Here is a 112,788-nt window from a genome sequence, read left to right as displayed (position 1 = left end):
CGCGTCACGGTCAGCTTGGTCACGAACATGGATGGCTCACTGAGTTCTCGGTCCGTCCACAGCCCTTTTTCCACCTCGGTGTGCACGGTGATGGTGGCGGCTGTCTTGGCTCCGTCGTCCAGCATGAAGACCGCCCCGGCCTCGACCGTCGCCAAGAGCCTGTCGGCGGGGTAAGGACGCTGCCACTGGTCGCTCCCCAGTTGTGACAGCCACGCTGCCGCCTCCTCGCGGAAGGCAAGCAACGTGGCCACGTCTTCGGGTTGCGCCGATCGGACGATCACCGGTCCTCGCTCTCTCGGGCCGACAAATCCCCGATCTCGTAGTTCATCCGGTTCAGGTCTCCCCGGAACGTAGTGATCGTGCAGCGGATAGGCTTGTCGGAGGTGTACCCGGTGCGCGTCCACAGGAGAACCGGTACGCCCGCACCGATCTCCAGCATCCGCGCTTCCTCCGGGGTGGGCATGCGAGTGGAGATTTCATCGAAGTACCCCACCTGTTCGATGCCGTGAGCCGCCAGGTACCGGGTCGTCCCCTCCGCAATGTCTCCGGGCTCAGCAAGCCGTGGGGCCTCATCTACCAGCCATGCCGGGTAGTGCGTAGCCTGCGTTGACCAGGGCACTTCGTCCACGAAACGGTGGCAGAACCGCAGAACAGTTCGTGACTCAGGTTCGATCCTGAGGCGTTGAGCTACCTCGCCCGGGGCTGGTCTGATCTCAACGCGGAAGGTCTGATGCGGCCGACGCCCGGCGTTGGTCACGTCGGTGTTGTAGGCGTCACCGAGCTGCGGGAAGCTCAGGTTCTCGAAGCGTGAGGCGTTGAGTTCGAAGACCTCGTGCTTGGTCACCTCGTAGCCCAGACCCTGGCTAGAGGTCACGAGCCCCTGCGTGACGAGCAGACCGAGCCCGGAGCGGACCGTGTTCCGGGAAGCGTCGAACCGGGCTGACAGCTCGCTTTCCGAGGGGAGTCGGGAGCCGGGCGGGTAGGTGCCGTTGTCGATCTCGCGGCGTAGTGCGTCCGCGACTTGCCGGTACTTCGGCTGCTTGCTCATGCCCCCATCATGACGCACTCGCGCAACTTGTTGGTACATGCGGGCTCCCATCGCTTGACACCGGCTGCTCTTGTGGGTCAGAGTCTTCTCAGTCAGCTTGTACCAACAAGTTGACCAAGCGGGACTAATCCCGATGGCTTGGTTCCGTGCGCTCGGACGGCCCCGTGAGACGGGTCGAAAGACAGCGCTTGTGGATTGAGAACTGAACAGCGTGATGAGGTCACCGCCTCCTCCGATAAGGCGGTCGGCGCGGCATAGGTCCGCGCGTTCAACCCCTCCGCAGCCCACTGGGCTGCGGCCGGTTGCCTCCCCTGCCCGTCCGGGCCGCGTTCGCGCGGTTGCCGTACGGGCGGGGTGGTGGGGAGCCGGAGTCCTTTTCCTGCTTCATCCCGTGTGACGGCGTGCGGCCCCGGTGGGCGAACACCGGGGCCGCTGTTCGGGCCGTCCGCCCTGAGAGGAGTTACGACCCGTGAAACCCATCGTCGCACTGGCGGCGGTCGGTCCGCTGGATGTGGAGCCGACCGCCGCCGAACTCGACGCCATCGAGACCGAGATGCCGCTGATCCGCGCGGAAGTCGAGCTGCTGGACGTACACATCTCGCTGCTGGAGCGGCCCGCTACGGAGCTGGACGAACGGCGACTTCGCCGAGCCCGGCGCCGCGTCCTTCACGCCCGCCGCGACCTGACCAACCGCCTGACCGCCGAGCCTGCCGAGGTGATCGCATGAACGCCCCGTTCAACAGCCCCACACCGGACCGCACGGACGCGAACCTCACTGAGGCGCGGGCGGATGTGAAGGCGGAGATCGGCCGCACCGATACCAAGGCGTCGCTGTTGATCGCGTTCAACGGCGCGGTGCTGGCCGGACTCGGGACCGCGTTGCCGCGTCTGTCTCTCAGCGTTCCGGCGCTGGTGGCCGGGGCGCTGGGGGCAGCGGTGCTGCTGGCGGCCGCTGGTGTCCTGCTGGGCGTGATCCGGCCCAGGCTTGGCCGGTGTCCGGGGACGTTCCCGCACTGGGCGCGCCTGGACGCTGACACCCTGCGGGCGGAGATGGCCGCTGACCGCCGGGCTGAGGCGGTCACCGTGCTGNCCGCACAGCCGGTGTGCTGCTGGCCGTGGCCACCGTCCTGGCTGTGGTCGGGGGTGCGGCATGAGCGCGGCTGAGTCGCCGGTGCTGGAGATGATCGCGGCGGAGGAACAGGCGGCGCTGGCCACGGGCGCGGTCGCGCGGCGGCTTGTTACCGCGCACGCCGACCTGCCGATTGACCGGGTTTCGCTGAGGTATCTCGGGGAGGTGCACGTTCACGTTCCCCACGCGGGCGCCGTGCGAGCCTGGGCCGCGCGTTTGGAAGCGAGCGTGGACAGCTTTACCCAGGAATCACAGCCTGGGGTCGTCTTCGAGCACCACAGGGCTACTGCCTACGTGGCGAACACGCGAGTAGCCGTCCGGGCCTGCCGCCTCCTGCCGGATGCTGAGGCCGCCGCCTGGTGCGCTGCGCAGGGTGGGGGTGCGGCATGAGCGCCCTGATCCCTGCGGCTGCCGCCGCCGCGCCCGTGCTTGCCGGGTGGGGGCTGCATGGGTGGTGGCTGCGCCGCCAGCTGCGCACGGCCCGGCTCGATCCGCTGACCGGTCTGCCCACCCGCGCCCTGTTCGAGCGGGCTGCCGCCCGGGTGCTGCGGCGTGGTCCGGCGGTGGTCCTGGTCATCGACCTGGACGGCTTCAAGGCGCTCAACGACACCCACGGGCACGCCGCCGGAGACTACGCCCTACGCGCTGCGGCCGGTGGCCTGACCGAAGAGCTGGAAGACAAACCGGAGGGGGTAGCCGCGCGTCTGGGCGGGGATGAGTTCGCCGCCGTGATCCCGGTGGCCGACCCGGTGGCCTTGCCGTGGCTGCTGGGTGACCTGCACAGCTACCTGTGTGCGCCGCTGGCCTTCCACGGCCACACCCTCACCCTGGGTGCCTCGATCGGCGCGTGCCTGACCGCCGAACTGCCTGCCGCTGGTCTGTCGCTGGCGTTGCGGCGGGCGGATGAGGCGATGTACGCGGCTAAGCGCGGGGGCGGCGGCTGGCGCATCGCCCACGGCCCCGCGCTCGCCGCCCGCACCGCCAACGGCCGCCGGGCTGGACGGCGGGGCACCCGGGGGGTGGCGGGATGAGCACCAAGACCACGGTTCTCCCGGCTGCCGCCATGACGGCGGTGTCGATGGTGCTCACGTTGGCTGTGGTGGTGATGTGGCTGGGCGCTGCGGTGCCGTGGCCGGTGGCCGCTGTGGTGGGGCTGGGTATCGACGGGGGATGGCTGGCTACCTTGGCCTACGAACGCCGTCTGGCCGCTCAGGGTGACTACAGCCGCGCCGTCACCGGCGTGGGGTGGGCCTTTGGTCTGCTGGCCGCTGGTGTCCTGACTGCTCACGCGCTGACTGTCCAGGGGTCGGTGGGGGCGTGGCTGGCGGTGGCGTGGCTGCCGCTGGCCGCCAAGGCGCTGTGGGCGGTGCACGGGCTGTGGGAGCGTACCGCGCTCACCCCCGCCGCTTTGGGCGCGATCCGCAGCATCCGGCAGGACGCCCGTGATGAAGCGGCCGTCGCCCGCGCCCGGCTGCGCGCTGATGCCGGAACCGAGGAGATGCGTCTTACGGCTGTGACGCAGGCCGGGGCGCGCGTCGCACGCGTCCAGGCTCAAACGGCCAAGACTCTCTCCCAGGCGTGGTCCACCCTGGAGGCGGCTCGTACGGGTGAGGAGACCGGCAAGGCGCTGACCTGTGTGACGGCCCCCGTCACGCCCGGCGTCACACCCCGCTGGGAGTTGCCGGTGTGGGGGCCGACTCAAGCGGTGGAGGCGTCGGCGCTGGAAGCCGGAGGGGCTTTGAACGATGGCGAGCTGGACGCGCTCGTGGACGAGATTCGGCACCGCCGGACCCCGCCGCTTTCTTACCGCGAGATGGCCGCTCGCTTCCGTGCCGCCGGACACTCCGCCTCCGAGGTCCGCCTGCGGGCGGCGTGGAAGCGGGTGGCGGCATGAACCGCCTCACCCGCGCCGACTGCCACGACCCCACCGGCGCCCGGTTCGGCCTGCCGACTTACCCCTGGCGGCTGGCCCCTGAGGGGCTGGCCACCCGCCGCCAGCTCCGCGCCGCCGGACTACGCCCCGGTGGGCAGGACCCGGTGGCCCAAGTGCTGCGCCCCCGGCGCCGGGGGCGGGAGCCGCTGACCGCCTACCTGTACCGCATCGACGCCGCGTTGCCGGTGCGGGCGATGACGCCCGCGAAGTGGGCGGCGCTGGCGGCGGCGCTGGCCGCGCGGCGGACGTGTCCGCAGTGCCGCACGGTGCGCCCGTACTGCATCCCCACTTCGCTCGGCATGTGTCCGAGCTGCCACGACCAACCCGCCGCCCTCGCGGCCTGAGTAAGGAGTCCGCCCATGCAGCAGATGGTTAAGCACCACTGGATCGCCACGGTGCAAACCGCTCACGGTCTCATCGCCACAGAGCACGGATCGTTCGACGTCACTCCCGGCCAGACCACGCACACGGCGACGTTTTCGCAGGTGCGTGAAGTCCTGGCCGGGAAGTACGACGCCCCGAATCTCGTGTTCCTGTTCTTCGCCCTCCACCCCGACCAGCTCTGACGAGCTGTGCTTGCCCGAGAGAGGAGTCCTGTATGGAACGCCTTCCCGAACCGCGCCGTGATCCGGGGCCGCCGGTGGCGCGGGTGGTGCGGCTGCCTGATGGCACCCACGCCTACGCCGACTCGTTCGCTCCGCCTGTGGTGCATCAGCATCTTCACCAGGCCCCGCCTGACCGCATGCTGGCCCGTCTCGCTTTGGGGGCTGGGGTGGGTGCGGGGGCGGTGGCTGCGACCGTGGTCGCCGGGCCGCTGCTGGTGGGGGCGCTGGCGGCCATCGCCGCGAACCTCGCCGTCCTGGCCGTGCTCGCCGCCGTCGTGGCCTGGGGCGTGGTGAGCGTAGTGCGCTCGGTGGGCGGCTCCGGAGGGTCGCCGCCTGCTGTCCGTGTCGGTCGTGCCCGCAAGCGGTCGTGAATGGGGGGGTGGTTGGTGTGTTCGCTGCTGGTGACGAGGTGCTGATCGTCTCCTGTGCGGACGATGCGCGTGCGGTGGGCCGCACGGGCCGGATCGTTGATGAGGTGCCGCCCGGGCCGTTGACCGGCGGGCGGTGGACCGTATGCGGCGTCGGTCTGCTGGTTGGGCCGGTGCTGTGTCACAGCCACGAGCTGCGGCCCGCCTGACAGCTGCCTGCCACCCCCCGGGAACCGTATCCGGTTTGGGGGGTGGTGGGGAGCTGGGACAGTCCCGGCCCGGAAAGGGTGGCTTCGCTGATGGCTGATGACCCCAAGCTCACGCCCGCCGAGAAGGCCAAGGTCGCCGTGCTGGTGGGGCGTATGTGCAAGCGCTCTATCGCTGGTGATCACGTCTACCTGACCGATCTGCAACGCAAGGTAGACCGCATCCTTGACCGCGCCCGGCAGCGCGGCACGGTCTGACTTCGCCCGGGGACGGCCGCCAAGCCGCCAAGCAACCGGCCGTCCCCGGCCCTACCCACCCGCCCTGACGGCAGACAGGAGCACCGCCCCATCATGACCGAGAACATCGTCCCCCTGTTCCAACCCGACCCGCCCCCACCACCGCCGGGCACGGACCCGCCGCTGACCGTTGTTCCGGGCGGCGGCTCGGCGCCGCCGCCTGCTTGGGTGCGCTGCGGGCGGGCGGTGCGCTGGGCGGCCACGCACGAGCACACCCGCACCGCCGGGCGGCTCACGGTCCGGCACAGCCTCTACGTGGCCGGTGGCGCGCGGGTGCTGGCCCGCCGGGCCTGGGAAGGCCGCTCAGCCTCCCGCTACGAGCGGATGATCCGGGCCGCCGAGGCGGCGGGCAACACCGAGCTGGCGGCCGAGTGGGAAGAGCGCGGAGCGCGGTTCCGCGCCGCCCGCCACATGCGCCGCATGGAACTGCTCACCGCGCCCCAGCGCGCCGCCAAGGGCCTCGCGGCCGGAGCCGCCACCGGCGCCGCCGTGCTACTCGCCGTGGGCGCCCTGCTGGCCCTGGCCACGGGGGAGGTAGCTGACGTGATCGCTCCCGCCATGGCCGTGGTGTCGCTGGTCTACTGGCTGACGGTGTTGCTGGCCGTGGTGTGGGGGCCGCTGTGGGTGGCCGCTCCCTGGCTGGTGCTGCTGAGCCTGTGGTCGGTCGGGCGGCGGCGGCAGACCGCGCCGCAGTGGGCACTCCCGGCCACCCAGCGCACTGCGGAGGGGCCGCCCATCACGCCCTCGATCGTGGTCACCGCGCTGCGTGATCTGGGCATTGCCGCGTTGCGGACCGCGATCCGCGACATGGGCGACGCGGGGGCCGCGATGCTCGGCCCGATCCGTATCGCCGGGTGCGGCGTGGAAGTGGACGCCACCCTCCCCTCGGGGGTGACCACGGAAGAAGTGATGACCCGCCGCCGGAAGCTGGCAGAGAACCTGGGCCGTCACGAGCACGAGGTCTACATCTCCATCGCCCCCGCCGCCCGGACGGTGCGGGTATGGATCGCGGACTCCGGCGCGCTGGACGAGCCCGTCCCCGCCTCCCCCCTGGCCTTGGACACCACCCTGCGCGCCGACTACAAGTCCGGCCGCGCCCCCTGGGGGCTGGACTTGCGCGGTGACCAGGCCGCCGTCAGCCTCTACCAGCGGCACCTACTGGTCACGGGCCTGTCCAACCAGGGCAAGACCGCCTCCCTGCGGGCGCTGGCACTGTGGCTCATCCTCGACCCCACAGTGGAGTTCCGTATCGCCGACCTGAAAGGCGTCGGCGACTGGAACATGTTCGACGGTCTAGCCCACACGCTGATCCAGGGTCCCACCGATGACCACGTGGCCGAGGCCACGGAAATGGTCGAAGGCATCTTCGCCGAGATGCAGCGGCGCCTACTCGCCCCGGCCGGAACGGTGTTTCCGCCGCTGGTGGCCGTGGTGGATGAGGCACAGGTCGCCTACGGCTGCGGCGCCATCGGGGCCGACAAGCGCCCCTACGGCGGCTCCAAGGCCACCTCCCGTTACTTCCAGGCCGTCAAGGGCATCCATGACCAGGGCCGCGCGGTCAACGTCACCATCTGGGAAGGCACCCAGGACCCCACCAACGAGAACCTGCCCAAGCGCTCCCGGGAGGGCAACCACATCCGCGCCTCCCTGGCCCTGGGCACCGAATCCCAGGCCCAGATGGCGCTCGGTGAGGCCCCAGTACAAGCGGGCGCCGCCCCCCACAAACTGCGTCAGGGCCTTGACCGGGGGCAACTCGTCGTCGCCGGTGACGGACTCCAGCTCGCCGCCGGGCAGACCTTCACCAACGTCCGCACCCACTTCATCAACGACGACGACGCCCGGGCCATCACCGACCGCGCCCGCCAACTACGCACCACCATCGAGACCTCCGCCGACGCGGACGAGCACGACGAGCCGGACGACCTTGCCGCGATCGGCAACGCGCTCGGCAACGAGCCGCGCATGCGCACCCAAGAAGTCCTCCAGCGCCTGGCTCAGGCCAACCCGCGCCGCTACCGCGACTGGACCTTCGCCTCCCTCAAAGCTGTCCTCGATCCCGCCGACGCCGCCCCCTACAAGTCCAACGGGCACATGGTCGTCAGCCGCGACAAGATCACCGCCGCGCTCGACGCCCGGGACGACGACACCGCAAACGGTGACGCTGCGTAAAGGGAAGCGGTTGGGGAGGCGGGGAGTTCTCCCCAACCACCTCCCCACACCCCCAAAACCCCACTGATCAGCACAGATCAACGCCTCAGGGAGGCAGGGAGGCGCCCACACCACCCCCTGCGGACCCCCGGAAACCCGGGTGCCGCAGATGACCCCTACCTCCCTCCCTTCACCCTCAGTGACAGGAGCCCGGCATGAGCAAACGCCGCTACACCGTCAAACCCCACCACGAGGACGACATGGCCTGCGGTGAGGGCCACTGCATCTGCTACTGCGTCGGCCTCTGGCACCCCTGCGGCTGCGGCTGCCCCCGCTGCCCCTGGTGCTACCAGCCCCCCGAGGACTGCGACTGCGGCGACTACCCCGCCTGACACAGCACGGGGCGGCCCGCGTCTCGCCAAAGCCCCGGGCCGCCCCACCACACCTATCCCTCAACCAGGACAGGAGAACCCCAGCATGCCCCATGACCCCCGCCCCGCGCTGCTGCGCGCCGCACTGGACGCCGCCGAACGTGGCTGGCCCGTCTTCCCGCTGTGGCCGGGCAGTAAGCGCCCGGTCCTGCACGCCGAGCACGCCTGCCCGGGCACCGGCGAATGCGCCCACGGCCACGCCAAGTGGGAACAGCGCGCCAGCACCGACCCCCACCGCATCCACACCGCCTGGACACTGCGCCCGTTCAACATCGGCCTTGCCACCGGCCCCGCCCGCTTGGTCGTCATCGACCTCGACAAGCCCAAGCCCACAGACTCAACGGACACGCCGTGCGGCGTGACGGCCTTTACGGCACTCTGCGAGCGCGCCGGACAGCCCACCCCCCAAACCCGCCGTATCCGGACCGCCAGCGGCGGAACACACCTGTACTTCACCGCCCCGGCCGGGGTCCGGCTGGGCAACACCGCAGGCAAACTCGCGCCCCTGATCGACACCCGCGCCTGGGGCGGCTACGTCGTCGCCCCCGGCAGCACCACCCCACACGGCACCTACGAGGTCACCGACCACGCCCCGCCCGCGCCCCTGCCCCGGTGGCTGCTGGATGCCCTCACCCCGCCGCCCCCGCCGCGCACCGTCGTGGGCACACCGGCCGTGCGGGACAACATGCCCGCCTACGCCGCCGCCGCACTGCGCAACGAAACCCACAACGTGGCCACCGCCCCGGAAGGCACCCGCAACGCGCGACTTCTGCGAGCCGCCCGCGCACTCGGCCGGCTAGTCGCGTCCGGCGACCTCACCCGCACCGAGGTGGAGAACGCTCTTAGTGGGGCGGCGGTGGCCGTGGGCGAAGAATCCCCCCGCTACTACGCCGATGTGATCACCCGCGCCCTGAACTGGTCCATCACCCACAACCCGCACGGGAGGGCAGCATGACCCCTCCCGCCCCCACTAAGAGCCACACCACCACCCCCAACCAGCCGCACACCGCCCAAGCGGCCGAGCCCGCACCAGCCGTAGGCGCCCGAAAGACCGTCGGCCGCAAGGCCGTCCCCTCAGCTCTTCGCCCTGACCCGCACCCCGGCGACGGCCGCTACCCGGTCGCCTGGCTGCGGATCACCGCGCCCGGACGCGACGCCACACCCACGGCCGTCTCATGGTGCCGGTGCGGGCGGCAGGAACACGCCGCCGGACGCGCCCGCGTCCTCGCACTGGCCGCAGACCACGCCGCCCACCGGGAGGTGTGCCCACTGCGGGCAGCACCCGCAAGGGGGGCCGCCGCGTGACGGGTGAGGAACTGCCCCCGCCGTCCAACCCGCTGGCCGTGGCCCGATGTCTGCTGCCGGACTGGCACGAGGATGACGGACGGCTCGTCTTCCGCCGCTGGCGCTCATCATGGATGCGCTGGCACCGCTCCCACTGGCGCGAGCTGGACGAACAGCAGGTCCGCGCTGGCCTGTACCGCCGCCTGGAACACGCCGTGTACTACGGAGTCAACAACAAGGGCGAGCCCGAGGCCCGGCCGTGGGCACCGACCAAGACCAAGCTCAGCAACCTGCTTGACGCCCTGGCCGCGATCACCTTGCTGCCGACCGACACCGACGCCCCCGCCTGGATCGACGGCGACAAGGCGAAGCCGGACGCCGGGCCGATCGTGGCCTGCCGCAACGGCCTGCTACGCATCCGGGACCGGCAACTGATCTCCCACACCCCGGGGTTCTTCAACCTGGTCTCCGTGCCGTTCGACTACGACCCGGCGGCCACCGCCCCCGCGTGGGAGGGGTTTCTGCGCCAGCTTTGGCCCCAGGATGAGGAAGCCATCGCCGCGTTGCAGGAATGGTTCGGCTACGTCCTGTCCGGCCGCACCGATCAGCAGAAGATTCTGCTGATCAAGGGGCCGTCCCGCTCGGGCAAGGGCACCATCGCCCGCGTCCTGAAAGAGCTGGTGGGCAAGGAGAACCTCGCCGGACCTACCCTGGCCGGGCTCGGCACCAACTTCGGACTGTCCACCCTGGTGGGCAAGCCCCTCGCGGTGATCTCCGACGCCCGCCTGTCGGGCAAAGACGGCGGACAGGTCGTAGAACGTCTGCTGACGATCTCCGGCGAAGACACCATCGACATCGACCGCAAGTACCTCGATCCGTGGACCGGACGGCTGCCCACGCGGTTGATGATCCTCACCAACGAGCTGCCCCACTTCGGGGACTCCTCAGGAGTGATCGCGCGCCGGTTCGTCGTGCTCAACATGACCGTGAGCTGGCTCGGCAAGGAAGACACCTCCCTGACAGAGAAGCTGGCAGCCGAGATGCCCGGCATCCTCAACTGGGCACTGGACGGACTCGCCCGGCTGGAAACCGCAGGCCGCATCACCGAACCCGCCTCCAGCCGTGAAGCCGTGATCACCATGCAGGACACCGCCTCACCCACCTCCGCGTTCGTCCGTGAACGCTGCACCACCGGCCCCACATGCAGCATCCCGGTAGACACCCTGTGGGCCGTCTGGCGCGAATGGGCCGAGGACAACGGCGTCCGCGCCGTCGGCACCAAGCAGATGTTCGGCCGCAACCTGCTCTCCGTCGTCCCCCAGCTCCACCGCACCCGACCCCGCGATGCCTACGGCCGACAAGTCGCCACCTACAACGGCATCACCCTCAACGGGCCTGAACCACAGTGACCTGAGTCGTGACTCATCGCGACTCAACACCCCGCCACGCCGCCGTGAGTCGCGATGAGTCACGACTCACAGCAATGTCACCTCAGCCTCGCATGGCTCGCGCGCGAGACCGCCGCCACGCCACGCATGCCTGTCACTGGGAGACCACGTGAGCATCCTCGTTCCCGAACCAGACCTCACCGCCCCCGTGCTCTACCGCATCACGGAGGCCGCCGTGCTGCTCAGGCTCAGCCGCAGCGTCATCTACGAACAGATTCGCACCCGGCGCCTGCGCACCGTCAAGCAGGGAGCCGCCCGACGCATCCCCGCCACCGCCATCAACGACTACATCACGCTTCTGGAGCGCGAGGCAGGAGAGACCGAGTGACCAAGCGACGCAGCAGGGGAGACGGCGGACTCCACTGGAACGAACCCCGTCAACGCTGGATCGCCACGGCGAGTCTGGGCTACGACGGCAACGGCAAGCGGATCACCAAGCGGGGCAGCGGCAAGACCAAGACCGAGGCGAAGGCCAAGCTCAAGGAAGTGCTGCGTGACTACGACGACGGCCTTGCCATCGCCCCATCCGACTACACCGTGAAGGAAGCGGTGGAGGACTGGTTGGCGCATGGTCTCGCCGGTCGGGACGAGGAAACCGTGAAGAACTGCACCATCCTGAGCCGGGTGCACGTGATTCCGCCGCTGGGCGGCAGGAAGCTGCGGGACCTGAGCGCCGAGCACGTTGACCGGTGGCTCGCGGCGAAGGGCAAGGCGCTGGCTCGCAGCACCCTGCTGAAGCTGCATTCCATCCTGAACCGCTCGGTGCGACGGGCAATGGCACGGGACAAGGTGAAGCGGAACGTCGTGGAACTGTGCTCGGTCCCGAATGGCCTTCCGGGCCGACCGTCCAAGTCCCTGACGCTCGTGCAAGCCGAATCTGTGCTGGCGACCGCCGAAGAGTCGCGGATGGGCGCATACATCGTGGTCTCGCTGCTCACCGGGGCACGTACCGAGGAGCTGCGGGCGCTCACCTGGGATCACGTGGACCTGACGGGAAAGCCCGACGCCTCACCAGCCGTGCCATCACACATCGCCGTGTGGCGCTCGGTCCGAAGCGGTGGCGACACCAAGACGCGGAAGTCCCGCCGGACGCTCGCGCTCCCTGGACGGTGCATCGACGCGCTTCGCGCTCAGCACACCCAGCAAGACGCAGACAGGCGCGCGGCCGGTAAGGGCTGGAAGGAACACGGCCTGGTCTTCTCGTCCAGCGTGGGCACCCCCCTCGATCCCTCACATGTCCGGCGGGACTTCCGCCGCGCTATCAAGGCGGCCCCGGGGGTGACCGCAGCGGAGTGGACACCGAGGGAGCTCCGACACAGCTTCGTGTCACTTCTCTCTGACAGCGGGGTGCCGCTGGAAGAGATTTCCCGGCTGGTCGGACACTCCGGTACGGCAGTCACGGAGCTGGTCTACCGAAAGCAAATCCGGCCGGTGATCCAGACCGGTGCCACGGCGATGGACGCGATCTTCCGATCCGATCCCGATCGGTAGTCACGCAGATAGACACGCAGAACGCCCCAGACCTTGATCGGTCTGGGGCGTTTGTGCTGGTGGGGCTAACAGGACTTGAACCTGTGGCCTCTTCCTTATCAGGGAAGCGCTCTAACCGTCTGAGCTATAGCCCCGCGCTGCACCGAAAGATTAGCGCACTTCGGCGCAGGCCCAAAATCGGTTCCTTACCGCCCCGGCCAGGGGTTACTCGTCCTCCGCCAGGGTCAGCTCGACGCCGCCGACGAAACCGGCGGAGAGGTTGTAGATGAACGCTCCCAGGGTGGCGAGCGCGGTGGCCAGGACGACGTCGATCGCGGCGATGACCGAGGTGAACAGCAGCACGCGGGGCAGCGAGAGCACCGACTCCAGGTCGAAGCCGCCGCCGTCGGGGGAGGCCGTCGCATCGGAGATGGTGTCGCCGATGGTGCTGAACACGCCCATGGCGTCCATCACCATCCACAGCACGGCCACCGCCACGATCGTGCAGATGCCCAGGGCGATGGACAGCAGGAAGCTGACCTTCATCACCGACCACGGGTCGGCCTTGGCGACGCGCAGCCGTGCCTTGCGGGTGCGCGGCACGGTGCGCGCGCCAGTGCGGGGCATGCGCGTGGCGCTTTCGGCGTCCGCGCCCGGCTCCGGCTCGTGCCCGGAGCGCTGGGCGCCGGGGCCGTGGCCGCCGGAGGCGCCCGGTGCCGGGTACGCCTGCGGCGGATGGTGTGGCTGCTCCACCGGCTGCGCGGACGACGTCATCGTCGTACCGCCGCTGCCCGGCTGGCCCTGGTGTCCGGGCCGTCCCGCGGAAGGGCTGTCGCCGGGCACCGAGCCCTGCTCCGTGCGGCCTGCTCCGCCCGCACCGCCCGAGGTCCCGCTCACGCCTTACTCCTCGCTGTCCGTGCCCGCGTCGGCGGCGTCGGCCCCGTCGGCCGCCGCTGCCGGGGTGGAGGGCGCCCCGGGCACCTCGCCGGTCGCTTCGGCCACGACCGCCTCGACCTCTTCCGCCTCGCGCCCCGCCTCGGCGTTGCGCGCGATGCCGACGACGGCGTCCCGCTTGCCCAGGTTGATCAGTTGGACGCCCATCGTGTCACGGCCGGTTTCCCGCACCTCGCTGACCCGCGTGCGGATCACTCCACCGCCCAGCGTGATGGCCAGGATCTCGTCCGTGTCCTCCACGACCAGCGCGCCGACCAGTTCGCCACGGTCCTCCACGATCCGGGCGGCCTTGATGCCGAGGCCGCCGCGGCCCTGGACGCGGTAGTCGTCGACGCTGGTGCGCTTGGCGTAACCGCCGTCGGTGGCGGTGAACACGAAGGTACCCGCCCGGACGACGTTCATCGACAGGAGTTCGTCGCCCTCGCGGAAGCTCATGCCCTTCACGCCGGAGGTGGCCCGGCCCATGGGCCGCAGCGCCTCGTCGCTCGCGGTGAACCGGATGGACTGCGCCTTCTTGCTGATCAGCAGCAGGTCATCCTCAGCGGAAACCGGCTCGGCGCCGATCAGTTCGTCATCGCGGCCGTCCTCCATCTGCCGGAGGTTGATCGCGATGAGGCCGCCGGAGCGGGGCGAGTCGTAGTCCTTCAGCGGCGTCTTCTTCACCAGGCCGGACTTGGTGGCCAGCACCAGGTAGGGCACGGCCTCGTAGTCGCGGATGGCGAGAATTTCGGCGATCTGCTCGTCCGGCTGGAAGGCCAGCAGGTTCGCCACGTGCTGGCCGCGCGACTCCCGGCTGGCGTCGGGCAGCTCGTACGCCTTGGCCCGGTAGACGCGACCCTTGTTGGTGAAGAACAGCAGCCAGTGGTGCGTGGTGGAGACGAAGAAGTGGTCGACGATGTCGTCCTCGCGCAGCTTGGTGCCACGCACGCCCTTGCCGCCGCGCTTCTGCGCCCGGTAGTCGTGGGTGCGGGTGCGCTTGACGTAGCCGCCACGGGTGATGGTGACGACGATGTCCTCCTCCGCGATCAGGTCCTCGATGGACATGTCGCCCTCGAAGGGCACCAGCTGGGAGCGCCGCTCGTCACCGAACTTCTCCACCAGCGCGGTCAGTTCCTCGCTGATGATGCCGCGCTGGCGCACCGGGGAGGCGAGGATCTGGTGGTACTCCTCGATCTTCGCCTGCAGGTCGTCGTGCTCCGCCGTGATCTTCTGCCGCTCCAGCGCGGCCAGCCGCCGCAGCTGCATCTCCAGGATGGCGTTGGCCTGGATCTCGTCGATCTCCAGCAGACCCATCAGGCCGGTACGGGCCACGTCCACGGTCTCGCTGCGCCGGATCAGCGCGATGACCTCGTCGATCGCGTCCAGAGCCTTCAGCAGGCCGCGCAGGATGTGGGCGCGCTCCTCGGCCTTGCGCAGCCGGAAACGGGTGCGGCGGACGATGACGTCAATCTGGTGCGCGACCCAGTTGCGGATGAACGCGTCCAGCGACAGCGTGCGCGGCACCCCGTCCACCAGCGCGAGCATGTTGGCGCCGAAGTTGGTCTGCAGGTCGGTGTGCTTGTAGAGGTTGTTCAGCACCACCTTGGCGACCGCGTCCCGCTTGAGGACGACGACCAGACGCTGGCCGGTGCGCGAGCTGGTCTCGTCGCGGACGTCGGCGATGCCGCCGATGCGGCCGTCCTTGACCAGGTCAGCGATCTTCAGCGCCAGGTTGTCCGGGTTCACCTGGTAGGGCAGCTCGGTGACGACCAGGCACTGGCGGCCCTGGATCTCCTCGACCTCGACGACGGCCCGCATGGTGATCGAGCCGCGGCCGGTGCGGTAGGCGTCCTCGATCCCGCGGCGGCCCACGACGAGCGCGCCGGTGGGGAAGTCGGGGCCCTTGATGCGCTCCAGCAGGGCTTGCAGCAACTCCTCGCTGGAGGCATCCGGGTGGTCCAGGTACCACTGGGCGCCGGCCGCCACCTCGCGCAGGTTGTGCGGCGGGATGTTGGTGGCCATGCCCACGGCGATGCCCGCCGAGCCGTTGACCAGCAGGTTCGGGAAGCGGGACGGCAGGACCGTCGGCTCCTGGTTGCGGCCGTCGTAGTTGTCCTGGAAGTCGACGGTCTCCTCGTCGATGTCCCGGAGCATTTCCATGGCCAGCGGCGCCATCTTGCACTCGGTGTAGCGCATGGCCGCGGCCGGGTCGTTGCCGGGCGAGCCGAAGTTGCCGTTGGAGTCCACCAGCGGCATGCGCATCGACCACGTCTGCGCCAGGCGTACCAGGGCGTCGTAAATCGAGGAGTCACCGTGCGGGTGGTAGGTGCCCATGACGTCGCCGACGACGCGGGCGCACTTGTAGAAGCCCCGCTCGGGGCGGTACCCGCCGTCGTACATGGCGTACAGCACCCGCCGGTGCACCGGCTTGAGCCCATCCCGGACGTCGGGCAGCGCGCGCGAGACGATCACGCTCATCGCGTAGTCGAGGTACGAGCGCTGCATCTCGGTTTCGAGCGTCACCGGCTCGATCCGCAGGGCACCCGCCTCCGCTTCGGCTACGGGGGAGCCGGGTGCGTCCGGGCCCGGGTCCTTGGGGGTTCCCGGGGTGTCCGGGGTGATGTCGTCGGCCATTGCTGTTCACAATCCCTTTCTGACGGCGGCGATCGGGGCCGACTCAGATGTCGAGGAAACGCACGTCCTTGGCGTTGCGCTGGATGAAGTTGCGGCGCGACTCCACGTCCTCGCCCATGAGGATCGAGAACAGGTCGTCGGCGGCGGCGGCGTCGTCGATGGTGACCTGGCGCAGCACGCGGGAGTCCTGGTCCATGGTGGTCACCCGCAGCTCCTCGGCGTTCATCTCGCCCAGACCCTTGAAGCGCTGCACCGAGTCGTCCCTGATCCGCTTGCCCTGCTCGCGGCCGAGCGTGATCAGCTGATCGCGTTCCCGGTCGGAGTAGGCGTACTGGTGGTCGTCACGGCCCCACTTGATCTTGTACAGCGGCGGCTGGGACAGGTACACGTGCCCGGCCTCGACCAGCGGCCGCATGAAGCGGAACAGCAGCGTCAGAAGCAGCGTGTTGATGTGCTGACCGTCAACGTCGGCGTCCGCCATCAAGATGATCTTGTGGTAGCGGAGCTTGTCGATGTCGAAGTCCTCGTGGATGCCGGTGCCGAAGGCGGAGATCAGCGCCTGCACCTCGGCGTTTTGCAGCACCTTGTCGATGCGCGCCTTCTCCACGTTGAGGATCTTGCCGCGGATGGGCAGGATCGCCTGCCACTGCGGGTCCCGGCCGGACTTGGCCGAGCCGCCGGCGGAGTCGCCCTCCACGATGAAGATCTCGCACCGGCTGGCGTCGTTGGACTGGCAGTCCGACAGCTTGCCCGGCAGCGAGGCCGTCTCCAGCAGGCCCTTGCGGCGGGTGAGGTCGCGCGCCTTGCGGGCGGCGACCCGGGCGGTGGCGGCCTGGATGCTCTTGCGGATGATGTCCGCCGCTTCGTTCGGGTTGCGGTCGAACCAGTCGGTGACGTGCTCGTGCACGATCTTCTGGACGAACGTCTTCGCCTCGGTGTTGCCCAGCTTCGTCTTCGTCTGCCCCTCGAACTGGGGCTCCCCCAGCTTGATCGAGATGATCGCCGTCAGGCCCTCGCGGATGTCCTCACCGGTGAGGTTGTCGTCCTTCTCGCGCAGCAGCTTGCGCTCACGCGCGTACCGGTTGACCAGGCCGGTGAGCGCGGCCCGGAACCCCTCTTCGTGGGTGCCGCCCTCGTGGGTGTGGATGATGTTGGCGAAGCTGTAGACACCCTCGGTGTACTGGGTGTTCCACTGCATGGCGATCTCCGCCGACAGGTTGCGCTCCTTGTCCTCCGCGTCGAAGTACAGGACCGTCGGGTGGACCGGCTCGCCCTTGCGGGAGTTCAGGTGCCGGACGAAGTCGGAGATACCGCCTTCGTAGTGGTACCGGACCGAGCGGGCCTGGTCCTCGTCGGCGGAGTCGGCGGTGTCGGCGCCCGCCGTCTGCTTCGCCGCCTCCCGCTCATCCGTCAGCGAGATCGTCAGGCCACGGTTCAGGAAGGCCATCTCCTGGAAACGCCGGGACAGCGTTTCGAAGGAGTAATCGGTCGTCTCGAAGATGTCGCCGTCCGCCCAGAAGGTGACGGTGGTGCCCGTCTCCTCGGTCGTCTCCTGCCGCTGGAGGGGGGCCGTGGGAACGCCGAGCTTGTAGTCCTGGGTCCAGCGGTAGCCGTCGCGCTTCACCTCGACGGACACCCGCTGCGACAGCGCGTTGACGACGGAGACACCGACACCGTGCAGACCACCGGAGACGGCGTAGCCGCCACCGCCGAACTTGCCGCCGGCGTGCAGCACCGTCAGCACGACCTCGACGGCCGGCTTGTTCTCCGAGGGAACGATGTCCACCGGGATACCGCGACCGTTGTCCACCACCCGCACACCGCCGTCGGCGAGCAGCGTGACGTCCACGGTGTCCGCGTACCCGGCCAGAGCCTCGTCCACGGAGTTGTCCACGACTTCCTGCACCAGGTGGTGCAGGCCACGCTCGCCGGTGGAGCCGATGTACATGCCCGGACGTTTGCGTACGGCGTCCAGACCCTCCAGGACGGTGATCGCGCTCGCGTCGTACGCCGATCCCGCTGCGGGGGCCACCGCTTCGACGGCACCGGAAACGGCGCCCCCGGCGGAGGCGTTGTCGCCCAGGGATGCCTCACCCGGCGATACGGAAGCGGCCGCGGGGTCCTCGGCGGGGGAGGCGGGATTCTCGTTGGGGTTGCCGGAATCGGCCACGAAGCGCCCTTTCTGGCACAGCACAAGTCGTCTCCCGCTCGGGCAGGAGCGACTGCGTCGTTCGACTTGGTCCGCGGTACGGCGGCTCACTCCAGTCTACCGGTAGCTCCGACATGAATGGGGGTTTGCTGGCGCCTGAGTCCCCATGTGCCGCCCTGCGAGAGCCGCTCCCGACTCCCCATATGCGCCCTGGGGGCTTAGAGGGCTCACGGGGGCGCTCAGCGCTTCACCCTGTCAACGCCTCACCACCGTGACCGGGGTCACTTTCCTTGCCTCGTGTTTCACGTGAAACACGAGGCACCCGGGCGGGGTGGCGTCGTCCAGCCGACCGGCCGGGTCGGGGGTCCGTTTGATACGGCCCTTGTTTCACGTGAAACGGTCAACGGGCGCGGAGAGGGCCGTAGCGGGAGGTGGGGCCGCCAGGACCCAGCACCTTGATGAGGACGACCGCGCCCTGGCCTACGTCGTCGTTGAGGCGGCGCACCAGCTGGGGCGCCAGCCGCCGCAGCTCGGTCGCCCAGGCCGTGGAGTCGCACCGAACCGTCAGCACCCGCGTGTCCTCGTCGTACCGTTCCGGATGGCAGTGCTCGGCGTTCTTCTCTCCCACGATGTGTGCCCAGCGCCCCATCACACCGCCGACCGCCATCGGCATCTCCCAGCCACGTTCCGCCTTCAGCCGCTCCAGTGCCGCACCCAGCGGCAGCGGGTCACGGCCGCCGCGCCGCGCACCCGAGCGCAGGCCACCGCGCCGGGCCTGCTGCTGTTGCCGGGTGGCTTCGCCCCGGGCGCGGGCCTGTTCCTTCGCTGCCCGCAGCGCTACCCGGGCCAGGTCCACTCCCGAGGGCTGGGGGGCCTCCGGGCCCGGTCCGTCGGTGTGCGCAGGGTTCGCGTCGTCAGTCATGCCGGGGTCACCTCTCCCTCCGCCACCGTGAACCGCACGCCGGAGAGGGCGGCCGGTACGTCGTCCTCCACCGCCGCCGTCACCAGCACCTGCTCAGCCGACGCCACTAGCTCCGCGAGCCGTTCGCGGCGCCGCACGTCCAGTTCGGCGAAGACATCGTCCAGTACCAGCACCGGCTCATTGCCCTCAGCACGCAGCATCTCGTAGGAGGCCAGCCGCAGCGCCAGCGCGTACGACCACGACTCGCCATGGCTCGCGTACCCCTTGGCTGGCATACGGCCCAGCCTCAGCAGCAGGTCGTCCCGGTGCGGCCCCACCAAGGTGACGCCGCGTTCGATCTCCTGACGCCGCGCCTCCCCGAGCGCGGCAAGCAGCTGCTCGTACAGCTCCTCCCGCGAGTCACCGCTGACCGGGCAGCGGTACTCCAGCCCCAACGGGCCGCCACCGGGGGCCAACTGCTCGTACGCCTTGTCGGCGATCGGCTCCAGATCGGTGACGAGCGCGTACCGCTGGGCCAGCAACTCGGCGCCGGTACGGGCCAGATGCTGATCCCATACGTCCAGTGTGGACAGGTCCAGCTGGCGTCCCCCGTGCCGCCGGGCCATGGCCGCCGTCTTCAGCAGGGTGTTGCGCTGCTTGAGCACCCGCTCGTAGTCCGACCGCACACCGGCCAGCCGCGGGACGCGCGCGGTGACCAACTCGTCCAGGAAACGCCGCCGTTCGCCCGGGTCGCCCTTGACCAGGGCCAGGTCCTCCGGGGCGAACAACACCGTGCGCAGGACGCCGAGCACATCACGCGGACGCACCTGGGACGAGCGGTTGATCCGGGCGCGATTCGCGCGGCCAGGGTTGATCTCCAGTTCGATCAGCTGCTGCCGCTCACCCTGCACCACGGCCGCCCGGACCACGGCCCGCTCGGCGCCCATCCGCACCAGCGGCGCGTCCGAGGCGACCCGGTGGCTGCCGAGCGTGGCCAGATAGCCGACGGCCTCGACCAGGTTCGTCTTGCCCTGGCCGTTCGGGCCGACAAACGCCGTCACCCCCGGGCCGAGCGACACCTCGGCCCGGGGGTAGGAGCGGAAGTCGGCGAGCGACAGGTGCGCGACGTGCATGGGCAGCGGCAGCCTTCGTCCGTTCCGTCTCAGGGTTCCGTGAGCGCTTCCGGGCGGTCCTTCCGTCAGTGCTGGACCGGCGGCGGGACATCGGCGCCCGGCGCGTCGGCGCCGAGGTGGTCGCTCTTCTCCGTGACCGCGTGGCCGCCGAACTGGTTGCGCAGCGCGGCGATCATCTTCATCTGCGGGGAGTCGTCCTGCCGGGAGGCGAAGCGGGCGAAGAGGGAGGCGGTGATCGCCGGGAGCGGCACCGCGTGGTCGATCGCCGCCTCGACCGTCCAGCGGCCCTCGCCCGAGTCCTGCGCGTAACCGCGCAGCTTGCCCAGGTGCTGGTCCTCGTCGAGCGCGTTGACAGCCAGGTCGAGCAGCCAGGAGCGGATGACGGTCCCCTCGCGCCAGGAGCGGAACACCTCGCGGACGTCGGTCACCGAGTCGACCGCCTCCAGCAGCTCCCAGCCCTCGGCGAACGCCTGCATCATGGCGTACTCGATGCCGTTGTGGACCATCTTGGCGAAGTGGCCCGCCCCGACCTTCCCGGCGTGCACCGCGCCGAAGTCGCCCTCCGGCTTGAGCGCGTCGAAGACCGGCTGCACCTTGGCGACGTCCTCCACGGAACCGCCGTACATCAGCGCGTAGCCGTTCTCCAGTCCCCACACCCCGCCGGAGACGCCGCAGTCCACGAAGCCGATGCCACGTTCAGCCAGCTCGCGCGCGTGCTTTTCGTCGTCCGTCCAGCGCGAGTTGCCGCCGTCCACCACGACGTCGCCGGGGGAGAGCAGCGTGGCCAGCTCATCGACCGTCGCCTGCGTGGGCTCACCGGCCGGGACCATCACCCACACCACGCGCGGCCCGGACAGCCGCTCCACCAGTTCCCCCAGGCTGTGGACATCGGCGAGGTCGGGGTTGCGGTCGAATCCGATGACGGTGTGGCCGGCGCGGCGGATGCGCTCGCGCATATTGCCGCCCATCTTGCCGAGGCCGATGAGACCGAGCTCCATCAGTGGGCTCTCCTTGCCGTGTCTTCAGTGCCGTGCTGTGCGTCGCGACGCGGCCGGGCACACGCCTGCCCGGCCGTCCCCGAGCCTACGCCGGGCCGCCAATGCCGGTGGGTGGGCCCGACGCGCTCGGCTGAGCCGGGTCGGTGGCCGCCTTCCGGATGCCCTCAGCCCCCAGGCAGGGACGGGGCGACGGGCGCGGTCAGCAGGCCCTGGGCGGACGGCCGTCGCTCAGCCGCTCAGCCGCACCGGCATGATCAGGTACTTGTAGGCGTCGTTCGCCTCAGCGTCCACCGCGGGCTTGCCGCGCAGCAGTGACGGCTTGGTCGAGGTGGTGAAGGAGAGCTGGGCCACGGCCGAGTCGATCGCGCTCAGGCCCTCCAGCAGGAAGCCGGGATTGAAGGCGATCGAGATGTCGTCACCCTCCAGCGTGCAGTCCACCCGCTCCACAGCCTGTGCATCGTCGCTGGAACCGGCCTCCAGGGTGAGCACACCCTGTTCGAAGCTCAGCCGCACCGGGGTATTGCGCTCGGCGACCAGGGCCACTCGCTTGACCGCCTCGACGAGCAGCGCCGTCTCGATCGTGGCCACGGAGTTGAACTCGGTGGGGAAGAGCGTGCGGTATTTCGGCAGGTCGCCTTCCAGCAGCCGCGTCGTCGTGCGACGGCCCGCGCCCTCGAAACCGATCAGGCCCTCGCCCGCGCCGGAGCCGGACAGCGCCAGCGTGACGTGGTCGCCGCTGCTCAGCGCCTTGGCCGTGTCCAGCAGCGTCTTGGCGGGCACCAGGGCCACGGCGGACGCGTCGGGCGTCTCCGGCTTCCACAGGAACTCGCGCACCGCGAACCGGTAGCGGTCGGTGGAGGCCAGCGTGACCGTGTCCCCCTCGATCTCGATGCGGACGCCGGTGAGCACCGGCAGCGTGTCGTCCCGCCCGGCCGCGATGGCCACCTGGGACACCGCCGACGCGAACACCTCACCGGGCACGGTGCCAGTGGCCAACGGCATCTGCGGCAGGGCCGGGTACTCCTCCACCGGCAGGGTGTGGAGGGTGAACCGCGAGGAGCCGCACACGACGGTGACCCGTGCACCCTCTGTGGAGATCTCCACCGGGCGGTTGGGGAGGGCGCGGCTGATGTCGGCCAGCAGCTTGCCGGAGACGAGGACGGTGCCCTCCTCCTCGATGTCCGCCTCCACCGAGACGCGGGCGGAGACCTCGTAGTCGAACCCGGAGAGGCTCAGCGCGCCCTCCTCCGCCTTCAGCAGCAGGCCGGCGAGGACCGGCACCGGCGGACGGGCGGGAAGGCTCTTGGCCGCCCACGCCACCGCCTCCGCCAGGACATCGCGCTCTACCCGGATCTTCACCTTCAGCCGCCTCCTGCTGTTGCTGGTTGCCGGAGACCAGTCTGACGCACGCCGCTGACAGCTGGTGCGTCCAGGCGCAAGTCGTGACGAGCGGCAGGCGGCCCGGGTGCGCCGAGTTGTGCACAGCACCGACTTCGAAGCGAGCTTCCCGGCTTATCTCTGTGGTCGTAGTAGTAGGTGCTGTGGATTCCGTGGATAACCGCGTCCACGCAGGTCAGAGCCGAGATTTTTTCCACCGGGCCTGTGGGCGCACCGGTGGACTAACGGGGGCTCGCTGTGGACAGCGAAGAACTGTGCACAGCCCGTACACAGCCGAGGCCCACTTGTGCACAGCTGCGTCCCCAGATTTACCCGGGTTCTCAACAGCCCAATCCAACAGACTCATGTGACCGCTTTCACTCCGACCGGTGAAGGGGCGCGTCGCGTTGTCGAACAGTGGACAGGGGTGTGGAGAACCTGGGGACAACCGGGCGCTGCCTGTGGGCGACCGGTGGACAACGCCGGACCCCGGTTGACGAGCCCGCCGCTGTCCACAGGCTGTGGAATCGCGGCGTGCACATTTCCCCAGGCGCACCACCAGCGGCGTTACGGCAGAGCCGGGGTGTGTTGTGGATGCCGTCGGGATAACTCCTCGGTCCCCAGGGTGTGGACGCCCGTGAGGTGGCGCGCTTGTGGACATGATCGCTCAGGCGCGACGGATTCGAACGCGGGCCGGCCGTGGGTCAGGCACCGGGCAGGCGTGGCAAACGGGCAGCGGGCTCGGAGGGAGGAGCCAGCCGCTGCCGTTACCTGGCTGATGCGGGGCTGGGAAAGGTGCGGGCAGGGTGCCGTTCTACTGCTCGCACGAGGCAGGGGTGCACGTACCGCACCGCGAGCGACTCCAGAACGCGCCCGGAGCGCGGTGACCCGGCCGTCCGACCCCGCTGCCCCCACGGCCGGGCCGGGACGGCCATGCGTGTGGGCTCGGAGCACGGTCGGGTTCGGCGGCCGGGCAAGGCGTCCGGCCGCGTGGTGGGGCCGCTGGGGCGCGTGGTGCGGTCAGCCGTTCTTGATGCGGTTGGTCAGTTCCGTGACCTGGTTGTAGATCGAGCGGCGCTCCGCCATCAGGGCGCGGATCTTGCGGTCCGCGTGCATCACCGTGGTGTGGTCCCGGCCGCCGAACTGTGCACCGATCTTCGGCAGCGACAGGTCCGTCAGCTCACGGCACAGGTACATGGCGATCTGCCGTGCGGTGACCAGGACCCGGCTGCGGGAGGAGCCGCACAGGTCGTCCACCGTCAGCCCGAAGTAGTCGGCCGTTGACGCCATGATGTTGGCTGCGGTGATCTCCGGCGCCGCGTCCTCGCCGCCGGGAATGAGGTCTTTCAGGACGATCTCGGTCAGCCCGAGGTCCACCGGCTGGCGGTTGAGGCTGGCGAAGGCCGTCACCCGGATCAGCGCGCCCTCCAGCTCCCGGATGTTGCGGGAGATGCGGGAGGCGATGAACTCCAGCACTTCCGGTGGCGCGTTCAGCTGCTCCTGCACGGCCTTCTTCCGCAGGATCGCGATGCGCGTCTCCAGCTCGGGCGGCTGGACGTCGGTGATCAGGCCCCACTCGAAGCGGTTGCGCAGCCGGTCTTCCAGGGTGACCAGCTGCTTGGGCGGCCGGTCGCTGGACAACACGATCTGCTTGTTGGCGTTGTGCAGCGTGTTGAAGGTGTGGAAGAACTCCTCCTGCGTGGACTCCTTCTGCGCCAGGAACTGGATGTCGTCCACGAGCAGGATGTCCATATCGCGGTAGCGCTTGCGGAACGCGTCCGCCTTGCCGTCGCGGATGGAGTTGATGAACTCGTTGGTGAACTCCTCCGAGCTCACGTAGCGCACCCGCGTCCCCGGGTACAGGCTGCGGGCGTAGTGGCCGATGGCGTGCAGCAGGTGCGTCTTGCCGAGCCCGGACTCGCCGTAGATGAACAGGGGGTTGTACGCCTTGGCCGGGGCCTCCGCGACGGCGACGGCCGCCGCGTGCGCGAACCGGTTGGAGGCACCGATGACGAAGGTGTCGAAGAGGTACTTGGGGTTCAGCCGTGCCGTGGGTTCCCCGGGACCGGTCGCGGGCGCCGGCTGCGCGGCGAGCGGGCCGGGCGCGCCGCTGGGCGCGGGCAGCTGCGGTGGCTCGTCGAACCGGGGCGGCGGAGGCTGGCGCTGCTCGTAACCGCTGGACTGCTGGTCGTAACCGGGGTGCGGGCGCGCACTGTAGGCGTGCTGCTGCGGCGGGTAGGGCTCGCGCGGGGGTGACCAGCTGTCCGGCTCGGGCTGGCGGGGCCAGGCGCCGCGCTGGTGCTGGGGTGCGTGCGGATAGTTCGGGTAGGCCGGGCGCGCGGTGGGCAGCTCGCGCTGGTCGTCGTAACGTGCGCCGTCGTCGTAACCCCGGCCGGAGCCGGAGCCGTCGTCGTATGCCCGGGTGCCGCCGTCGTCGTAGCGGGGGGCGTCCTCGTACTGCTGGCCGTCCTCGTACCGTTGCGGCGCCTCGTAGCGGGGCGGGTCGTCGAAGCGGGCCTGCTCGCTGTAACCGGGCTGCTCGCCGTAGGGGGGCTGGCCCTCGTAGCGACCGGTGTCCTCGTAGCGCGGCGGGGCCTGCGGCCCGGACCCCGGGGGGCCGCCGCCGGGCCGGCCCCCACTGGACTGGTGGCTCCCTGCCGGGTGGCTCCCGGCCTGGTGGCCTCCGGGCGGCGGGCCGCTGTGCTGGGGGGAGCGCTGCTCCGGGACGGGCGCGGGCCCGGGGGCAGGGGCCGGGCCGGTGACGGTGATGGCCAGGCGGATCGGCTGCTGGCACTCGCGGCTGAGCGCGTCGCTGATCATCGGCGCCAGTCGGCCCTCCAGCACCCCCTTGGCGTACTCGTTCGGCACGCCGAGGAGCGCGGTGCCGGAGACGAGCACCAGGGGCTGGCAGTCGCGCAGCCAGCGCTGGTCCTTGGCTTCGATGCCCTGGCCGTCACCGAGGAGGTGGTCGAGAACGCGTGGCCACACTGCGGCAAGATCGGCAGGTACGTCAGCCACAGGGCACGCTCTCTCACTCGCTGCGACACTTTCCGCGAAAGTGTGGCTCTTGGGACGGCCGGGAAGAATTCGGAGTCCGGCCACGGTAGTCGGCCCTGCTGGCGCGGCTCAAGTTGTTGTCCACAGGGTGTGCACAACAGTGCCACGCGGTCACCGTCCCGCCGTCCACCGGCGCTGGGTGCGGCTGGCGTGCGCGGTCCTGGTTTGACCGGATGGTGCGGCCGCGCGTACCGTAACCAGGTCGAGTTGTCGATGGCTGCTGCCGCCTGCCTCCGATGGGCACGATCCTGACAGTCCGGGACACCGGTCCGCAGGGTGATGAAGCGGTGCACTCGGGCGTTGCGAGCTACTCGTGGGCGCACGGTGACAGCCAGTCGGCGCCCCACACACCGTCTCGTCCGAGACACAAGCATTTTCTGGAGCCCCCGAGTGAGCAAGCGCACCTTCCAGCCGAACAACCGCCGCCGCGCGAAGACCCACGGCTTCCGGCTGCGCATGCGGACCCGCGCCGGTCGCGCCATCATCGCGAACCGTCGCAGCAAGGGCCGCGGCCGCCTGTCGGCCTGAGCCGCCCGGTCCGCAGGTCCATGACGTGCTGCCTACCGAGCACCGGCTGAGGCGGCGGACGGACTTCGCGGCCGCGGTACGGCGAGGACGCCGGGTCGGGCGCCCGCTCCTCGTCGTTCACCTGCGCAGCGGTACGGACCCGCACGCCTCGGGGGAGGCCCTTCCCCCGGCGCGTGCGGGTTTCGTCGTGAGCAAGGCCATCGGCAACGCCGTGGTGCGGAACACGGTCAAGCGCCGACTGCGGCACTTGGTACGTGAACGCCTGTCCGCGCTGCCCCCCGGTAGCCTGGTGGTTGTACGGGCGCTGCCCGGTGCGGGCGAGGCGGACCACAAATCGCTGGCCCGTGACCTCGACTCCGCGCTACAGCGGCTGCTTGGAGGGCCGCCGATGTGAAGTACCCGCTGCTCTGGCTCATCAAGCTGTACCAGTGGACCATCAGCCCGATGCTCGGGCCGGTGTGCCGGTACTACCCCTCGTGCTCGCACTACGGCTACGGGGCCATCCACAGGCACGGTGCGGTGAAGGGGACGGCACTGACCGCGTGGCGCATCCTGCGCTGCAACCCGTGGTCGCCCGGTGGCGTCGACCACGTTCCCGCCCGGAAGCATCCGGTCTGGCACCAGCGGCTGCGGAACCGCTGGGAGCATCGGACCCAGTCCAACGCCCAAGGAGCCTGATTCGTGGACACGATCCTCGGTCCTCTCTATACCGCAGTTTCCTGGATCATCGTCCAGTTCCACTCGCTGTTCAGCCTCGTGTTCGACGAGGGCAGCGGCTGGGCCTGGGGTCTGTCCATCGTCTGCCTGGTGGTGCTGATCCGGATCGCGCTGATTCCGCTGTTCGTCAAGCAGATCAAGGCGACGCGGAACATGCAGGCGCTCCAGCCGAAGATGAAGGCGATCCAGGAGCGCTACAAGAGCGACAAGCAGCGTCAGTCCGAAGAGATGATGAAGCTGTACAAGGAGACGGGTACCAACCCGCTCTCCAGCTGCCTTCCCATCCTGGCGCAGTCCCCGTTCTTCCTGGCGCTCTTCCAGGTGCTCAACAAGATCGCCAACAATGAGACGGTCGGGGTGCTCGACCGGGGTCTGGTGGAAAGCGCCCGGAACGCCGACATCTTCGGGGCTCCGATCGCGGCGAAGTTCATGGACTCCGCCAGCACCGTCCAGGCGCTGGAAGCCTCGCTGCTCGATGTGCGCGTGGTCACGGTCATCATGATCATCCTGATGTCGCTGTCGCAGTTCTACACGCAGCGCCAGCTGATGACCAAGAACGTTGACCTCACGGTGAAGACGCCGTTCATGCAGCAGCAGAAGATGCTGATGTACGTCTTCCCGATCATGTTCGCCGTCTTCGGGATCAACTTCCCCGTGGGTGTCCTGGTGTACTGGCTCACCACCAACGTGTGGACGCTGGGCCAGCAGATGTACATCATCAAGCGCAACCCGACGCCGGGCTCGATCGCCTACAAGCAGCGGCAGGAGAAGCTGCGCGCCAAGGGCAAGCTCAAGGAGGACCCGGCCGAGGTCGCCGCGAAGGAAGCCGCCGAGGAGGCGCGCGCCCAGCGGAGCCAGCCCAAGCGCCAGAGCAAGTCGCAGCGCCAGTCGGCCCAGCGGCAGGGTGGGCAGCCGCAGCCGTCGCTTACGAAGCAGCCGCAGGGCAAGCAGAGCCAGGACGGCCAGAGCAGTCAGGCTGGTCAGGGCGGTCCGAGGAAGCCGAACCGGCCGGCGCAGAAGAAGAAGCCGCAGTCCGCGAAGTCGAAGAAGTAAGAAGGAGTCCATCAGTGACGGACACGACCGAAGCCGCTGAGGGCACCGACACCCTGACCCGCCTGGAGCAGGAGGGGGAGATCGCGGCCGACTACCTGGAGGGTCTGCTCGACATCGCGGACCTCGACGGTGACATCGACATGGACGTCGAGGGCGACCGCGCCGCCGTCTCCGTGATCAGCGACGCGAGCAGCCGTGACCTGCAAAAGCTGGTCGGACGGGACGGTGAGGTGCTGGAGGCTTTGCAGGAGCTGACGCGGCTCGCCGTCCACCGGGAGACCGGGGAGCGCAGTCGGCTGATGCTGGACGTCGCGGGCTTCCGCGCGCGTAAGCGCGAGGAGCTGACGCAGCAGGCGTCCGACGCGGCGGAGAAGGCGCGAGAGACCGGTGAGCCGGTGACGCTGAAGCCGATGACGCCCTTCGAGCGCAAGGTCGTGCACGACGCGGTCAAGGCGGCCGGACTGCGCAGCGAGTCCGAGGGCGAGGAACCGCAGCGCTGCGTGGTCGTCCTGCCGTGACGCCCGACGGCGACGCCCCGGAGCACGGGCGCGGACACGAGGCCACCGGGGCGCGGGAGGGGCTGTCCGCGCCCCCCGCGGAGGCGGCAGAGGTCTTCGGCGAGCGGCTTCCAGACGCGATCCGGTATGCCGAGCTGCTCGCGGAGGCCGGGGTACGGCGTGGCCTGATCGGCCCGCGGGAGGTACCCCGCCTGTGGGGTCGGCACCTGCTGAACTGCGCCGTCCTCTCCGAGGTCGTGCCGGACGGCGTGACGGTGTGCGACGTGGGTTCGGGCGCGGGTCTGCCTGGTATTCCGCTGGCGCTGGTCCGGCCCGACCTGCGGATCACGCTGCTGGAGCCGCTGCTCCGGCGCACCACGTTCCTACAGGAGGCCGTGGAGCTGCTCGGCCTTGATCACGTCACCGTCGTGCGCGGGCGAGCCGAGGAAGTGCTGGGCACGCTGTCTCCGGTGCATGTGGTCACGGCCCGCGCGGTGGCCCCGCTGGACCGGCTGGCCGGGTGGGGCGTGCCACTGCTGCGACCCTACGGCGAGATGCTGGCGCTCAAGGGGGATACGGCGGAAGAAGAGGTCCAGGGGGCGCGGGCCGCGCTGCAGAAGCTCGGTGTGGTGCGCACTTCGGTGGTACAGGTCGGTGCGGGAGTGGTGCAGCCGCCTGCCACCGTTGTCCGCGCGGAGGTCGGGGAAAGCCCCGGTGGCGTGCGGTTCGCGAAGAAGCGGGCCAAGGCGGCGCGGGCCGACCGTTCCGCGCGCCGCCGTCGCTGAAGCAACTGTCTGCCGTCACCGAGGGGCGCTGACTGTCGGTGACGGCATTCGGCTGTTCTGGGGGCATACAAGCCGCAAAGCTGTGCAGAGCGGAGTGTCTGCCCCTGCGGCGCGCACGGCGAGTGCATCGTGTTTCACGTGAAACGCCGCTCCCTTCTGCACGGAATCATCAGTCGAGGTCGTGCGGCCGCTGATCCGCACCGCCGCACGACGCGCCAGCCCGGACGTTCCCCGGACTCCGGGGACGTATCCACAACTGGTGAGTTGTCCACAGCCGAGCGGGACTCAGTGGTTCACCGGCCGGAAGGCATGGCAGGCTTTGACCCTGCGAAGGTGCCTTTCGAGGAGAGTGAACCGTTGCGGTCCGACGCCGACACTGCGGGACCGATGGCCGATCCGGTCCCTGGTCCCCGCGCTGAACTGGCGGATGTTTCACGTGAAACGCGTGAGACGCTGCCTCCCATGGACGACACCCCCATCGGGCGAGCCGCTCAGCAGGCCGTCGAGGCGATGAACCGCGCCGGTGAAGGTCTTCCCCGGCCTGCCGAGACCCGCGTCATGGTGGTCGCCAACCAGAAAGGAGGCGTGGGGAAGACTACGACCACGGTGAATCTCGCCGCCTCCCTGGCTCTCCACGGTGCCCGGGTCCTGGTGATCGACCTTGACCCACAGGGCAATGCCTCCACGGCGCTGGGCATCGACCATCACGCGGAAGTGCCGTCCATTTACGACGTCTTGGTGGAGAGCCGCCCGCTTGCCGAAGTCGTGCAGCCGGTCCGCGATGTGGAGGGCCTCTTCTGCGCGCCGGCGACGATCGACCTCGCCGGCGCGGAGATCGAACTGGTCTCCCTGGTGGCAAGGGAGAGCCGTCTCCAACGGGCCCTGACGGCATACGAGCAGCCGCTGGACTACATCCTCATCGACTGCCCACCTTCGCTCGGCCTGCTGACGGTCAACGCGCTCGTCGCGGGCGCCGAGGTCGTCATCCCAATCCAGTGCGAGTATTACGCGCTGGAAGGACTGGGGCAGCTGCTGCGGAACGTGGAACTGGTGAAGGGCCACCTGAACCCGGCGCTCCACGTGTCCACGATCCTGCTGACGATGTACGACGGCCGGACCCGGCTAGCCTCCCAGGTCGCCGACGAGGTACGCGGCCACTTCAAGCACGAGGTGCTGCGCACCAACATCCCGCGGTCCGTCCGCATCTCTGAGGCCCCCAGCTACGGCCAGACGGTCCTCACCTACGATCCCGGCTCCAGCGGTGCGCTCTCCTACCTGGAGGCCGCGCGGGAGATCGCGCTGCGCAACACCGATGCGCAGTGGGTACACCAGCACAGCACGTCGGAGGGGAATCAGTGAGCGAACGACGTAGGGGCCTGGGCCGTGGGCTGGGTGCACTGATCCCGGCAGCACCCACCGGTCAGGAACACGACGGCCCCAAGCCCACCATTGGCAGTAACGGCGCCACCTCACCGAGTGCCGTCCCGACGATGTTCTCCTCCGAGCGCGGAGTGGCGGCCGCCGCGGTGACCGCGTTGCCGGACAGCGCGCGTCGGCAGCACGACCGCGCTCAGGCAACCGAGGATCAGGAGACCGCGCAGGAAGCGGCCTCGGTCACCACCACCGAAGTGGCGGGAGCCCATTTCGCGGAGGTGCCGCTAGAGGCCATCACGCCTAACCCGCGACAGCCGCGTGAGGTCTTCGACGAGGACGCACTGGCCGAGCTGGTGGTCTCCATCCAGGAAGTCGGCCTGCTCCAGCCCGTCGTCGTACGGCAGCTGGATGCGGAGCGCTACGAGCTCATCATGGGTGAGCGGCGGTGGCGTGCCTGCCGGGAAGCCGGACTCGACCGGATTCCGGCGATCGTCCGGGCGACCGAGGACGACAAGCTTCTCCTCGACGCCCTGCTGGAAAACCTGCACCGTACCCAGCTGAACCCGCTGGAAGAGGCGGCCGCCTACGACCAGTTGCTAAAGGACTTCAGCTGTACCCACGATCAGCTCGCCGACCGCATCGGGCGTTCCCGGCCTCAGGTGTCCAACACTCTGCGGCTGCTGCGCCTGTCACCGTCGGTCCAGCGCCGGGTGGCCGCGGGTGTGCTGTCCGCTGGGCACGCTCGCGCGCTGCTCTCTGTGGAGGACGCGGAGGACCAGGAGCGGCTCGCTCACCGCATCGTGGCCGAGGGGCTGTCGGTGCGGGCGGTCGAGGAAATCGTGACGCTGATGAGCGACCAGCCCGGGCGGGCTGCCAAGGGGAAGGGGCCGCGGGCTGGGAAGCGGGTATCCCCCGCACTCGACCACCTGGCCAGCCGCCTCTCCGACCGCTTCGAGACCCGGGTGAAGGTCGATCTGGGCCAGAAGAAGGGCAAGATCGTCGTGGAGTTCGCGTCGATAGAGGATCTGGAGCGGATTCTGTCGCAGTTCGCCCCCGGCGAAGGCCGAGTCCTGGAGCAGCGGCTCTCCGCAGCGGACAGCGACACGGAGCAGCAGGCCGAGTAGCCGCTGAGCTCCCTCAGCACGACGCCCCATGGATACGATGGCTCCATGGGGCGTCAACTCGTTCCGCTCACCTTGGACAATCTCTCCGACCTGCCGTCTCCCTGCCGTCGCTGTGTGTTCTGGGAGCTTGACCCGGTCAGCGGCGAGCAGGCCGCGAAGGATGGCCAAACGGAGGCGGAGAAGGAGGCATGGCTCTCCTCCGTGCTGCTGGACTGGGGGTCCTGCGGGCGGGTCGTCTCCGTGGACGGCAAGCCGGTGGGTTTCGTGCTCTACGCTCCCCCGGCGTATGTCGCGCGCTCCACGGCCTTCCCCACCGGCCCGGTGTCGCCGGACGCGGTGCAGTTGATGACAGCGTCCCTGCTGCCGGAGTACCAGGGCCAGGGGCTGGGCCGCGTCATGGTCCAGACGGTGGCCAAGGACGTGTTGCGCCGCAACTTCAAGGCGATCGAAGCCATCGCGGACGCACGGTGGCGGGAGCCGGGCTGTTTGCTGCCTGCGGAGCACCTGCGCGCGGTCGGCTTCAAGACCGTGCGAGCCCACCCCCGCTATCCGCGGCTCCGGCTGGACCTGCGCAGCACCCTGTCGTGGAAGGCGGATGTCGAGCGCGCGCTCGACCAACTACTCGGAGCAGTCCAGAAGGACCATCCCGTCCTGCGCCCCTTGTAAGGCGGTCCAGCCATAGGGAAACGGCCCGGCCCCGGCGACCGGGGGCGGGCCGTTTCACGTGAAACAGTGCCGCCTCAGGCGATGAAGTCGGAGAGCTCACGTTCCAGGGCAGCCTTGGGCTTCGCGCCGACGATCGTCTTCACGACTTCGCCGCCCTTGTAGACGTTCATCGTCGGGATGGACATGATGCCGTACTTCGCGGCCGTCTCCGGGTTCTCGTCGATGTTGAGCTTCACGACGGTGATCTTGTCGGCCTGCTCCTCGGAGATCGCCTCCAGCGAAGGGGCGATCTGACGGCAGGGGCCGCACCAGGCCGCCCAGAAATCGACGAGCACGGGCTTGTCGCTCTGCAGCACGACCTTCTCGAAGTCGGCGTCGGTGGCGGTCACGGTGGCCATGGGATCTCCTTGGTTGGGGTTGCGGTGTGGGGTACGGACGCCGGGTGAGGACAGCGGTCAGACGGTGGCGGCCTGCGTGGCGGACTCGGCGGCTTCCGCGGCCTCTTCGGCCTTCTCCGGTTCGGCGGGCTCACCGGCGGTCAGGGCGGCAAGGAAGCGCTCCGCGTCCAGCGCTGCCGAGCAGCCGGTGCCGGCGGCGGTGATGGCCTGGCGGTAGGTGTGGTCCACGACGTCACCAGCGGCGAATACCCCGGGCAGGTTGGTCCGGGTGGAGGGGGACTCCACCCGCAGGTAGCCCTCGGCGTCCAGCTCCAGCACCTCGCGGAACAGCTCGGTACGCGGGTCGTGACCGATCGCGACGAACAGCCCCGTGACCGGCAGCTCGCTCGTGGCTCCAGTCTGAGTGTTGCGCAAGGTGAGGGCGGCGAGCTTGCCGTCCTGGTCGTGGATCTCAGCGACCTCGCTGTCCCACGCGAAGGAGATCTTCTCGTCCGCGAAGGCGCGCTCCTGCATGGCCTTGGAGGCCCGCAGGGTGTCGCGGCGGTGGACGATGGTGACCGACTTGGCGAAGCGGGAGAGGAACGTGGCCTCCTCCATCGCGGTGTCACCGCCACCGACGACCGCGATGTCCTGGTCGCGGAAGAAGAAGCCGTCGCAGGTAGCGCAGTAGGACACGCCACGACCGGACAGCTCGTCCTCCTTCGGCAGGCCGAGCTTGCGGTGCTGGGAGCCGGTCGCGACGATCACGGTGCGGGCCCGGTAGACCGTGCCGGCGGAGTCGGTGACCGTCTTGATGTCACCGGTGAGGTCGACAGCCGTCACGTCGTCCGGGATCAGCTCGGCCCCGAAGCGCTCTGCCTGGGCCCGCATCTGGTCCATCAGTTCAGGACCCATGATTCCGTCGCGGAAGCCCGGGAAGTTCTCCACCTCGGTGGTGTTCATCAGCGCGCCGCCAGCGGTGACGGAGCCTTCGAAGATGAGCGGCTTGAGTGACGCGCGTGCGGTGTAGAGGGCCGCGGTGTAGCCCGCGGGCCCGGAGCCGATGATGATCACGTTGCGGACGTCACTCACGGATGTCTTCCTTGTCTGCCGACGGCGTACCGGATCTCTCTGGCGAGGTTCTCACCCCACCCAACGGATACTAAAGGCCGCGCATTCCCGCCCCGGCCCCACGTCGGGCGGACGCGCCCCGCGTGGCAGTGTGCAGTCAGCGGCGTTCGACGGTGAGGGAGGCCAGCCGCTCTCCCGGCGCGTCGGGAGCGTCATCGACGCAGCTCGCGTCGATGACATAGGCGTCCACCTTCCCCTTGTCGCCGTGGTGGGGCAGGAGGACGAGGTAGGAGGCTGTTCCCTCGTAGGACTCCTCGGCGGCCGCGATCGGGGTTTCGGTCCGTCCCGTCGCCTGCTGCACACAGGAGGGGACCACAGAAGTCGCGCCGGGTGCTGTTTCGGTGGTGAACGGAGCATCCGGTGCGTTGTGTGCCTCCGGCTCGCCCTGGGCTTTCTGCTGGCCTTCCGGATGCCCGGGCGCGGTCGGTTCGGCTGCTGCGGCACGGGTGAGGAGCTGGTGCACGCGCTCCTCCAGGCCGGCGGTGCGCGACGCCTCGGCCTCGGTGACGACCGGCGGGCGTTCCGGATCGGCAGAAAGCAGCACCGGAATAACGAGCGCACCGGCGACGGCAGCGGCGAGGACTCCGGTGACCCCCCACCGGGCGGCACGGCGCTGACGTCCTCGGGAGCGTCGTCCGGTGGACGGGGTGCCGCGGCCCGGTCCGGTCTTCGCCGCGGGCGCGCCTGCGGGCCGACGTGTTTCACGTGAAACATGCGCGGGCTGGTCCGCCGGAGGCCGCGCCTCGGGAGTCGCTGTCCCCGGGTGCGGGACGTCGGGGTCGCCCGCCTGGGCGGCGGACCCCATGAGCGCTTGGGCCGCCAGGGCGGCGTCGATGCGCTCAGCGACGTCGTCCGGCATGCGCGGCATGTCTGGCAGTGTGCCGAGCGTGCCCCGCATCTCTTCCAGAGCGCTGAGCACGTCCGCGCAGAGCGGGCACACGTCAAGATGGTGTCGGAGCTGCCCGGCGCGGTCGGACGTCAGCAGGCCCTCATCGAGAGCGGAGATCTCCTCGACCTCCGGGTGCCCGTCGGGGCCGGACGTCGCGAACGACGCGGTCATGCTGGTCCACCTCCGCCCTTCACCGCTCCGGTTCCCTCGGTGCCTCGCCTCGATGGGACGGCCGCCCCCCGGGTCCGGTTCCTTCCCTGGTCCGCAGGCACCTGCCCCTCCGGGCGCAGGTGCCTGAGCAGGGGCAGCAGGCGGGCGCGACCGCGCGCACAGCGACTCTTCACGGTGCCGACGGCGACATCGAGGACTTCGGCCGCCTCGGCGACGGGGTAGCCCTGCATATCGACGAGTACGAGCGCCGCCCGCTGCTCCACGGGCAGCTCAGCGAGGGCGGCGGCCAGCTCCCGGTGCACGTCGGCCCGCTCGGCCGGAGCGGCGGCGGACTCCTCGGGCTCTAGCATGCGGTCGAGTCGCTCGGTGTCGTCGGTGAGCGAGGTGCGCCGGGCGGCGACCTTGCGGGCGCGGTCGAGGCAGGCGTTCACGGTGATGCGGTGCAGCCAGGTCGTCACGGCCGCCTGACCGCGGAAGGTGTGCGCGCGCCGGTAGGCGGAGACGAGCGCGTCCTGCACGGCGTCCGCGGCCTCCTCCCGGTCGCCCAGGGTGCGCAGCGCCACGGCCCACAGCCGGTCGCGGTGGCGGCGCACGAGTTCACCGAAGGCATCTGGATCGCCCGCGACATGCGCGGCCAGCAGGGCGTGATCGTCCACAGCCGCCGGGTCAGCGGAACGTGCGGGCTGCCCGTTGGTGTCGTCGCCCACCGCAAGGCCCTCCCTCAGCCGCGCCGCGGATCAGCTGGTGATGCCGATCTCCGTGATGCGGCCACGGTATTCGCCGTCCCCGGTGTGCGGTAGCTCTGTGAGCCACACCAGCACGTACCGGGTGCGGATCGGCTGTTTCGCGCTGAGCGTGACATCGGTGCCCGTGGCACTGTCCACCTTGCTGAAGTCACCCAGCGAGTCGGGGCGCCCGGCGGCGTCGGCCGGAGCGGCGAGGAAGTCCACCGACGTCTCGCCGAGGAAATTCACCTTCAGGTCGCTGACCTGCTGGACGCTGCCCAGATCCAGGATCAGGCCGACGCCTGGTTTGAGGTTCCCGAACGCCGCGCTGCGGTAGTAGAGCGTCTGCCAGTAGGTCCCCGGGTCCCCGTCGAACGCCAGGGCCGCCTTCTCGGCGCTCTCGCGGCCCGCGCCCTTCGGGTCCAGGATGCGGGCGGAGGCGATGTCCACGGGCTGTCCCGAGGCTGGCTGCTCGCCACCGGCGGGCTCCTCGCCGCTGACCTCCTCGGGGTCCGGCTCCGACTGCGCTGGCCCCTTGGCCTTGTCCCCCCGCAACAGGGCGTCCGCGACCTGCCAGCTGCCCAGCCCCAGCGCCGCGATCAGCAGGGCGGATACCCCCCACTTGAGCACCTTGCCGGTGCGGCCCGGCAGCGTGGGCGGCGCGTCGGTTACGGGCACCGGACCGAGAGCCCCGCCGCCCATCGGTACCGCGTCGGGGGCCAGGACGCCCTGCTGGTACGTCGTGCGCTCATACGGGGTCGGCTGCAGGAACGTGGGCTCCTCCGGGGGGATACGCGGTAGCTCTGCGACGGCGGCCGCCAACTCCTCCGGAGTGGTACACGGCGGGTTCTCGCTCGACGCGGTGGCACCGTCGTTGACCAGTGCCCGCATCGCCAGCTCCGACAGGCCCCGGTGGACGCCGGCGCGCACCTGGTCGGGCGGGATGAGCGTGCCGCCCGACAGCTGGGTGACACCGGTGAGGCCGTAGGCGTCCTCCTCGTACGGCCAGCGCTGGGTGAGGGCCGCGTACAGCAGGGCGCCGATCGCCTCGGTGTCGGTGCGCTGCGGGGAGTCGGAGCTGATGCCGCGCAGTGCCGCGTTCACCGCCAGGCCCCGCACCCGGTACTGGCCGGTGGCGGTGCGCAGGACGGAACCGGGCGTCAGGCGTAGGTGCGCCAGTCCCTCGCGGTGGGCCACGGCCATCGCCTGCGCGAGCTGGCTGACCAGTTCGTAGCACTCGTGGGCGGGCAGCGGCCCGGCGGCGAGCACCGCGGTCAGCGGGGTGGCGTCGGGCAGCCACTCGTGCACGACGTAGACCCGGTCGCCGTCCTCGACGGCGTCCAGTACCTGCACGAAGCGCGGATCGCCGAGCAGCGCGGCAGAGCGTGCGGCGGCCAGCACGGGGCGTACCTGCCGGTGGTGGGAGGGCAGCAGGTGCACGCCCACGGCCCGGCGCAGCTTCTCGTCAACGGCACGCCAGCTGCTGAAGCCGTCGAGCCGGGTGACGCATTCCTCCAGGCGGTACCGGCGCGCGAGCTTGTCGCCGCTGTGCGGCTCCGGGACGTCGGCGGGCTGTGGGTCGCGGTCGGCGGGCGGGGAGCCGGCGCCTGGTTCGGTGGTGGCGGGGTCCGGGGGCACGGGGGTGGCTTCGACGGTGTCGCTGGCAGCGGGGCCGGCGGCGTCGGTGTCCGCGCTCGCGTCGGCGTCGCCGGCCGTGTCACCGGCGGCGTCCACCGCACCGTCCTGGGGCTGCGCACCGTCGGCCGCGGCCGCCTCGGAGGCAGGCGGCCGCGAGGTGTGCTCGCTGCTGCCGTCACCGCCCGAGTTCGCCACGTCGACGGCAGCTGTACTCCGTTCCGCCACCGTCGCTCCTGCCTCCCCTGTATCGCGTCCCGTGAGCAGGCCGGTGAGCCCGGCTCCGGGGCCGGTCCACGGGAACCGCCCCCAGACAATTGTGCCCGCAGACCGCCGTCGTGCACGACACACGGTGGCAGTCGGGGGCATCAGCGCCCGAGCTTGGCGCGCACCATGCCGATCATGGCCGTCAGCTCCTGGACGCGCATGCGCTTGGCGGCCAGGACGAAGACGACGCCGAGCACCAGCGAACCGGTGACCAGCGCCACCAGACCTCCCGTGAAGCCGCTGCCCAGCAGCTGGAGCACACCGTAGGCGGCCCCGCCGCCGAGCACGGCACCGGGGATGCTGGCGCTGCACAGCCGGGCGTAGGAGCGGGCGATGTGACCTCCGTCCAGGTCGCCGTCGAGCTTGCGGCGAAGCCGCCGCCAGGCCACGACGACGCCGATGACGTAGGCCAGACCGTAGGCGGCGGCCATACCGGCGACGGCGTAGCGGCTCGGCAGGAGCAGGTAGCACAGCCCGGCCCCCGCGGCGTTGCCGATGGCGACGATGACGGTGTTGTAGAAGGGCGTGCGGGTGTCCTCGAACGCGTAGAAGGCGCGCAGGACGACGTACTGCACGGAGAACGGGATCAGGCCGAGGCCGAAGGCCATGAGGATCACGCCCATGGAGGTGGCGGCGTCGCTCCCGACGGAGGCGTAGAGCACCAGGCACATCGGCACGCCGAGCGCCAGGAAGGCGAACGCGATCGGCACGATGGCCACCGCCGAGGTGCGCAGGCCGTGCGAGAGGTCGTCGCGGACGGTGCCGGTGTCGCCGTCGTGCGCGGAGCGGGAGAGCCGCGGCAACAGCGCGGCCATCACCGAGACGGTGATGATGGCCTGTGGCATCTGCCAGATGAGCAGCGCGTTCTGATAGCCGAGGATGCCCGTGCCCTCGTTGCCCGTGTCCGCGGCCGCCGCACCCGCCGCGGTCGCGAGCTGGGTGACGACGATGAGTCCGGCCTGGTTGGCCAGGACGAACAGGAAGGTCCACTTGGCGAGCCGGACCGCTTTCCCCAGGCCCTGGCCCTTCCAGTCGAACCGGGGGCGGAACCGGAAGCCGGCGGCCTTCAGAAACGGCAGCATGGCCAGCGCCTGCACCACCAGGCCCAGCAGCGTGCCGACGCCGAGGAGGCGCACGCCTTCGTCGGGAATCGTGGTGACCCCCATCTCCGAGGTGGTGGCGGTGCCGTAGACCCAGATGAACGCGCCGAAGGTGAAGATGATGACGAGGTTGTTCAGGACCGGCGTCCACATCATCGCGCCGAACCGGCCGCGGGCGTTGAGGATCTGGCCCATCACGACGTGCACGCCCATGAAGAAGATCGTGGGCAGGCAGTAGCGGGCGAAGGTGACGGCGACGCTGTTGGCGTCGGGGTCGTTCGCCGTCTCCACGGAGAGCATGCGCACCAGCAGCGGTGCGCCGAGGACGCTCAGGGCGACCAGCGCGCCCAGCACCACCATCACGAGCGTCAGCAGGCGGTTGGCGTACGCCTCGCCGCCGTCCTCGTCGTTCTTCATGGCCCGCACGAGCTGCGGCACGAACACCGAGTTCAGGCCGCCGCCGATGGACAGCATGTAGATCATCGTCGGCAGCGTGTAGGCGACCGTGTACGCGTCACCCAGGATGCCGACGCCCAGCGCGGCCGCCAGGACGAGGGTGCGGAGGAAGCCGGTGACGCGGGAGACGAGGGTGCCCGCGGCCATGATCGCGCTGGACTTCAGCAGACCGCCGCCGCGTCCGGAGGGTTTGGTGGGAGTCGCCGGGGCCTGCTGAGGCGGAGCTGACGGCTCGGTGGGCGCGTCGCCGGGCGGCGGTGGCAGGGGGCTCTCGTCCGGGTAGGAGGGTTCCTGCGGGGTCTGCGCCGGGGCGTGCTGCGCTGTCGCGTGCGGCGGATGCGGCTGTCGGCGTGCCTGCTGCGCGTGCTGCTGCGGTGGGTGCTGCTGCGCCTGCTGCGGTGGGTGCTGCTGGTGTGGCCCGGGCTGCGACGGCGGCCCCGCGTGCGGCGGCTGCCCGCCGGGGGGCGGGCCGGGCGCGTACGACGGTGCGCCCGGTGGGGTGGGCTGGTGGTGCCGCTGCTGGGCGTGCAGGTGGGTCTGCGGTGGAGGGGCGGTCGCCTGCTGGTCCCGGAAGAGGTGCGCGAAGGCGTCCTCGGGCTGCTCCCGGGGCACGGCTCCCGCCCGCTCGTCGTCGTCGGGGGCGCGGGTGATGAGGTCGTCTACGCCGGTGTACTTGACGTGGTCGGGCGCGTCGCCGTACGGCAGGCGGCGGGAGGGGCCGTCCGGCTCCGGTGCCGGTGGCGCCGCCCAGCGCCGGGGGTCGGGGGCGTGCTGCTGGGCGGGGGGCGGCTGGTACAGCGTCTCCGGGCCGGGCGGCGGCGGTGGGGGCGGGTGCTCGGCGTGGTCGTACAGGGCCTCGGTCACCGGGTCCTGCGCGGTGAGGTCACGGCGCCGGTAGGGGTCGCCCGCGTACGCGTCGTGCGCGTAGGTGTCCGGGTGGTAGCCCTCGGGCTTCGCGTTCTGGGCGTCCGGGCGGTCCGCGGGCGGGCCGCTTTGGGCCGGGCCATCCGGCGCGGCAGGCCATGCGGCCTCACCGCGCTCGGGGTCGTACGGCTCGTTCACTGGGTACCCCACCTCATCGTCCGCGGCCGACGGCCTGCCCGGCTCCTCGCTCAACAGTCCACTTTCTCACCTGGGCCCGGGCTCTCCCCGCTTTCGGCCCGGGTGTCATCGGGGGCTGCGCTCTTCGTGCCGCTGGATTCCGGGCTGGCGCCAGCGCCGGGACGGGCGGACGGGGCGTCGTCGTCCGGCTCGGGGTCGTCCTCGGCTTCTGCGGGGTCCTCGGCCTCTGGGGTGACCAGCGGCGCGTCGGGGTCCGGCTGCGGGCCGCGCCGCTTGCGCTGGGTGTACATGCGCACCCCGGCCAGCACCACGAGCAGTACGCCACCCGCGATGACGAGCAGCACCGTGGAGGTGATCTCGGTGACGTCCACCTGGAACGTCATCGGCTCCCCGTAGGGCTTGTTGTCCTCGGTGTAGAGCTGCGCGGTGAGGGAGGTGCGGCCGTTGGCCTTCGCGGTCGTGTCGAAGGTGATGGACTGGCTGTGACCGCCCTCGACGACCACGGGCTTGATCTCGTCGTCGATCTCCAGCCCGATCCGGCGGCCCGAGGTGAGCCGCAGCTTCAGCCCGTCTACCTCCTGCACCAGGTTGTTCTGGACGGTCACGGGGATGGTGGCGCTGCGCCCGGACAGCGTGATGCGGGACTTATCGACGAGGCCGACCTGATCGGTGAGGCTCACCAGGTGTTCCTGCACCGAGTCCCGGTACGCGGTGGCCTCGGCGGCGCGGCCGCGCCAGGAGGTGGACATTTCCCGGCGGATCGCGTTGCCGAACGGCGTCACCACACGGTCCTCCCGGCTGAGGATGACGGCGAAGTTCCGCAGTGTCGTCTGCGTCTCGCGCATCGCCTCGAAAGCCGTTGTGGGCAGCTCCTGCTCGCGCAGCTCCTCCGGGTAGGCGGCGGCTTCCGGCACCTGGCGGTTCGCGCGGGAATCGGGTTCGGCCGTGACCGTCTCGGACAGCGGTACGACGTCCGCCCAGCCGCTGTCCTCGGTCAGCGCCTCTAGGGCCGTGGCCATGGTCTGCGTCTGGCTGGCCGTGGGCATGCGCTGGGGGGCGAGGAGGAGATGCCGCTGCTTGGCCGGGTTCTGCTCGGTGACGGACAGGGTGTGGGCCAGGAACTGCTGCACCGCCGCCGTGGTGTGGTCCGCGCGCGTCAGGTCGCCCTCGAACAGCGTGGAGAGCCGGGCGTCGGCGGAGACGGCGGTGATGCCGCCGCCGATGGGGCGGGCGGCGTTGGGGGTGTAGGTGAGCCCGCCCGTCTCGCGGAGAGAGTCGCTGCGGGTGATGACGTGCCGGGCACCGGCGGAGGTGGCGACGGAGACGATGGCCGGATCGAGGGCGCCTTGGACGGGCCAGGCGTAGTCGGTGCTGGGCGTGGTGTGGAGGATGGACTCGATGGTGGAGGCGGCTACCTCGGTGGCGGGCTGGAGGTGCCCGAGCGCTCCGGAGACGCCCCGGCCGCGGTGGGCGAGCGCGGCGATGTCGGGGTCGGCGAAGGGCACGGCGACGACTTCCTCGTCCTCGACGGCCTCCTGGAGTTGGTCGAGCCAGGCGCTCGCGACCTCTTGACCGGTGCCGGAGACCGGACCGTCCGGCGTCTCGACCCGGTAGGGCTGCGTCATCGCGTGGACGGACGCCAGCAGGTCGGGGTCGATGACCCAGGTGACCGGAAGGCCCGCGCCGGTGGTGACGAGCTGGTGCAGCCGCCCGCCGGGCGAGATCTCGTCGATGAGGGCTTCGTTGCGGAAGATCGGGGTCTGCTGCTCGTCGGACTCGGTGCGGGCCGTCAGGTGCGGTGAGGAGATCAGCGGCCACAGGGCGGTGACCTTGGTGCGGGTGTCGGCCGGGGACTTCTGCCAGGGCAGCGGCGTCCGTTCGATGCCGAGGATCTGCTCGTACGGCGTGTCCTGCGTCTCGCCCGCGAGGGTGACGCCGAGCTGGTAGACGCCGCTGTCGTCCAGGTTCAGGTCCTCCACCGGCACTGCCAGGGTGAAGGGGCGGGTGGCCCCCGGGGCAAGGGCGGGCAGGGCCACGGCGGTGTCCTCGCCGGTGACCTCGGTGCCGTCGGAGCCGGGGGCGTACTGCTTCTCGCCGGTGATGCCGTCGATGGAGCTGCGGGTCGTCAGGCGGGGCCCGGTGCGCAGCCCCACCTCGGCGTCGCCGATGGTGGTACGCGAGCGGTTCGTGACGGTACCCCTGACCGTGAGCGTGCCGTCCGCGCCCGGGGTGAGGGGCGAGATCTCGGTCAGGGCGATCTCGGCTGAGCGGGAACCGGTGGCATCGGCCAACGGCGGCTGCCGGGGCACCACGCGCTCGGCTGCGGCCGGCGCGGTGGCGGGCAGGGCTCCGGCGAGCAGCGGCGACAGCACCAGAGCGACCGCCGCGCGATGGCGCCACCGTCTGGGCACCGGGCCCCCAGGAGTCCCCTGCTTGTACGCCGCTTCGGCCACGCGCTGTCCGTCCTGTCTTCCGCCGCCGGTGGGTCTGCGCACTCCCGATGCTAACGAGCCCCGCAGGCCACGGGTGCCGCGGCTCATGCCGGGGCACACCCCCGAAACCCAGGCCATCTGCGATGCCCCGCCGCACCGTGAACGGCCGGGGCGGGGCGGCGGGCGGATACGGGGTGGGCGGAGGCGACCGGGTGGCACGTACGCTGTGCTGTTGTGCCGAACCCCAAGACTGACAGCCCCGCCCAGCCGCCGACGCCCGACCTCAGCACGGTGCAGCGCCGCGCGGTGAGTGAGCTGCTGCGGGTCTCACCCGTAGCGGACGACCTGGCCCGCCGCTTCCGGGAAGCCGGCTTCTCACTGGCCCTGGTCGGCGGCTCGGTGCGGGACGCGCTGCTGGGCCGTCTGGGCAATGACCTGGACTTCACCACGGACGCGCGGCCCCAGGACGTGCTGAAGCTCGTGCGCCCCTGGGCGGACGCTGTGTGGGACGTCGGCATCGCCTTCGGCACCGTGGGCTGTCTGAAGTCCGCGGACGCGGCTGACGGGGCGCAGGAGTACCAGATCGAGATCACGACCTACCGCTCCGAGATCTACGACCGCGCTTCCCGCAAGCCGGAGGTTTCCTACGGCGACTCGATCGAGGAAGACCTCGTCCGCCGGGATTTCGCCGTGAACGCGATGGCTGTTGCCCTGCCGCAGAAGGAGTTCATCGATCCGCACGGCGGTCTGGCGGACCTGGCCCGCCGCGTGCTGCGTACGCCCGGTGCCCCGCAGGACAGTTTCTCCGACGACCCGCTGCGCATGCTGCGGGCGGCCCGGTTCGCGGCCCAGCTCGGTTTCACCGTGGACGCCGAGGTGCTGGCGGCGATGCGGGACATGGGGGACCGCATCGCCATCGTCTCCGCGGAACGGGTGCGAGATGAGCTGAACAAGCTGGTGCTCTCCGCGCAGCCTCGGCGCGGCCTGGAGATCCTGGTGGAGACGGGGCTGGCCGAACACGTCCTGCCCGAGCTTCCGGCGCTGCGGCTGGAGCGGGACGAACACCACCGGCACAAGGACGTCTACGAGCACTCGCTCACGGTGCTGGACCAGGCGATCGCCCTGGAGGACTCCGGGCCGGACCTGACGCTGCGCCTGGCCGCGCTGCTGCACGACATCGGCAAGCCGCGCACGCGCCGGTTCGAGAAGGACGGGCGGGTCTCGTTCCACCACCACGAGGTGGTCGGCGCGAAGATGACGCGCAAGCGGATGACGGCGCTGAAATACTCCAAGGAGATGATCAAGGACGTCTCCCGCCTGGTGGAGTTGCACCTGCGCTTCCACGGCTACGGCACCGGAGAGTGGACGGACTCGGCGGTGCGCCGTTACGTGCGGGACGCCGGACCGCTGCTCGACCGGCTGCACAAGCTGACGCGCTCGGACTGCACCACGCGGAACAAGCGCAAGGCGAGTGCCCTCTCCCGGGCGTACGACGGGTTGGAGGAGCGCATCGCCCGCCTGCAGGAGCAGGAGGAGCTGAACGCGATCCGCCCGGACCTCAACGGCAACGAGATCATGGAGATCCTGGACGTGGGGCCCGGACCGGAGATCGGCGAGGCGTACCGGTTTCTGCTCGACCAGCGGCTGGAGAACGGCCCGCTGGAGCGGGCGGCGGCAGTGGCGCTGCTGAAGGACTGGTGGGCCGCGCGCGGGGAGCAGGCGTAGCCCGAGGCACGGGGTGTGTGTTTCACGTGAAACACACACCCCGTGCCTCGGGGGCGGAGCTGCCCGGCTCAGGGCATCGGCTCTCCCGGGAGTGTGCCGGGCCGCTGGCCTACCGGGGCTCCGGGGTGTCAGTCCGGAGACGGAGCCGGAAGATGCCCAGTGCCGTCAGCAGGTACAGCAGCGCGGCAGCGACCACCAAAGGCGCAGAGCGGCCGTCCGGGGGGAGCATGAGCGCCGCTACACCGGCCGCGCCCACAAAGGCCACGTTGTACTGCACGTCGTAGAGGGCGAACACGCGACCGCGAAACGCGTCGTCCACGGTCGCCTGGACCACCGTGTCCGTCGCGATCTTCGCTCCCTGCGTCGCCAGCCCCACGAGGAAAGCCGCGACGAGCATGGGTGTCGGCTGGAACGCCAGCCCCAGCGGCAGCACGAGCGTCCCGGCTCCGGCGGCGCACCAGGCCATCCACCCCAGCCGGCCCAGCTGCCGCGCGCACCATGGAGTGAGGACGGCAGCGAGGAAGAAGCCTGCCCCGGAGACGCCGACGGCCACGCCCAGCAAAGCCATGCCCTCGTCCACGGTCTCGCTCCAGGAGTAGCGGAAGAGCATCAGCACCATGACGAAGAGCGCGCCATAGCAAAAGCGCAGTGCCCCCATAGCGACGAGTGCCTGTGCGGCGACGCGGCGGTGACCCAGGTGACGTAGCCCGTCGGCCAGCCCGCGTACGGTGCTGGCCACGGCGGCGAGCAAGCGCGGTTGTACCAGGGTGGGGTCCGGCCCCAGCGTGTCCCGGCCCAGCCGCAGGGCCGACAGCCCGGCCGTCAGGTACAACACGGCAGCACAGGTCACCACCCAGGCGTCAGCGGTCGGCCCGTCCGGGGCCAGCACCTGGAGGCCGAGGGCTGCCGCGCCGCCGAGGGTGGCGGCAATGGTCCCGGCGGTTGGGGAGACGGAGTTCCCCATCACCAACCGCTCGCTGTCCACGACGCGGGGTAGTGCGGCGGAGAGGCCCGCCAGGATGAAGCGGTTCACCGCCGTCACCGAGAGGGCCGAGAGGTAGAACAGCCACGTCGGTACGGACGCCAGCAGCAGGGCGGCGGTGCTCAGGGCCATGACGGCGCGCAGCACATTGCCGTACAACAGCACCTGGCGGCGCCGCCAGCGGTCCAGCAGCACGCCTGCGAACGGGCCGAGCAGGGAGTAGGGGAGGAGCAGGACGGCCATGGCGGCGGCAATGGCACCTGCCGAGGTCTCGTTCTCCGGGGAGAAGACGACGTATGCGGCCAGCGCCACCTGGTATACGCCATCGGCCAGTTGGGAGAGCAGGCGCACGGTGAGGAGTCTGCGGAAGCCGGCAAAGCGCAGCAGCACGCGGCCGTCGTGAAGGAGGCTGCCGCGGGTGCCCGCCATGCGCTCCGTGCCTGCCTTCCGCTTGCGCCGTCAGCGTCAGAGCCGGGTGCCGGTGTGTTTCACGTGAAACATGCGCGGTCCCGTCCCGTCACCGTGTGGTGGTGCCCCAGCGTACGGTCCCTTCGGCGCCTGCTGTGGACGGCTCGGTTGCGGTGGTTGCGGTGTGACCGAGAACGAAGCGGTCCGGTGCGCCGTCGAGCACGCCGCCCGAGGGGTCGTCCGAGCCGTCGCGCCGCACGGGGTCACGCTCGGGGGTGAGGGCATCGCGCACGATCAGGGCGCACAGGTAGAGCGTGCCCAGGAGGTGGAACACGATGGCCGCGTGGTAGCCCTCGGGTGGCAGGCCCTGCTGGCCATCGCCGGTGCGGTAGGCGAGGTAGAGCCAGATGCCGAAGAAGTAGACGACCTCACACCCCTGCCAGATCAGGAAGTCCCGCCAGCGGGGGCGGGCCAGCGCGGCCAGCGGGATGAGCCACAGGACGTACTGGGGCGAGTAGACCTTGTTGGTGAGGATGAACAGGGCCACCATCAGGAAGGCAACCTGGGCGAAGCGAGGGCGGCGCGGGGCGTAGAGCACGAGGGCACCGATCCCCAGGCAGCCCAGCAGAACCAGCAGAATGGCGAAGAGGTTGGCCTCCACCGTGCCGTCGGTGCGCTGCGAGAGGATCAGCCAGAACGAGCCGAAGTCAACCCCGCGCTCCTGCGAGAAGGTATAGAACGTGGCCCAGCCTTCGAACGCGAACAGCATGATCGGCAGGTTCACCGCCAGCCAGGCCCCAGCGGTTCCGGCCACCGCCGCAAGGTAGGCCCGGAAGCGTCCTGCCCGCAGACACAGCACCAGCAGGGGCATGAGCAGCAGTACGGGGTACAGCTTGGCGGCCGTGGCGAGACCGAGCAGCACGCCGAACGCCAGCGGACGCCCGCGCGACCAGGCCAGCATCGCCGCCGCCGTGAGCGCCACGACCAGCAGGTCCCAGTTGATGGTGGCGGTCAGCGCGAACGCCGGGGCCAGCGCGACCAGCAGCGCGTCCCAGGGGCGTCGGCGGTGTGTCCGGGCCACGCACACCACCATCACCACGGCGCACGCCATCAGCAGGCCGGCGTTGACCAGCCAGTACGCCTGCTGTTCGGCCACCTGCTGGGGGAACTCCGGCGTGAGCCACGCGGAGACCTGCATGAACAGGCCGGTGAGGACCGGATACTCCAGGAACTCCATGTTCCCGGACACTTCGCTGATCCGGTCGAAGTACGGCGTCAGACCGGCTGCGAAGCCGCGCCCGGTGTACAGGTGCGGGATGTCGGAGTAACACGCGTGGGTGTACTGGGCGCCGGCTCGGAAGAACCAGCCGCCGTTGTAGCAGGGCAGCTTCTGCACCATGCCCAGTGCGAAGAGCCCCAGCGCGCAGAGGACGAGCACGCGCACGGGCGTCCACGGGCTGCTGCCGACGAGGGCGTGCCGCCCGACGGGTCCCCCGATCAGCTCGCTCCCCGCCGCAGCGACCTCGTCCCGCTCGGTGGGCCGGACGACCTCACCACCTCGCACGCTCCTCATGCCCCACATCCTGCCTCACCCGCCCCCCACCCCAGCTCCACCGCACCCTCGCCGTCACCGGAGCCCTGGTAAGCCCGCTCGGCAGGCCCGTCAGGTTTGGGCCATGTCGACGAAGCGGGAGTAGTGGCCCTGGAAGGCGACGGTGATGGTGGCGGTGGGGCCGTTGCGGTGCTTGGCCACGATCAGGTCGGCCTCGCCAGCCCGGGGCGATTCCTTCTCGTAGGCGTCTTCCCGGTGGAGGAGGATCACCATGTCCGCGTCCTGCTCGATGGAGCCGGACTCACGCAGGTCGGAGACCATCGGCTTCTTGTCTGTGCGCTGTTCGGGGCCGCGGTTGAGCTGCGAGAGCGCGATGACCGGGACCTCAAGCTCCTTGGCCAGCAGCTTGAGGTTACGGGACATCTCCGAGACCTCTTGCTGACGTGACTCCGGCCGCCGCGAGCCACCGGACTGCATCAGCTGCAGGTAGTCGATGACGATCAGCCGCAGGTCGTTGCGCTGCTTGAGCCGACGACACTTGGCGCGGATTTCCATCATCGTCAGATTCGGCGAGTCGTCGATGTACAGCGGCGCGTCAGTGACCTGGGGCATCTGGCGGGCGATCTTGTTCCAGTCGTCGTCCGTCATGCTGCCGGAGCGCATGTGGTGCAGCGCGACGCGCGCTTCGGCGGACAGCAGGCGCATCGCGATCTCGTTGCGGCCCATCTCCAGGGAGAAGATGACGCTGGGCAGCTGGTGCCGGATCGAGCAGGCCCGCGCGAAGTCGAGGGCGAGCGTGGACTTACCCATGGCGGGGCGGGCCGCGATGACGATCATCTGGCCCGGGTGCAGGCCGTTCGTCAGCGAGTCGAGGTCGGTGAAGCCGGTGGGGACGCCGGTCATCTGACCGCTGCGCGACCCGATGGCCTCGATCTCGTCGAGCGCACCCTCCATGATGTCGTTGAGCGGCAGGTAGTCCTCGGAGGTGCGCTGCTCGGTGACGGCGTAGATCTCCGCCTGCGCGGAGTTGACGATCTCGTCCACGTCGCCGTCGGCCGCGTATCCCATCTGGGTGATGCGCGTCCCGGCCTCCACCAGTCTGCGCAGCACCGCCCGCTCGTGGACGATTTCCGCGTAGTACTCGGCGTTCGCGGCGGTGGGCACCGTCTGGACCAGTGAGTGCACGTAGCCGTTGCCGCCGACCTTGGTCAGCTCGCCGCGCCGTGTCAGCTCGGCGGCGACGGTGATCGGGTCGGCCGGCTCGCCCTTGGCGTACAGGTCCAGGATGGCCTGGTAGATCGTCTCGTGGGCGGGCCGGTAGAAGTCCTGCCCCTGGAGGACCTCCACGACGTCGGCGATCGCCTCCTTGGACAGCAGCATGCCGCCGAGGACGGACTGTTCCGCCCCGAGATCCTGGGGCGGGACGCGCTCGAAGGGGCTGCCCGAGTCGAAGCCGCCGCCCAGGGAGCCACCGCCCGAACCGCCGCCCGAACCGCCGCCCGAACCGCCGCCCGAACCGCTGCCACCCGAACCGCCGCCGGCGAAGTCGTCGTGGCCGCGCTCGTGCTGCTCGCCGCCGTCCGGCTCGGCTCCGCGCCGCGGGCGGGACACCGGCAGCCGGTCCCCGGGACGGGCCGCGGGGGCCGCCGACGCCCACGGGTCTTCCAGATGCTCGGGCTGAGCCACCGCGCCACCTCCTCCCGAGCCGAACCGCAGTGCACCTCTTTCTACGGCACAGCTCTGACAACTGAGCCGCCCGACTCCGGTTACGACACGAGGGGCTCGCGGCGAAGCAGAGGGGAACGTGAGGCGGGCGCCGGACTACGCTACGGCCCTCCCCGGCTGGCACCAATCTGGTTATCCACAGGGCCCTGTGGGTGATGTGCTCCATCCTGTGGAGAACCCGCGCATTCCTGTGTACGGCTCGGGGGACAGCACTGTGGAGAAGACCGCTCGCAGCTCCGGACACCGGCCCTCACCTGCGTCTTCTCCGTCCACGGGCTGTGCAGGGAAAAAACTTCGCCCGGTCGGGGGAGATCCACGCGCCGAAGGCTGGGTGTAGCGCGGCACAGCCCGTCTGGTAATAGGTAGAATGGGGTTGCGATCATTACCTGTGGATGTTTGTATCACTGTCATGCCCGCATCCCCTTCGAGCTCCCGAGGCCGCTCGTCCCGTCCCGCCTCCGGCAGCGCCGCACCGCCCACCGAAGCCGCCGCCAACGCGCCCCGCGGGCGAGGCGTGCGCCGGCACGACCGGGAGATCCTCGCCCTCGCGCTCCCCGCCTTCGGTGCCCTTGTCGCCGAACCGCTCTTCCTCATGGCCGACAGCGCCATCATCGGCCATCTCGGCACCCCGCAGCTCGCCGGTCTCGGGGTGGCCGCCGCCCTGCTCACCACGGGCGTCAATGTCTTCGTCTTCCTCGCCTACGCCACGACCGCCGCCGTCGCCCGCCGCCTCGGGGCGAACGAGCTGCCCGCCGCGATCCGCCAGGGCATGGACGGCATCTGGCTCGCCCTCCTGCTCGGCCTGGGCGTGCTGGCCGTCGGCTACCCCGCCGCACCCGCGCTCATCGACGCCTTCGGCACGTCCACGACGGCGGCCCCGTACGCGGTGACCTACCTGCGGGTCAGCCTCCTCGGCATCCCCGCCATGCTCGTCGTTCTCGCGGCCACCGGCGTGCTGCGCGGCCTGCAGGACACCCGCACGCCGCTGTACGTCGCCATCGGCGGCTTCACCGCCAACGGTCTGCTCAACCTGCTGCTCGTCCACGGTGCGGGCTGGGGCATCGCGGGCTCGGCCTGGGGCACCGTGCTCGCCCAGTGCGCCATGGCTGCCGTCTACCTCGGCGTCGTGGTCCGCGGTGCCCGGCGGCACGGTGCGTCCCTGCGCCCGGACGCCGCCGGTATCCGCGCCTGCGCCCAGGCCGGGGCGCCGCTGCTGGTCCGCACGCTGTCGCTGCGGGCCGTGCTGCTCATCGCCACGGCCGTCGCGGCCCGCATGGGGGACGTCTCCATCGCCGCGCACCAGATCACCCTCACGCTGTGGTCGCTGCTGGCCTTCGCCCTCGACGCCATCGCCATCGCCGGGCAGGCCATCATCGGCCGCTACCTCGGCGCTGGGGACGCCGCCGGGGCGGGCGCGGCGTGCCGGCGCATGGTGCAGTGGGGCATCGCGTCCGGCCTGGTCCTCGGGGTGCTTGTCGTCGTCGCCCGTCCGCTGATCCTGCCGCTGTTCACCAGCGACCCGGCCGTCCACGCGGCACTGCTGCCCGTGCTGCTGGTCGTCGCCGTCACCCAGCCCATCGCGGGCGTCGTCTTCGTGCTCGACGGGGTACTCATGGGCGCCGGGGACGGGCCCTACCTGGCCTGGGCCATGCTGGCGGTGCTGGCGGTGTTCGCACCCGTGGCGCTGCTGGTGCCCACGCTCGGCGGTGGTCTGACCGCGCTGTGGTGGACGGTGGCCGGGCTGATGATGGCGACGCGCATGGCCACCCTGTGGTGGCGGGCCCGCTCCGGACGGTGGATCGTCACCGGATCGGTGCGGGTCTGAGCAGACCGGACGGCGAGGAGGCCGTGCGGGCCTCAGCAGACGACGGCCGACACGGAAACGGGCCGCACCCCTGCTTCAGGGGTGCGGCCCGTTCCGTGGCCGTTCAGACGCGGGAGAACCTCACGCGGCCTGGACCTCGACGCCGACCTTGGCGACGACGTCGGTGTGCAGCCGGACCGAGACCTCGTGCGAGCCGAGCGTCTTGATCGGCGAGCCCAGCTCGACGCGGCGCTTGTCCACGTCCGGACCGCCGGCCGACTTCACCGCGGTGGCGATGTCAGCCGGGGTGACGGAACCGAACAGGCGGCCGCCGTCACCGGCACGGACCTTGAGGCGCACCTTGGTGCCCTCCAGCTGTGCCTTGACGTCGTTGGCCTGCTCGACCGTGGCGATCTCACGGATCTTGCGGGCACGGCGGATCTGCTCGACGTCCTTCTCGCCACCACGGGTCCAGCGGATCGCGAAACCGCGGGGGAGGAGGTAGTTGCGGGCATACCCGTCGCGCACCTCGACCACGTCGCCGGCGATGCCGAGGCCGGAGACCTCGTTGGTCAGGATGATCTTCATGTTGCGGTCACCCTTCCCTTATCGAGCGGTCGACGTGTAGGGCAGCAGCGCCATCTCACGGCTGTTCTTCACGGCCGTGGCGACGTCACGCTGGTGCTGGGTGCAGTTGCCGGTGACCCGGCGGGCACGGATCTTGCCGCGGTCGGAGATGAACTTCCGCAGCAGGTTCGTGTCCTTGTAGTCGACGTAGGAGATCTTCTCCTTGCAGAACACGCAAACCTTCTTCTTCGGCTTGCGAGCAGGCGGCTTCGCCATTGTCTCTCTCCAGTGAATTCAAGAAGTTGCGGGTGAACCCGCCGCCGTACGGCCCGTACGGGCCGGTCAGAACGGGGGCTCGTCCGAGTAACCACCGCCGGAGCCGCCGCCCCAGCCGCCGCCACCGCCGCCCTGCTGGCCGCCGCCCTGCTGGCCGCCGCCCGCCGGAGCGCCGGTCGCCCACGGGTCGCCCGCGGGGGCGCCGCCCCCGCCCTGCTGGCCGCCGGAGCCGCCGCCCCAGCCGCCGCCCTGCTGGCCGGCCCCGCGCCCGCTGGTCTTGGTGACCTTCGCGGTCGCGTTGCGCAGGCTCGCGCCGACCTCGTCGACGTCGAGCTCGTAGACCGTGCGCTTGATCCCCTCACGGTCCTCGTACGACCGCTGCTTGAGGCGGCCCTGCACGATGACCCGGGTGCCCCGGGTGAGGGACTCGGCGACGTTCTCCGCCGCCTGCCGCCAGACCGAGCAGGTGAGGAACAGGCTGTCGCCGTCCTTCCACTCGTTGGTCTGCCGGTCGAAGGTGCGGGGGGTGGACGCGACGCGGAACTTCGCGACCGCCGCACCGGAGGGGGTGAAGCGCAGCTCGGGGTCGTCGACGAGATTGCCGACGACCGTGATGACGGTCTCGCCTGCCATGGGGTACCTCTCGGCGTGCTGGCTGCTGTGGGCTGCGTAGCGCTGCTACTCGGAACCTTCGTGCGCTGGCGTCAGGTGACTCAGCGGACGGAGGGACGGAGGACCTTGGTCCGAAGGACCGACTCGTTCAGGTTCATCTGACGGTCGAGCTCCTTGACGACCGCGGGCTCGGCCTGCAGGTCGATGACCGAGTAGATGCCCTCGGGCTTCTTGTTGATCTCGTAGGAGAGACGACGACGGCCCCAGGTGTCGACCTTCTCGACCTTGCCCTTGCCCTCGCGGACAACGGCCAGGAAGCTCTCGATCAGCGGCGAGACAGAACGCTCGTCGAGATCGGGGTCGAGGATCACCATCACCTCGTAGTGACGCATGTGTAACCCACCTCCTCTGGACTCAGCGGCCACGGGCGTTCCGTGGCAGGAGGGTTGATGCGTAACGCCACGGTCCCTGCCGTTATAGCGGCCGCCACTGACAGCCCCGGCATTCGGGCCGGAGAGCGGAGGCGGACACGGCAGACACCGGTGCAGACGGTACAGCCTACCCGTCCTGACCCTCCCGGTTGAAATCCGGGCCGAGTACCCCGCAATCTGGACACATCGGGTGTGAGCGGCGCCACGCGGCGCCGCCTTCCGGCAGGAGGTGCCCCATGGCACAGGCAGCACGGCAACATCGCGATCCGCTCGCCTTCCTCGACACCGACGGCAAAGCGCACCCGCGCGAGAACGCCTTCGCCCTCGCGGCGATCGTGCTCGGCGCGGTGGCGGCGGTGACGTCCCTCTTTCCCGGGCTGCACCTGCTCGCGTCCTGGGCGGGGCTGCTGGGTATCGGCGCGGCGCTGTGGGGGCAGATGATCTCTGCGACGACTGCCGAGCGGTTCCTGCTGGTCATCGGGCTCGGGGCGTCCGGCTTCGGCCTCTACCTCGGTATGTCCCACGGTGGTCTCTTCGGCGGCCTGCTGGGCTGATCTGTCGCGGGCCGAGTCCCGTTCGAGCCGTCCGTGCCCGCCGCGGGCAGCGGGGTCCGCGACCGGCTCACGGCGAGGTTCGGCCTCCCCTTCCGGCGAGTAGGCTTCGCGCCAGACCCTGCGAAGTACGCCGGAGGAGCGCCCCGTATGAGCCTGACCCTGAGGACCATCAGCCGCGAGGAACACCTGGCGTACCTCCGGAGCCTGCCGTCGGCGAGTCACTGTCAGGTTCCCGCCTGGGCGGACGTAAAGACCGAATGGCGCGCGGAAAACCTCGGCTGGTTCGACGACAAGACGGGGCGCGTCGTCGGCGCCGGGCTCGTCCTCTACCGGCAGCTGCCGAAGGTCAAGCGGTACCTCGCCTACCTCCCCGAGGGGCCGGTGATCAACTGGCACGCCCCGAACCTGGAGGAGTGGCTGAAACCGATGCTCGCGCACCTGAAGGACCGGGGCGCGTTCTCGGTGAAGATGGGCCCGCCCGTGGTGATCCGGCGCTGGGACGCGGCGGCTATCAAGAAGGGCATCCAGGACCCGGATGTCAAGCGGCTGCGCGACGTGGAACCCACGTTCATCGAACCGCGCGCCTTCGAGGTGTCGGACAAGCTGCGCCGGATGGGCTGGCAGCAGGGTGAGGACGGCGGCGCCGGCTTCGGCGACGTGCAGCCCCGCTACGTCTTCCAGGTGCCGCTGGAGAACCGCACCCTGGACGAGGTGCACAAGGGCTTCAACCAGCTGTGGCGGCGCAACATCAAGAAGGCCGAGAAGGCTGGCGTCAAGGTCGTGCAGGGAGGTTATGAGGACCTCGCGGAGTGGCAGCGCCTGTACGAGGTGACCGCCGAGCGTGACCGGTTCCGGCCCCGGCCGCTGGGCTACTTCCAGCAGATGTGGAAGGCGCTCAACAACGAGGACCCCAACCGCATGCGGCTGTACTTCGCGCAGCACGAGGGCGAGAACGTGGCGGCGGCGACGATGCTCGTCGTGGGCGGCCACGTCTGGTATTCCTACGGCGCGTCCGCGAACCACAAGCGTGAGGTGCGGCCGTCGAACGCCATGCAGTGGCGCATGCTCCAGGACGCGTACGCGCTCGGCGCCACGGTCTACGACCTGCGCGGCATCTCTGACTCGCTCGACGACAGCGACCACCTGTTCGGCCTGATCCAGTTCAAGGTCGGGACGGGCGGGGAGGCGGCGGAGTACCTCGGTGAGTGGGACTTCCCGCTGAACAAGCTGCTGCACAAGGCGCTGGACCTCTACATGTCGCGGCGCTGACCCCTTTCGCCCCCGAAGAGCCCCGTTCACGAGAAGCACGAGAAAGGTCGTCCCCCGGCATGGCGCTCTCCCTCTACGTCGACACACCTCGCTGGCGAGCGCACCAGCAGACGGTGCTCCAGCAGTTCCCGGGCCTGGTACCGGTCTGCAAGGGCAACGGATACGGCTTCGGACACCAGCGCCTGGCGGAGGAGGTCTCCCGCTTCGGCTCCGACGTGCTGGCGGTCGGCACCACGTACGAGGCCGCCCGCATGAAGGACTGGTTCAGCGGCGACCTGCTCGTGCTGACACCGTTCCGGAAGGGGGAGGAGCCGGTGCCGCTGCCGGACCGCGCGATCCGCACGGTCTCCTCGCTGGACGGCGTCGGCGCGCTGGTGGGCGCCCGGGTCGTCGTGGAGGTGATGAGCAGCATGAAGCGGCACGGCGTCTCGGAGGATGACCTCGGCAAGCTGCACGCGGCCATCGAGAACGTGCGCCTGGAGGGCTTCGCCATCCACTTGCCGCTGGACCGCACGGACGGCACGGACGCCGTCGAGGAGGTCATCGGCTGGATGGACCGGCTGCGGGCCGCGCGGCTGCCGCTGGAGACGATGTTCGTCAGCCACCTCGGAGCCGAGGAGTTCGCCCGGCTCCAGCAGCAGTTCCCGCAGACCCGGTTCCGGGCGCGCATCGGGACGCGGCTGTGGCTGGGTGACCACGCCGCCACGGAGTACCGCGGCGCCGTCCTGGACGTGACGCGGGTGACCAAGGGCGACCGCTTCGGCTACCGGCAGCAGAAGGCGCAGACTGACGGCTGGCTCGCGGTCGTGGCGGGCGGCACCTCGCACGGCGTGGGCCTGGAGGCGCCGAAGGCGCTGCACGGGATGACCTCGCGGGCCAAGGGCGTCGCACGGGCGGGCCTGGCGACGGTCAACCGCAACCTCTCCCCGTTCGTCTGGGGCGGAAAGCAGCGCTGGTTCGCGGAGCCGCCACACATGCAGGTGTCGATCCTGTTCGTCCCCTCGGACGCGCCTGAGCCGCACGTCGGCGAGGAGATGGTGGCCTACCTGCGGCACACCACCACACAGTTCGACCGGCTCGTGGAGAGCTGAGGCCCGGGACGAGAGGGCCGTACGCGCGGAGCGGGGTCGTGTTTCACGTGAAACACGACCCCGCTCCGCGTTACCAGGCACCGCCGGAGGATGCCCGGCGGCTTCACCGGTCAGCCCGGCAGGGGGCGGACCCGGCGCTGAGCGCTCAGCGCTCGACGGCACCCTTGATGAACTTCTCCACGTTCTCCCGGGCCTCGTCGTCGAAGTACTGCACCGGCGGAGACTTCATGAAGTACGAGGAGGCCGACAGAATCGGGCCGCCGATGCCGCGGTCCTTGGCGATCTTCGCGGCGCGCAGGGCGTCGATGATGACGCCGGCGGAGTTCGGGGAGTCCCAGACCTCCAGCTTGTACTCCAGGTTCAGCGGCACGTCACCGAACGCGCGGCCCTCCAGGCGCACGTAGGCCCACTTCCGGTCGTCCAGCCAGGCGACGTAGTCGGACGGGCCGATGTGCACGTTGTGCTCGCCCAGCTCCCGGTCGGGGATCTGGGAGGTGACGGCCTGCGTCTTGGAGATCTTCTTGGACTCCAGCCGCTCGCGCTCCAGCATGTTCTTGAAGTCCATGTTGCCGCCGACGTTGAGTTGCATCGTGCGGTCCAGGATGACGCCGCGGTCCTCGAACAGCTTCGCCATGACACGGTGGGTGATGGTGGCACCGACCTGCGACTTGATGTCGTCACCGACGATCGGGACGCCGGCCTCGGTGAACTTGTCCGCCCACTCCTTGGTGCCCGCGATGAACACCGGCAGGGCGTTCACGAACGCCACCTTGGCGTCGATGGCGACCTGCGCGTAGAACTCCACGGCCGACTGGGAGCCCACGGGCAGGTAGCAGACGAGGACATCGGCTTGCGCGTCCTTGAGTGCCTGCACCATATCGACCGGCTCCTCGGCCGACTCCTCGATGGTCTCCCGGTAGTACCGGCCCAGACCGTCGTAGGTGTGGCCGCGCTGCACGGTGACACCGGTGGACGGCACGTCACAGATCTTGATGGTGTTGTTCTCGCTGGCGCCGATGGCGTCGGCCAGGTCGAGACCGACCTTCTTGGCGTCCACGTCGAACGCGGCGACGAACTCGACATCCCTGACGTGGTAGTCGCCGAACTGCACGTGCATCAGACCCGGGACGCGGCTGTCCGGGTCGGCGTCCTTGTAGTACTCGACGCCCTGCACCAGCGAGGCGGCGCAGTTGCCCACGCCGACGATGGCTACGCGAACCGAACCCATTCCGGTTGCTCCCTGTGTGTACTCGTTGAGACTCCGCACGGTGCGGAACTCAGGTGGTGTCATCGGACGAATCCGGCCGGGCACCGCCCCGATGCCGGGGCTGATGGCCCGTCTCCTGTGACTGGCGGTCCTGCTCGCGCCGACCGCGTCCCGTCCGCTCGCTCTCGATCAGCTCGTTGAGCCAGCGGACCTCTCGCTCCACGGACTCCAAGCCGTGGCGTTGCAGTTCAAGCGTGTAGTCGTCCAGCCGCTCCCGGGTGCGGGCCAGGGAGGCGCGCATCTTTTCCAGCCGCTCTTCCAGGCGGCTGCGGCGGCCTTCCAGCACCCGCATCCGCACGTCCCGCGAGGTCTGGCCGAAGAAGGCGAAGCGCACACCGAAGTGCTCGTCCTCCCAGGCATCAGGCCCCGTCTGGGCGAGGAGCTCCTCGAAGTGCTCTTTTCCCTCCGCGGTGAGGCGGTAGACGATCTTGGCCCGGCGCCCCCCGAGAGGAGCGGAACGCGGGTCCTGTGGCGCGCCGCCCTCCTCCTCGACGATCCAGCCCTGCTGGACGAGGGTCTTGAGGCAGGGGTAAAGCGAGCCGTAGCTGAACGCACGGAAGACCCCCAGCGAGGTGTTGAGCCGCTTGCGCAACTCGTAGCCGTGCATGGGGGCCTCGCGCAGCAGGCCGAGAACGGCGAATTCGAGGATGCCGGACCGTCTGCTCATCGACGCTCCACTCCTCTCCTCGCTTGTTCGCCGCTCGCGCCGAGCCGATGTGTCACGGGCCGGCGCGGCGAGTGCCGCACCGAATATACCGCGCTGATGTATCGACTCGATACATCCAGACGATAGAACCCGCCGTGCGGCCCGGCAAGCGCGGGGTGAGTGTCCGGGGTCACAACCGTGTGCATGGTCGTTGGGTGGTCACCTTTCGGGTGAATGTCAGGTTAAACAGGTTTTGTGCCTGCGTAGGCTGGCGTCGTGCGAAGACCACCGGGAACCGCAGTGCCGCAGGAACGCGTCACCGTCCCGGGTGACATGCGTGCCCGACTACGGCGGGGCGCATATTGGGGGACCGGAAGTACACTGCCGCCTTCAGGCGCGGATGCCTGACCGAGGAGTAGCTGTTCCCATGAGCGAGCACCGCCGAAAGCCGCCGCAGTCACGCGGCCGTCGCGCCGCGTCGTCGGCACCCGGCCGTCGCGCCGCGGCCACGCCGCCCAGCGGGCCTACCACCAGCTCCTACGGCCCGCCGGAGGACCGGCCCTACGGCACCCGCGCGGAAGCCCGTCGGGCGGCCCAGCGCACCGCCAGGGGCGGCCGACGCCGTGACCAGGCGGCCCCTGCCGGGAGCGCTTCCGGCGCCACCGTGATCGGTCGCGGGCGCGGCCCGGAGCCCGAGGCGAGAAAGCGATTCATCGACTACCCGCGCACGGGCAAGTCAGGCGTCCGCCGCTGGACACCGTCGTTCAAGCAGCTTACGGGCCTGGTGTTCTCGGGCCTGCTGGCGCTCATCGGTCTGTTCGCCCTCGGTTACGCGATGGTGGAGGTCCCCACCGAGGCCAACGCCGCTGCCACCCAGCAGAGCAACGTCTACTACTGGGCGGACGGCACGGTGATGGCCCGCGAGGGAGACACCAACCGGCAGAACCTCGACTACGAGGATATTCCGACGGAGATGCAGGAGGCGGTGGTCGCCGCCGAGAACGAAACGTTCTGGAGCGACTCCGGCATCGACCCCAAGGGTATTGGCCGGGCCGTGTACAACATGGCCACGGGCGGGGACACCCAGGGTGGTTCGACGATCACCCAGCAGTTTGTGAAGAACAACTTCCTCTCGCAGGACCAAACTCTCACCCGCAAGTTCCAGGAACTCTTCATCTCCATCAAGGTGGCTGCTGAAGAGGAAAAAACCGACATCATGAAGGGCTACCTGAACACCGCCTACTACGGCCGTAACGCTTACGGCCTGCAGGCGGCGTCCCAGGCGTACTTCGGCAAGGATGCCGTGGAGCTGAACCGCAGTGAGAGCACTTTCCTCGCCACTGTTCTCAAAGGTCCCGACCTCTATGACCCTGCGGGCGGCGTGAGCGAAAAGGCTACGGCCGAGGCAAATACCGAGCGTGCCAAAGAGCGCTACGCGTGGATTCTGGGCCGTCAGGTCAAGCTCGATATGATCTCCTCCGCGGAACGCCAGGAGCTTTCTGCGTTTCCGGACATCAAGGAGCGCGTGGCCACCTCGGGCGGAGACTCCTCGCAGACCAACTACCTGGTGAAGACGGCGAAGCGGTACGTGCAGTCGAAGACCGACCTGGACCCGAAGGAGTTCGACCTCGGCGGTTACGAAGTCCACACCACCTTCGAGAAGGACAAGGTCAAGGCGCTGGAGGAGGCCGTCCAGGAAGCCCGCGCCGAGCACCTGAAGCCTGAGGAGCGCGAACAGGACGAGTTCGTGCAGTTCGGCGCGGCGTCAGTGCGGCCCAACGATGGCGCGATCATCGCCCTTTATGGCGGCGCGGGTGCCGAGAACGGCCACTACAGCAACAACGCGGACACCGGTGGTGTCCCGGTTGGCTCGACCTGGAAGCCCTTCGTGCTGGCCGCCGCGATGGAGCACGGCACCTACCGCAGTGGGGGCACGGGCATCTCGCCGTCGAGTGAGTACAACGGTGATAACAAAGTCGTCATCAAGAACCAGGACGGCTCGCCTTACCTCACGGACAAAAACGAGCCTTTCCGTCAGGTGAACGACGGCGGGAAAGACTACGGCCACATCTCGCTGCGCTATGCGATGAAGAAGTCGGCGAACTCGCCCTTCGTCCAGCTCGGCATGGACGTGGGCATGGAGAAGGTGCGCGACACGGCCGCCGCGGCCGGGATCAGCGAGCACAGCTTCGCCGACATCAACCCCTCCTTCGCGCTCGGCACCTCGACACCCTCAGCCATCCGCATGGCCGACGCCTACGCCACGTTCGCCGCCTCTGGCACCCAGACCGAGCCCTACTCGGTGACGAAGGTAGAACGAGGCGACGAGGAGCTGGAGGGCTTCGAGAAGCCCAAGAAGGAACAGGCCATCGACCGGAACGTGGCCAACATGGTTACCAACGTGCTCGAAGGCGTTATCGCTCAGGACGGAACCGGCAGGAAGGCTTTGGCCCTCGACCGCCCGGCGGCAGGCAAAACCGGTACCACCGACGAGAACAAATCGGCTTGGTGGGTGGGCTACACGCCGCAGCTCTCCACCGCCGTAATGATGTTCCGTGAGGATGCCGAGAACCCCCGTCTGTTGTCCATGAACGGCACCGGCGGCCTGCCGTCCATCCACGGCGGCGACATCCCTGCGGCGGTATGGGCCAAGTTTATGAAGGCCGCGCTGAAGGGCCAGCCGGCCGAGTCCTTCCCGGAGCCCAACCCGATCGGCAACGTCGTCGATGGCCGGGACGTGCCGCAGCCGGAGCCCACGCCGGAGAAGCCGGAGCCCTCCGAGGAGGAGTCGAAGGAGCCGGAGCCGGAGCCGACCGAGACGGAGACCGAGGAACCGGAGACGTCTCCCACGCCCGACCCGAGCGAGCCCGACAAGCCGTGCTTCCCGTTCGACCCCTCCTGCGATGACGACGGTGCCAACGCCGGTACCGACGCGGGCCAGAACGGTGGTCAGGACGGCGGCCCGGGCGGTGGCCCGGGTGGCGGCCCAGGAGGCAGCACGGACGAGGGCCAGACGGGCGGCCCGGGCGGTGGCGACCAGCCCAGCGGCGGCAGCACCGGTGAGCCCGGGGAGGACTCGGGCGGGACCATCTTCGGCCGGAGCGGCCAGGAGTAGCGGCGTCCGCTGACGCTGTCGGCGCCCTGCGGTGGCCCTGAGGCTGCCCGGGGCGCCGACGCGTCTGGAGGCAGCGAAGCCCCTGAACTCCCAAAGGGCCGGGCCTGGAGCCCGGGGCAGAGCGGGGTCAGAGGGCCAGTTTGAAACCGATGTGGGACGCCGTGAAGCCGAGGTGGGCGTAGAAGCGGTGGGCGTCGGTGCGTGAGGCGTCCGACGTCAGTTGCAGCAGGACGCAGTCCAGCCGCCGGGACTGCGCGATCGCCCAGCGGATCAGCTCGCTGCCCAGGCCGTCGCCGCGCTCGTCGGCGTGCACGCGTACGGCTTCGACGAGTGCCCGGGAGGCGCCCCGCCGGGACAGGCCGGGGATGACGGTGAGCTGGAGCGTGCCGACGGTGCGCCCGTCACGCTCGGCGACCACAAGGTGTTGCTGTGGGTCGGCCGCGATGGCGGCGAAGGCGGCGTGATAGGGCGCGAGGTCGTCCGGGGTCTCGCGGGCGGCGCCGAGGGGATCGTCGGCGAGCATCGCCACGATGTCCGCGACATCGGCTGCCGTGGCAGGGCGTATCACAAGATCACTCATGTCGGCAGGTTACGGCTGTTCCGGTCCGGGTAGCGCCTGCTTTTCATGGTCTCTACCGCGTCCCCACGGGCCCGGGCAATCAGCAGCGCTACGGACGGTGATTTCCCGCCGAGACGGGCGGAATCGCGGAATTGCCCACGCGGGGACGGCACTTGTGCATGGATGGGGTAACGGTATGGTCGGGCCCGCATCACGCCGCAATGCTCGGCCGGACGTCGTCCCTGCCAAATCCGCGGTGACATCACCGCGTCAGATAGGGGCAAATGAGAGGGCACTTTCCGTTCAGGACGGTGCCGTAACGGCCAGAAGACATAGAGGACGAGGCAACCATGACCACCATGTCGGCTGACAACGGGATGCCCGGCTCCGGCAGCAACGGCGACTGGGGTTGGTTCTCCACGCCCCAGCGCCAGGCCGGGGAGCCGTCGCGGGGCGGACCGGCACCCGGTGGCCCCGCACCCGGTGGCGTCCCGGCTCAGCCCGGCCCGGCTCCGTCGTCCCCGCCGCCCGCGTCACCCGTCCGGCCGCAGGGCGGTGGGCCACCGGAAGTGGAGCGCCCCGCCCCGCCGGCCGGAACCGCGCCGCCCACCGCCGACGCCACGCTGATCCGGCAGACCATGGCCGAGATCGAGCCTGCCTCCGACGCCGTCACCGCGTACTTCTACGCCTTGCTGTTCGTGCGTCACCCCCACCTGCGCGACCTGTTCCCCGCTTCGATGAACCACCAGCGCGACCGGTTGTTCCAGGCGCTGCTCACCGCCGCCCAGCACGTTGACAACGGCGCGGTGCTCACGGACTACCTCGCCGGACTCGGCCGTGGCCACCGCAAGTACGGCACCCGCCCCGAGCACTACCCGGCCGTGGGTGAGTGTCTGCTGGCCGCCCTGGCCCGCTACGCGCACCACAGCTGGTCACCGCAGACGGAGGCGGCCTGGGTGCGGGCGTACACGGCGATCTCGCAGATCATGATCGACGCCGCGGCCAGGGACGAGCAGCACGCTCCGGCCTGGTGGGACGCCGAGATCGTCGGGCACGAGCAGCGCACCGACGACATCGCGGTGATCACCGTACGCACCGACCAGCCCTACCCGTTCCTCGCGGGCCAGTACACGTCGCTGGAGACGCCGTGGTGGCCGCGGGTGTGGCGCAGTTACTCCTTTGCCTCGGCGCCCCGGCCGGACGGGCTGCTGAGCTTTCACGTGAAGGCCGTGCCCGCCGGATGGGTCTCGGGCGCGCTGGTGCGCCGGGCCCGGCCTGGCGACGTCATCCGCCTGGGGCCGCCCGCCGGGAACATGACGGTTGACCACCGGGCGGACAACGGTCTGCTGTGCCTGGGCGGCGGCACGGGTATCGCGCCGATCAAGGCGCTGGTGGAGGACGTCGCCGAGCACGGCCGCCCGCGTCCGGTGGAGGTCTTCTACGGCGCCCGCCGCGACCACGACCTCTACGACCTGGAGACGATGCTCACCCTGGACTCGCGGCACCCGTGGCTGACGGTGCGCCCGGTGGTGGCTGACGGCTGCCCGGTGCGCGCCTCGGGCCTCGCGGGCGAACTGCCGGACGCCGTACGGGGAGCGGGACGGTGGAGCGCCTACGACGGATATGTCTCCGGTCCGCCCGGAATGATACGCAGCGGGGTTGACGCGCTCGTGGGTGTGGGGATACCCGTCAATCGCATACGGCACGATTCTCTGGACGAACTCGTGGCGGCCGCAGAAGACTGAACGAGTGGGAGCGGGAGACGTGGCAGTGCAGGACAGCCTTGGCAGACCTGGCAGCGCGGGGGAACACGAGATCCAGGCCGAACTCGGTTCGACGGAGCGGGCGAACCGTTTCTACGGCGACCAGATGCTGGACCACCTCAACGAGCGCATGCGGGAGTTCACCCGGCGTCAGGAGATGTTCTTCCTCGCGACGGCGGACCGGCAGGGTGCCTGTGACAGCACCTTCCGCGCCGGGCCGCCCGGGTTCCTCCAGGTGCTCGACGAGCGTACGCTCGCGTTTCCCGAGTACCGGGGCAACGGCGTGCACGCGAGCCTGGGCAACATCCGCGAGAACCCCCAGCTCGGCATTCTCCTGGTCGATTTCATCCGTGCCCGCATCGGACTCCACATCAACGGGACGGCCGAGATCCTGCCGGACGCCGACATCCGCGCCGCGTACCCGCACCTGCCGCACGATCCCGTGCCGGGGCGGCGGGCGGAACTGTGGGTGCGGGTGAGCGTCGAGGAGGCGTACATCCACTGCGCCAAGCACATACCGCACCTGATGTACGCGCCGAAGCACTCGGCGCAGGACAGCCAGGACTGGGGGACGGACGACTACAAGCGCAAGGGCGGCGACTTCTTCGGCGCCGCCCGGGACCGTGCCGCCCGCGAGTCTGCCGGGCAGCCGTCCGGGCCGAGCGCGCCGGGAGGGCTGGACGGGGTGCCCGCCCCCGGTCCGGCGCGGGCGGTGGAGCTGGCCCCGCCGCCCGCCTCCGACGCACCGCCGTCCCCCGCAGCCCATGTGCCGGGCGCCGCCGCCCCGCTGGCCGGTGACCCGCTGGCCGGTGACCCGCTGGGCGGCCCGCCGAGCGCCGCCGACCCGGTGGGGGAGGTGCCGTCCCCGGCGCGGTCCTGGCAGGAGCGCGCACAGCAGGTGCTGGCCGAGGCCGAGGCCCGCCGCCCGGACGGCGGCGCCGCGTCGTACGAGGAGTGGTTCAGCGGCCGCCGGGGCTGATCCGGCCCGCGCCGGACGGGCTGATCCGCCCGGTGCCGGGGGCGTCAGCCGAAGTCGGGCGCCAGCAGGGCGCGGACGCCTTCGATGTTGCGCTCCAGGAACGCCCGCAGGGAGGGCGGGACGACGTTGACCGACGTCACGCCCTCCCGGGTGAACGGCAGCCGCACCACCTCGTACAGGCCGCACGGGTCGTCCACCTCGGGGCCGTGACGCAGGCTGAGGTTCATCGACGTCAGGCGGCAGACGAAGAAGTGCTGCACCTTCACGCCGCCCGCGGTGCCCTCCGGCACGGTGTCGACGAAGGCCGGGACCACGTCGGTCACCTTCGCGCCCAGTTCCTCGTCCACCTCCCGGTGCAGGGCGGCGGTCACCGACTCGTCCCCCGGCTCCACGCCGCCGCCCGGAGTGATCCAGTACGGCTCCTCGCCGGGCTTGGTCCGCTTGATGACGAGCATGGCGTCACCGTCGAGCAGGATGGCCCGCGCGGTGCGCTTGACCACGGGGCGGGCGGCGGAGCGGTCCGGTGCCATGCCAGTGGTTCTGCCGCACCGGCTGGTGGCCGAAACCTGCCTTCCTGTCCACGCCCGTTCGCGGCGCCCCACGCCCCGGGAGTGACGGTTACGGCGCCGTGCCGTCCGCTTCGTCCAGGGCTCGCAGCAGGTCGGCCACCAGGTCGTCGGCGTCCTCCACGCCGACGGAGAGCCGCACGAAGCCCGCGGGCACCGCGTCCCCGCCCCAGCGACCGCGCCGCTCCGCGGTGCTGCGCACGCCGCCGAAGCTCGTCGCGTCGTCCACCAGGCGCAGCGCCGCGAGGAACCGTTCGGCGTGCGCCTGGCCGGGCAGGGTGAAGGAGACCACGCAGCCGTACCGGCGCATCTGCCGCGATGCCAGCGCGTGGGCCGGGTCCTGGGGCAGCCCGGGGTGGCGCAACCCGCTCACCTCGGGCCGCTCACGCAGGGCCCGGGCGACGCTCAGCGCGGTGGCCGCCTGCCGGTCTACGCGCAGCTGGAGTGTGGCCAGGCTGCGGTGCGCGAGCCAGGCTTCCATCGGCCCGGGGATGGCACCGACGAGCTTGCGCCAGTGCCGTACGGCATCCGCGACGGCGGTGTCCTTGCAGACGGCGTAGCCCAGCAGCACGTCCCCGTGCCCGGTGAGTGCCTTGGTGCCGCTGGCCACCGAGACATCGGCGCCCAGCTCCAGCGGGCGCTGCCCCAGCGGCGTGGCGAGAGTGTTGTCCACGGCGACGAGCGCCCCGTGCCGGTGTGCGGCGTCGGCGAGCGCGCGGATGTCGCACACGTCCAGCCCGGGGTTGGACGGCGTCTCCAGCCAGAGCAGCGTGGCGCCCTCCAGCGCGTCGTACTGCTCGCCTCCGCCCGTCGGCACGGCGCGTACCTCGGCACCGTACGCCTCCAGCTGCTCGCGGAGCCGGGCGAGCAGCTGGTAGCCGTCGGACGGCAGGACGACGACGTCGCCCGCGCGTACCTGGGAGAGCAGCACGGCGGAGATGGCGCCCATACCGGAGGCGAACACCACCGGATGCGCCGGACCGCCGGGGTGCTCCAGTTCGGCGAGGGCACGCTCCAGCCCGGTCCAGGTGGGGTTGCCGTCGCGGCCGTAGGTGTACGGGGCGTGCGCGGGGTCGCCGGGCAGGTGGTAGTGGGCGGCGAAGACGGGACCGGGCAGCGCCGGGGCGTAGGGCTCCTCGGGCGGCAGACCGGCCCGCACCACGCGGCTGCCGTCTCCCAGGCGGGGCTCGGTCATCGTCGCTCCAGCTCCTTCGTGACGGCGGCCCGTTCGGGTGAGAGCCGCCCTGTGGGTCAGCGGTCGCCGAGTACCAGTTCCATCGCCCAGGAGATGACGGCGATGATCAGTCCGCCGAGCACGGCGGTGCCGAAGCCCTCGACATGGAACGGCAGGTTCACCACGCTGGCCAGCCACGAGGTGAGCAGCAGCATCAGCGCGTTGATCACCAGCATGAAGAGGCCGAGCGTGAGCAGCAGAGCGGGCAGTGAGAGCAGCTGCACGATGGGCTTGACCACCGCATTGACCACACCGAAGATCAAGGCGACCAGAATCAGCGTGCCTGTCTTGCTGCCCGTGCTGTCCCCGGTCAGCGTGATGTCGCCGAGCAGCCAGACGGCGACGGCCAGGGCGACCGCGTTGACGAGGGTTTTGACGAGTAGATTCACCATGCTGGGAATGGTCTCCCAGAACCGTGCGGTGAAACGGCGAGGGGTCAGGCTGAGATGAAGGCGTTCCGGCTGGACGAGCTGGAGGCGGAGCGGGCCGCCCACAATGGGGCGTACCTGCAGTTCTTGCGCGAACGGAATATGTCGGTCGGCCTCTACGCGTTGGACGCCGGGGAGCAGGACCCGCAGAAACCGCACCGCCAGGACGAGGTCTACTTCGTGGTGAGCGGGCGGGCCGTGCTGACCGTGGGAGAGGAGACGACGACGGTGGGCCGGGGCAGCGTCGTCTACGTGCCCGCGAACGTGCCGCACCGTTTCCACCACATCAGCGAGGACCTGCGGGTGATGGTGGTCTTCTCGCCTCCCGAGGGGTGAGTCAGCCGGCGAGTGTTTCACGTGAAACACAGCGAACACAGCAGAACAGCGAACCCAGCGAACCCAGCCAACAGCGAACCCGGCACATACAGCTCCGATCGGAGCGGGCCTCCTCCCAGGGCACGCCCGGTGCGGCCGCGGTCCCCTAAGGGCACGGTCAGGGGAGAGCCGGGGACACGGTGTCTCCGTCCGGCCGGGCGGTTGCCTAGCATCGAAGACGTCACGGTAGGTACCCGGAAGGCAGGAGTGGGACATGAGCGCGAAGCAGACGTTGGCGGGGCTGCCGACGTGGTTGAAGTGGGCCGGTGTCATCGTCGTGGCGTTGGTGCTGTTCAAGCTGGTGGCCTGGGTGCTCACGACGGTGCTCAGCCTGCTGTTCAACGTGCTGCTGTTCGCGGCGGTCCTGGCCGCCGTCGTCTTCGTCGCACGGAAGTTCCTGTCATCGTCCTCGGGTTCCTCCGGCAGCGGCTGGTGACCGTTCCCGTGGGTTGGGTGGGGGCCGTCACCGTGGGTACAGGTACGTGGTACCACCAACTCCGTTGTCAATCGGGTGACTTTGCACCCCTCGCGTTGTGCAACTTGTCGATCTTGGTGGACGATGCCTCCAGGGCCTGTGGCCCGTAGCAATCCACCGCAGCCCGGCCGCCCCAGGCCCGGGCACGAGACGCCGGGGGCGCGGATGAACGGCAGGGTTCAGGCGCAGGTCATGATGAACTTCCTCGCCTCGGACGAACTGTCTTTCCGGATTCCGGTGGACCTCGTGTACGAGGCCGCTGATCCGTACGCCGTCACCTGCACGTTCGGCCTCCCGGGAGATGAACCGGTCACGTGGGTCTTCGGCCGCGAGCTGTTGGTGGACGGCGTCAGCCGCCCGGCCGGTGAAGGGGACGTGCATATCGCGCCTGTATCCACCGAGTGTCTGTCCGACCTGCACATCCGCCTGCAGGTCGGCGCGGAGGCGGCGCTGCTGCGGGTGAGCGCGCCGCCGCTGGTGGCGTTCTTGGACCGGACCGACCGGGTCGTCCCGCTGGGCCAGGAACCAGCGTGCGCGGAGCTCGACGCGGAACTCGACCGCCTGCTCGCGGGCCGCCTGTAGGCCGCGATCGCGGTCACGCCACCGTGGTGGCGTCCCGCACCTTCCCCTGCCGCGACCAGGCGGCCGCCCCGGCTGGGTAGCCGTGGGGCCGGCGGCCCGCGGTCCACCCCGCATGCTGCGGCCGTGGGCGGGGACGTCCAGCGCAACCCACCGGGCAGGCGTCAGCGGGCGCGTCGGCGGCGGCCACGGGAGAGGGTGTCTGCCTTGCCCAGGCCCGCGGAGGCGACGAGCGCGGCGAGGCCCGTCGTCAGCGGGACGGAGGCGACCAACCCGATGGAGCCGACGAGGGTACGCACGATCTCCTCGGCCACCAGCTCGCTGGTGGCGACGCGGCCCACGCTCGCCTCGGCCACCGAGAACAGCAGCAGCAGCGGCAGCGCGGCGCCCGCGTAGGCGAGAACCAGGGTGTTGACCACGGACGCGATGTGATCGCGGCCGATGCGCATCGCCGCCCCGTACACCCGCCGCCAACTGGCCTTGGGGTCGGCCTGCTTCAGCTCCCACACGGCCGAGGTCTGGGTCACGGTGACGTCGTCGAGCACGCCGAGGGAGCCGATGAGCACACTGGCGAGCAGCAGACCACGGATCTCGATATCGGGGTACAGGCTGTGGACGAGCGCGGTCTGGTCGTCGGTGTTGCCGGACAGCTCGGCCCAGCCGATGAACAGGGAGCCGAGCAGGCCGATGAGGATCAGCGACAGCAGGGTGCCGAGGACGGCCACCGAGGTGCGCGCGGTGAGGCCGTGGGTCAGGTACAGCGTCACCAGCATGATCGCGCTGCCGCCGACGACCGCGACGAGCAGCGGGTTGGAGCCCTGCAGTATGGCGGGCAGGATGAACAGCGTCAGCACCGCGAAGGTCACCACGAGTCCGACGAGGGCGAGCAGGCCGCGCAGCCGTCCCACGGCGACGACGACGACGGCGAAGAGCGCGGCGAGCAGGACCATCGGAACCTCGCGGTCCATGTCCACGATGCTGTACTGGAGCTCCTCGGGCGCCTGTGGGGCGTAGGCGACGACGACGTCCTGCCCGGTGTCGGGGCGGCGGGTGGCGTCCGGGGTGAGCACCTCGGTGAACTCGCGGCCGGTGTGCGGGCCGCTGGTGACCTCCACGGTCAGCAGGCGGCACTCTCCGGCGGTGGCGGGATCGCCGTCCTGCTGCTGGGCGCCCACTTTCTCACAGGCCACCACCTCCGACTGGGTGACGCGGGCGGACTCGGTCTGCTGGTCGAAGCCGACGCCGGTGCGCTCGCCGTTCTGGCCCTCCGGCGCACCGCCTGGCCAGAGCAGGACCAGCCCCGCCAGCACGGCGGTGGCGAAGGGGATCAGCACCGCGGCGATGACCTTCCGGAAATGCCGCGAGACGGGCGCGGCGGGCCCGTGGTGGTGGCTGTGTGCGTGGCCGTGGTGGTGGCCCTGGGGGCCGCTGTGCGATGGGGTCACGGACCGATCATCGCAAGACCCTCTGGCGCGGTGGGGTGTCGAACCGCTAGCGTGGACGTCGTTTTGCACATCGCGGGAGCTCTGAGCACGGGGCTGAGAGGGCGCTGACGTCCGTATGGGGACATACGGCAGCCGCTGCGCCGACCGCCGAACCTGTTACCGGGTAATGCCGGCGTAGGGAGTGGGTCTCATGACCACGCAGGATGCGCGTACGCGCGCGCTCAGCGGCGCGGACACCGCCGACGGTACGGCCGCCGAGGGCACCTCGCAGATCGGCTGGCACAAGGGCTACGTGAGCGGTTCGCGCCCGGACATCCGGGTGCCGGTGCGCCGGGTGCACCTCACCAACGGCCAGGACGTGACGCTGTACGACACCTCCGGCCCGTACACCGACCCCAACATCGACACCGACGTCCGCCGGGGCCTGCCGCCGCTGCGGGAGAACTGGATCATCGCCCGCGGTGACACCGAGGAGTACGCGGGCCGGGAACTGCGTCCCGAGGACGACGGGCTGAAGCACACCTCGCCGCGCGGCGGGCTGCGCAACCTCGACGCCGTCTTCCCCGGACGCCCGCGCCAGCCGCGCCGGGGCCGGGACGGGGCCGCCGTCACCCAGCTCGCGTACGCGCGGCGCGGTGAGATCACCCCGGAGATGGAGTACGTCGCCGTCCGGGAGAACCGCGCACCGGAGTTCGTGCGCGACGAGATCGCGGCCGGGCGGGCGGTGCTCCCCGCGAACGTCAACCACCCGGAGATCGAGCCGATGATCATCGGCAAGAACTTCTTGGTGAAGGTCAACGCCAACATCGGCAACTCGGCCGTTACCTCCTCCATCGAGGAGGAGGTGGAGAAGATGACGTGGGCCTCGCGCTGGGGCGCCGACACCGTCATGGACCTCTCCACCGGCCGCAACATCCACACCACCCGCGAGTGGGTGCTGCGCAACTCCCCGGTGCCGATCGGCACGGTGCCGCTCTACCAGGCCCTGGAGAAGGTGGACGGCCGGGCCGAGGAACTGAGCTGGGAGGTCTACAAGGACACCATCATCGAGCAGGCCGAGCAGGGCGTGGACTACATGACGGTCCACGCGGGCGTGCTGCTGCGCTACGTGCCGCTGACGGCCCGGCGCAAGACCGGCATCGTCTCGCGCGGCGGCTCGATCATGGCCGCGTGGTGCCTGGCCCACCACAAGGAGAGCTTCCTCTACACCCACTTCGAGGAGCTGTGCGAGATCCTGCGGGCCTACGACATCACCTTCTCGCTCGGTGACGGTCTGCGCCCCGGGTCCATCGCCGACGCCAACGACGAGGCGCAGTTCGCCGAGCTGAAGACGCTGGGCGAGCTGAACCGCATCGCCAAGTCGCACGACGTGCAGACCATGATCGAGGGCCCGGGCCACGTCCCGATGCACAAGATCAAGGAGAACATCGACCTCCAGCAGGAGATCTGCGAGGAGGCGCCGTTCTACACGCTCGGCCCGCTGACGACGGACGTGGCACCCGGTTACGACCACATCACCTCCGGCATCGGCGCCGCGATGATCGGCTGGTGGGGCACGGCGATGCTGTGCTACGTCACGCCCAAGGAGCACCTGGGCCTGCCGAACCGGGACGACGTGAAGACCGGCGTCATCACCTACAAGATCGCCGCGCACGCCGCAGACCTGGCCAAGGGCCACCCGGGCGTGCAGGAGTGGGACGACGCGCTGTCCGACGCCCGGTTCGAGTTCCGCTGGGAAGACCAGTTCAACCTGGCTCTCGACCCGGACACGGCCCGCGCGTTCCACGACGAGACGCTGCCCGCCGAACCGGCCAAGACGGCCCACTTCTGCTCCATGTGCGGGCCGAAGTTCTGCTCGATGAAGATCAGCCAGAGCATCACCGAGCAGTTCGGCGGCGACGCGGACGCGTCTTTGGAGGAGATCGAGGCCGGGATGCTGGAGAAGTCGAAGGAGTTCGCGGCTTCCGGCAACCGGGTCTACCTGCCGCTGGCTGACTGACCCCGCGTAAACACGGCTGACCGGCAACATTTTGGGGGAGTTGCCGGTCAGCCCTCCCGCGCCTTGGACTGATCGTCTGATCGTGCGAACCGTGGCCGTCTCGCACGGCTCGCGCAGGGCGTCCCAGCCGTTGAACGCGATGTGCGGGGGCACGCGGTCCTCCTGGTCAGTCGTCTCCGATGGTGATGCCGAGTTCGTTCACGAGGGCCTGGGCAAGGTCTGTCTGCTGGCCGGGGTCGATGCGGACCTTGGCCAGGTGGGCAACGCCCCGGATCTGCGAGAGGTCATTGCCACGGAGATCGGTCTCCCCGTACCGGCCCCCACCGAACTCGGTCAGCTTGAGCCCGCAGTCCGAGAACACGGCGTGGGACAGATCGCAGTCGGTGAACGTGACCTCAGTGAGGGCACAGCCGACGAAGGCAACCGGACCAACGGCACGCACCCTCTTGAAGCTGGCGTAATCGAAACGGCACTTCTCGAACAGCACGTCGTCTAGGACCACACCGTCCAGCGCGGCGCCCATGATCTTGCAGTTGCGGAAGTGGACCCGGGTGAACTTGCTCTCGCTCCAGCGGGCCGAGCCGAGATCGCTGTTGGTGATCTCGATGCCGTGGAGTTTCAACGCCCCGAACTCGACTTGCTTCGCGCGGACGTCGCTGACCCGGCCCGTGATGAGCCGGATTCCGGTGAGAGCGAGCGACCGCAGGTCCACGCCCCCGTACGTGAAGTCCTGCACGGAGCCACGGGGGTTGTCCAGCGTTTCGACCACGGACAGGTACAGGCCGGGCTCATCAAGGTCGGGGTTGGTCACGGTGATGTGGCCGAAGGTACGGCTGACCATGGTGCTCCTTCAACGGGGTGCCGCCGGGACGGCCCCGCCGACCGCCCTGTCCGGGTTACTTGACGGCGCAGGCGGCCGTGCCGGATGACGCACGCCGGGCACGGCCGCTGTGCGTTCTCAAGCGTCCCAAACGCTCACGGTCGGCTCCGGCCACTGAGCCGCTGTCGCTGCCAGATCGCTCGGCAGCAGTGCGATCAGCGTGGCCCGGGCGTCGGCGACAGCCTTCAACGCGGCTTCCCGTGCTTCGTCCTGGGTGTCGAACATGCCCTCCCCCACTGTCTCGTTGTGGGGCGGCTCGCCGATCTCGCTGACCCACTGTGATGCACCCGGCCACACCCGGACGTCAGACGGGAAGGCTCCGGCAGCCCGGTGACACCTCGGGTGGCGGCTTCCTTGATCACGTTTTCGATGGTCATGCTTGGGCTCTCCTCATCTCGGCCAGGGCGGCGTCCAGTCGTGCGGAGCGGACCACAGTGGAAAGGTCGGTGGCGGTACGGGCGTAGTGCTCAGCCTCGTCGTGAACGCCCTGGCGGTAGAGCACCGTGGCCAGTTGGGCGGTATCGATCGCCTTCGAGCGAGCCCGGTTGGAGGTCTGGGAGTCAACGGCTCTGCGGAGACGGGATACGAGGTCGGAGACCGGGCTCCCCTTCACCGTGGCGAGTAGGTACAGGGCGTGTCCGGTCTCCCCGTTCAGCTTGTGCGGAGTGAAGTACCACATCCAGCGTGGTTCGCTGTGTAGATCGGTAACGCGGCCGTAGATCGATTCCGCCAGGCTGATCTGCCGCATGACCTCAGCTTCGTCGCCCTGGACGGCGTACGCCTGCGCCTTCACCGCTGCGATCATCGCGAGAGCCGACAAGGGCACGTTCCCCATCGCCATGTCGGCCAAGGCGACGGCGTCCTTCGGCTTGCGTTCGGCAATCTCCTGCCGGGCAAGGCCGGTCGCGACGTGACACAGCAGACCCTCATCACCGGCCTCCCGGGCGGCCTTGATACCCAGGCCGAACGTCCTGCGTGCCGGAGCGCTCTGGCCCGCGTCGAATACTGACCAGGCCGCCAAGTCGGCGAGGTTGGCGATCTGGCCGCACAGCCTGTCGCGGACGCGCGGCCCCATCGATGACTTGGTGAGATCGACGGCGCTCCGTAGCTCACCGAACGCCAGGTGGCGCGTGGAGACACCACCACTTCGCCGGTCCCACTCCTCTAGAGCGAACGTACGCTCGGCAAGGCTCTCCACGTCCTTCATCCCCACCGTGGAAGGGGCGGGCATCACCTCCGGCAGGATAGATGCGAGGGAGACGGCCAGGAGATCACGGCGCTTCGACTCACTCACCTCCTCGCGGTCACGCCGGGTCCGCTTCGAGAACAGCCCCAGCTCATCGTTGGTGGCCACGCCGAAGACCCCGCGTAGTGCGTCACGGACAACCGCCTCTGGCCAGCTGATCACGCCACGTTCTCATCGGCTGATCACATTGGCGTCAACCGCCGAATCCCGTCCTGTCGCTGCCCTGATCCGGGCGTTCACCCGTTGTGCCACGTCGCCTTGGGTCCACTCTCGCCCGAGGCGAAGCCTTCGTAGAGCGTCGTTGGTCATCTCAGGCCCGTCTCTGCGGCGCCGCCGATGGGCGCCAAACAGCCTAGTGAAGTGCCTAGCTTCTGCCTACAGGATCGCCCTGTCATCGCACGGAGCGCAGCAGTTTGATGGTTTCTCAGCCGCCCGGGCGACGGTCCGGCCACACCGGTGGTGTCGGGAAGTTTCCGGCAGCGTCACCCATCCCTGGTGCTCCCTTCATCCTCAGCGGGCTAAGCAGTCTGGAGGAGTCGCATGTCCGCCAGCGTCAATGCAACACCCGCCGCCCCCTCGGGCACCGCGTTCATCGAGATCCCGGAAGTTCGGCCTGCCGACCTTGGCTGCCTCCTGGAGCTGCCCTGTCTCCCCGAATCCGCAAGGTCCGCTAGGAGGTTGGTGAGCACTGCACTGACTGCCTGGTCCGCAGAGGAACTGGGCGACGAGGCTGAGCTCCTGGTGAGTGAGCTGGTCGCCAACGCGGCCAAGCACACCGACGGTACCCGGATCTCGGTTTCGGTGAGTCGGCAGAAGGCGTCGGTGTGGGTGGGCGTCCGGGACTCCTCCGGAGCACTGCCCTGGCGCACGCGGCCGAAGTGCGAGGCCGAATCCGGATATGGTCTGGAACTGCTGGAAGCCTGCTCCCTGCGCTGGGGAGTCGCCTGGGCTCCGCGTGGCAAATGGGGTCTGGTTCGAGCTGGAGACGGCGAAGTGATGGCCGTCGAGCGGGCCACGGGCGGGCGTCACCGACGCGAGCACCGCGATCTTGTTGGTGCCGGGCTGACTGGCTTGTGGGTACTGGGCTACGTGGCCACTGTGCTTCTTCTCGGCACCTCCATCACGCACCAGCTGAACCTTGATCACCCACCCCCCGCCAGCGCACTCGGGGCCGGATTTCAGTCGATTCTTGGGCTGGTCTGGGAGGGGCGACACCGCCCCTCCCGTAGGAGCAAGGGCCGACGACACGGCATCGATATCGTGCGGGCGCATCGCCGAGCCTCATCTAGAAAGGTCAACTCTTCATGAGCACAACTGAGTTCGAAGCCAAGATTCTCAACGTCGAACCGGGAAAGATGCGTGCGCTGCTGGCCAGTGCTGACGCGGTGCACCTCGGCGATCGCCTCCAGCGTCGCTACGTCTACGACATCCCCGGCCGGTCCGGCGCATGGGTCCGCCTGCGCGACACCGGCAGCAGCACCACGCTGTGCGTCAAGGAGATCCACTCTGGCGCGATCGACGGCGTGACCGAGACGGAGACGACTGTCGGCGACTTCGACACCGCTAACACGCTCCTGGGCAAGCTCGGTTACCAGCCGAAGGCATACCAGGAGAACCGCCGGTCCTCCTGGACGCTGGGCGGCGCGGCCATCGAGATCGACGAGTGGCCGCTGATTCCCCCGTACCTGGAGATCGAGGGGGGCAGCGCCGAACACGTTCACGCCACGGTGCGCGCACTCGGGCTCCCCCTGGAGGAGCTGACAAGTGAGAACACGACCAAGGTCTACCGCCGGTACGGGATCGACATTGAGGCAATCCCCCGGCTCACGTTCGAGTGACAGGAGGCAAACCGTGTCAGTGATCCAACGCCCGGCAGTCCGGGTTGTCCGGGACAAAACCATCCGTGTCAAGGTGATTGACGACTGTGGGTTGGCCTGCACGTTCTGCCACAACGAGGGAACGCCAGTCACCGCCGACAACAAGGGACGCACCCTGTTGCCCCCTGTCTCGGGGCCGGGCAAGACCGGCCGCGTGTCGATCTACAGCGAGACCAACGGGGTCAACTTCCTCTCCGTGAAGATGCTCCCCAACGTTGCCTTCCGGCGGGCGGTACGGGCCGTGGCGAAGGCGTTCGACGCCAGCGAGGTCCACCTCACCGGAGGGGAGCCCACCCTTCACTCGGAGGTGCCCTCGCTGGTCTCGGCGCTCACCGGGATGGGGCTGAGTGTCGGAATGACCAGCAACGGAGAGCGCGGTCGGCAGGTGATGCCGGGCTGCTCGGTAGCTGGACTGAATCGGGTCAACGTCTCGGTCTTCGGTACCACCGCCGAAGAACTCCAGGCCGTGCAGTCCGAGCGCTTCACATCACCGGGTCTGGCGGAGGCGAAGATCCGTGCTGCGGAGCAGACCATCCGTGCCGCTGTGTCCAACGGAGTCAAGGTCTCCGTGAACATCGTGGTCCCCGGTTTGGCCCACGTGGACAGGGTCGTCAACCTGGTCGAGTCGTACGGTCAGTTCGCGGATGTACGGATGCTCACCAGCATCCAGGAAGGCGAGGAGTCGAGCGCGGCGATTTCCGAGGTGCTGGCCCGGGTCGGTGCTGAACCGGTGCTGAGGACGTTCACCGCCGGTACCTCCGACGAGCGCACTCTCTACCGGGCACTCGGCAGCCGGGCAGTCTACGTCAAGCGGCTGCTGCCGGTGCGACTTCCGGAGACCTGTGCGTCGTGCCGGTTCAACAACGACACTGACTGTCAGGAAGGCTATTACGGCGTCCGGCTGTACCTCACCGAGCAGGCGGAGTACATGGTTGGTGTCTGCATCCAGCGCATGGACCTCTGCGTACCGGTGGCGGAGCTATCGAAGAGCGGGATCGTGGAAGAGGTGCGGGCGTTCAAGGAGGCCGAGGTCCGGCAACTGACGAGCCAGTACGGCGCCGCTGCCTGAACCACTCCATGACCGTCAGAGAACCCGTGACGTCGGCGGGCGGGGGTCCGTCGTCGAGTTGACCTCTCTGACGACTCCGGTAGCGGATAGTGGTGCCGGGACCGTCGGTATTCCCCGTCCCGGCTCTCGCACCGGGAGGTGGGACGGGTGCGTATGTGCTCAGCTCGCCGACGTACGCAGGCGGGCCGGGGCCGTTCGGGGGCGACCCGCCTGCACGACACGGGGTGAGCCCGAGTGGTTGCGTAAGCCTGCTGCCGCCCTGGCTGGGCCGGGGCCACACCCACCGCGTGTGGCCCCGGGCTGTGGGTCTACCCATGGCGGCTGCTGTTCAGTCCGGTGTTTCGTCAGGTCCCGTGAAGTCGGGGCTGGTGAAGTCCGGGCTGGAGTAGCGGGGGCGGGTGCGGGTGTCCTCGGTGGCCCGGGGGCTGGTGAACCCGGGGTGGGAGTAGCCCAGGCGAGGGGTGCGGGAGACGCCGGGGGCGGGTGGGGCGTCGGCGCGGGCCAGGGCGTCACGGAAGAACGGCAGCACACCCCGGTCGAGCAGTGCCGCACGCCAGGCGGCCCGGGCGCGTTCCAGCTCCTGGGCCAGCGGTTCCTGGGCGGCCTGGGTCCCCGGGCGCGGGGAGCTGGCGGAGTTGCGCAGCGCGGTGCGGACGAGGCTGACGCTGGCCGCGAGCAGGCCGGCGGCGGCCAGGGCGGCGAACACCCAGCCGACGTTGCGCATCGGCTCGCCCAGCGCCACGTCGGGCGAGAGCGCGGTGAGGGTGTAGCCGACGGCGAGGAAGATGACGGCCGCGGTGCCCGCGAGCACCGGGGCGAGCACGGAGAGGACGGCGAACAGGCCCGCGCCGCCGGACTCGGTCAGCCCGGGGCCGCCGGAGCCGCTTCCACGGCGCAGCTGGTCGCGTACGGCGGTGAAGTGTTCGTACTCCGTGGCCGCGCAGGCGGCGATGGCCGCGGCGGCGCCCAGTGCCATCGTGCGCAGCTGCGCCGGGCTGAGGCGCTGGCCGACGCCGTCGAGCCCGGGCCGGGTGTGGGCGGTGCGCAAGGCGTCGTCAAGGACGCGCTCGAACTCCTGGCGGTCTTCGAGTCGCAGGTGCGGCGCGCTGTTCATGTGCATCCCCCGATGCTCCGTAGGCCGTGGGGCCGGGTGGCTTCCGGGCAGGTGGAAGGGCGGATGGAAGGCCCTTGATGGTAGAGCGCTTCCGGTGCGCGGTGACAGGGTGTTTGAGGAAAATTGCGCACCGGACGCTGTGTTACCCCTGCCCGTCCGGGCCGCAGGTCACGCCGGGAGTGGCCGAAAGTGGCTGACGTGCTGCGGTGGGCCCGGCGCCGCCGGGTGCGCTGGGAAGGCCCGGGCACCGTGTCTCCGGCGGCGGTCAGCCGGTCAGCGGCAGTCGGCTTACCAGGAGCTTTCCGGCCATCGTCACGCCGCCGTCCATGGCGATCGCGAGCTGCTCGGCGTACACGTGCGGCCCGGTGATCTGCGGGCCCTCGTCCTCGGCGCCGTCCTCGTCGGAGGTGTGCGCCTCGCCCGTCAGGTACGGGATCGGGCTGTGGCCGTGCACGATCTGCTTGCCGCCGTACCGGGTGAGCAGTTCCCTGGCCGCCCGCGGGCCGTCCTCGTCGCGGAAGGCGAAGCGCTTGGTGAACTTGCGGAACAGCTCCCAGGTTTCATCCGGATCGCGCCGTTCGAGTGCCTCGGTGATCGCGTCGTTGACGGCGCCGATGGTGTCGCCGTAGTCGAGGTAGGCGCTGGTGTCGGAGTGCAGCAGGAGGTGGTCGTCCTCCAGCGTCATGGCGTCCAGGCGGGTCATCCACTGCAGGTGGTGGTCCTGGAGGCGTTCCATGTCGCCGCGCTGGCCGCCGTTGAGCAGCCACGCCGCCTGGAAGGACGCCGTTCCCGCGCCGGAGTCCACGGGCGTGTCGCCGAACCGTTTGGCGCCGATGACCAGCAGCTCGTGGTTACCCAGGAGTGCCTTGCAGTAGCCGCCCGCGGCCGCGGCCTCGGCGGACAGCTGCATGACGAGGTCGATGACGCCGACCCCGTCGGGGCCGCGGTCGGTGAAGTCGCCGAGGAACCACAGGCGGGCGTTTTTGGCCGCCCAGTGTCCTTCGGCGTCCACGAGCCCGGCCTCCCGCAGGGCGGCGCGCAGCTCGCTGAGGTAGCCGTGCACGTCGCCGACGACGTACAGCGGGCCGCGCGCCTGGTCGTCCTGGGCCGCGTGCCCGGGGGCATCGACGAGGGTGGGGGTGGGCTCGGCGGCGGCTTCGGGGCCGCCGAGGACGGGCAGATCGCGCTGGGTGGGGGTGTAGCCGTCGTCGGCGGGCGCGGTGGTGTCGGCGTCGTACGCCGCCGTGGGAACCGGGGCCATGCCGGGCGCGCCGCCCGCCGCCGTGTGCTGCCACATTCCCGAACCCTGACCGGCCCCCTGAGTCATCGACCCCTCCACCAAAATCGCGCGCGGCTGTGCACCTGCCGGACCGTGCGTTCGCTGGTGTTCCTGGTCGGAGGCCGGGCCGGTGCTGTGCGCCCCATCATAGGAACGTGGGTTGCGCCGTGTGACGCACCTGGGGGTCGGCGGCTGCCGTCGGTGGACGACTGTGCGGCCTTTCTCCGCACTTGTCCGGTGCGGGACGTGGCGCGGACAACCACCTGAAGGAGTCAGCCGCACGGGGGCCGGTGTCACCCGCAGGAGCCGGGGCCCCGGCGCGGCGGGCTGATCGTGGTGCGCGGCGGGCGGCGCTGGGAGGAGGCGCGGACGATCAGCTCGGTCGGCATGACCTGCTGGATGGGACCGCCCGGATCGGCGCTGCCCTCGATGGCGTCGATGAGCAGGTGGGTGACGGCGGTGCCGATACGCCCTGGCTTGAGTGAGAGCGTGGTGATGGACGGCTCGGTGGCGGCGTACACAGCGGACTCGCTGCAGCACACCAGCAGCAGGTCGTCCGGCACTCGCAGGCCGTAGCGCCGGGCGGCGGCCAGCAGGTCGGTGCCGTTGGGGTCGAACAGGCCGTAGACGGCGTCGGGCCGGTCGGGGCGGGCGAGCAGGCGGTCGGCGGCGATGGCGCCGGCGCACGGGTCGTGGGCGGGGTAGCTCTCGTACACCGGGTCCTGGCCGTGGCGTTCACACCACTGGAGGTAGGCGCTGGTGGACAGCCGGGTGTACGTGTCGGTGCTGGTACCGGTGAGCAGGCCGATGCGGCGGGCGCCCGCGTCGGCGAGGTGGTCCAGCAGGCCGCTGACGGCGGCCTCGTGGTCGTTGTCCACCCAGGCGGTGACGGGCAGGCTGGCGCCGGGGCGGCCGTCGGAGACGACCGGGATGCCCTGCCGGACGAGTTCGGTGACCACCGGGTCGTGGTCGGCGGGGTCGATGACCACGGTGCCGTCAAGTGCGACGTTGGCCCAGACGTCGAACGTGCTGCGCCGGGCCGGGGCGGGCAGGATCACCAGGGCGTAGCCGCGGGTCAGGGCGGCGGAGGTGGCCGCGCGCACCATGTCGGCGAAATAGGCGAACTCGGTGAAGGTGAACGGTTCTTCGCCGTAGGTGGTGACGGTGAGTCCGATGAGCCCCGATTTTCCGGTGCGCAGAGTGCGGGCGGCGGCCGACGGGCGGTAGCCGAGCCGGTCGGCGACCTCGCGGACATGGCGGCGGGTCGCGTCGGGGAGGCGGCCCTTGCCGTTGAGCGCGTCGGAGACCGTCGTGATCGAGACGCCCGCGGCCGCCGCGACGTCCCGGATACCGGCCCGCCCCAGCCGCCGGCGCGAGGCGGGCCGGTTCACCTGATGCTTCCCTGCTGCTGTCATGGCGAGCCGATAGTAGGGCCGAGAGGGGTCCCTCGCGGGAGCTGACAGCGGTGATCTCACAGGGACGATTCTGCATGATCATTAGTGCTGAATTGCCTTGGAATGAAGGGTAGTTGGACGCCGTGACACTCGGGGCTTGGGCGGTGAGCGGCCCTGGCCCCGGCCTTGTCCGCAGGTTGCGAACAGGTCTCAACTCACCTTCACGAGTGAAGCGCGCCAGGGCGCTCGCCACCGGCGCGCGCGCAGCGGCGCGCGCCCCTGTCGGCCAGCCGGGAGGCAGGGCCCACCCCGCTCGGTAGGCAGATCTCACCCTCGCCGGGCCCCTGTGCCTGGGCGCCATTCCTCTTAGGGTGTGGAGAAATAGCGAGCGAGGAGGCTGCGATGAGCGACAAGACCCCGAAGCTGCGTGCGGCGCTGGACGGCATTCCCACGTACAAGCCCGGCAAACGGGACGCCGGGACGGGGGCCGTGTCCTACAAGCTGTCCTCCAACGAGAACCCCTACCCGCCGCTGCCCGGGGTGCTGGAATCCGCCGTCACCGCTGCCAGCACCTTCAACCGCTACCCGGACATGGCCTGCACCGGGCTCCTGGCCGCGCTCGCCGAGCGCTTCGGCGTGCCCGAATCCCACCTGGCCACCGGCACCGGCTCCGTCGGCGTCGCCCAGCAGCTCGTGCAGGCCACGGCCGGGCCCGGTGACGAGATCATCTACGCGTGGCGCTCCTTCGAGGCGTACCCGATCATCTCCCAGATCTCCGGCGCGACCTCGGTACGGGTGCCGCTGACCCCGGGCGAGGAGCACGACCTCGACGCCATGGCCGCCGCCGTCACCGAGCGGACCCGGCTCATCTTCGTCTGCACCCCCAACAACCCCACCGGCGTCGCCATCCGGCGGCCCGAACTGGAACGCTTCCTGGACCGGGTACCGGAGGACGTGCTGGTCGTCCTGGACGAGGCGTACCGCGAGTTCGTGCGCGACGAAAACGTTCCCGACGGCATCGAGCTGTACCGAAACCGCCCGAACGTGTGCGTGCTGCGCACCTTTTCCAAGGCGTACGGCCTGGCCGGGCTGCGCGTCGGCTTCGCGGTGGCGCACGAGCCGGTGGCCGCCGCGCTGCGCAAGACGGCGGTCCCGTTCGGCGTCAGCCAGATCGCCCAGGACGCGGCGGTGGCCTCACTCGGCAACGAGGCGGCCCTGCTGGAGCGGGTGGAGGCGCTGGTTGCCGAGCGCTCCCGGGTGAGCCGCGAGCTGGTGGCGCAGGGCTGGACGGTGCCCGAGACGCACGCCAACTTCGTCTGGCTGCGGCTGGGCGAACGCACCGCCAACTTCGCGGCGGCGGCCCAGGCGGCGGGTGTGGTGGTGCGGCCGTTCGCGGGTGAGGGCGTACGCGTCACGATCGGCGAGCGGGAGGCGAACGACCTGTTCCTGGAGACGACGTCGAAGTTCCCGCGTGGCTGAGCGGCGGCGCGCGGCGTTGGCGCGGTAACCGACGGCGCTGCGGGCGGGACCGAGCCGAGCGGGCCGGGTGCCACCGCCCCGTCCCCAGCGGCGGGCGGGCCGCAAGGGGCGGGCGGGCCGCAAGGGGCGGGCGGGCCGCAAGGGGCGGACGGCGGTTGCCGCGTCGTAGCGGCTCCCCAAACCGCCGGCTCAGCTCGCGGCCAGCGTCACCTGGATCGCGTCGCCGGAGCGGACGGTGGCCAGCACCCGGGGGTCGCCGTCAACGCGGCCCAGCACGTTGCACGGGCTTGCCAGGCGGCACTCGTCGCCGCGCGAGATCGGCGTGGGCCCGTACGGCAGGGCGAGCGCGTCGCCCTCCGTCCAGAACGCCACGGTGCCGGGTTCGACGACCTGGCGGGCGTCGCCCTCCAGCTCGGGGCTGAGCCGGGTGTCGAAGTAGACCTCCTCGCCCCACGTGGCGGCCCGGGACTCCAGGGGGAGGGCGGCGAGCAGGGCCTTGCTGGTGGGGGTGTCGTCGAGGGTGGCCGTGAGCTGGCCCGCGGGCCAGGTGATGCGGATGGTGTGCTGGCTGGACTGGGTCTGCGGTGCTGTCTCACTCATGCCCCAGATTCAACATTTTGTTGAGATATCTGTGAAGGGGTACCCCCCTGTTTTCCAGTACGCGGCAGTAGGACATAATGCTTGTGATTGTGAACGCATTCACGAGCGCGTCTGGCTTGTGCGTGATCAGGCAGCTTCGTCGTGTTCTTGATCAGCAAGCGAACCACATCCGCCATGCCCAGAAAGACCGGAAAGGGAGAGCCGGACGACGAAGGGCAGCAGCCGCGGGCCGCCGGGCCTCGCGGTGAGCCGAAGGAGAGAGCGACGTGCACCTGGACCTCGCACTCGCGCCGGAGACCCTGGCGCGCTGGCAGTTCGGTATCACCACCGTCTACCACTTCCTCTTCGTCCCCCTGACGATCTCGCTCGCCTCGCTCGTCGCGGGCCTGCAGACCGCATGGGTGCGCACCAAGAAGGAGAAGTACCTCAAGGCCACCAAGTTCTGGGGCAAGCTTTTCCTGATCAACATCGCGATGGGTGTCGTCACCGGCATCCTCCAGGAGTTCCAGTTCGGCATGAACTGGTCGGACTACTCCCGCTTCGTCGGCGACGTCTTCGGAGCGCCGCTCGCCTTCGAGGCGCTGATCGCGTTCTTCTTCGAGTCCACCTTCATCGGCCTGTGGATCTTCGGCTGGGACCGCCTGCCCCAGCGCATCCACCTGGCCTGCATCTGGATGGTGGCCCTCGGCACCGTCCTGTCCGCCTACTTCATCCTCGCCGCCAACTCCTGGATGCAGCACCCCGTGGGCTACCGCATCAACGAGGAGAGCGGACGCGCGGAACTGACCGACTTCTGGCACGTGCTCACCCAGAACACGGCCCTCGCGCAGTTCGCCCACACGATCACCGCCGCGTTCCTCGTCGGCGCCGCCTTCATGGTGGGCATCGCCGCCTACCACCTGATGCGCCGCAAGCACATCGAGGTGATGCGCACCTCCCTGCGGCTCGGCCTGGTGACCATGGTCGTCTCCGGCCTGCTCGTGGCCGTCAGCGGGGACCGGCTGGCCAAGATCATGTACGAGCAGCAGCCGATGAAGATGGCCGCCGCCGAGGCGCTGTGGGACACCGAGGGCCCGGCTCCCTTCTCGCTCTTCGCCATCGGCGATGTGGACGAGGGCCACAACGTGGTGGCCATCGAGATCCCGGGCGTGCTCTCCTTCCTCGCCCACGACAACTTCACCTCCCCCGTGCCCGGCATCAACGACACGAACGAGGCACTGAAGGAGCAGTACGGCGAGCAGCTGGGCATGGACGATTTCCGCCCCAACATCCCGGTCGCCTACTGGAGCTTCCGCTGGATGATCGGCTTCGGCATGTTCTCCTTCGCCCTGGGGGTGCTGGGCCTGTGGCTCACCCGCACCAAGCGCCTGCTGGCTCCCCAGCTGCGCACCGCCCCGGACGAGGTGCCGAAGCTGGCCCTGACCCGCTCCCGGGAACTCGCTCCCCGGCTCGGCCGCTGGTACTGGCAGCTCTCCTTCCTCACGATGGCCTTCCCGGTGATCGCCAACTCCTGGGGGTGGATCTTCACCGAGATGGGCCGCCAGCCCTGGTCCGTCTACGGGGTGCTGCCCACCTCCGCGTCCGTCTCGCCAGGCGTCTCGCAGGGTGAGGTCATCGCCTCGATGAGCATCTACACGTTGCTGTACGCGGTGCTCGCCGTCATCGAGATCCGGCTGCTGGCCAAGTACGTCAAGGCCGGGCCGCCCGAGCTGACGGAAGCCGACCTCAACCCGCCCACCCGCATCGGCGGTTTCGGCCCCGGCGGCCCGGGCGGCGCAGGACAGGACGATGACGCTGACGCCGACCGGCCGATGGCCTTCTCCTACTGACGGCGACGACTCACCGAAAGGAGCATCCCCGTGGACCTGCCCACCGTGTGGTTCATCCTGATCGCCGTCCTGTGGACCGGCTACTTCTTCCTGGAGGGTTTCGACTTCGGCGTCGGCGTCCTCACCAAGCTGCTCGCCCGGGACCGCGCGGAGCGCCGGGTACTCATCAACACCATCGGACCCGTCTGGGACGGCAACGAGGTGTGGCTGCTGACCGCCGGCGGCGCCACCTTCGCCGCCTTCCCCGACTGGTACGCCACCCTCTTCTCCGGCTTCTACCTCCCACTGCTGGCCATCCTCATCTGCCTGATCGTGCGCGGGGTGGCGTTCGAGTACCGCGCCAAGCGGCCGGAGGAGCGCTGGCAGCGCAACTGGGAACACGCCATCTTCTGGTCTTCGGCCCTGCCCGCCTTCCTGTGGGGCGTGGCCTTCGCCAACATCGTGCGCGGCGTGCCGATCGGCGCGGACAAGGAGTACGCCGGCAACCTGTTCGACCTGCTCAGCCCCTACGCCCTGCTCGGCGGCGCGGTCACCCTGACCCTGTTCACCCTGCACGGGGCAGTGTTCACGGCGCTCAAGACGGTGGGGGACATCCGGGAGCGGGCGCGGCGCCTGGCCACCGGCCTCGGGGTGCTCGTCGCCGTGCTGGCCGCCGCCTTCCTGGGCTGGACCCAGGTGAACGACGGCGGCATGGCCCCGCTGGTCGCCATGGTGGCCGCCGTCGTGGCGCTGGTGGCGGCTCTCGTCGCCAATGGACGCGGGCGTGAGGGCTGGGCCTTCACCTTCTCCGGGGTGGTCATCGTGGCCGCCGTCGCCCAGCTCTTCCTGAGCCTCTTCCCCGACGTCATGCCCTCCTCGCTGAACCCGGAGTGGAGCCTGACGGCCCAGAACGCGGCCTCCAGCCCGTACACGCTCACGATCATGACCTGGTGCGCGGCCATCGCGACACCGGTGGTGCTGCTGTACCAGGGCTGGACGTACTGGGTGTTCCGCAAGCGGATCGGCACCCAGCACATCGCGCCGGACCCGCACTCGGCGCCCTCCACCCAGGCGGCGGCCGAGCCGGGACGCGGGTGAGGGCGCCGTGCGCCCCGTGGACCCGCGGCTGCTGAGGTACGCCCGCGCCACCCGGTTCTTCCTGCTCGCCGTGGTGGTACTCGGGCTGGCCGGAGCCGGGCTCGTCATCGGTCAGGCGATGCTCATCGCCGAACTCGTCGTCCGCGCCTTCCAGCAGGGCGCGGCGGCCGGTGACCTGCTGCGTCCGCTGGCGCTGCTCGCGCTGGTCTCCGTCGGCCGGGCCGTGGTGGCCTGGCTGACGGAGCTGGCCGCGCACCGGTCCAGCGCGTCGGTGAAGTCCGAGCTGCGGCTGCGGCTGCTGACCCACGCCGCGGCGCTCGGCCCGGCCTGGCTCGGCGGCCGCCGCTCCGGCGAGCTGACGACGCTCGCCACCCGTGGGGTGGACGCGCTGGACGACTACTTCGCCCGCTACCTGCCGCAGCTGGGCCTCGCCGCGGTCGTGCCGGTGGCGGTGCTGGCCCGCATCGTGGGCCTGGACTGGATCGCGGCGGCGACCATCGCCGGCACCCTGCCGCTGATCCCGGTGTTCATGGTGCTCATCGGGTGGGCCACCCAGGCGCACATGAACCGGCAGTGGCGGCAGCTCGCCCGGCTCTCCCATCACTTCCTGGACCTGGTGGGCGGGCTGCCGACGCTCAAGGTGTTCGGCCGGGCGAAGGCGCAGGCCGAGAACATCCGGGCGATCACTGGTGACTACCGCCGGGCGACGCTGCGGACGCTGCGCCTGGCCTTCTTGTCCTCCTTCGCCCTGGAGTTGCTGGCGACGCTCTCCGTCGCGCTGGTGGCCGTTGGCATCGGCATGCGGCTGGTCCACGGCGAACTGGACCTCTACACCGGGCTGGTGGTGCTGATCCTCGCTCCGGAGGCATACCTGCCGCTGCGGCAGGTGGGCGCCCAGTACCACGCCGCCGCCGAGGGGCTGGCGGCGGCGGAGGAGGCGTTCGCGGTGCTTCAGACGCCGCTGCCCGAGCCCGGGGGCCGCCCGCTGCCCGACGCCTCCGGGGTCGGCGTGGCGCTGGAGGGGGTCAGCGTGTGGCACGAGGGCCGGGACACGCCCTCGCTGCCGGTCACCGATCTCACCGTGTGCGCGGGGGAGACCGTCGCGCTGGTCGGGCCGTCCGGCGCGGGCAAGTCCACACTGCTGAACGCCGTGCTGGGCTTCGTCCCGCCGACGACCGGACGCGTCCTGGTGAACGGCGTGGACCTGGCGCGGCTGGACCGCGCGGAGTGGCACCGCCACGTGGCCTGGGTGCCGCAGCACCCCTACCTGTTCGCCGGGACGCTCGCCGACAACGTCCGCCTCGCCCGGCCCGACGCCGACGCGGACGCCGTGCACGCCGCCCTGCGCGACGCCGGTGCGGCCGATCTGGACCCGGCCAGGGAGCTGGGCGAGGGCGGCGCCGGGCTGTCGGCGGGGCAACGGCAGCGGGTGGCGCTGGCCCGCGCCTTCCTGGCGGACCGGCCGGTGCTGCTCCTGGACGAGCCCACGGCCGCGCTGGACGGGGCCACCGAGGGCACGGTGGTCGAGGCGATCCGCCGACTCGCGCACGGCCGCACGGTGCTGCTGATCGTGCACCGTCCCGCCCTGCTGGCGGTCGCGGACCGCGTGGTCTCCGTGGGCCAGGCGGACCTGGCGCCCCCGGTAGACCAGGCGGCCCCGGTCAGCCAGGCAGCCCCGGTAGGCGGGGCGGCCCCGGCCGGCGGGGCTGCCCAGCCCACCGCCGCCGACGCAGCCCCGGTGCCTGCCCCGGCAACGGGGCCCGAGCCGGTGTTTCACGTGAAACAGGGTGAGTTTCACGTGAAACCACCCGCTCCGCCACAGGCCCCTGCCGCCGCGGCGGACACCGGTGATCCCGCGCGCGGTGTGCTCGCCCGCGTGCGCGCCGCCGGGCGGCCCCTGCGTGGCCGTTTCGCGCTCGCCACCGCACTGGGTGCTCTGGCCCTCGCCAGCGCGGTGGGGCTCATGGCCGTCTCTGGCTGGCTGATCTCCCGCGCCTCCGAACAGCCCCCGGTGCTGTACCTGATGGTGGCCGTCACCGCGACGCGGGCCTTCGGTATCGGTCGCGCCGTCTTCCGGTACGCCGAACGCCTGGTATCGCACGACGCCGTGCTGCGTGTCCTGGCCGACCTGCGGGTGACCGTCTACCGGCAGCTGGAGCGGCTGGCCCCGGCCGCGCTGCACCGCAGCCGCAGGGGCGACGTGCTGGCGCGGCTCGTAGACGACGTGGACGCGTTGCAGGACTACTTTCTGCGCTGGCTGCTGCCGGTCACCTCTGCGGTGACCGTGGGGGCGGCCGCCGTCGGATTCACCGCCTGGCTGCTCCCGGAGGCCGGGGCCGCGCTCGCGGTGGGACTCGTGGCCGCCGGAGTCGGCGTGCCGTGGCTGACCTCCGTGGTGACCCGGCGCACCGCCCGTGCCCTGGCCCCGGCGCGCGGCACGCTCAGCGCGCGCACCGTGGACCTGCTGACCGGCGTCGGCGAGCTGACCGTCACCGGGGCACTGGCCCGTCGCCTGGCCGCCGTCCGCCGGGCCGACGCCGAGCTGACCGGCATCGCGGCGCGCTCAGCGGCGGCCACCGCACTGGCCGGTGGGCTCACCGCGCTCGCCACCGGGCTGACCGTCACCGCTGCCGCCGCCTTCGGCGGCCAGGCCGTGCACGACGGCCAGCTGGCGGGCGTCTGGCTGGCCGTTGTCGTGCTGACGCCGCTGGCCGCGTTCGAAGCCGTGCTCGGCCTGCCGCTCGCCGTGCAGTACCGGCAGCGGGTGCGGCGCAGCGCGGAGCGCCTGCACGAGGTGCTGGATGCGCCCGAACCGGTCCGCGAACCGGACGAGCCGCTGCCCGCGCCCGCGTCCCCCTTCCCGCTGCGGCTACGCGGCCTGACCGTGCGCCACCCGGGACAGGACCGGCCCGCGCTCGACGGAATTGACCTGGAGCTGACGCCGGGCCAGCGCGTCGCCGTCGTGGGGCCCTCCGGCTCCGGCAAGACGACGCTGGCCCACACCCTGCTCCGCTTCGCGGACCCGCAGGGCGGCACGTACACCTACGGGGGCGCCGACGCCACCGGGTACGACTCGGACACCGTGCGGCGCGGCGTCGGCCTGTGTGCCCAGGACGCGTACCTGTTCGATTCCACGCTGCGGGAGAACCTGCGGCTCGCCCGCCCCGGCGCGGACGACACCGCGCTGCGCCGCGCCCTGGCCGACGCCCGCCTGCTGCCCTGGGTGGACGGGCTGCCCGAGGGCCTGGACACGTCCGTCGGCGAGCACGGCGCCCGGCTCTCCGGCGGTCAGCGGCAGCGGCTCGCGCTCGCCCGGGCGCTGCTGGCGGGCTTCCCGGTTCTCGTCCTGGACGAGCCCGCCGAGCACCTGGACCTGGCCACCGCCGACGCGCTGACCGCAGACCTGCTGGCGGCCACCGAGGGCCGCACCACCGTGCTCATCACCCACCGGCTCGCCGGACTGGCGGCCGTGGACGAGGTGCTGGTCCTGGACGGCGGCCGGTGCGTGCAGCGCGGCCCGTACGCCGAGCTGGCGGACGTCCCCGGCCCGCTGCGCGAACTGCTCGCCCGGGAGGCGGAAGCCGAGACTCTCCGCTCCACTGGGACGAGGGGTGCCCCTGTGCCCCTGACCTGACCGCCTGACCGGAAGGCGCCCGCCATGGCCTCGGACCGCACCGGCCCCCCGGACGGCCCGGGCTCGCGGGCCGGGGCGGGTGTGCCCGACCACACCGGCGCGCCGCCCGCCCGCCCCGCTGTGCCGCCGGGCGACGAGCGGACGGCCGTGACGCGGGCGGCCCGGCAGGCCGCCGAGTCGTTGCAGAGCCTCACCCCGGAGCTGGTGCGCAGACTGCCGCAGGTGCTGGAAGCCATGGTTGCCATCGGCCAGGATGTGGACCTGCGCAGCGTCCTGGACCGCAGCGTGCAGACTGCCGCCGCGCTCACCGGTGCCCGGCACGCGGCGATCGGCGTGCTGGGCGCGGAAGCCGACGGCCTGCCGGGGTTCTTCACCCACGGCGACGCCGCCGTGATCCGTGGCCGCATCGGCGGCGGCCCGAACCCGCACTTCCTCAGCGTGCCCATCCGTGTCCTCGACGAGCCCTTCGGCCACCTCTACCTGTGTGACAAGGCCGAGGGGCGGCCGTTCACCGACGCCGACGTGCACCTGGTGCGGGTGGTGGCCACCGAGGCCGGAATCGCCGTCGGCCACGCGCGGTTGCTGGAGTCCGCGCGGCAGCGGGCCCGCTGGATCGACGGCAGCGCCGCGCTGACCACGGCGCTGCTGCGCGGCACGCAGGACGCCCTGTCCGTCGTCGCCGAGCAGGCCCGCAAGCTGGCGGACGCGGCGGCCGGGCTGGTGCTCATGCCGGACGCGGAAGGCGGCCTGGAGATCGTCGCCGCCGCCGCGGACGACCCGGCCGAACTGCTGGGCGTGCGGGTTCCGCCGCACAGCCCGCTGGTGGCCGCGCTGCTCACCGGGGAGTCCGTATACGTCGAGGACTCGGCCACCGATCCCCGGCTGACCACGCACGTGGCCGCCCGGTTCGGGCCCAGCATGATGCTGCCGCTCGGCAACGAGGGCCGCATCCTGGGCACCCTGGCCCTGCCCCGGTCCCCGGGCGCCCCGCCGTTCACCGCCACCGAACGCACGCTCGCCCGCCGGTTCGCTTCACAGGCGGCGCTCGCCCTGCTGCTCATCGAGGCCCAGCGGGACCGCGAGCGCCTGGCCGTCTACGAGGACCGCGACCGCATCGCCCGCGACCTGCACGACCTGGTGATCCAGCGCCTGTTCGCCACGGGCATGCTGCTGGAGAGCGTGCGGCGGCGGGCGGCTCCCGGCCCGGCACCGGACAGCCCGGCGGGCGCGGAGCCGCCGGAGTACGGGCGGCGCATCGAACAGGCCATGGACGAGCTGGACCTGACCATCCGGGAGATCCGTGGCGCCATCTACGCCCTCCAGCAGGACCCGGCCGAGCAGGCCGCGTCCCTGCGCACCCGGCTGCTGCGCGAGGTGGGCACCGCAGCGCTCGCACTCGGCTTCCAGCCCGGTGTGACGTTCACCGGCCCGGTGGACTCGCTGGTCGGCGAACGCACCGGGCGCGACCTGGTAGCCGCGGCGCGCGAGGCCCTGTCCAACGCGGTGCGGCACGCTGGCGCGTCCCGCATCGAGCTGACCGCTGACGTCACCGGCACCCTGCCCGACGGACGGCCCGCCGTGCGGCTCACCGTTGCCGACGACGGCGTGGGCCTGCCATCCGGTGGCCGCCGCAGCGGGCTGACGAACCTCCGGCGCCGCGCCGAGGAGCTGGGCGGCACCAGCGAGACCGGCCCCGGGCTGCACGGCCGTGGCACGGCCGTCCGGTGGGCCGCCCCGCTGTAGCCGGTGCGGTGCGCCCGGGAGGCGCGGGGAGCTGGGGCGGGAAAGGAGATGCCGCGAGCGCCCGGCGGCCGGGCGCCCGGCCGCCGGGCGGGTCAGTGAAGGGCCAGCAGGCCCTCGATCACCACGGCCACGCCGTCCGCCTCGTTGGACCAGGTGGCGTGGGTGGTGGCGGCGGTGACGGCCGGGTGGGCGTTGGCCATGGCGTAGGAGGTCCCGGCCCAGGTCAGCATCTGAAGGTCGTTGGGCATGTCCCCGAAGGCGACGACCTCGGCCGGGGAGATGCCGCGCTCGGCGCAGCACAGCGCGAGCGTGCTGGCCTTGCTCACGCCGCGCCCGCTGACCTCCAGCAGGGCGCTCGGGCTGGAGCGGGTGAACTCGGCGAAGTCACCGGCCGCGCGCCGGGCGAGCTGGAGGAAGGCGTCCGGGTCCAGCGCGGTGTGGTGGGCGAGCAGCTTGAGTACCGGCTCCCCGCCCGGCGCCGCGTCCTCCCCGAGCAGCTTGCCGACGGGCGCGACGCCCGAGCCGACGTCCTCGACGATCGGCGGGTAGGCGGGCTCGTAGCTGATACCGCCCGCGCGCTCGACGGCGAAGGTGACCCCGGGGGCGACGTCGCGCAGCGCCGTGACCACCGCCATGGCGGCCTGCCGCGTCAGCTCGCGCACCTCCACGAGGGTGCCACCGCTGTGCAGGTCCACCACGGCGGCGCCGTTGGCGCAGATGGCGAGCCCGTGCCCGTGCACGTGGTCGCTGACGACATCCATCCACCGGGCGGGCCGACCGGTGACGAAGAAGACCTCGACGCCCGCCTTCTCGGCCGCGGCCAGCGCCGCGATGGTCCGCTCGGAGACCGACTTGTCGTCGCGCAGCAGGGTGCCGTCCAGGTCTGTGGCGATGAGCCGGGGTGGACGTGCGGGCAGCGGTACGCGGCGGAAAGTGTCGGCGGCATCAGTCACAGGCACCATCCTCCCCCACTCACTCGCACATCCGTGCCCCACCCCGCTCACCTGTCGCCGGGCCGCCCCCGGCGCCAGCCCGCTCACCTGGTACCGGCAGCCCAGCCCCAGCCCACGTCAGCTCGCGCCGGTGGGCGTCTCGCCGAAGTCGAACCTCCCGTGGTCGAGGACGCGCCGTGCCGCCGCGCGTACGGCATTGATCGCGGTGCGGGACAGCGCCGAGCCGAGGCTGACCCGGCGCACGCCGAGCGCGGCCAGGTCCGCGAGGGTCAGCGGGGGCGCCGCGTCGCCCATGAGCACGTTGACCGGGCGGCTGACCGCGCCGACGACGGTCCGCACGGCGTCCGCGTCCGGCAGGCCGGGGGCGAACAGTACGTCGGCCCCCGCGGCCTCGAACGCTCGCAGCCTGCGCACGGTGTCGTCCAGGTCGGGCCGCTCGTACAGGTAGTTCTCCGCACGGGCCGTGAGCACGAAGGGCGCGTCCAGGGAGCGGGCCGCCTCAGCCGCGGCGGCCACCCGCTCCACCGCCTCCTCCAGCGGACGCACCGGGGCGTGCGGATCGCCGGTGGAGTCCTCCACGGAGCCGCCCGCGAGCCCGGCCGCGCCCGCTCGGCGTATCGTTTCCGCGACCTCCTGCGGTGTGCGGCCGAACCCGCTCTCCAGGTCGGCCGACACCGGCAGCTCCGTCGCGGCGGCGATGGCGGCGGCGCTGGCCAGCGCCTCGTCGCGGGTGACGGCGTTCACCCCGTCCGGGCGGCCCAGGGTGTGGGCCAGCCCGGCGCTCGTCGTGCCGAGCGCGGCGAACCCGGCGTCCGCCAGGAGCCGTGCCGTCCCGGCGTCCCAGGCGTTCGCCAGCACGAAAATGCCGCTGTCATGCAACTCGGTGAACCGCCGCGCGGTGTCGGTGTGTCCCACGTTTCCCATGCGGCGAGCGTACGGCAGCGTCTGCCCCCACCACGCCGCTTCCCGGCATCAGGTGCCCGCCCTGGACCTCGCCCCAGTAACTCTCAGCGCCCTCCCACTCCGAGCAGCTCACTCAGGCGGTCGCCGATGACGGACATCCCGGGACGCGGCTGGCGCTCATAGCACCAGGGCTTGCGCCGACTCAGCAGCGCCTCACCGTGCTCGCTCCAGGTGAAGCCGGGCTTCCGCAGCAGCTTCCCAAACACGGTGTCCGCTGTCTCCGGGTGAGCGGCGACCAGCGGCGGAGAGGCAGCGTCGAGATCGAGTCGTCGCGCAGATAGGTGCGCAGCAGGTCCTGGTGCCGCTTGCGGCCCGGGAGCGCCGGATCAGCGAAGAGGTCCCGCAGCATGCCGTAGTCCGCGTAGAAGTTGAGCCCTTCGACCTCGTCATAGATGACACCGATGGTGTCGGAGTCCGCCAGAAGTGGTCGATGATCCGGATGGCCTCGCCCTCGTCCAACTCCATCGCGGGGCCAGCGGCGTCCAGCAGAAGGGGCATCAACCACTGCTCAAAGCGTGCGCTCTGCCCGAAGGTGATCAACTGCTGCTTCAGTTCGGCACCGCGCTCGATGAGCTCGGGCAGCGGCAGACTGCCGTCGTGCTGTTGCTGGTCCTCAGCCACGTCCAGTTCCTTGTTGCTAGGCCAGTTTCGTGCGGTGAAACGAGGTGTCTGGCCTCAACCGGCCCAGTGCCGGTATGCCTCGATCCACTGTGCGCCCTCCGGCGCCGGGCTGGGCAACGGCAGCTCCAGAATGCCGATCGCCTGCCGCATGCCAGACCGCGTGCACCGGGCGACGATCCTGCCGCCCGGCGTGAGGTCAACGGCGCGCACGGTCACTTCGCTCCCAAGGACCGTCGTGGTGAAGGGCACGGCCAGGTGTTCCTCAAGCAGGGTGAAAAGACCGGTCAGTTGCTCGTCTTCGGTGTAGGCGTCCACCGTCGCCTCTTCGATCATGGCCTCAAGCTCGGCTGCGCTCAACACACCCATGAGATAACCCTAGTGGCCCTCGGCCGACGCCCGGCAGGGATGGTGAAACAGCCCCGCCCTTCGGCGCCGACGTCGGGGCCGGGCGCGCGCGAGACGCGGGGCCGGGGGGCAAGACGCGGGGGCCGGGCGTGCGCAGAGGAGCCCAGAGGCAGGTATCGGCAGGGGCGTAGGGTCGTCCTCATGCGTCTGAGCACTGTGATCCTGCCGATCCACCGCTGGCACGAGGGTGGGCGGGAGCGCTGGCAGCGCGCCGAGGAGCTGGGTTTCGGCACCGCGTACACCTACGATCACCTGTCCTGGCGACCGCCGTTCCGGGACGGCCCCTGGTTCGGGGCGCTCCCCACGCTCACCGCCGCCGCGACCGCCACCACCCGCATGCGCCTCGGCACGCTCGTCACCTCGCCGAACTTCCGCCACCCCGTGACGCTCGCCAAGGAGCTGATCACGCTGGACGATGTCAGCGCGGGCCGGGTGACGCTCGGGATCGGGGCGGGCGGCACCGGGTTCGACGCGACGGCGCTGGGCCAGGAGCCGTGGTCGCCCCGGGAGCGGGCGGACCGGCTCGCCGAGTTCGTACCGCTGCTGGACCGTCTGCTGTCCCAGGAGGAGACGAGTCACGGCGGCACGTTCTACTCCGCGCACGAGGCCCGCAACCTGCCCGGCTGCGCGCAGCGTCCGCGGCTGCCGTTCGCGGTGGCCGCCACCGGGCCGCGCGGCATGCGGCTGGCGGCGCGGTACGGGCAGGCGTGGGTGACCACCGGCGACCCGAAGGTGTTCGAGCACGGTACGCCGGAGCAGTCGCGGGCGGCGATCGCGGCGCAGGTCGAGCGGCTGGGCGCGGCCTGCGCGGAGGCGGGCCGGGACGTCGCGGAGCTGGACAAGGTGCTGCTGACGTCGTTCACGCCGGACCGTCCGCTGGAGTCCTTCGACGCCTTCGTGGATTTCGCCGGGCGGCACGCGGAGCTGGGGTTCACCGAGATCGTCGTGCACTGGCCGATCCCGGGGACCCGGTTCGCCGCTGACGAGAAGGTCTTCGGGCGCATCGCGACGGAGGCGTCCGCCCACCTGGCCGTCTGAGCCGGCCGCTGCGGCGGCACCCCTGCGGGCGGGGCGGGGTGTGGGGGGCGCGTTTTGTGCCTACAGTCGGGACCGTGGGTTTCCTTGACGCGCTGCTCGGCCGCAGGAAGCCGGTGCGGCCCGACCTGGACCGGCTGTTCGCCCTGCCCTCGGCCGCCATCACCCTCCAGGCCGGTGCGGGGTTCCGCCCCACCGGTACTGGTTCGGTCTGCTTCGCCGCCGCCGAGGGCGGGGCGTTCGACCGGATCGAGGCCGACGTGCGCGGCATCCTCCCCTCCGCCGAGTTCAGCGAGGACGGCTACGGCTACACCTGGGTGCGCTCGCGGCACCGCCCGGAGGAGCTGCCCGGGCTGGTGGGCGACCTGCACGCGGTGAACAGCGCGCTGGAGGGCGGCGGGTTCGGGCCGCAGCTGCTGTGCTCCCTGGTCGGTTTCCGCGACGCCGACGGCGACCGCCCGCTCGCCCTCGTCTACCTCTACAAGCGCGGCACGTTCTACCCGTTCGCTCCGCTGCCCGGTGCCGGTGAGCGCCGTGACAACCCGCTGGAGCTCCAGGTGCGCGGCCTGCTGGAGGGGGACCTGCCGGTCGAGCCGGACCTCAGCCGCTGGTTCCCGGTGTGGGGCGCGCCCGGCCTCTGAGCCAGGGCGTGGTAACCAGCGGCAGCACCAGTTCCCGGTGCGCGGTGCCGTCCGGCAGCGGCACGACGAGCCACAGCTGGGGCGGGAACACTTTCCGGTGCACGTACGCCGAGCCGTCGTACACCGCGCGCAGGAACGCGGGCGCCTGCTCGCGCGGCACGTCGCGGAACTCGACGCCGTCCACGTCGATCGCGGCGTCCCCGTCCGGGTAGACCGTCACCTCCACCGCCGGAGTGCTGGCGATCTCCACGAACCCCTCGTGCGGCAGCGAGCCGCCTGGGTCGGTGGCGCTGCCGAACGGAGCCTGGGTGCGGCGCGACACCTGGTCGGCGCCGATGTCGTGCGTCACCCGCAGCCGCTCGCCGTGTCCGTACTCCCGCGCCACCGCGCACACCGCGCCGACGACGGACTCGGTGCTGTCGCCACCCACCCCACCTGCTGCTTCCCTCATCCGATCATGCTAACGGCGGACCAACGGAACAAGGCGTACAGTCGCTCACAAGAGGATGACCACCGGGAGAGGGTTCCCAGGGCTGGAAACGTGAGGGGGAACCCGGGGGAAACCCGAGGGCCGGAAAAGGGCAGCGAAAGGGGCAGCCATGGCCCGGGCCACGCGCTATGTGCCGGACAGCGGCCTCACCCGCCGCATGGTGACCACGATGTTCTTCATCGGCCTGCTGTACGTCGTCTTCATGGGCGTGCTCATCGCGCTGCTGAAGAACGCCTGGCCGCTGATCGTGCTGTTCGCGGGCGGGATGTTCATCGTCCAGTTCTGGTTCAGCGACCGCATCGCCGCCTACAGCATGGGCGCCCGCGAGGTCACCCCGCAGCAGGCGCCGGAGCTGCACGGCACCATCGACCGCGTATGCGCCCTCGCTGACCTGCCCAAACCGCGCGTGGCCATCGCCGACACCGACGTGCCGAACGCCTTCGCCACTGGCCGCAGCCAGGACAAGGCGCTGGTCTGCGCCACCACCGGCCTGCTGCGCCGCCTCACCCCCGAGGAACTGGAAGGCGTACTCGCGCACGAACTGTCCCACGTCGCCCACCGCGACGTGGCGGTGATGACATTCGCCTCGTTCCTCGGTGTCCTCGCCGGTGCGCTCACCCGCATGGCCCTGTGGGGCGGGCTGATGCGCGGCGGCCGTAACCAGAACACCGCGATCCTCGCACTGGTCATCCCGCTGGTCAGCGTCGTCGTGTACGTCATCAGCTTCCTGTTGACGCGGCTGCTGTCCCGCTACCGCGAGCTGTCCGCCGACCGGGGCGCCGCGCTGCTGACGGGCAAGCCGTCCGCGCTGGCCTCCGCGCTGACCAAGATCACCGGCCAGATGGCCCGCATCCCCACCCGCGACCTGCGCCGCGCCGAACCCTTCAACGCCTTCTTCTTCGCCCCCGCCCTCTCCGGCGAAAGCCTCTCCCGCCTGTTCTCCTCCCACCCCACCCTCGACCAGCGCCTGGCCCAGCTCGCCGACATCTCCCGCCACCTCAGCCGCTGACCCGGCGGGCTCAGGCCGCGACATCTCCGGGTTCGGGGAAGACGTACCGCCTGACGGTCTCAGGCCGGACGCTCCGGTAGCGTGCCAAGTCGTCCGCGAGCCGCAGCGCGTGATCGGCGACCACGAGATCCGGTACGACCTCCGGCAGCGCGTCACCCAGCACCTCCCGCAGCCACGTCGCCACCTCCGTCCACGAGTACAGGCGGGCGCCGCCGTCCTCGTTGACCGGCGCGGGAAAGCCACCCGGCCCGCGTTTTGCCCCGGCCAGCAGCCGCAGGCTCTCCCGCGTGCGCAACCCGTTCGTCCGCTGCGCGGCGGCTCCGAGGGTGACCAGGTCGTCGTGGCGCGCCCGCACCGCGCGCAACCCGGGCACGGTGCGCACCTCAGCGGCCACCGCCAGCACCGCCGCGACGAGATCGGGCGCTTCCCGGTGGCAGGACAGGTATGAGGGCTGCCCCCGACCACCGAGCACCACGCCGCAGTCGTCAAGACCGGCCTCGAACAGGGCATCCGCCTCGGCGTCCGTCGGCTCCCGGTTGAGCACGACGTCGAAACTCCACTCGGTCATGGTCGCTCCCCTAGGTGTGCGCGGTGGGTCTCGGTGAAGCGCGCGAGATCGGCCGCGTGGTTGCCGGGAGACCGAGGCGTGCACCAGACCCGGAACCGGCCGCCACACCCGGGACACGTGACCAGGCCCCACGTGTGGCCCGACTTGCCGGGCACCATGTGCAGGCCCGCCGCCGTCGCCCGGCGCACCTCCGCAGCGATCTCCTTCTTCTGGTGACGCCCGCCGCTGATCACCGCTCCACTTCACAGTAGACGTGGTGTTGCAACTCTGCAACACATCTGGTGGCCCCGTCGCCGTCACTGATGAGCGTGGTGTGAACCGGGGTGACGAGGGTGCTGGCGGCCCGGTTCTGGGCTGGAGTGTCGGCCCGGTTTCTGGGACTGATGTGTCGTTCCTTCGTCTGGGCTCGGAGGGCACCGGGGCGGTGGGTGGGTCATGGTTCCCCTCTGGTCGAGTGGTGGATCACCGCTCCGCGCTGGTCAGGCGGGGCGTCGCGCTACGGGCGGCCGAGCTGGTAGATCGTGTGCTTCGCGCGGGCCGTCTCGCCCACCGGACGCAGGCACCCGGCCAGGCACAGATCGAGCAGGGCGCGGTTGACGACGGCGACGTTCAGGCCCGTGCGCTCGGCGACCTTGCTCGGGGACGCCTGGAGGGTGCCGTGCTCCACGATGATCGGCAGCGCGTACGCGGCGACGGTCCACACCTCCTCGCTCAGCAGGTGCTGTTGGCGCCACTTGTCCAGCAGCTCGGCCGCCTCGGGGTGGCGCTGACGCGGGAGGACGCCGGGCAGCGATTCCGTCGTCACGCGGTCGAGGATTTCCGTCAGCTTGGCCAGGGTTTCGGCCTGCTGACGCTGCACGCCGAGCACCCTGGCCTGCGTCTCGAAGGCCAGCGCGAGGAGCGAGTCGACGTAGCCCCGCGCCGGGCCGTGCTGCTGCGGTTCCGTGCCCCTGGCCAGCAGCGGGGCCAGCACCTCGTGCCGCGCCCAGCGGTCGAAGGCGCGGGCCGACGGTTTCCGCGCGGTGGATAGCAGTTTGATCACACCGGGCAAGGAGATCAGGACCCGCATCGGGTTACGGATAACGTCGCTACTGGCGACACTATCCTGACCTGCGGAAACATCGACCTTCTGCCATTCGTCGAGGTCAAGACGCCGGGACAGCTCCTTCCTGAGGTGTGGCAAGTCGGTTGCCTTGGCCACCTCGTGCAGCCAGAACCACTTGCCGCCGTCGTCGGCGGTGAGGAGTTCGATGGTCTCTCCGGTGTCGGGGTAGGTGAGGGCTTCGGCGAGGAGACCGAGCCCTTTGAGCTGCTGGTGGGCAGCGTGCTTGATCGGTCGTTCAGTCATGGTTTCCCCTCGGGTCGGGTTGTGGATAACCGCTCCGCGCTGGTCAGGCGGGGCGGAGATTCGGGGTGCGGAGGGCGGCGCGGGCGCGGGCGGCACCGCGCTGGGCGAGGGCGCGCTGAGCCTCGCTGACGGGCGGCTCCGTGGGCTCCCCGGTGCGGCACGGGCGGCACCGGCCGGGCTCGGGCAACGGCGCGCAGCAGCTCGCGCACTCGTGCAGGCGGCGGGCGGGCCGTGGCGGTGCCGGGCGCTCCGGCATCTTGCGGCGCAGCCGGTTCGCCAGCAGCCCGAGCGCCGAGTGGACGTGGGTGGGCAGGCCGCTGGTGAGGGCGCAGCGCAGCGTGTCATCCCGGGCGCCGTTGGCCCGCCACTGCGTGACGAGCGGCGCCAGTTGGACGGCTTCGGCGGTGCCTAGGGAGAGCCGGGGTTCGGCCCGGCTGAGCGACAGCAGCAGGGTGACGGCCGGGCGCAGGCTGTCCGGCACGGACACCGGCGCCGCCGCTGCCCGGTCGCGCGCTGGTGGCGCCGAGCGTTCCGGCCGTTCCCGCCGCTTGCCGCGCGGACGGCCGCGCCGGTCGCGGGGGTCGCGGCGTGGATGTTCGCCCCGATCGTCGCGGGGCGGAGCGCTCGCGGCGGCGAACCGTTGTTCACTGCCCGGAGGTTCGCCACCCGGTGGGTCGTCGCTCGGCGGTGGGTCGCTCGCGCTCCGCTCGGCGGCGTGGGGGCTGGGGGTGGGTGGTTCTTGCCCCAAGGTCTTTACCCCCGTAGGGGGAGAGCCCGCAGCTCCGGGGGCCGGGGCACCGAAAGCCGGGTTTCCGGATGCGGGCGGCGCGGACGGCTCGGCCGCTGGGCAGTCCGACGCCGGGGGCTTGGCGGGCTTGGCGGGCGTCGGATCAGTGGCCGCCGGTTCCGCCAACGCCGTTGCTGCGAAAGCTGATTCTGCGGGCTGCGGTTCTGCGAGGGCCGGTGTCGCGGGAGCCAGCTCGGCCGGTGCTGGCTCTGCCTGCCGGGCGGGCTGCGGCCTCGGTTCCGGGCGCTCGGTGGAGTGCGGTTGCTCGGCGGGCTCATACGGCGTGTCGTGCAACTCGTAGTAGGTGTAAATCCGCCCGGTCACGGGGGCGTTGCACTGGACGCGGCGCAGGTAGCGGGCGTTCTCCAGCTCGTTGAGGGCGGAGGCGACGCGGTCGCGGCCCTCGAAGCGCAGGCCCGCCAGCTCCCGGATGTTCGTCTTCGCGCTCTCCGGCAGGCTCAGCAGGTAGGTGAGGAGCCCCAGGGCGCACCACGAGATGTGGTGATCGCGCAAGAGGGTGTTGGAGTAGGTGGAGAAGGCGCGGGCAGGCCGCATACGATGGATGCGCATGGGAAGGGTCGTCTTCCTGTGTCACGGCCCTCGGATGTTGGCGCATCGCGGGGGCCTTCTTCGTTTCCAGTTGTCTGAGCTGCGCTGAATCTACAACCCGATGTGACGAAAAGCGCAAGCGCGGAGAACCGGTCACCGGTCCGTCCCGGCCGTGGCGGGGTTCCCTGCCCCGGCATGCGACTGCCTCACCTGTGACCCGTCTGACCAGGTGAAACGCCGCAGGCGAACCGTTCCGAAAAATGCGGAACCCCTGATTCCGCCGTCATCGCATTTCACTCGTTGGGGTGAAGTATCCACCCGCAAAGCTGACGGAATGCAGAGGCCAAAGAATCACACAGCGTCCCCCTCTCCCCGTGCTACGGACCTACCACCCAGTGCACCCAACACCCCGCGACGAAGACGCCTCGTTGCTCGGCGTCCACCCACCACGGGCTGCCGCCGACCCCACCCAGGCCCACCTCGACGCCGACCATCCCGGCCCATCGCCCACCACCGCACCCTCACCCCGGTGAAGGTTCCTCGTCTCGGTATTGCCTGGACGCATGACAGCACCTCGGCGGCGGATTCCGTGTCCAGCACTCCGGTCACCATGGCGTTCGACTGCGGCGTAGGGCCGCACCCCTGCCCGGGCGCTGGGCGTGGCGCGGACCCGGTTCAGTCCTTCCGTGCGGTGACCAGGGCGAAGCCGAGGTATTCGCCTGCGTCTGCGGTGAGCATGTCGATCACCGGCTGGTGTGTTGCCTGACCGTGCGGCTGGTGCTCGGCGCACGCCTGTGTCCACAGCAGCCAGTCTCGCCAGCCCTCCTCCTGCATGCGCGCGGAGGTGACCGTCACCTGTTCCGTGATCTCCCAGTGGAAGCGCCACCACTCGGGGGTGTGCCAGGCGGCGGCTTCCCCGCCCACCACCTTCTTGATGTGCGCCGGGATCGCTCCGAGCTCGCGGACCTCACACGTCATGGCGGGCGTCGCGATGCCCAACTGGCCGCCGGGGCGGAGGAACTGCGCCAGGTACGGCACGTAACTGTCCGACGTGCCGAAATACTCGAACGCGTCGATGCTCACCACGGCATCAAAGCTCGCCTTGTCGAACGGCAGCACGTGGGCCTCCGCCCGCACCGCCTCCACCCGGTCCCCGACACCGGCTGCGGCGAAGACGGCCGACGCCTCCTCGGCGCTGATCCACCAGTCCGCCGCCACCACGTGGACGCCGTATTCCCGGGCCAGGAACACCGACGACGCGCCCTTCCCCGAACCGAGGTCGAGCACCCGCATGCCCGGGCGCAGGTCGAGATCCTGGGCGAGGTCTTCCAGCAGCCACAGGGGGTGCGGACCCATGTCCAGGTCCAGCAGCCAGGTCGGGTCGTAGCGGGCCGAACGGGGGTAGCGGTCGGGGCGTACGAGGCGGTTCACAGCGGTCACGGTCGCCGAGCCAACCGGGTGGTGGTGGTCTTTGGCAAGGCGATTTTCTGCGTGTGGTGAGGCCCGTCACAAGGGGGTGTTGTGACGGGCCTTGGGGTGGGTGTTACGCCTGGGTCGCGTGGGCGAGGAACGCCGTCCAGGTGTGCGGTGACAGGGCGAGGGTGGGGCCGTCCACACGCTTGCTGTCGCGCACGTGGATGGTGTGGGGGCAGGTCGCCACCTCGACGCATTCGCCACCGCCTCCACCACTGTGGCTGGACTTGCGCCAGTCGAGGGCGACTTCCACGCACTGGCCGCCACCTCCGTCGCTGTAGCTGGACTTGAACCAGATCAGCTCGCTGCTCAAAGCTCCTCCGCCAGGTCTCGGATCAGGCGCGCGGACGCTGCGGGCCGCAGCGCGTGTCCTCGGATGATTCCATAGCGGTGCGTGAGCGTGCTGACTTCGTCGTGGTCAGAGATGAGGTCGCCCCGCTCCTGGACTTCGGTGTAACCGAACATGCGATGCTTGGGCGTCTCCACGAGCGTCAGCGGGCCAGCCGCTCCTACGGGCTCCTCACAGTCCATGGGCATCACCTGGATGGTGACGTTGGGCAGCTTGCCGAGCTCCAGAAGGTGGAGCAGCTGCTCTCGGGTGGTCTCCTTTCCCCCGTACCTGTGGCTCAGTGCGGCTTGCTCAATGACGAAGCTCAGCACCGCTGGTGGGGTTCGGGTTAGTAGCGCTTGCCGGGCGATGCGCTCTGTAAGGAGTCGATCGATCTCGTCGGCTTCCCGATACGGGAGCCGCGTGTTGAATAGGGCAAGTGCGTAGCTCTCTGTCTGGAGCAGACCGTTGATGATGTGCGTGTCGTAGATGCACAGGCTGACGGCCTCAGCTTCAAGGCGGAAGAAACGGCCGAACCGGCGGGGATACTTCTCCTGGTCCAGTTCGTCCCCCATCACTGCCAGCACGCCGTGTGCGTTCAGTGCTACGTCGATCAGTTTCGCCGCCTCCGAGTCGGCGATGCGGTCGCCGCGTTCGAACGCGCCGATCATGGAGCCGGAGAACCCCGCCCGCTCGCCCAGCTCGTGGCGGGACAGGGAGCGGTGTTCGCGGAGGGTGCGGATCTGGTTGCCGAAACCCCGCAACAACGGGGTGGGGTCGGTGTGCTCGTCGTCGTTGGGGCCGGAAGACGTCATGCGCTTACCCTTCGTCACCACGAATGCGCTTTGTGACGGCCTGACTACTGGAAAGCGTACGCCAGTCGGCCCAACATCGTCCCCATGACCAGTGAAATCGTGAACCTGCCCTGGATTCCGGCCATCGGCACGCAACTGCGCAAGGCGGGCGTGTACTTCGACGCGATCCGGGTGCACGGGCGGCGTGGGGAGCGGGCGGCGCAGCAGCTCGTGGTGGAGGAAGGCGGCAATCCGGGGCCGATCGTCCGGGAGTTGGCGGGCGCGGGGTGGGTGTACTTCATCGTGCCGCCGGGCACCGTGGCACCGATGCGGTGGCCGAGTGAGGCGCAGAAGTTCAGCTCCGCTACGCGGAGTTCGGTGGCGTTCGTCGGCATCCCGGCGCTGGACGGGGACACCTGGCCGCTCGCGTGGCGCAACCCGCCGTCCCCGGAGCGCCAGTTCTGCGACGTGGCCCGGCTGAACACGATCGTCTGGGATCAGTCCCCGATGTGGCCGATCCTGGGGTGACGGGCCGCGCGGACGCCGGGTTACCGGTAGTCGTCGGGGTGGTCCTGCATCCAGGTGTTGATCTCGTCCCGGGTGCCGATCAGCAGGGTTTGGTGTTCTTTCAGGTTCTCGAAGGTGCGATCGCCGTCGAGTTCGGCATTGAGCTCGCTGATCAGGGCGATGGGCTCGGGGAAGTGGCCCGGGCCTTTCGGGTCCGCTTTCATGGCCCGGTCCAGGCGCATGAGTTCGTCGTAGACCCGGCCCAGGAAGTAAGCGCAGTTGCCGGGGGTGCAGGTGTCGTCCAGGGTCGCCTGAAGCCCGGCGAAGGCGTCGCGGACGGCTACGGGTTCGAGGGTGCCCGGGGCCGTGGTCGGCGTAACCTCCGGCGGGGTGGCCGCGCCCGCGCCTGCGTCCACGGTCGTGGTGGCCGGGACGCGGGTCTCCGGCTGGTCGGCGTCGGATGGCGTGCCGCACGAGACGCAGAGCGCGGCCAGGGCCACGGCGGCGAGGGTGGCCGCGCCCCGCGCTGAGGCTGCCTGGAACATGGGTCCCCCCGGGAAGTCGAGTCAGCCGACCCTACCCCGGCTGCTCGGCTCCGGGCGCGCGGGCTGGAGCCTGGCGAGGGAGCGTGGCTCCGGCCCGTGGGCTGCTGTGGGCAGGTGGCTTCTTGGGCAGCCCCTACGCGCCGGCCAGCACCTTGTCGAGGAACGTGTCGAGGTTCAGGCGGAGGCGCAGGACGCGTTCTTCCAGCGTCAGCGTCTCCTCGTAACGCGGGGCGAGGTCGGAGCGCTTCTTGCCCCGGACGTAGAGCGAGCAGGCGAGGTCGGCGCACAGGTAGGTGCCGACGGTGTTGCCCTCGCGGCCCGCCTTGCCCGCGCGGCGCGCGGCGAGCAGGCTCACACCGCTGCCGGGGTGCCCGGTGACGCACACGGAGCAGACGGTCGTCTGGGTGAAGCGGCGCCGTACGCCCTGCGGCACGCGCAGGGTGACGCCGATGACGCCTTCGCTGGTGGGCGCGACGAGGTAGCTGCGGTCGGGTGCGCCCGGGTCGCGCCAGCCGAGGAAGTCCAGGTCGGCCCAGGGCACGTCGGGCAGCGTCGGCAGGTTGATGCGGCGGGCCTCGCCCTTGGAGCAGTTGACGAACGCGGCGCGGATCGCGGCCTCGGCGAGCGGTTCCATGGTGCGTGAACCTAACAGCGGCCCCGGGGCGCGGTCGCGTGGTTTTCCGTGCGGGGATCGGCGGCGACACCCTCCTTCTGCGCGCGGTTCGCAGGCGCGTGGCCGCCGCCTGGCCTCTCGGCGCGCGGCCTCCGACGCCCGGCGACCGGCACGCGGCCCTCCGGCGCGGGGCCGGACGTCCGCACCGGCGCGGTGCGCGCTGCGTGTGGGGTGTTCGCCCTCGGCGGTATCGGGTCCGCTGGGGGCGAACCGGGGGGCGCGGAGCCGGGGGCTGTGCTGAGCTGGCGGTATGGACGTACTGGTGCTGGGCGGGACGGCGTGGGTGGGGCGGGAGTTGGCGCGGCGGGCGCTGGAGCGCGGGCACCGGGTGACATGCCTGGCGCGCGGCGAGAGCGGGCCCGTCGCGGAGGGGGCGCGGCTGGTGGCGGCCGACCGGGCGGACGCGTCGGCGTACGCGCCGCTGCTGGACCGGGAGTGGGATGCCGTCTTCGAGGTGTCCTGGCAGTTGGGGTTCGTGCGGGACGCCCTCGCGGCGCTGGGCGGACGGGCGCGGCACTGGGTGTACGTGTCGTCGAGCAATGTCTACGCGAAGCACGCGACGCTGGGTGCGGACGAGTCGGCGCCGCTGCTCGCGCCGACCGAGCTGCGCACGGTGGACCGCTCGCTGTATGGGGAGGCCAAGGTCGCCTGCGAGCAGGCTTCGGCGGCCGTTGTCGGGGACCGTCTGCTCATCGCCCGGGCCGGGCTCATCGGCGGCCCTGGCGACACCAGCGACCGCACCGGCGCCTGGGTGGCGCGTGCCGCCCGCGAGCCGCACGCGCCGATGCTGGCACCGGACACGCCGGAGCTGCCGACGCAGGTCGTGGACGTGCGCGACCTCACCGGCTGGCTGCTCGATACCGCGCGGGACGGGATCGTCGGGGCGTACGACGCGGTGGGGCCGGTCCTCCCGTTCGGTGAGTGGGTGGAGCTGTCCCGGTGGGTGGGCGGGCACACTGGGCCGGTCGTCGCCGTCGGGTCGGCGTGGTTGCGCGGGCAGGGGGTGGCGCCGTTCATGGGGGAGGAGTCACTGGCCCTGTGGCTGGACGAGAGGGGGTGGGAAGGGTTCATGGCGCGCCGGGGTGCCGCCGCGCGGGCGGCGGGGATGCGGCACCGTTCGCGCGCGGAGCTGGTCTCCGACACGCTGGACTGGGAGCGCGCCCAGGGCTTGCAGCGCGCGCGGCGGGCCGGGCTCAGCGCCGCCCGGGAACGGGAGTTGCTGGCCGCCCTCGGCTGAGCGCCGCCGCACGCGAGGGGTGCGGCGGCACGGGTGGTCCGCCCGCCCCGGCCAGGTGGGCGGGCGGACCGGATCATGGTGACGTGCCGCCAGCCGGTACGGGACACGTCAGCGGGTGGATGCTCCGGTGCGGTCAGGCGACGGCTTCGCGCCGGGGTGCCGCCGTGGGATAAGCGGCTGCTCAGGGCACTGTACTGAACGGTAACGACGGCCGCCCGCCCCGGCAAGTACGCGTGACCGCCCGTATGAACGGCGGGCGAACGAGGGTGGCTTGAGGTGACGCGGACGCGTGCGCCGCGCCCCGCCTCACAGCCAGCCGTTGCGGCGGAACGCGCGGTACAGCAGCAGGCTCGTGAGGACCATGAGCGCGATCGCGGCCGGGTAGCCCCAGGCCGTGTTCAGCTCCGGCATGTGCGTGAAGTTCATGCCGTAGACCCCGGCGATCATCGTCGGCGCGGCGATGATCGCGGCCCAGGAGGAGATCTTGCGCATGTCCTCGTTCTGCCAGATCCCGGCCTGGGTGCTGTGCGCGTCCAGCATCGAGTCCGTCAGCTCGTCGCACGAGGCCACCTCGGCGGCGACGCGCAGCACATGGTCGGCGACGTCGCGGAAGTACGGCGCCAGCTCCTCCGGGTAGCGGTGCTGGACGGGCGACACCAACTCCTGCGCCACCGGCACCAGCGGCCGGATCGCCCCCCGGAACTCCAGCACCTCGCGCTTGAGCGAATAGATCTGCTGGGTGAGGTCCACCCGCTCCGGGGTGAACACGGCCAGCTCCAGTTCCTCGATGTCCTCGCTGACCTGGTGCACGACCGTCCCGTAGGTGTCCACCACCGCGTCCGCCAGCGCGTACAGCAGGCCGTACGCGCCGTGCCGCAGCAGCTCGGGGTTGCGCTCGACGTGCGCGCACGCGGTCTGCGGCGCGCTGCTCGGGCCGTACTGCACGGTGATGAGCCAGCGCGGGTGGCAGAACAGCATCAGCTCACCGGTATCGATGGCGCTGGTCTCCTCGGTGTAGCGCAGGGTGCGCAGCACGAAGAACACCAGCTCCCCGTACCGCTCGCGCTTGGCCCGCTGGTGCGCGTGCAGGGCGTCCTCGACGGCGAGCGGCGGCAGGTCCAGCGCCTCGGCGACCGGCATGAGGTTGTCGGCGGAGGGTTCGTCCAGGTGAATCCAGGCCAGGCCGCCCTCGGGCAGGTCGCGCGCGTAGGCGAGTGCCTTGTCCGCGGGGACGCGGGTCAGGGCGGGGGCGCCTTCGGCCGCGTCGGGGAGCGAGAGGTAGCCCTCCATGACGTCCTTCCTGGTCGGCGGCCTGCGTGCTGAGGCTCATCTTCCCTCCAGCAGTGGAGATAGTCGCCCAAGCTTCTTTGCAAAGAATATTTGCAGAGGGCTCTTTGTGAACTAGTGCGACGGCATGACCGACGAGAAGGCGCCCCGGACGCCGCGGACCGACGCGTCGTGAGGGCGCCGCAGCGGGGTAGGCGGGGTTACCGGCGGGGGGTGACGCGGGCGCCGGCGCGCAGGAGGCTGGGGGTGAGGCGGGAGAGGGTGTGCAGGATGCGGGCCTCGGGCGTCACCGGGACGACGGCGCGGTTGCGGACGACGGCGTCCAGCACCGCGTCGGCCACCTTCTCCGGCGGGTAGTTGCGCCGCTGGTACCACCGGGTGGTGCTGGCGCGGCGGCGCTGTTCCTCCGCCGCGTCCACCCCGACAAAGCGGGATGTGGCGGTGATGTTGGTGGCGACGAAGCCGGGGCAGATAGCGGTGACACCGATGCCGCGCGCGGCCAGCTCCCCGCGCAGTGACTGGCTCAGCATCAGCACGGCCGCCTTGGAGGTGCTGTACGCGGGGAGCGCGCTGGAGGGCGAGTAGGCGGCGGCGGAAGCGGTGTTGACGATGTGGCCGCCCTGCCCTCGCTCGGCCATCTGGCGGCCGAAGAGGCGGCAGCCGTGGATGACGCCCCACAGGTTGACGTCGAGCACGCGCCGCCAGTCCTCGGGGGTGGTGTCGAGGAAGGCACCGGCCAGGCCGATACCCGCGTTGTTCACCAGCACGTCCACCACCCCGTACTCGGCGGCGACCTTCGCGGCGAGCTGTGCCATGGCCTGCTCGTCCGCCACATCGACCGTCTCCGCCCAGGACTGCGGGGCGCCACGCAGCCCGGCCGTCTTCGCGGTGGCCGCCGCGCCCTCGCCGTCCTGGTCCACCGCGATGACGCGGGCCCCGGCCTCGGCGAACCGCAGCGCCGTTGCCCGGCCGATGCCGCTGGCCGCGCCCGTCACCAGGACGAGTTGCCCGCCGAAGCGGTCCGCGTGCGCGCCCCGCGCCAGGGGTGGGCGCCCGGCCGGGTCCGGGGTGAGGGCTGTGCCCTCGTGGTCCTCGCGGTCCCCGTGCGCGGTGACGAACGAGCCGATCCACTCGGCCAGCTGGTCCGGGCGGGTGCGGGGTACCCAGTGCTTGGCGGGGAGCGTACGGCGCGTCAGCTCCGGTACCCACTGCTCCAGCTCGTCGTACAGGTGGGGGGAGAGGAACGCGTCACCCGTGGGGGTGATGAGCTGCACGGGTACGTGGGCGTAGGCGTCCGCGCGGGGACGACGCACGCGGGACCGCACGTTGTCCCGGTAGAGCCAGGCGCCGTGGGCGGCGTCGGTGGGCAGGGACGCGGTGGGGTAGCCGTCGTCCGGTGTGTGTTCCAGGCGGCGCATCAGCGCGGGCCAGCGCTGGCCCAGGGGGCCTTTCCACAGCAGTTCGGGCAGGGCGGGCGTCTGTAGTGCGTACACGTACCAGGACTTGGCGCCCTGGCGCAGGAGTTGCGCGGCCCGGCGCGGGGTCGGCCGGGTCGCGCGGCGCTTGATCCAGTGGCCGAAGTGGTCCAGCGACGGTCCGCTGATGGAGGTAAACGTGGCGATGCGGCCCTCGGCGCGGCGCACGGTGGCGAACTCCCAGCCCTGCACCGAGCCCCAGTCGTGCCCCACGAGGTGCACGGGGCGGCCGGGGCTCACGGCGTCGGCCACGGCGAGGAAGTCATCCGTCAGCTTCGCCAGGGTGAACCCGCCGCGCAGGGGGCTCGGCGCGCTGGACTGGCCGCATCCGCGCACGTCGTACAGCACCACGTGGAAGCGGTCGCGCAGCCGCTCGGCGACGCGGGACCACACCTCCTTGGAATCCGGGTAGCCGTGCAGCAGCACCAGCGTGGGCCGCCGTGGATCGCCGTACTCGACGACGCACAGGCGCACGCCCTCCGCCGTGCTCACCCAGCGCTCGCGGCCCTCAGCGGCCTCCTGCTGCGCCGTCTCCTGCTGTGCCGTCTCCCGCCCCGCCGTCTCCCGCCTCCCGGCCTGGCCGTCTTCCCGGCGGCCCCCTTCACCCGAACTCCCCGGGTGCCCCACGGCCCCCGTAGGCCCCTCGCTCGCCATGCCGCTCTCCTCCCGTCTGTGCCGACCCCCAGCACTGTGCCGACCCCACGGCTGTGCCGAGCCGCTGCCGTGCAGAGCCCGTTGCTGTGCTGGCCGCCTGCGCGGGGTCGTGCCCGGTGCCGGGAGGTGACCGTGCTGGACTCCTCGGCCCGCCCGCGCTGACTGAGATCAATGTGGCAACGGTCCGTGGCAGCGTCAAGGCGGTCTACCGGCCTGTGGATACCGAAGGTAACACCCTCGGAGGTCGCCGTCCCCTACGGGCATGTCCGACCTGAGGCGTAGCGGGAGCAGCCGCTCGGGAGGACGCGGGCGGCCCCCGGGTCCCACTAGCGTCAGCGAGGTGACAGTGATCGCGGCCGATGGCCTCAGCAAGCGGTATCCCCGGGTGACCGCGCTCGACCGGCTGACCGTGGACATCGCACCGGGCGTGACCGGCCTGGTGGGTGCCAACGGCGCCGGCAAATCCACCCTGATCAAGATCCTGCTCGGACTCGCCCCCGCCACCGAGGGCCATGCCCGCGTGCTCGGGCTCGACGTGCGCACCGAGGGCCTGGCCATCAGGGAGCGCGTCGGCTACATGCCCGAGCACGACTGCCTGCCACCCGACGTCTCCGCCACGGAGTTCGTCGTTCACATGGCGCGCATGTCCGGGCTGCCGCCCACCGCCGCGCGGGAGCGTACCGCCGACACGCTGCGGCACGTCGGGCTCTACGAGGAGCGCTACCGTCCGATGGGCGGCTACTCGACGGGCATGAAGCAGCGCGTCAAACTGGCGCAGGCCCTCGTGCACGACCCGCGACTGGTCTTCCTCGACGAACCCACCAACGGGCTCGACCCGGTGGGCCGGGACGAGATGCTGGGCCTCATCCGCCGCGTGCACACCGACTTCGGCATCTCGGTCCTGGTCACCTCGCACCTGCTCGGAGAGCTGGAGCGCACCTGTGACCACGTCGTCATCATCGACGGCGGCCGGCTGCTGCGCTCCTCCTCGACCGCCGACTTCACCCAGGTCACCGCCTCCCTGGCGGTGGAGGTCACCGACACCGACGCCCACCCGCAGGGAGGCGCCGCCCTGCGCGAACGGCTCCAGGCGGCCGGACTGACCGCCGAGTTCGCCGGAGCCGAGGGCGGCCTGCCCGGCGCCGGGCACCTGCTGCTGGTAGACGTCGCTGAGGAGGCCACGTACGACCTCGTCCGCGACGCGATCGCCGACCTCGGCCTGGGCCTGGTGCGCATGGAACAGCGCCGCCACAAGATCGCCGAAGTCTTCCAGCACCAGTCCGCCCAGCCGCAGCAGGGAGGCACCGGCCATGCAGCCTGAGCCCCGGCAGAACACCCAGCCCGCCGAGCCCACCCAGCCCGTCACACCCGCCCAGCCCGCCGTCCCGGGTGCTGCCTCGCCCGACGCCAGCATCCACAACATCGGCTACCGCGGCTACGACGGCCAGCGGCTCGGCCGCGGCTACGCCCGCCGCTCGCTGTTCGCGCAGTCGCTGCGCGGCGGTTACGGGCTCGGCCGGTCCGCGAAGTCCAAGGTCATGCCGATGATCCTCACCGCGATCATGTGCCTGCCCGCGCTGATCGTGGTCGCCGTCGCCGTGGCTACCTCCGAGATCACCCAGCAGCTCCCGATGGAATACCGCGAGTACGCCTCGTTCCTGGCGCCCGTCATCGGCCTGTACCTGGCGGCCATGGCGCCGCAGTCGGTCTCCCGCGACCTGCGCTTCGGTACCGTCCCGCTGTACTTCTCCCGCCCCGTCGAGCGCGTTGACTACGTGCTGGCGAAGTACGCGGGCATGGCGTCCGCGCTGTTCATCTTCACCGCGCTGCCGCTGCTGGTGCTCTACGCCGGCGCGCTGCTGGCCGAACTGGACTTCGCCGAGCAGACCAGCGGCTTCCTCCTCGGCCTGGTCTCCGTCGCCGTGCTGTCCCTGCTGTACGCGGGCATCGGCCTCCTCATCGCCGCGCTCACCCCGCGCCGTGGGTTCGGCGTCGCCGCGATCATCGCCGTGCTGACCATCTCCTACTTCGCGGTCACCACCGTGCAGACCATCGCCTACGAGCAGGGTGCGGCCGACGCGGTCAGCTGGCTGGGGCTCGCCTCGCCCACCAGCCTCGTCTCGGGCTTCGCCACCGCGTTCCTGGACGGTCCCTCCACCTTCCCCGGGAGCGTCACCCCCGGTGCCGGAACCGGTCTCGTCTACCTCCTCGTCATCCTCGGTCTCGTGGCGGGCTCCTACGCCGCCCTGATGGCCCGCTACCGGAAGGCCGGACTGTGAGCACGATCAGCATCTCCCACGTCTCGCGCTGGTACGGGAACGTCGTCGCAGTCAATGACGTGACCATGAACGTGGGACCCGGCGTCACCGGCCTGCTCGGCCCGAACGGGGCCGGGAAGTCCACCCTGATCGCCATGATGGGCGGCTTCCTGCCGCCCTCGGTGGGCACCGTCACCCTCGACGGGGCGCAGGTGTGGCGCAACGAGCAGGTGTACCGCGACATCGGCATCGTGCCGGAACGCGAGGCGATGTACGACTTCCTCACCGGCCGCGAGTTCGTCGTCGCCAACGCGGAACTGCACGGCCTGCCCGACCCCGGCGCCGCCGCTCAGCGGGCCCTGGCCACGGTGGACATGGAGTACGCCCAAGACCGGCGCGTCGATACCTACAGCAAGGGCATGCGGCAGCGCGTGAAGATGGCCTCCGCCCTGGTCCACGAGCCGTCGGTGCTGCTGCTGGACGAGCCGTTCAACGGCATGGACCCGCGCCAGCGCATGCAGCTGATGGAGCTGCTGCGCCGCATGGGCGCGGACGGCCGCACGGTGCTGTTCTCCTCGCACATCCTGGAGGAGGTCGAGCAGCTCGCCGCGCACATCGAGGTCATCGTCGCCGGACGGCACGCGGCCAGCGGCGACTTCCGGCGCATCCGCCGCCTGATGACGGACCGCCCGCACCGCTACCTGGTCCGCTCCAGCAACGACCGGGCACTGGCCGCCGCGCTCATCGCGGACGCTTCCACCGCGGCGATCGAACTGGACTGGACCGAACGCGCCTTGCGTATCCAGGCCATCGATTTCGCGCGCTTCACCCACGAACTGCCGCGCGTCGCCCGCGAGCACAACATCCGGCTCCTGACCGTCTCGCCCTCGGACGAGTCCCTGGAGTCCGTCTTCTCCTACCTCGTCTCGGCCTGACCAAGGAGCCCGCGCTATGTACGACCCCACCGTCGCCCGGCTCACCTACCGGGCGCTCCTGGGCCGCCGCCGGGCGCTGATGCTCTCGGCGCTGCCCGCGCTGCTGCTGGTCATCGCGATCGCCGTGCGACTGCTGGGCGCTGCCGACGACGCGGTGGCCGTCAACCTGCTCAGCGGCTTCGCGCTGGCCACCATGGTGCCGCTCATCGGCGTCATCGCCGGGACGGGCGCGATCGGACCGGAGATCGACGACGGCTCGATCGTCTACCTGCTGTCCAAGCCGGTGAAGCGGCCCACCATCATCGTGACCAAGCTGGTGGTAGCCGTCGCGGTCACGATGGTTTTCTCCGCGCTGCCGATCCTGGTGGCCGGGTTCATCCTGGTGGGCGGCAGCCAGCAGATCGCGATCGCCTTCGCTATCGCGGCCGTCGTCGCCTCCATCGCCTACAGCGCGCTGTTCCTGCTGCTGGGCACGGTCACCCGGCACGCCGTCATCTTCGGGCTGGTGTACGCGCTGCTGTGGGAGGCGCTGGTGGGCAACTTCATCGCCGGGGCCCGCACGCTCAGCGTCCAGCAGTGGGGGGTGGCGGTGGCCGAGCGGGTGGCGGGCAGCGGTGTGGACGTCGTCTCCGAGGTGGGCCTGACGCCTGCGGCCGTGCTGCTGACCGTGGTGACCGTGGCGGGTACCTGGTACGCGGGCCAGCGGCTGAAGATGATGGCCATGACCGGTGAGCAGTGAGCACCGGCACCTGTCCGGCCGGTGTTTCACGTGAAACAGTGACGCTCGGTAGGGCTGAAGCCCGGAGAGCTGTGCCCTGAATCGGCGTCAGCTCCGTTGGGTGTACCTTCCGTGACGCGTCGAGCACGTGCGGCGTTATACGCGGCGTACGTGCTCGACCAGCGTTGGGAAGTACGCCGATGACCACTCTGCCCACGTCCACCGAACCGCGTCCCCCGCACCCGGGCGCCCGAGCGGTCACGGGGGCCGCGCTGGCCGCCGCGCTCGCCCTGACCGCCGCCCCGGCCGCCGCCGCCCTGACCGCCGCCCCGGCCGCCGCCGCCCTGACC

At 70.7% G+C, this 112,788-nt stretch carries 108 protein-coding genes, 1 tRNA gene and 1 riboswitch (1 of these 110 only partly in view); of the genes, 55 read left to right on the top strand and 54 right to left on the bottom strand.

Annotated features, from left to right (window positions below; genetic code table 11):
• Both JJV70_RS06640 and JJV70_RS06635 read right to left on the bottom strand, forming a co-directional pair.
• A protein-coding gene (locus tag JJV70_RS06640; protein WP_219046787.1) for a GNAT family N-acetyltransferase crosses the window boundary here: on the bottom strand, positions 1-281 show its beginning. 295 nt of this gene lie to the left of the window's left edge; the window shows 281 of its 576 coding nt (coding positions 1-281); the start codon lies at positions 279-281; the stop codon falls past the left edge of the window.
• Positions 278-1,048: a GntR family transcriptional regulator gene (locus JJV70_RS06635; RefSeq protein WP_219046786.1), complete on the bottom strand. Its 771-nt coding sequence runs from the start codon at positions 1,046-1,048 to the stop codon at positions 278-280. Before JJV70_RS06635 ends, JJV70_RS06640 begins: the two co-directional genes overlap by 4 nt.
• Before the next feature lie 469 nt (positions 1,049-1,517).
• Here JJV70_RS06635 and JJV70_RS06630 point away from each other — a divergent pair, with 469 nt between their 5' ends.
• The 17 genes from JJV70_RS06630 (at position 1,518) to JJV70_RS06555 (ending at position 12,388) form a co-directional block, all read left to right on the top strand.
• Positions 1,518-1,775, top strand: coding sequence for a DUF6284 family protein (locus JJV70_RS06630; protein WP_219046785.1), 258 nt, complete (start codon positions 1,518-1,520; stop codon positions 1,773-1,775).
• A complete protein-coding gene (locus JJV70_RS06625) occupies positions 1,772-2,212 on the top strand; it encodes a Pycsar system effector family protein (protein ID WP_257573501.1) in 441 nt (146 codons plus the stop codon). Before JJV70_RS06630 ends, JJV70_RS06625 begins: the two co-directional genes overlap by 4 nt.
• Positions 2,199-2,567: a hypothetical protein gene (locus tag JJV70_RS06620; protein WP_219046784.1), complete on the top strand. Its 369-nt coding sequence runs from the start codon at positions 2,199-2,201 to the stop codon at positions 2,565-2,567. Before JJV70_RS06625 ends, JJV70_RS06620 begins: the two co-directional genes overlap by 14 nt.
• Positions 2,564-3,208, top strand: coding sequence for a GGDEF domain-containing protein (locus tag JJV70_RS06615; RefSeq protein WP_219046783.1), 645 nt, complete (start codon positions 2,564-2,566; stop codon positions 3,206-3,208). Before JJV70_RS06620 ends, JJV70_RS06615 begins: the two co-directional genes overlap by 4 nt.
• A complete protein-coding gene (locus JJV70_RS06610) occupies positions 3,205-4,071 on the top strand; it encodes a protein spdB (RefSeq protein WP_219046782.1) in 867 nt (288 codons plus the stop codon). The genes JJV70_RS06615 and JJV70_RS06610 overlap by 4 nt, the downstream gene beginning before the upstream one ends.
• Positions 4,068-4,454 carry an RRQRL motif-containing zinc-binding protein gene (locus JJV70_RS06605; RefSeq protein ID WP_219046781.1) on the top strand — a complete coding sequence of 129 codons (387 nt, stop codon included), beginning with the start codon at positions 4,068-4,070 and terminating at the stop codon, positions 4,452-4,454. The genes JJV70_RS06610 and JJV70_RS06605 overlap by 4 nt, the downstream gene beginning before the upstream one ends.
• Positions 4,455-4,469: 15 nt before the next feature.
• Positions 4,470-4,676: a hypothetical protein gene (locus JJV70_RS06600; RefSeq protein ID WP_219046780.1), complete on the top strand. Its 207-nt coding sequence runs from the start codon at positions 4,470-4,472 to the stop codon at positions 4,674-4,676.
• Between the two features lie 32 nt (positions 4,677-4,708).
• The gene (locus tag JJV70_RS06595; RefSeq protein WP_219046779.1) at positions 4,709-5,086 is read left to right on the top strand and encodes a DUF6251 family protein; all 378 of its coding nucleotides are present in this window, start codon (positions 4,709-4,711) and stop codon (positions 5,084-5,086) included.
• A gap of 38 nt (positions 5,087-5,124) precedes the next feature.
• Entirely contained in the window at positions 5,125-5,292 is a 168-nt protein-coding gene (locus JJV70_RS06590) for a hypothetical protein (protein WP_257573537.1), read from the top strand.
• Between the two features lie 90 nt (positions 5,293-5,382).
• Positions 5,383-5,547, top strand: coding sequence for a DUF6257 family protein (locus JJV70_RS06585; RefSeq protein ID WP_219046778.1), 165 nt, complete (start codon positions 5,383-5,385; stop codon positions 5,545-5,547).
• 93 nt (positions 5,548-5,640) lie between these two features.
• A complete protein-coding gene (locus tag JJV70_RS06580) occupies positions 5,641-7,755 on the top strand; it encodes an ATP-binding protein (protein ID WP_219046777.1) in 2,115 nt (704 codons plus the stop codon).
• 194 nt (positions 7,756-7,949) lie between these two features.
• Positions 7,950-8,126 (top strand): hypothetical protein, encoded by a 177-nt coding sequence (locus JJV70_RS06575; RefSeq protein ID WP_219046776.1) that lies wholly within the window; start codon positions 7,950-7,952, stop codon positions 8,124-8,126.
• 85 nt (positions 8,127-8,211) lie between these two features.
• The gene (locus JJV70_RS06570; protein ID WP_219046775.1) at positions 8,212-9,120 is read left to right on the top strand and encodes a bifunctional DNA primase/polymerase; all 909 of its coding nucleotides are present in this window, start codon (positions 8,212-8,214) and stop codon (positions 9,118-9,120) included.
• The gene (locus JJV70_RS22505) at positions 9,117-9,470 is read left to right on the top strand and encodes a hypothetical protein (RefSeq protein WP_257573500.1); all 354 of its coding nucleotides are present in this window, start codon (positions 9,117-9,119) and stop codon (positions 9,468-9,470) included. The genes JJV70_RS06570 and JJV70_RS22505 overlap by 4 nt, the downstream gene beginning before the upstream one ends.
• Positions 9,467-10,858 (top strand): phage/plasmid primase, P4 family, encoded by a 1,392-nt coding sequence (locus JJV70_RS06565; protein ID WP_308294706.1) that lies wholly within the window; start codon positions 9,467-9,469, stop codon positions 10,856-10,858. The genes JJV70_RS22505 and JJV70_RS06565 overlap by 4 nt, the downstream gene beginning before the upstream one ends.
• A gap of 148 nt (positions 10,859-11,006) precedes the next feature.
• Positions 11,007-11,225, top strand: a complete 219-nt coding sequence (locus JJV70_RS06560; RefSeq protein ID WP_308294705.1) for a helix-turn-helix domain-containing protein — start codon at positions 11,007-11,009, stop codon at positions 11,223-11,225.
• Positions 11,222-12,388: a tyrosine-type recombinase/integrase gene (locus JJV70_RS06555; protein ID WP_219046773.1), complete on the top strand. Its 1,167-nt coding sequence runs from the start codon at positions 11,222-11,224 to the stop codon at positions 12,386-12,388. Before JJV70_RS06560 ends, JJV70_RS06555 begins: the two co-directional genes overlap by 4 nt.
• 57 nt (positions 12,389-12,445) lie before the next feature.
• On the opposite strand, the gene JJV70_RS06550 is transcribed toward JJV70_RS06555, so the two are convergent.
• The 9 genes from JJV70_RS06550 to dnaA form a co-directional block, all read right to left on the bottom strand.
• A tRNA-Ile gene (locus tag JJV70_RS06550) sits at positions 12,446-12,522 on the bottom strand.
• Between the two features lie 70 nt (positions 12,523-12,592).
• A complete protein-coding gene (locus JJV70_RS06545; RefSeq protein WP_257573524.1) occupies positions 12,593-13,141 on the bottom strand; it encodes a DUF3566 domain-containing protein in 549 nt (182 codons plus the stop codon).
• 126 nt (positions 13,142-13,267) lie between these two features.
• Positions 13,268-15,934: a DNA gyrase subunit A gene (gyrA, locus tag JJV70_RS06540; RefSeq protein WP_257573499.1), complete on the bottom strand. Its 2,667-nt coding sequence runs from the start codon at positions 15,932-15,934 to the stop codon at positions 13,268-13,270.
• 43 nt (positions 15,935-15,977) lie between these two features.
• The gene (gyrB, locus tag JJV70_RS06535) at positions 15,978-18,128 is read right to left on the bottom strand and encodes a DNA topoisomerase (ATP-hydrolyzing) subunit B (protein ID WP_308294704.1); all 2,151 of its coding nucleotides are present in this window, start codon (positions 18,126-18,128) and stop codon (positions 15,978-15,980) included.
• Between the two features lie 355 nt (positions 18,129-18,483).
• Entirely contained in the window at positions 18,484-19,005 is a 522-nt protein-coding gene (locus JJV70_RS06530) for a DUF721 domain-containing protein (RefSeq protein WP_219046771.1), read from the bottom strand.
• A complete protein-coding gene (recF, locus tag JJV70_RS06525; protein ID WP_219046770.1) occupies positions 19,002-20,117 on the bottom strand; it encodes a DNA replication/repair protein RecF in 1,116 nt (371 codons plus the stop codon). The genes JJV70_RS06530 and recF overlap by 4 nt, the downstream gene beginning before the upstream one ends.
• Before the next feature lie 65 nt (positions 20,118-20,182).
• Positions 20,183-21,115 (bottom strand): phosphogluconate dehydrogenase (NAD(+)-dependent, decarboxylating), encoded by a 933-nt coding sequence (gene gnd, locus JJV70_RS06520; protein WP_219046769.1) that lies wholly within the window; start codon positions 21,113-21,115, stop codon positions 20,183-20,185.
• Between the two features lie 228 nt (positions 21,116-21,343).
• The gene (gene dnaN, locus JJV70_RS06515) at positions 21,344-22,474 is read right to left on the bottom strand and encodes a DNA polymerase III subunit beta (protein WP_219046768.1); all 1,131 of its coding nucleotides are present in this window, start codon (positions 22,472-22,474) and stop codon (positions 21,344-21,346) included.
• Between the two features lie 1,038 nt (positions 22,475-23,512).
• Positions 23,513-25,510: a chromosomal replication initiator protein DnaA gene (dnaA, locus tag JJV70_RS06510; RefSeq protein ID WP_219046767.1), complete on the bottom strand. Its 1,998-nt coding sequence runs from the start codon at positions 25,508-25,510 to the stop codon at positions 23,513-23,515.
• Between the two features lie 429 nt (positions 25,511-25,939).
• On the opposite strand from dnaA, the gene rpmH reads away from it, so the two are divergent.
• The 9 genes from rpmH to JJV70_RS06465 all read left to right on the top strand — a co-directional run bounded on the left by rpmH (position 25,940) and on the right by JJV70_RS06465 (position 32,293).
• Positions 25,940-26,077, top strand: coding sequence for a 50S ribosomal protein L34 (gene rpmH / locus JJV70_RS06505; protein WP_028438354.1), 138 nt, complete (start codon positions 25,940-25,942; stop codon positions 26,075-26,077).
• Positions 26,078-26,102: 25 nt separating this feature from the next.
• Positions 26,103-26,471 (top strand): ribonuclease P protein component, encoded by a 369-nt coding sequence (rnpA, locus tag JJV70_RS06500; RefSeq protein ID WP_219046766.1) that lies wholly within the window; start codon positions 26,103-26,105, stop codon positions 26,469-26,471.
• Positions 26,468-26,755, top strand: coding sequence for a membrane protein insertion efficiency factor YidD (yidD, locus tag JJV70_RS06495; RefSeq protein WP_219046765.1), 288 nt, complete (start codon positions 26,468-26,470; stop codon positions 26,753-26,755). The genes rnpA and yidD overlap by 4 nt, the downstream gene beginning before the upstream one ends.
• A gap of 3 nt (positions 26,756-26,758) precedes the next feature.
• Positions 26,759-27,847, top strand: coding sequence for a membrane protein insertase YidC (gene yidC / locus JJV70_RS06490; RefSeq protein ID WP_219046764.1), 1,089 nt, complete (start codon positions 26,759-26,761; stop codon positions 27,845-27,847).
• A 14-nt stretch (positions 27,848-27,861) separates the two neighbouring features.
• Complete coding sequence (locus tag JJV70_RS06485) at positions 27,862-28,365, top strand: R3H domain-containing nucleic acid-binding protein (RefSeq protein ID WP_219046763.1); 504 nt, start codon at positions 27,862-27,864, stop codon at positions 28,363-28,365.
• Between the two features lie 62 nt (positions 28,366-28,427).
• On the top strand, positions 28,428-29,129 hold the full coding sequence (gene rsmG / locus JJV70_RS06480) for a 16S rRNA (guanine(527)-N(7))-methyltransferase RsmG (protein WP_219046832.1): 702 nt from the start codon (positions 28,428-28,430) through the stop codon (positions 29,127-29,129).
• Between the two features lie 309 nt (positions 29,130-29,438).
• A complete protein-coding gene (locus tag JJV70_RS06475) occupies positions 29,439-30,488 on the top strand; it encodes an AAA family ATPase (RefSeq protein WP_306823417.1) in 1,050 nt (349 codons plus the stop codon).
• Positions 30,485-31,627 (top strand): ParB/RepB/Spo0J family partition protein, encoded by a 1,143-nt coding sequence (locus JJV70_RS06470; protein ID WP_219046762.1) that lies wholly within the window; start codon positions 30,485-30,487, stop codon positions 31,625-31,627. The genes JJV70_RS06475 and JJV70_RS06470 overlap by 4 nt, the downstream gene beginning before the upstream one ends.
• A 45-nt stretch (positions 31,628-31,672) precedes the next feature.
• Positions 31,673-32,293 (top strand): GNAT family N-acetyltransferase, encoded by a 621-nt coding sequence (locus tag JJV70_RS06465; RefSeq protein ID WP_219046761.1) that lies wholly within the window; start codon positions 31,673-31,675, stop codon positions 32,291-32,293.
• Between the two features lie 74 nt (positions 32,294-32,367).
• Here JJV70_RS06465 and trxA read toward each other — a convergent pair whose 3' ends face one another.
• The 7 genes from trxA to JJV70_RS06430 form a co-directional block, all read right to left on the bottom strand.
• Complete coding sequence (gene trxA, locus JJV70_RS06460) at positions 32,368-32,691, bottom strand: thioredoxin (protein WP_219046760.1); 324 nt, start codon at positions 32,689-32,691, stop codon at positions 32,368-32,370.
• Positions 32,692-32,748: 57 nt separating this feature from the next.
• Positions 32,749-33,762 carry a thioredoxin-disulfide reductase gene (trxB, locus tag JJV70_RS06455; protein WP_219046759.1) on the bottom strand — a complete coding sequence of 338 codons (1,014 nt, stop codon included), beginning with the start codon at positions 33,760-33,762 and terminating at the stop codon, positions 32,749-32,751.
• Positions 33,763-33,898: 136 nt separating this feature from the next.
• Complete coding sequence (locus JJV70_RS06450; RefSeq protein ID WP_219046758.1) at positions 33,899-34,861, bottom strand: anti-sigma factor; 963 nt, start codon at positions 34,859-34,861, stop codon at positions 33,899-33,901.
• A complete protein-coding gene (gene sigM / locus JJV70_RS06445; protein WP_374227253.1) occupies positions 34,858-35,568 on the bottom strand; it encodes an RNA polymerase sigma factor SigM in 711 nt (236 codons plus the stop codon). Before sigM ends, JJV70_RS06450 begins: the two co-directional genes overlap by 4 nt.
• A gap of 30 nt (positions 35,569-35,598) precedes the next feature.
• The gene (locus JJV70_RS06440; protein ID WP_219046757.1) at positions 35,599-37,449 is read right to left on the bottom strand and encodes a protein kinase family protein; all 1,851 of its coding nucleotides are present in this window, start codon (positions 37,447-37,449) and stop codon (positions 35,599-35,601) included.
• 140 nt (positions 37,450-37,589) lie between these two features.
• Positions 37,590-40,106 carry a murein biosynthesis integral membrane protein MurJ gene (gene murJ / locus JJV70_RS06435; protein WP_219046756.1) on the bottom strand — a complete coding sequence of 839 codons (2,517 nt, stop codon included), beginning with the start codon at positions 40,104-40,106 and terminating at the stop codon, positions 37,590-37,592.
• 50 nt (positions 40,107-40,156) lie between these two features.
• Positions 40,157-42,559, bottom strand: a complete 2,403-nt coding sequence (locus JJV70_RS06430) for a DUF6049 family protein (protein ID WP_219046755.1) — start codon at positions 42,557-42,559, stop codon at positions 40,157-40,159.
• Between the two features lie 213 nt (positions 42,560-42,772).
• On the opposite strand from JJV70_RS06430, the gene JJV70_RS06425 reads away from it, so the two are divergent.
• Positions 42,773-44,263 carry a CCA tRNA nucleotidyltransferase gene (locus JJV70_RS06425; RefSeq protein ID WP_219046754.1) on the top strand — a complete coding sequence of 497 codons (1,491 nt, stop codon included), beginning with the start codon at positions 42,773-42,775 and terminating at the stop codon, positions 44,261-44,263.
• Between the two features lie 109 nt (positions 44,264-44,372).
• On the opposite strand, the gene JJV70_RS06420 is transcribed toward JJV70_RS06425, so the two are convergent.
• The 3 genes from JJV70_RS06420 to dnaB form a co-directional block, all read right to left on the bottom strand.
• Entirely contained in the window at positions 44,373-45,674 is a 1,302-nt protein-coding gene (locus tag JJV70_RS06420; protein ID WP_219046753.1) for an MFS transporter, read from the bottom strand.
• Positions 45,675-45,762: 88 nt separating this feature from the next.
• Positions 45,763-47,226 carry a glycosyltransferase family 87 protein gene (locus tag JJV70_RS06415; protein ID WP_257573498.1) on the bottom strand — a complete coding sequence of 488 codons (1,464 nt, stop codon included), beginning with the start codon at positions 47,224-47,226 and terminating at the stop codon, positions 45,763-45,765.
• 90 nt (positions 47,227-47,316) lie between these two features.
• Entirely contained in the window at positions 47,317-48,891 is a 1,575-nt protein-coding gene (gene dnaB, locus JJV70_RS06410; RefSeq protein ID WP_219046751.1) for a replicative DNA helicase, read from the bottom strand.
• A 448-nt stretch (positions 48,892-49,339) separates the two neighbouring features.
• On the opposite strand from dnaB, the gene JJV70_RS06405 reads away from it, so the two are divergent.
• Complete coding sequence (locus JJV70_RS06405) at positions 49,340-50,755, top strand: MATE family efflux transporter (protein ID WP_219046750.1); 1,416 nt, start codon at positions 49,340-49,342, stop codon at positions 50,753-50,755.
• Between the two features lie 120 nt (positions 50,756-50,875).
• Here JJV70_RS06405 and rplI read toward each other — a convergent pair whose 3' ends face one another.
• From rplI to rpsF, 4 genes are all read right to left on the bottom strand, one after another.
• Positions 50,876-51,322, bottom strand: a complete 447-nt coding sequence (rplI, locus tag JJV70_RS06400) for a 50S ribosomal protein L9 (RefSeq protein ID WP_219046749.1) — start codon at positions 51,320-51,322, stop codon at positions 50,876-50,878.
• 18 nt (positions 51,323-51,340) lie between these two features.
• Entirely contained in the window at positions 51,341-51,577 is a 237-nt protein-coding gene (rpsR, locus tag JJV70_RS06395) for a 30S ribosomal protein S18 (RefSeq protein ID WP_003978893.1), read from the bottom strand.
• 66 nt (positions 51,578-51,643) lie between these two features.
• Positions 51,644-52,210 (bottom strand): single-stranded DNA-binding protein, encoded by a 567-nt coding sequence (locus JJV70_RS06390; RefSeq protein ID WP_219046748.1) that lies wholly within the window; start codon positions 52,208-52,210, stop codon positions 51,644-51,646.
• An 80-nt stretch (positions 52,211-52,290) separates the two neighbouring features.
• Positions 52,291-52,581: a 30S ribosomal protein S6 gene (gene rpsF, locus JJV70_RS06385; protein ID WP_219046747.1), complete on the bottom strand. Its 291-nt coding sequence runs from the start codon at positions 52,579-52,581 to the stop codon at positions 52,291-52,293.
• A gap of 275 nt (positions 52,582-52,856) precedes the next feature.
• Here rpsF and JJV70_RS06380 point away from each other — a divergent pair, with 275 nt between their 5' ends.
• The 3 genes from JJV70_RS06380 (at position 52,857) to JJV70_RS06370 (ending at position 55,534) form a co-directional block, all read left to right on the top strand.
• Entirely contained in the window at positions 52,857-53,174 is a 318-nt protein-coding gene (locus JJV70_RS06380) for a hypothetical protein (RefSeq protein WP_219046746.1), read from the top strand.
• Positions 53,175-53,321: 147 nt separating this feature from the next.
• Positions 53,322-54,443 carry a peptidoglycan bridge formation glycyltransferase FemA/FemB family protein gene (locus JJV70_RS06375; protein WP_219046745.1) on the top strand — a complete coding sequence of 374 codons (1,122 nt, stop codon included), beginning with the start codon at positions 53,322-53,324 and terminating at the stop codon, positions 54,441-54,443.
• 59 nt (positions 54,444-54,502) lie between these two features.
• Complete coding sequence (locus JJV70_RS06370; protein WP_219046744.1) at positions 54,503-55,534, top strand: alanine racemase; 1,032 nt, start codon at positions 54,503-54,505, stop codon at positions 55,532-55,534.
• Positions 55,535-55,679: 145 nt separating this feature from the next.
• On the opposite strand, the gene JJV70_RS06365 is transcribed toward JJV70_RS06370, so the two are convergent.
• Together JJV70_RS06365 and JJV70_RS06360 are read right to left on the bottom strand one after the other, a co-directional pair.
• Positions 55,680-56,762, bottom strand: coding sequence for an inositol-3-phosphate synthase (locus JJV70_RS06365; RefSeq protein WP_219046743.1), 1,083 nt, complete (start codon positions 56,760-56,762; stop codon positions 55,680-55,682).
• 49 nt (positions 56,763-56,811) lie between these two features.
• Positions 56,812-57,468 (bottom strand): PadR family transcriptional regulator, encoded by a 657-nt coding sequence (locus JJV70_RS06360; RefSeq protein ID WP_219046742.1) that lies wholly within the window; start codon positions 57,466-57,468, stop codon positions 56,812-56,814.
• Between the two features lie 406 nt (positions 57,469-57,874).
• Here JJV70_RS06360 and JJV70_RS06355 point away from each other — a divergent pair, with 406 nt between their 5' ends.
• Positions 57,875-60,562 carry a transglycosylase domain-containing protein gene (locus tag JJV70_RS06355; protein WP_219046741.1) on the top strand — a complete coding sequence of 896 codons (2,688 nt, stop codon included), beginning with the start codon at positions 57,875-57,877 and terminating at the stop codon, positions 60,560-60,562.
• Positions 60,563-60,689: 127 nt separating this feature from the next.
• On the opposite strand, the gene JJV70_RS06350 is transcribed toward JJV70_RS06355, so the two are convergent.
• Positions 60,690-61,142 carry a GNAT family N-acetyltransferase gene (locus JJV70_RS06350; protein WP_219046740.1) on the bottom strand — a complete coding sequence of 151 codons (453 nt, stop codon included), beginning with the start codon at positions 61,140-61,142 and terminating at the stop codon, positions 60,690-60,692.
• Positions 61,143-61,471: 329 nt separating this feature from the next.
• On the opposite strand from JJV70_RS06350, the gene JJV70_RS06345 reads away from it, so the two are divergent.
• Positions 61,472-62,866, top strand: a complete 1,395-nt coding sequence (locus JJV70_RS06345) for a globin domain-containing protein (protein ID WP_219046739.1) — start codon at positions 61,472-61,474, stop codon at positions 62,864-62,866.
• A gap of 19 nt (positions 62,867-62,885) precedes the next feature.
• The gene (locus tag JJV70_RS06340) at positions 62,886-63,863 is read left to right on the top strand and encodes a pyridoxamine 5'-phosphate oxidase family protein (protein ID WP_308294702.1); all 978 of its coding nucleotides are present in this window, start codon (positions 62,886-62,888) and stop codon (positions 63,861-63,863) included.
• A 44-nt stretch (positions 63,864-63,907) separates the two neighbouring features.
• Here JJV70_RS06340 and JJV70_RS06335 read toward each other — a convergent pair whose 3' ends face one another.
• From JJV70_RS06335 to JJV70_RS06325, 3 genes are all read right to left on the bottom strand, one after another.
• Positions 63,908-64,393 (bottom strand): NUDIX domain-containing protein, encoded by a 486-nt coding sequence (locus JJV70_RS06335; protein WP_219046738.1) that lies wholly within the window; start codon positions 64,391-64,393, stop codon positions 63,908-63,910.
• A gap of 88 nt (positions 64,394-64,481) precedes the next feature.
• Entirely contained in the window at positions 64,482-65,624 is a 1,143-nt protein-coding gene (locus JJV70_RS06330; protein WP_219046737.1) for a cystathionine gamma-lyase, read from the bottom strand.
• A gap of 56 nt (positions 65,625-65,680) precedes the next feature.
• Positions 65,681-66,055 carry a phage holin family protein gene (locus JJV70_RS06325; protein WP_219046736.1) on the bottom strand — a complete coding sequence of 125 codons (375 nt, stop codon included), beginning with the start codon at positions 66,053-66,055 and terminating at the stop codon, positions 65,681-65,683.
• Between the two features lie 54 nt (positions 66,056-66,109).
• On the opposite strand from JJV70_RS06325, the gene JJV70_RS06320 reads away from it, so the two are divergent.
• The 3 genes from JJV70_RS06320 to JJV70_RS06310 all read left to right on the top strand — a co-directional run bounded on the left by JJV70_RS06320 (position 66,110) and on the right by JJV70_RS06310 (position 67,523).
• Positions 66,110-66,427 (top strand): cupin domain-containing protein, encoded by a 318-nt coding sequence (locus tag JJV70_RS06320; RefSeq protein WP_219046735.1) that lies wholly within the window; start codon positions 66,110-66,112, stop codon positions 66,425-66,427.
• Between the two features lie 253 nt (positions 66,428-66,680).
• Positions 66,681-66,902 carry a DUF5326 family protein gene (locus JJV70_RS06315; RefSeq protein ID WP_219046734.1) on the top strand — a complete coding sequence of 74 codons (222 nt, stop codon included), beginning with the start codon at positions 66,681-66,683 and terminating at the stop codon, positions 66,900-66,902.
• 204 nt (positions 66,903-67,106) lie between these two features.
• Positions 67,107-67,523 (top strand): SsgA family sporulation/cell division regulator, encoded by a 417-nt coding sequence (locus tag JJV70_RS06310; RefSeq protein WP_219046733.1) that lies wholly within the window; start codon positions 67,107-67,109, stop codon positions 67,521-67,523.
• A gap of 161 nt (positions 67,524-67,684) precedes the next feature.
• On the opposite strand, the gene JJV70_RS06305 is transcribed toward JJV70_RS06310, so the two are convergent.
• Positions 67,685-68,965 carry a YibE/F family protein gene (locus tag JJV70_RS06305; protein WP_308294701.1) on the bottom strand — a complete coding sequence of 427 codons (1,281 nt, stop codon included), beginning with the start codon at positions 68,963-68,965 and terminating at the stop codon, positions 67,685-67,687.
• A 62-nt stretch (positions 68,966-69,027) separates the two neighbouring features.
• Positions 69,028-69,163, top strand: a riboswitch (TPP riboswitch).
• On the opposite strand from JJV70_RS06305, the gene thiC reads away from it, so the two are divergent.
• Positions 69,156-70,964, top strand: coding sequence for a phosphomethylpyrimidine synthase ThiC (gene thiC, locus JJV70_RS06300; protein WP_257573497.1), 1,809 nt, complete (start codon positions 69,156-69,158; stop codon positions 70,962-70,964). (Overlaps the previous riboswitch by 8 nt.)
• A gap of 166 nt (positions 70,965-71,130) precedes the next feature.
• Here thiC and JJV70_RS06295 read toward each other — a convergent pair whose 3' ends face one another.
• The 3 genes from JJV70_RS06295 to JJV70_RS06285 all read right to left on the bottom strand — a co-directional run bounded on the left by JJV70_RS06295 (position 71,131) and on the right by JJV70_RS06285 (position 73,198).
• The gene (locus tag JJV70_RS06295) at positions 71,131-71,805 is read right to left on the bottom strand and encodes a pentapeptide repeat-containing protein (protein ID WP_219046731.1); all 675 of its coding nucleotides are present in this window, start codon (positions 71,803-71,805) and stop codon (positions 71,131-71,133) included.
• 117 nt (positions 71,806-71,922) lie between these two features.
• Positions 71,923-72,069, bottom strand: a complete 147-nt coding sequence (locus JJV70_RS06290) for a hypothetical protein (RefSeq protein ID WP_219046730.1) — start codon at positions 72,067-72,069, stop codon at positions 71,923-71,925.
• A gap of 148 nt (positions 72,070-72,217) precedes the next feature.
• Positions 72,218-73,198 carry a hypothetical protein gene (locus JJV70_RS06285; protein ID WP_219046729.1) on the bottom strand — a complete coding sequence of 327 codons (981 nt, stop codon included), beginning with the start codon at positions 73,196-73,198 and terminating at the stop codon, positions 72,218-72,220.
• Positions 73,199-73,771: 573 nt separating this feature from the next.
• Here JJV70_RS06285 and JJV70_RS22495 point away from each other — a divergent pair.
• The 3 genes from JJV70_RS22495 to JJV70_RS06270 are packed head-to-tail and all read left to right on the top strand — an operon-like array spanning position 73,772 to position 76,036.
• The gene (locus JJV70_RS22495; RefSeq protein ID WP_257573496.1) at positions 73,772-74,398 is read left to right on the top strand and encodes an ATP-binding protein; all 627 of its coding nucleotides are present in this window, start codon (positions 73,772-73,774) and stop codon (positions 74,396-74,398) included.
• Positions 74,395-74,928: a class IV adenylate cyclase gene (locus JJV70_RS06275; RefSeq protein WP_219046728.1), complete on the top strand. Its 534-nt coding sequence runs from the start codon at positions 74,395-74,397 to the stop codon at positions 74,926-74,928. The genes JJV70_RS22495 and JJV70_RS06275 overlap by 4 nt, the downstream gene beginning before the upstream one ends.
• 13 nt (positions 74,929-74,941) lie before the next feature.
• A complete protein-coding gene (locus JJV70_RS06270; protein ID WP_308294700.1) occupies positions 74,942-76,036 on the top strand; it encodes a radical SAM protein in 1,095 nt (364 codons plus the stop codon).
• A gap of 328 nt (positions 76,037-76,364) precedes the next feature.
• On the opposite strand, the gene JJV70_RS06265 is transcribed toward JJV70_RS06270, so the two are convergent.
• The 3 genes from JJV70_RS06265 to JJV70_RS06255 form a co-directional block, all read right to left on the bottom strand.
• A complete protein-coding gene (locus JJV70_RS06265; protein ID WP_219046727.1) occupies positions 76,365-77,156 on the bottom strand; it encodes a hypothetical protein in 792 nt (263 codons plus the stop codon).
• A 259-nt stretch (positions 77,157-77,415) separates the two neighbouring features.
• Positions 77,416-78,447, bottom strand: a complete 1,032-nt coding sequence (locus tag JJV70_RS06260) for a metallophosphoesterase (RefSeq protein ID WP_306823412.1) — start codon at positions 78,445-78,447, stop codon at positions 77,416-77,418.
• 275 nt (positions 78,448-78,722) lie between these two features.
• Positions 78,723-79,844, bottom strand: coding sequence for a LacI family DNA-binding transcriptional regulator (locus JJV70_RS06255; RefSeq protein ID WP_219046725.1), 1,122 nt, complete (start codon positions 79,842-79,844; stop codon positions 78,723-78,725).
• Between the two features lie 381 nt (positions 79,845-80,225).
• On the opposite strand from JJV70_RS06255, the gene hisC reads away from it, so the two are divergent.
• A complete protein-coding gene (gene hisC, locus JJV70_RS06250) occupies positions 80,226-81,302 on the top strand; it encodes a histidinol-phosphate transaminase (protein ID WP_219046724.1) in 1,077 nt (358 codons plus the stop codon).
• Positions 81,303-81,491: 189 nt separating this feature from the next.
• Here hisC and JJV70_RS06245 read toward each other — a convergent pair whose 3' ends face one another.
• Positions 81,492-81,902, bottom strand: coding sequence for a cyclophilin-like fold protein (locus tag JJV70_RS06245; protein WP_219046723.1), 411 nt, complete (start codon positions 81,900-81,902; stop codon positions 81,492-81,494).
• Between the two features lie 272 nt (positions 81,903-82,174).
• Here JJV70_RS06245 and JJV70_RS06240 point away from each other — a divergent pair, with 272 nt between their 5' ends.
• Genes JJV70_RS06240 through JJV70_RS06225 form a run of 4 tightly spaced genes read left to right on the top strand, consistent with a single transcriptional unit; the run spans position 82,175 to position 90,185 of the window.
• Positions 82,175-83,731 (top strand): cytochrome ubiquinol oxidase subunit I, encoded by a 1,557-nt coding sequence (locus tag JJV70_RS06240; RefSeq protein WP_219046826.1) that lies wholly within the window; start codon positions 82,175-82,177, stop codon positions 83,729-83,731.
• A gap of 30 nt (positions 83,732-83,761) precedes the next feature.
• Complete coding sequence (gene cydB / locus JJV70_RS06235; protein WP_219046722.1) at positions 83,762-84,808, top strand: cytochrome d ubiquinol oxidase subunit II; 1,047 nt, start codon at positions 83,762-83,764, stop codon at positions 84,806-84,808.
• Between the two features lie 7 nt (positions 84,809-84,815).
• Entirely contained in the window at positions 84,816-88,442 is a 3,627-nt protein-coding gene (gene cydD, locus JJV70_RS06230) for a thiol reductant ABC exporter subunit CydD (protein ID WP_219046721.1), read from the top strand.
• Positions 88,443-88,466: 24 nt separating this feature from the next.
• Entirely contained in the window at positions 88,467-90,185 is a 1,719-nt protein-coding gene (locus JJV70_RS06225) for a GAF domain-containing protein (protein ID WP_219046720.1), read from the top strand.
• Positions 90,186-90,277: 92 nt separating this feature from the next.
• Here JJV70_RS06225 and JJV70_RS06220 read toward each other — a convergent pair whose 3' ends face one another.
• The 4 genes from JJV70_RS06220 to JJV70_RS06205 all read right to left on the bottom strand — a co-directional run bounded on the left by JJV70_RS06220 (position 90,278) and on the right by JJV70_RS06205 (position 93,088).
• A complete protein-coding gene (locus tag JJV70_RS06220; protein ID WP_219046719.1) occupies positions 90,278-91,147 on the bottom strand; it encodes a Cof-type HAD-IIB family hydrolase in 870 nt (289 codons plus the stop codon).
• Positions 91,148-91,255: 108 nt separating this feature from the next.
• On the bottom strand, positions 91,256-92,062 hold the full coding sequence (locus JJV70_RS06215; RefSeq protein WP_219046718.1) for an isocitrate lyase/phosphoenolpyruvate mutase family protein: 807 nt from the start codon (positions 92,060-92,062) through the stop codon (positions 91,256-91,258).
• Between the two features lie 83 nt (positions 92,063-92,145).
• A complete protein-coding gene (locus JJV70_RS22490; protein WP_257573495.1) occupies positions 92,146-92,307 on the bottom strand; it encodes a hypothetical protein in 162 nt (53 codons plus the stop codon).
• A 469-nt stretch (positions 92,308-92,776) separates the two neighbouring features.
• Positions 92,777-93,088 carry a calcium-binding protein gene (locus JJV70_RS06205; protein WP_219046717.1) on the bottom strand — a complete coding sequence of 104 codons (312 nt, stop codon included), beginning with the start codon at positions 93,086-93,088 and terminating at the stop codon, positions 92,777-92,779.
• Between the two features lie 180 nt (positions 93,089-93,268).
• Here JJV70_RS06205 and JJV70_RS06200 point away from each other — a divergent pair, with 180 nt between their 5' ends.
• Together JJV70_RS06200 and JJV70_RS06195 are read left to right on the top strand one after the other, a co-directional pair.
• Positions 93,269-94,165: an LLM class flavin-dependent oxidoreductase gene (locus JJV70_RS06200; protein WP_219046716.1), complete on the top strand. Its 897-nt coding sequence runs from the start codon at positions 93,269-93,271 to the stop codon at positions 94,163-94,165.
• Between the two features lie 74 nt (positions 94,166-94,239).
• The gene (locus JJV70_RS06195) at positions 94,240-94,803 is read left to right on the top strand and encodes a hypothetical protein (RefSeq protein WP_219046715.1); all 564 of its coding nucleotides are present in this window, start codon (positions 94,240-94,242) and stop codon (positions 94,801-94,803) included.
• On the opposite strand, the gene JJV70_RS06190 is transcribed toward JJV70_RS06195, so the two are convergent.
• Complete coding sequence (locus JJV70_RS06190) at positions 94,763-95,254, bottom strand: hypothetical protein (protein ID WP_219046714.1); 492 nt, start codon at positions 95,252-95,254, stop codon at positions 94,763-94,765. The genes JJV70_RS06195 and JJV70_RS06190 overlap by 41 nt on opposite strands.
• Before the next feature lie 148 nt (positions 95,255-95,402).
• Between JJV70_RS06190 and htpX the strand changes: the two genes are divergently transcribed.
• Positions 95,403-96,302: a zinc metalloprotease HtpX gene (htpX, locus tag JJV70_RS06185; RefSeq protein ID WP_219046713.1), complete on the top strand. Its 900-nt coding sequence runs from the start codon at positions 95,403-95,405 to the stop codon at positions 96,300-96,302.
• Between the two features lie 10 nt (positions 96,303-96,312).
• Here the strand turns inward: htpX and JJV70_RS06180 are convergent, their stop codons facing one another.
• The 6 genes from JJV70_RS06180 to JJV70_RS06155 form a co-directional block, all read right to left on the bottom strand.
• The gene (locus JJV70_RS06180) at positions 96,313-96,870 is read right to left on the bottom strand and encodes a hypothetical protein (protein ID WP_219046712.1); all 558 of its coding nucleotides are present in this window, start codon (positions 96,868-96,870) and stop codon (positions 96,313-96,315) included.
• Between the two features lie 496 nt (positions 96,871-97,366).
• Positions 97,367-98,218: a Bro-N domain-containing protein gene (locus JJV70_RS06175; protein ID WP_219046711.1), complete on the bottom strand. Its 852-nt coding sequence runs from the start codon at positions 98,216-98,218 to the stop codon at positions 97,367-97,369.
• Between the two features lie 43 nt (positions 98,219-98,261).
• Entirely contained in the window at positions 98,262-99,575 is a 1,314-nt protein-coding gene (locus JJV70_RS06170) for a hypothetical protein (RefSeq protein ID WP_219046710.1), read from the bottom strand.
• A gap of 654 nt (positions 99,576-100,229) precedes the next feature.
• Positions 100,230-100,985 carry a methyltransferase domain-containing protein gene (locus JJV70_RS06165; protein ID WP_308294697.1) on the bottom strand — a complete coding sequence of 252 codons (756 nt, stop codon included), beginning with the start codon at positions 100,983-100,985 and terminating at the stop codon, positions 100,230-100,232.
• Between the two features lie 112 nt (positions 100,986-101,097).
• Positions 101,098-101,340, bottom strand: a complete 243-nt coding sequence (locus JJV70_RS06160) for a DUF397 domain-containing protein (RefSeq protein ID WP_219046708.1) — start codon at positions 101,338-101,340, stop codon at positions 101,098-101,100.
• Positions 101,337-102,170 carry a helix-turn-helix transcriptional regulator gene (locus tag JJV70_RS06155; protein ID WP_219046707.1) on the bottom strand — a complete coding sequence of 278 codons (834 nt, stop codon included), beginning with the start codon at positions 102,168-102,170 and terminating at the stop codon, positions 101,337-101,339. The genes JJV70_RS06160 and JJV70_RS06155 overlap by 4 nt, the downstream gene beginning before the upstream one ends.
• Positions 102,171-102,254: 84 nt before the next feature.
• On the opposite strand from JJV70_RS06155, the gene JJV70_RS06150 reads away from it, so the two are divergent.
• Positions 102,255-102,677, top strand: coding sequence for a hypothetical protein (locus JJV70_RS06150; protein ID WP_219046706.1), 423 nt, complete (start codon positions 102,255-102,257; stop codon positions 102,675-102,677).
• 20 nt (positions 102,678-102,697) lie between these two features.
• Here JJV70_RS06150 and JJV70_RS06145 read toward each other — a convergent pair whose 3' ends face one another.
• Together JJV70_RS06145 and JJV70_RS06140 are read right to left on the bottom strand one after the other, a co-directional pair.
• A complete protein-coding gene (locus tag JJV70_RS06145; protein WP_219046705.1) occupies positions 102,698-103,201 on the bottom strand; it encodes a hypothetical protein in 504 nt (167 codons plus the stop codon).
• Between the two features lie 133 nt (positions 103,202-103,334).
• A complete protein-coding gene (locus JJV70_RS06140) occupies positions 103,335-103,835 on the bottom strand; it encodes an FBP domain-containing protein (RefSeq protein WP_219046704.1) in 501 nt (166 codons plus the stop codon).
• Between the two features lie 289 nt (positions 103,836-104,124).
• On the opposite strand from JJV70_RS06140, the gene JJV70_RS06135 reads away from it, so the two are divergent.
• The gene (locus JJV70_RS06135) at positions 104,125-105,111 is read left to right on the top strand and encodes an NAD-dependent epimerase/dehydratase family protein (protein WP_219046703.1); all 987 of its coding nucleotides are present in this window, start codon (positions 104,125-104,127) and stop codon (positions 105,109-105,111) included.
• A gap of 306 nt (positions 105,112-105,417) precedes the next feature.
• On the opposite strand, the gene JJV70_RS06130 is transcribed toward JJV70_RS06135, so the two are convergent.
• On the bottom strand, positions 105,418-106,401 hold the full coding sequence (locus JJV70_RS06130; protein ID WP_219046702.1) for a magnesium and cobalt transport protein CorA: 984 nt from the start codon (positions 106,399-106,401) through the stop codon (positions 105,418-105,420).
• Positions 106,402-106,598: 197 nt separating this feature from the next.
• Positions 106,599-108,527 carry an SDR family oxidoreductase gene (locus JJV70_RS06125; protein WP_219046701.1) on the bottom strand — a complete coding sequence of 643 codons (1,929 nt, stop codon included), beginning with the start codon at positions 108,525-108,527 and terminating at the stop codon, positions 106,599-106,601.
• Positions 108,528-108,873: 346 nt separating this feature from the next.
• Between JJV70_RS06125 and JJV70_RS06120 the strand changes: the two genes are divergently transcribed.
• The 4 genes from JJV70_RS06120 to JJV70_RS06105 are packed head-to-tail and all read left to right on the top strand — an operon-like array spanning position 108,874 to position 112,459.
• The gene (locus tag JJV70_RS06120; RefSeq protein ID WP_308294707.1) at positions 108,874-109,848 is read left to right on the top strand and encodes an ABC transporter ATP-binding protein; all 975 of its coding nucleotides are present in this window, start codon (positions 108,874-108,876) and stop codon (positions 109,846-109,848) included.
• Positions 109,838-110,806, top strand: a complete 969-nt coding sequence (locus JJV70_RS06115) for an ABC transporter permease (protein ID WP_219046699.1) — start codon at positions 109,838-109,840, stop codon at positions 110,804-110,806. The genes JJV70_RS06120 and JJV70_RS06115 overlap by 11 nt, the downstream gene beginning before the upstream one ends.
• Entirely contained in the window at positions 110,803-111,720 is a 918-nt protein-coding gene (locus JJV70_RS06110) for an ABC transporter ATP-binding protein (protein WP_219046698.1), read from the top strand. Before JJV70_RS06115 ends, JJV70_RS06110 begins: the two co-directional genes overlap by 4 nt.
• A 16-nt stretch (positions 111,721-111,736) precedes the next feature.
• A complete protein-coding gene (locus JJV70_RS06105; RefSeq protein WP_219046697.1) occupies positions 111,737-112,459 on the top strand; it encodes an ABC transporter permease subunit in 723 nt (240 codons plus the stop codon).
• The last annotated feature ends 329 nt before the right edge of the window (positions 112,460-112,788 follow it).

It is taken from the genome of Streptomyces sp. JJ66, from assembly GCF_019303495.1.
Taxonomy (GTDB): domain Bacteria; phylum Actinomycetota; class Actinomycetes; order Streptomycetales; family Streptomycetaceae; genus Streptomyces.
This window is presented reverse-complemented; position numbering and strand designations above follow the sequence as displayed.

Bases quoted from the DNA above. Each gene is read 5' to 3' on its own strand.
- JJV70_RS06355 (WP_219046741.1), top strand. From the start codon at position 57,875: ATGAGCGAGCACCGCCGAAAGCCGCCGCAGTCACGCGGCCGTCGCGCC.
- JJV70_RS06390 (WP_219046748.1), bottom strand. From the start codon at position 52,210: ATGGCAGGCGAGACCGTCATCACGGTCGTCGGCAATCTCGTCGACGAC.
- JJV70_RS06605 (WP_219046781.1), top strand. From the start codon at position 4,068: ATGAACCGCCTCACCCGCGCCGACTGCCACGACCCCACCGGCGCCCGG.
- JJV70_RS06310 (WP_219046733.1), top strand. From the start codon at position 67,107: ATGAACGGCAGGGTTCAGGCGCAGGTCATGATGAACTTCCTCGCCTCG.
- JJV70_RS06290 (WP_219046730.1), bottom strand. From the start codon at position 72,069: ATGTTCGACACCCAGGACGAAGCACGGGAAGCCGCGTTGAAGGCTGTC.
- JJV70_RS06200 (WP_219046716.1), top strand. From the start codon at position 93,269: ATGCGTCTGAGCACTGTGATCCTGCCGATCCACCGCTGGCACGAGGGT.
- JJV70_RS06150 (WP_219046706.1), top strand. From the start codon at position 102,255: ATGACCAGTGAAATCGTGAACCTGCCCTGGATTCCGGCCATCGGCACG.
- JJV70_RS06135 (WP_219046703.1), top strand. From the start codon at position 104,125: ATGGACGTACTGGTGCTGGGCGGGACGGCGTGGGTGGGGCGGGAGTTG.
- JJV70_RS06380 (WP_219046746.1), top strand. From the start codon at position 52,857: ATGGCACAGGCAGCACGGCAACATCGCGATCCGCTCGCCTTCCTCGAC.
- JJV70_RS06330 (WP_219046737.1), bottom strand. From the start codon at position 65,624: ATGACCGAGCCCCGCCTGGGAGACGGCAGCCGCGTGGTGCGGGCCGGT.
- JJV70_RS06115 (WP_219046699.1), top strand. From the start codon at position 109,838: ATGCAGCCTGAGCCCCGGCAGAACACCCAGCCCGCCGAGCCCACCCAG.
- JJV70_RS06635 (WP_219046786.1), bottom strand. From the start codon at position 1,048: ATGAGCAAGCAGCCGAAGTACCGGCAAGTCGCGGACGCACTACGCCGC.
- hisC (WP_219046724.1), top strand. From the start codon at position 80,226: ATGAGCGACAAGACCCCGAAGCTGCGTGCGGCGCTGGACGGCATTCCC.
- JJV70_RS06220 (WP_219046719.1), bottom strand. From the start codon at position 91,147: ATGGTGCCTGTGACTGATGCCGCCGACACTTTCCGCCGCGTACCGCTG.
- JJV70_RS06595 (WP_219046779.1), top strand. From the start codon at position 4,709: ATGGAACGCCTTCCCGAACCGCGCCGTGATCCGGGGCCGCCGGTGGCG.
- JJV70_RS06215 (WP_219046718.1), bottom strand. From the start codon at position 92,062: ATGGGAAACGTGGGACACACCGACACCGCGCGGCGGTTCACCGAGTTG.
- JJV70_RS06320 (WP_219046735.1), top strand. From the start codon at position 66,110: ATGAAGGCGTTCCGGCTGGACGAGCTGGAGGCGGAGCGGGCCGCCCAC.
- JJV70_RS06255 (WP_219046725.1), bottom strand. From the start codon at position 79,844: ATGACAGCAGCAGGGAAGCATCAGGTGAACCGGCCCGCCTCGCGCCGG.
- htpX (WP_219046713.1), top strand. From the start codon at position 95,403: ATGGCCCGGGCCACGCGCTATGTGCCGGACAGCGGCCTCACCCGCCGC.
- JJV70_RS06465 (WP_219046761.1), top strand. From the start codon at position 31,673: ATGGGGCGTCAACTCGTTCCGCTCACCTTGGACAATCTCTCCGACCTG.
- JJV70_RS06335 (WP_219046738.1), bottom strand. From the start codon at position 64,393: ATGGCACCGGACCGCTCCGCCGCCCGCCCCGTGGTCAAGCGCACCGCG.
- JJV70_RS06325 (WP_219046736.1), bottom strand. From the start codon at position 66,055: ATGGTGAATCTACTCGTCAAAACCCTCGTCAACGCGGTCGCCCTGGCC.
- recF (WP_219046770.1), bottom strand. From the start codon at position 20,117: ATGCACGTCGCGCACCTGTCGCTCGCCGACTTCCGCTCCTACCCCCGG.
- JJV70_RS06580 (WP_219046777.1), top strand. From the start codon at position 5,641: ATGACCGAGAACATCGTCCCCCTGTTCCAACCCGACCCGCCCCCACCA.
- JJV70_RS06175 (WP_219046711.1), bottom strand. From the start codon at position 98,218: ATGACTGAACGACCGATCAAGCACGCTGCCCACCAGCAGCTCAAAGGG.
- JJV70_RS06205 (WP_219046717.1), bottom strand. From the start codon at position 93,088: ATGGGTGTGTTGAGCGCAGCCGAGCTTGAGGCCATGATCGAAGAGGCG.
- JJV70_RS06315 (WP_219046734.1), top strand. From the start codon at position 66,681: ATGAGCGCGAAGCAGACGTTGGCGGGGCTGCCGACGTGGTTGAAGTGG.
- JJV70_RS06275 (WP_219046728.1), top strand. From the start codon at position 74,395: ATGAGCACAACTGAGTTCGAAGCCAAGATTCTCAACGTCGAACCGGGA.
- JJV70_RS06125 (WP_219046701.1), bottom strand. From the start codon at position 108,527: ATGGCGAGCGAGGGGCCTACGGGGGCCGTGGGGCACCCGGGGAGTTCG.
- JJV70_RS06170 (WP_219046710.1), bottom strand. From the start codon at position 99,575: ATGCGCATCCATCGTATGCGGCCTGCCCGCGCCTTCTCCACCTACTCC.
- JJV70_RS06365 (WP_219046743.1), bottom strand. From the start codon at position 56,762: ATGGGTTCGGTTCGCGTAGCCATCGTCGGCGTGGGCAACTGCGCCGCC.
- JJV70_RS06545 (WP_257573524.1), bottom strand. From the start codon at position 13,141: ATGACGTCGTCCGCGCAGCCGGTGGAGCAGCCACACCATCCGCCGCAG.
- JJV70_RS06600 (WP_219046780.1), top strand. From the start codon at position 4,470: ATGCAGCAGATGGTTAAGCACCACTGGATCGCCACGGTGCAAACCGCT.
- JJV70_RS06570 (WP_219046775.1), top strand. From the start codon at position 8,212: ATGCCCCATGACCCCCGCCCCGCGCTGCTGCGCGCCGCACTGGACGCC.
- JJV70_RS06610 (WP_219046782.1), top strand. From the start codon at position 3,205: ATGAGCACCAAGACCACGGTTCTCCCGGCTGCCGCCATGACGGCGGTG.
- trxA (WP_219046760.1), bottom strand. From the start codon at position 32,691: ATGGCCACCGTGACCGCCACCGACGCCGACTTCGAGAAGGTCGTGCTG.
- JJV70_RS06155 (WP_219046707.1), bottom strand. From the start codon at position 102,170: ATGACGTCTTCCGGCCCCAACGACGACGAGCACACCGACCCCACCCCG.
- JJV70_RS06360 (WP_219046742.1), bottom strand. From the start codon at position 57,468: ATGAGCAGACGGTCCGGCATCCTCGAATTCGCCGTTCTCGGCCTGCTG.
- JJV70_RS06260 (WP_306823412.1), bottom strand. From the start codon at position 78,447: ATGTGGCAGCACACGGCGGCGGGCGGCGCGCCCGGCATGGCCCCGGTT.
- JJV70_RS06350 (WP_219046740.1), bottom strand. From the start codon at position 61,142: ATGAGTGATCTTGTGATACGCCCTGCCACGGCAGCCGATGTCGCGGAC.
- JJV70_RS06450 (WP_219046758.1), bottom strand. From the start codon at position 34,861: ATGACCGCGTCGTTCGCGACGTCCGGCCCCGACGGGCACCCGGAGGTC.
- JJV70_RS06415 (WP_257573498.1), bottom strand. From the start codon at position 47,226: ATGAGGAGCGTGCGAGGTGGTGAGGTCGTCCGGCCCACCGAGCGGGAC.
- JJV70_RS06265 (WP_219046727.1), bottom strand. From the start codon at position 77,156: ATGCACATGAACAGCGCGCCGCACCTGCGACTCGAAGACCGCCAGGAG.
- JJV70_RS06225 (WP_219046720.1), top strand. From the start codon at position 88,467: ATGGCCTCGGACCGCACCGGCCCCCCGGACGGCCCGGGCTCGCGGGCC.
- JJV70_RS06140 (WP_219046704.1), bottom strand. From the start codon at position 103,835: ATGGAACCGCTCGCCGAGGCCGCGATCCGCGCCGCGTTCGTCAACTGC.
- JJV70_RS06585 (WP_219046778.1), top strand. From the start codon at position 5,383: ATGGCTGATGACCCCAAGCTCACGCCCGCCGAGAAGGCCAAGGTCGCC.
- rpsR (WP_003978893.1), bottom strand. From the start codon at position 51,577: ATGGCGAAGCCGCCTGCTCGCAAGCCGAAGAAGAAGGTTTGCGTGTTC.
- rplI (WP_219046749.1), bottom strand. From the start codon at position 51,322: ATGAAGATCATCCTGACCAACGAGGTCTCCGGCCTCGGCATCGCCGGC.
- JJV70_RS06575 (WP_219046776.1), top strand. From the start codon at position 7,950: ATGAGCAAACGCCGCTACACCGTCAAACCCCACCACGAGGACGACATG.
- JJV70_RS22505 (WP_257573500.1), top strand. From the start codon at position 9,117: ATGACCCCTCCCGCCCCCACTAAGAGCCACACCACCACCCCCAACCAG.
- JJV70_RS06530 (WP_219046771.1), bottom strand. From the start codon at position 19,005: ATGACTGACGACGCGAACCCTGCGCACACCGACGGACCGGGCCCGGAG.
- JJV70_RS06245 (WP_219046723.1), bottom strand. From the start codon at position 81,902: ATGAGTGAGACAGCACCGCAGACCCAGTCCAGCCAGCACACCATCCGC.
- JJV70_RS06620 (WP_219046784.1), top strand. From the start codon at position 2,199: ATGAGCGCGGCTGAGTCGCCGGTGCTGGAGATGATCGCGGCGGAGGAA.
- JJV70_RS06345 (WP_219046739.1), top strand. From the start codon at position 61,472: ATGACCACCATGTCGGCTGACAACGGGATGCCCGGCTCCGGCAGCAAC.
- JJV70_RS06145 (WP_219046705.1), bottom strand. From the start codon at position 103,201: ATGTTCCAGGCAGCCTCAGCGCGGGGCGCGGCCACCCTCGCCGCCGTG.
- JJV70_RS06295 (WP_219046731.1), bottom strand. From the start codon at position 71,805: ATGGTCAGCCGTACCTTCGGCCACATCACCGTGACCAACCCCGACCTT.
- JJV70_RS06615 (WP_219046783.1), top strand. From the start codon at position 2,564: ATGAGCGCCCTGATCCCTGCGGCTGCCGCCGCCGCGCCCGTGCTTGCC.
- rpsF (WP_219046747.1), bottom strand. From the start codon at position 52,581: ATGCGTCACTACGAGGTGATGGTGATCCTCGACCCCGATCTCGACGAG.
- JJV70_RS06370 (WP_219046744.1), top strand. From the start codon at position 54,503: ATGGCGCTCTCCCTCTACGTCGACACACCTCGCTGGCGAGCGCACCAG.
- JJV70_RS06180 (WP_219046712.1), bottom strand. From the start codon at position 96,870: ATGACCGAGTGGAGTTTCGACGTCGTGCTCAACCGGGAGCCGACGGAC.
- thiC (WP_257573497.1), top strand. From the start codon at position 69,156: ATGACCACGCAGGATGCGCGTACGCGCGCGCTCAGCGGCGCGGACACC.
- gyrA (WP_257573499.1), bottom strand. From the start codon at position 15,934: ATGGCCGACGACATCACCCCGGACACCCCGGGAACCCCCAAGGACCCG.
- JJV70_RS06375 (WP_219046745.1), top strand. From the start codon at position 53,322: ATGAGCCTGACCCTGAGGACCATCAGCCGCGAGGAACACCTGGCGTAC.
- JJV70_RS06420 (WP_219046753.1), bottom strand. From the start codon at position 45,674: ATGGCGGGCACCCGCGGCAGCCTCCTTCACGACGGCCGCGTGCTGCTG.
- JJV70_RS06405 (WP_219046750.1), top strand. From the start codon at position 49,340: ATGCCCGCATCCCCTTCGAGCTCCCGAGGCCGCTCGTCCCGTCCCGCC.
- JJV70_RS06475 (WP_306823417.1), top strand. From the start codon at position 29,439: ATGGCAGGCTTTGACCCTGCGAAGGTGCCTTTCGAGGAGAGTGAACCG.
- JJV70_RS06105 (WP_219046697.1), top strand. From the start codon at position 111,737: ATGTACGACCCCACCGTCGCCCGGCTCACCTACCGGGCGCTCCTGGGC.
- JJV70_RS06190 (WP_219046714.1), bottom strand. From the start codon at position 95,254: ATGAGGGAAGCAGCAGGTGGGGTGGGTGGCGACAGCACCGAGTCCGTC.
- JJV70_RS06130 (WP_219046702.1), bottom strand. From the start codon at position 106,401: ATGGAGGGCTACCTCTCGCTCCCCGACGCGGCCGAAGGCGCCCCCGCC.
- gnd (WP_219046769.1), bottom strand. From the start codon at position 21,115: ATGGAGCTCGGTCTCATCGGCCTCGGCAAGATGGGCGGCAATATGCGC.